This is a genomic window from Nitrospirota bacterium, assembly GCA_020851375.1.
Classification (GTDB): domain Bacteria; phylum Nitrospirota; class 9FT-COMBO-42-15; order HDB-SIOI813; family HDB-SIOI813; genus RBG-16-43-11.
Window position 1 is genome coordinate 1 of sequence record JADZCV010000008.1, and the last position, 91,441, is coordinate 91,441.

The 91,441-nt window shown below is 45.5% G+C and carries 89 protein-coding genes, 2 tRNA genes and 1 other RNA gene; 66 read left to right on the forward strand and 26 right to left on the reverse strand.

Going from position 1 to position 91,441, the window contains the following annotated elements; genetic code table 11:
- Nucleotides 1–302, forward strand: a 302-nt coding sequence (locus tag IT393_01795) for a tyrosine-type recombinase/integrase (protein ID MCC7201383.1), incomplete at its 5' end; no start/stop codon positions are given.
- A gap of 42 nt (nucleotides 303–344) precedes the next feature.
- Here the strand turns inward: IT393_01795 and IT393_01800 are convergent.
- Nucleotides 345–419: transfer RNA gene (locus IT393_01800), tRNA-Gly, on the reverse strand.
- Between the two features lie 95 nt (nucleotides 420–514).
- Here IT393_01800 and hisH point away from each other — a divergent pair.
- The 9 genes from hisH (at nucleotide 515) to IT393_01845 (ending at nucleotide 7,499) form a co-directional block, all read left to right on the forward strand.
- Nucleotides 515–1,129, forward strand: a complete 615-nt coding sequence (gene hisH, locus IT393_01805; protein ID MCC7201384.1) for an imidazole glycerol phosphate synthase subunit HisH — start codon at nucleotides 515–517, stop codon at nucleotides 1,127–1,129.
- Entirely contained in the window at nucleotides 1,126–1,758 is a 633-nt protein-coding gene (locus tag IT393_01810) for a hypothetical protein (protein ID MCC7201385.1), read from the forward strand. Before hisH ends, IT393_01810 begins: the two co-directional genes overlap by 4 nt.
- 96 nt (nucleotides 1,759–1,854) lie before the next feature.
- Entirely contained in the window at nucleotides 1,855–2,580 is a 726-nt protein-coding gene (gene hisA / locus IT393_01815) for a 1-(5-phosphoribosyl)-5-[(5-phosphoribosylamino)methylideneamino]imidazole-4-carboxamide isomerase (GenBank protein ID MCC7201386.1), read from the forward strand.
- Between the two features lie 3 nt (nucleotides 2,581–2,583).
- Nucleotides 2,584–3,381, forward strand: a complete 798-nt coding sequence (gene hisF, locus IT393_01820; GenBank protein MCC7201387.1) for an imidazole glycerol phosphate synthase subunit HisF — start codon at nucleotides 2,584–2,586, stop codon at nucleotides 3,379–3,381.
- A 9-nt stretch (nucleotides 3,382–3,390) separates the two neighbouring features.
- Nucleotides 3,391–4,083: a bifunctional phosphoribosyl-AMP cyclohydrolase/phosphoribosyl-ATP diphosphatase HisIE gene (locus IT393_01825; protein ID MCC7201388.1), complete on the forward strand. Its 693-nt coding sequence runs from the start codon at nucleotides 3,391–3,393 to the stop codon at nucleotides 4,081–4,083.
- Nucleotides 4,080–4,424, forward strand: coding sequence for a histidine triad nucleotide-binding protein (locus IT393_01830; GenBank protein ID MCC7201389.1), 345 nt, complete (start codon nucleotides 4,080–4,082; stop codon nucleotides 4,422–4,424). Before IT393_01825 ends, IT393_01830 begins: the two co-directional genes overlap by 4 nt.
- Nucleotides 4,425–4,634: 210 nt before the next feature.
- Nucleotides 4,635–5,321 carry a 7-cyano-7-deazaguanine synthase QueC gene (queC, locus tag IT393_01835; GenBank protein ID MCC7201390.1) on the forward strand — a complete coding sequence of 229 codons (687 nt, stop codon included), beginning with the start codon at nucleotides 4,635–4,637 and terminating at the stop codon, nucleotides 5,319–5,321.
- The gene (locus IT393_01840) at nucleotides 5,318–6,070 is read left to right on the forward strand and encodes a hypothetical protein (GenBank protein MCC7201391.1); all 753 of its coding nucleotides are present in this window, start codon (nucleotides 5,318–5,320) and stop codon (nucleotides 6,068–6,070) included. Before queC ends, IT393_01840 begins: the two co-directional genes overlap by 4 nt.
- Nucleotides 6,071–6,083: 13 nt before the next feature.
- Nucleotides 6,084–7,499 carry an HD domain-containing protein gene (locus IT393_01845; GenBank protein ID MCC7201392.1) on the forward strand — a complete coding sequence of 472 codons (1,416 nt, stop codon included), beginning with the start codon at nucleotides 6,084–6,086 and terminating at the stop codon, nucleotides 7,497–7,499.
- A gap of 2 nt (nucleotides 7,500–7,501) precedes the next feature.
- On the opposite strand, the gene IT393_01850 is transcribed toward IT393_01845, so the two are convergent.
- From IT393_01850 to IT393_01860, 3 genes are all read right to left on the reverse strand, one after another.
- The gene (locus IT393_01850; protein ID MCC7201393.1) at nucleotides 7,502–8,485 is read right to left on the reverse strand and encodes an ATP-binding cassette domain-containing protein; all 984 of its coding nucleotides are present in this window, start codon (nucleotides 8,483–8,485) and stop codon (nucleotides 7,502–7,504) included.
- Nucleotides 8,486–8,593: 108 nt separating this feature from the next.
- A complete protein-coding gene (locus IT393_01855; GenBank protein ID MCC7201394.1) occupies nucleotides 8,594–9,559 on the reverse strand; it encodes an ABC transporter ATP-binding protein in 966 nt (321 codons plus the stop codon).
- A 10-nt stretch (nucleotides 9,560–9,569) separates the two neighbouring features.
- Nucleotides 9,570–10,280: a tetratricopeptide repeat protein gene (locus IT393_01860; GenBank protein ID MCC7201395.1), complete on the reverse strand. Its 711-nt coding sequence runs from the start codon at nucleotides 10,278–10,280 to the stop codon at nucleotides 9,570–9,572.
- A gap of 179 nt (nucleotides 10,281–10,459) precedes the next feature.
- On the opposite strand from IT393_01860, the gene IT393_01865 reads away from it, so the two are divergent.
- The 9 genes from IT393_01865 (at nucleotide 10,460) to IT393_01905 (ending at nucleotide 20,017) form a co-directional block, all read left to right on the forward strand.
- Nucleotides 10,460–11,089, forward strand: a complete 630-nt coding sequence (locus IT393_01865) for a dephospho-CoA kinase (protein ID MCC7201396.1) — start codon at nucleotides 10,460–10,462, stop codon at nucleotides 11,087–11,089.
- A gap of 63 nt (nucleotides 11,090–11,152) precedes the next feature.
- A complete protein-coding gene (gene galU / locus IT393_01870; protein ID MCC7201397.1) occupies nucleotides 11,153–12,025 on the forward strand; it encodes a UTP--glucose-1-phosphate uridylyltransferase GalU in 873 nt (290 codons plus the stop codon).
- Nucleotides 12,026–12,134: 109 nt separating this feature from the next.
- Nucleotides 12,135–14,516: an endopeptidase La gene (gene lon, locus IT393_01875; protein ID MCC7201398.1), complete on the forward strand. Its 2,382-nt coding sequence runs from the start codon at nucleotides 12,135–12,137 to the stop codon at nucleotides 14,514–14,516.
- A 7-nt stretch (nucleotides 14,517–14,523) separates the two neighbouring features.
- Nucleotides 14,524–15,570 carry a thiamine-phosphate kinase gene (gene thiL, locus IT393_01880; GenBank protein ID MCC7201399.1) on the forward strand — a complete coding sequence of 349 codons (1,047 nt, stop codon included), beginning with the start codon at nucleotides 14,524–14,526 and terminating at the stop codon, nucleotides 15,568–15,570.
- Nucleotides 15,567–16,196 carry a DsbA family protein gene (locus tag IT393_01885; protein MCC7201400.1) on the forward strand — a complete coding sequence of 210 codons (630 nt, stop codon included), beginning with the start codon at nucleotides 15,567–15,569 and terminating at the stop codon, nucleotides 16,194–16,196. The genes thiL and IT393_01885 overlap by 4 nt, the downstream gene beginning before the upstream one ends.
- Nucleotides 16,193–16,897 (forward strand): DUF1573 domain-containing protein, encoded by a 705-nt coding sequence (locus IT393_01890; protein ID MCC7201401.1) that lies wholly within the window; start codon nucleotides 16,193–16,195, stop codon nucleotides 16,895–16,897. The genes IT393_01885 and IT393_01890 overlap by 4 nt, the downstream gene beginning before the upstream one ends.
- 84 nt (nucleotides 16,898–16,981) lie before the next feature.
- Nucleotides 16,982–18,019, forward strand: coding sequence for a C40 family peptidase (locus IT393_01895; protein ID MCC7201402.1), 1,038 nt, complete (start codon nucleotides 16,982–16,984; stop codon nucleotides 18,017–18,019).
- A 44-nt stretch (nucleotides 18,020–18,063) separates the two neighbouring features.
- Nucleotides 18,064–18,588, forward strand: a complete 525-nt coding sequence (locus IT393_01900) for a hypothetical protein (GenBank protein MCC7201403.1) — start codon at nucleotides 18,064–18,066, stop codon at nucleotides 18,586–18,588.
- Nucleotide 18,589: 1 nt separating this feature from the next.
- Nucleotides 18,590–20,017 carry a hypothetical protein gene (locus tag IT393_01905; GenBank protein ID MCC7201404.1) on the forward strand — a complete coding sequence of 476 codons (1,428 nt, stop codon included), beginning with the start codon at nucleotides 18,590–18,592 and terminating at the stop codon, nucleotides 20,015–20,017.
- A gap of 57 nt (nucleotides 20,018–20,074) precedes the next feature.
- On the opposite strand, the gene IT393_01910 is transcribed toward IT393_01905, so the two are convergent.
- Both IT393_01910 and IT393_01915 read right to left on the reverse strand, forming a co-directional pair.
- Nucleotides 20,075–20,671 carry a hypothetical protein gene (locus tag IT393_01910; protein ID MCC7201405.1) on the reverse strand — a complete coding sequence of 199 codons (597 nt, stop codon included), beginning with the start codon at nucleotides 20,669–20,671 and terminating at the stop codon, nucleotides 20,075–20,077.
- Nucleotides 20,672–20,802: 131 nt separating this feature from the next.
- Nucleotides 20,803–21,144: a PilZ domain-containing protein gene (locus IT393_01915; GenBank protein MCC7201406.1), complete on the reverse strand. Its 342-nt coding sequence runs from the start codon at nucleotides 21,142–21,144 to the stop codon at nucleotides 20,803–20,805.
- Between the two features lie 70 nt (nucleotides 21,145–21,214).
- Between IT393_01915 and IT393_01920 the strand changes: the two genes are divergently transcribed.
- A complete protein-coding gene (locus IT393_01920) occupies nucleotides 21,215–22,345 on the forward strand; it encodes an aminopeptidase P family protein (GenBank protein MCC7201407.1) in 1,131 nt (376 codons plus the stop codon).
- Nucleotides 22,346–22,362: 17 nt separating this feature from the next.
- Nucleotides 22,363–24,114, forward strand: a complete 1,752-nt coding sequence (gene ade / locus IT393_01925) for an adenine deaminase (protein MCC7201408.1) — start codon at nucleotides 22,363–22,365, stop codon at nucleotides 24,112–24,114.
- A 14-nt stretch (nucleotides 24,115–24,128) separates the two neighbouring features.
- Here ade and fbp read toward each other — a convergent pair whose 3' ends face one another.
- Entirely contained in the window at nucleotides 24,129–25,136 is a 1,008-nt protein-coding gene (gene fbp, locus IT393_01930) for a class 1 fructose-bisphosphatase (protein MCC7201409.1), read from the reverse strand.
- Nucleotides 25,137–25,287: 151 nt separating this feature from the next.
- On the opposite strand from fbp, the gene IT393_01935 reads away from it, so the two are divergent.
- The 18 genes from IT393_01935 (at nucleotide 25,288) to IT393_02020 (ending at nucleotide 44,310) form a co-directional block, all read left to right on the forward strand.
- The gene (locus IT393_01935; GenBank protein MCC7201410.1) at nucleotides 25,288–26,250 is read left to right on the forward strand and encodes an HD domain-containing protein; all 963 of its coding nucleotides are present in this window, start codon (nucleotides 25,288–25,290) and stop codon (nucleotides 26,248–26,250) included.
- Between the two features lie 10 nt (nucleotides 26,251–26,260).
- The gene (locus IT393_01940) at nucleotides 26,261–26,785 is read left to right on the forward strand and encodes a CDP-alcohol phosphatidyltransferase family protein (GenBank protein ID MCC7201411.1); all 525 of its coding nucleotides are present in this window, start codon (nucleotides 26,261–26,263) and stop codon (nucleotides 26,783–26,785) included.
- A gap of 45 nt (nucleotides 26,786–26,830) precedes the next feature.
- Nucleotides 26,831–27,709: a shikimate dehydrogenase gene (gene aroE / locus IT393_01945; protein MCC7201412.1), complete on the forward strand. Its 879-nt coding sequence runs from the start codon at nucleotides 26,831–26,833 to the stop codon at nucleotides 27,707–27,709.
- Between the two features lie 78 nt (nucleotides 27,710–27,787).
- Nucleotides 27,788–29,494 (forward strand): type IV-A pilus assembly ATPase PilB, encoded by a 1,707-nt coding sequence (gene pilB, locus IT393_01950; protein ID MCC7201413.1) that lies wholly within the window; start codon nucleotides 27,788–27,790, stop codon nucleotides 29,492–29,494.
- Between the two features lie 20 nt (nucleotides 29,495–29,514).
- Nucleotides 29,515–30,606 carry a type IV pilus twitching motility protein PilT gene (locus IT393_01955; protein MCC7201414.1) on the forward strand — a complete coding sequence of 364 codons (1,092 nt, stop codon included), beginning with the start codon at nucleotides 29,515–29,517 and terminating at the stop codon, nucleotides 30,604–30,606.
- Nucleotides 30,606–31,811, forward strand: coding sequence for a type II secretion system F family protein (locus IT393_01960; protein ID MCC7201415.1), 1,206 nt, complete (start codon nucleotides 30,606–30,608; stop codon nucleotides 31,809–31,811). Before IT393_01955 ends, IT393_01960 begins: the two co-directional genes overlap by 1 nt.
- A 10-nt stretch (nucleotides 31,812–31,821) precedes the next feature.
- Entirely contained in the window at nucleotides 31,822–33,483 is a 1,662-nt protein-coding gene (locus tag IT393_01965; protein MCC7201416.1) for a PAS domain S-box protein, read from the forward strand.
- Nucleotides 33,484–33,736: 253 nt separating this feature from the next.
- Nucleotides 33,737–35,125 carry a sigma-54-dependent Fis family transcriptional regulator gene (locus tag IT393_01970; GenBank protein ID MCC7201417.1) on the forward strand — a complete coding sequence of 463 codons (1,389 nt, stop codon included), beginning with the start codon at nucleotides 33,737–33,739 and terminating at the stop codon, nucleotides 35,123–35,125.
- Nucleotides 35,122–36,126, forward strand: coding sequence for a 4-(cytidine 5'-diphospho)-2-C-methyl-D-erythritol kinase (gene ispE / locus IT393_01975; protein MCC7201418.1), 1,005 nt, complete (start codon nucleotides 35,122–35,124; stop codon nucleotides 36,124–36,126). The genes IT393_01970 and ispE overlap by 4 nt, the downstream gene beginning before the upstream one ends.
- Nucleotides 36,127–36,149: 23 nt before the next feature.
- Nucleotides 36,150–36,419: a septation regulator SpoVG gene (gene spoVG, locus IT393_01980; protein ID MCC7201419.1), complete on the forward strand. Its 270-nt coding sequence runs from the start codon at nucleotides 36,150–36,152 to the stop codon at nucleotides 36,417–36,419.
- Between the two features lie 50 nt (nucleotides 36,420–36,469).
- A tRNA-Gln gene (locus IT393_01985) sits at nucleotides 36,470–36,541 on the forward strand.
- 162 nt (nucleotides 36,542–36,703) lie between these two features.
- Nucleotides 36,704–37,648, forward strand: coding sequence for a ribose-phosphate pyrophosphokinase (locus IT393_01990; GenBank protein MCC7201420.1), 945 nt, complete (start codon nucleotides 36,704–36,706; stop codon nucleotides 37,646–37,648).
- 53 nt (nucleotides 37,649–37,701) lie between these two features.
- Entirely contained in the window at nucleotides 37,702–38,391 is a 690-nt protein-coding gene (locus tag IT393_01995; GenBank protein ID MCC7201421.1) for a 50S ribosomal protein L25, read from the forward strand.
- Nucleotides 38,388–38,945, forward strand: coding sequence for an aminoacyl-tRNA hydrolase (locus tag IT393_02000; protein MCC7201422.1), 558 nt, complete (start codon nucleotides 38,388–38,390; stop codon nucleotides 38,943–38,945). Before IT393_01995 ends, IT393_02000 begins: the two co-directional genes overlap by 4 nt.
- Before the next feature lie 92 nt (nucleotides 38,946–39,037).
- Complete coding sequence (locus tag IT393_02005; GenBank protein MCC7201423.1) at nucleotides 39,038–41,029, forward strand: sodium-translocating pyrophosphatase; 1,992 nt, start codon at nucleotides 39,038–39,040, stop codon at nucleotides 41,027–41,029.
- 178 nt (nucleotides 41,030–41,207) lie between these two features.
- Nucleotides 41,208–42,302 (forward strand): redox-regulated ATPase YchF, encoded by a 1,095-nt coding sequence (ychF, locus tag IT393_02010; protein MCC7201424.1) that lies wholly within the window; start codon nucleotides 41,208–41,210, stop codon nucleotides 42,300–42,302.
- A gap of 78 nt (nucleotides 42,303–42,380) precedes the next feature.
- Nucleotides 42,381–43,016, forward strand: a complete 636-nt coding sequence (locus tag IT393_02015; GenBank protein MCC7201425.1) for a hypothetical protein — start codon at nucleotides 42,381–42,383, stop codon at nucleotides 43,014–43,016.
- 7 nt (nucleotides 43,017–43,023) lie between these two features.
- Nucleotides 43,024–44,310, forward strand: coding sequence for an adenylosuccinate synthase (locus IT393_02020; protein MCC7201426.1), 1,287 nt, complete (start codon nucleotides 43,024–43,026; stop codon nucleotides 44,308–44,310).
- Nucleotide 44,311: 1 nt separating this feature from the next.
- On the opposite strand, the gene IT393_02025 is transcribed toward IT393_02020, so the two are convergent.
- Entirely contained in the window at nucleotides 44,312–44,512 is a 201-nt protein-coding gene (locus IT393_02025) for a hypothetical protein (GenBank protein ID MCC7201427.1), read from the reverse strand.
- Between the two features lie 59 nt (nucleotides 44,513–44,571).
- On the opposite strand from IT393_02025, the gene thiI reads away from it, so the two are divergent.
- A complete protein-coding gene (thiI, locus tag IT393_02030) occupies nucleotides 44,572–45,708 on the forward strand; it encodes a tRNA 4-thiouridine(8) synthase ThiI (protein ID MCC7201428.1) in 1,137 nt (378 codons plus the stop codon).
- A gap of 34 nt (nucleotides 45,709–45,742) precedes the next feature.
- Here the strand turns inward: thiI and IT393_02035 are convergent, their stop codons facing one another.
- On the reverse strand, nucleotides 45,743–46,177 hold the full coding sequence (locus IT393_02035; GenBank protein ID MCC7201429.1) for an NUDIX hydrolase: 435 nt from the start codon (nucleotides 46,175–46,177) through the stop codon (nucleotides 45,743–45,745).
- 221 nt (nucleotides 46,178–46,398) lie between these two features.
- Here IT393_02035 and IT393_02040 point away from each other — a divergent pair, with 221 nt between their 5' ends.
- Entirely contained in the window at nucleotides 46,399–47,214 is an 816-nt protein-coding gene (locus tag IT393_02040) for an HAD-IIB family hydrolase (protein MCC7201430.1), read from the forward strand.
- A 39-nt stretch (nucleotides 47,215–47,253) separates the two neighbouring features.
- Entirely contained in the window at nucleotides 47,254–48,456 is a 1,203-nt protein-coding gene (locus tag IT393_02045) for a cation:proton antiporter (GenBank protein ID MCC7201431.1), read from the forward strand.
- Between the two features lie 119 nt (nucleotides 48,457–48,575).
- Here IT393_02045 and IT393_02050 read toward each other — a convergent pair whose 3' ends face one another.
- Nucleotides 48,576–48,929 carry a DUF5615 family PIN-like protein gene (locus IT393_02050; protein ID MCC7201432.1) on the reverse strand — a complete coding sequence of 118 codons (354 nt, stop codon included), beginning with the start codon at nucleotides 48,927–48,929 and terminating at the stop codon, nucleotides 48,576–48,578.
- Entirely contained in the window at nucleotides 48,926–49,162 is a 237-nt protein-coding gene (locus tag IT393_02055) for a DUF433 domain-containing protein (GenBank protein ID MCC7201433.1), read from the reverse strand. The genes IT393_02050 and IT393_02055 overlap by 4 nt, the downstream gene beginning before the upstream one ends.
- A 424-nt stretch (nucleotides 49,163–49,586) precedes the next feature.
- Between IT393_02055 and IT393_02060 the strand changes: the two genes are divergently transcribed.
- The 5 genes from IT393_02060 to IT393_02080 are packed head-to-tail and all read left to right on the forward strand — an operon-like array spanning nucleotide 49,587 to nucleotide 55,769.
- On the forward strand, nucleotides 49,587–51,212 hold the full coding sequence (locus tag IT393_02060; protein MCC7201434.1) for a TIGR00341 family protein: 1,626 nt from the start codon (nucleotides 49,587–49,589) through the stop codon (nucleotides 51,210–51,212).
- A 55-nt stretch (nucleotides 51,213–51,267) separates the two neighbouring features.
- Entirely contained in the window at nucleotides 51,268–52,620 is a 1,353-nt protein-coding gene (locus tag IT393_02065) for a glycerate kinase (GenBank protein MCC7201435.1), read from the forward strand.
- A complete protein-coding gene (locus IT393_02070) occupies nucleotides 52,610–53,824 on the forward strand; it encodes a glycosyltransferase (protein MCC7201436.1) in 1,215 nt (404 codons plus the stop codon). Before IT393_02065 ends, IT393_02070 begins: the two co-directional genes overlap by 11 nt.
- A 12-nt stretch (nucleotides 53,825–53,836) precedes the next feature.
- The gene (locus tag IT393_02075) at nucleotides 53,837–54,550 is read left to right on the forward strand and encodes a hypothetical protein (protein ID MCC7201437.1); all 714 of its coding nucleotides are present in this window, start codon (nucleotides 53,837–53,839) and stop codon (nucleotides 54,548–54,550) included.
- A 10-nt stretch (nucleotides 54,551–54,560) separates the two neighbouring features.
- Nucleotides 54,561–55,769, forward strand: a complete 1,209-nt coding sequence (locus IT393_02080; GenBank protein ID MCC7201438.1) for a glycosyl transferase — start codon at nucleotides 54,561–54,563, stop codon at nucleotides 55,767–55,769.
- Between the two features lie 48 nt (nucleotides 55,770–55,817).
- On the opposite strand, the gene IT393_02085 is transcribed toward IT393_02080, so the two are convergent.
- Nucleotides 55,818–56,171, reverse strand: coding sequence for a hypothetical protein (locus tag IT393_02085; GenBank protein ID MCC7201439.1), 354 nt, complete (start codon nucleotides 56,169–56,171; stop codon nucleotides 55,818–55,820).
- A gap of 135 nt (nucleotides 56,172–56,306) precedes the next feature.
- Here IT393_02085 and IT393_02090 point away from each other — a divergent pair, with 135 nt between their 5' ends.
- From IT393_02090 to IT393_02125, 8 genes are all read left to right on the forward strand, one after another.
- Nucleotides 56,307–57,377: a mechanosensitive ion channel gene (locus IT393_02090; GenBank protein ID MCC7201440.1), complete on the forward strand. Its 1,071-nt coding sequence runs from the start codon at nucleotides 56,307–56,309 to the stop codon at nucleotides 57,375–57,377.
- A gap of 179 nt (nucleotides 57,378–57,556) precedes the next feature.
- Entirely contained in the window at nucleotides 57,557–57,991 is a 435-nt protein-coding gene (locus IT393_02095; protein ID MCC7201441.1) for an NfeD family protein, read from the forward strand.
- A 13-nt stretch (nucleotides 57,992–58,004) separates the two neighbouring features.
- Nucleotides 58,005–58,949 carry a paraslipin gene (locus tag IT393_02100; GenBank protein MCC7201442.1) on the forward strand — a complete coding sequence of 315 codons (945 nt, stop codon included), beginning with the start codon at nucleotides 58,005–58,007 and terminating at the stop codon, nucleotides 58,947–58,949.
- A 301-nt stretch (nucleotides 58,950–59,250) separates the two neighbouring features.
- On the forward strand, nucleotides 59,251–59,616 hold the full coding sequence (locus tag IT393_02105) for a YbaN family protein (protein MCC7201443.1): 366 nt from the start codon (nucleotides 59,251–59,253) through the stop codon (nucleotides 59,614–59,616).
- Nucleotides 59,617–60,003: 387 nt separating this feature from the next.
- Complete coding sequence (locus tag IT393_02110) at nucleotides 60,004–60,477, forward strand: cation:proton antiporter (GenBank protein MCC7201444.1); 474 nt, start codon at nucleotides 60,004–60,006, stop codon at nucleotides 60,475–60,477.
- 142 nt (nucleotides 60,478–60,619) lie between these two features.
- A complete protein-coding gene (locus tag IT393_02115; GenBank protein ID MCC7201445.1) occupies nucleotides 60,620–60,820 on the forward strand; it encodes a hypothetical protein in 201 nt (66 codons plus the stop codon).
- Between the two features lie 91 nt (nucleotides 60,821–60,911).
- Nucleotides 60,912–61,091, forward strand: coding sequence for a hypothetical protein (locus tag IT393_02120; GenBank protein ID MCC7201446.1), 180 nt, complete (start codon nucleotides 60,912–60,914; stop codon nucleotides 61,089–61,091).
- Nucleotides 61,092–61,143: 52 nt separating this feature from the next.
- Nucleotides 61,144–61,353: a DUF2283 domain-containing protein gene (locus IT393_02125; GenBank protein ID MCC7201447.1), complete on the forward strand. Its 210-nt coding sequence runs from the start codon at nucleotides 61,144–61,146 to the stop codon at nucleotides 61,351–61,353.
- Nucleotides 61,354–61,435: 82 nt separating this feature from the next.
- Here IT393_02125 and IT393_02130 read toward each other — a convergent pair whose 3' ends face one another.
- Nucleotides 61,436–61,645 (reverse strand): DUF2283 domain-containing protein, encoded by a 210-nt coding sequence (locus IT393_02130; GenBank protein MCC7201448.1) that lies wholly within the window; start codon nucleotides 61,643–61,645, stop codon nucleotides 61,436–61,438.
- Nucleotides 61,646–61,909: a hypothetical protein gene (locus tag IT393_02135; GenBank protein ID MCC7201449.1), complete on the reverse strand. Its 264-nt coding sequence runs from the start codon at nucleotides 61,907–61,909 to the stop codon at nucleotides 61,646–61,648.
- Nucleotides 61,910–62,009: 100 nt separating this feature from the next.
- Here IT393_02135 and IT393_02140 point away from each other — a divergent pair, with 100 nt between their 5' ends.
- The 3 genes from IT393_02140 (at nucleotide 62,010) to IT393_02150 (ending at nucleotide 63,941) form a co-directional block, all read left to right on the forward strand.
- Nucleotides 62,010–62,225 (forward strand): hypothetical protein, encoded by a 216-nt coding sequence (locus tag IT393_02140; GenBank protein MCC7201450.1) that lies wholly within the window; start codon nucleotides 62,010–62,012, stop codon nucleotides 62,223–62,225.
- Nucleotides 62,226–62,331: 106 nt separating this feature from the next.
- Nucleotides 62,332–63,105, forward strand: a complete 774-nt coding sequence (locus tag IT393_02145; protein MCC7201451.1) for a hypothetical protein — start codon at nucleotides 62,332–62,334, stop codon at nucleotides 63,103–63,105.
- Nucleotides 63,102–63,941: a nucleotidyl transferase AbiEii/AbiGii toxin family protein gene (locus tag IT393_02150; protein ID MCC7201452.1), complete on the forward strand. Its 840-nt coding sequence runs from the start codon at nucleotides 63,102–63,104 to the stop codon at nucleotides 63,939–63,941. The genes IT393_02145 and IT393_02150 overlap by 4 nt, the downstream gene beginning before the upstream one ends.
- Nucleotides 63,942–64,088: 147 nt before the next feature.
- Here IT393_02150 and IT393_02155 read toward each other — a convergent pair whose 3' ends face one another.
- From IT393_02155 to IT393_02205, 11 genes are all read right to left on the reverse strand, one after another.
- Nucleotides 64,089–65,459, reverse strand: coding sequence for an exodeoxyribonuclease VII large subunit (locus IT393_02155; GenBank protein MCC7201453.1), 1,371 nt, complete (start codon nucleotides 65,457–65,459; stop codon nucleotides 64,089–64,091).
- Nucleotides 65,452–66,234: a TIGR00282 family metallophosphoesterase gene (locus IT393_02160; GenBank protein MCC7201454.1), complete on the reverse strand. Its 783-nt coding sequence runs from the start codon at nucleotides 66,232–66,234 to the stop codon at nucleotides 65,452–65,454. The genes IT393_02155 and IT393_02160 overlap by 8 nt, the downstream gene beginning before the upstream one ends.
- A 71-nt stretch (nucleotides 66,235–66,305) precedes the next feature.
- Complete coding sequence (rny, locus tag IT393_02165) at nucleotides 66,306–67,868, reverse strand: ribonuclease Y (protein MCC7201455.1); 1,563 nt, start codon at nucleotides 67,866–67,868, stop codon at nucleotides 66,306–66,308.
- An 11-nt stretch (nucleotides 67,869–67,879) separates the two neighbouring features.
- On the reverse strand, nucleotides 67,880–69,205 hold the full coding sequence (locus IT393_02170; GenBank protein MCC7201456.1) for a replication-associated recombination protein A: 1,326 nt from the start codon (nucleotides 69,203–69,205) through the stop codon (nucleotides 67,880–67,882).
- Nucleotides 69,206–69,408: 203 nt separating this feature from the next.
- Nucleotides 69,409–69,591: non-coding RNA, 6S RNA (ssrS, locus tag IT393_02175), on the reverse strand.
- 15 nt (nucleotides 69,592–69,606) lie between these two features.
- A complete protein-coding gene (locus tag IT393_02180) occupies nucleotides 69,607–69,909 on the reverse strand; it encodes a cell division protein ZapA (GenBank protein MCC7201457.1) in 303 nt (100 codons plus the stop codon).
- A complete protein-coding gene (zapB, locus tag IT393_02185; protein MCC7201458.1) occupies nucleotides 69,902–70,174 on the reverse strand; it encodes a cell division protein ZapB in 273 nt (90 codons plus the stop codon). The genes IT393_02180 and zapB overlap by 8 nt, the downstream gene beginning before the upstream one ends.
- A gap of 21 nt (nucleotides 70,175–70,195) precedes the next feature.
- Nucleotides 70,196–72,466, reverse strand: coding sequence for a GGDEF domain-containing protein (locus tag IT393_02190; GenBank protein MCC7201459.1), 2,271 nt, complete (start codon nucleotides 72,464–72,466; stop codon nucleotides 70,196–70,198).
- Complete coding sequence (locus IT393_02195) at nucleotides 72,456–72,941, reverse strand: DUF4388 domain-containing protein (protein MCC7201460.1); 486 nt, start codon at nucleotides 72,939–72,941, stop codon at nucleotides 72,456–72,458. The genes IT393_02190 and IT393_02195 overlap by 11 nt, the downstream gene beginning before the upstream one ends.
- A 38-nt stretch (nucleotides 72,942–72,979) precedes the next feature.
- Entirely contained in the window at nucleotides 72,980–75,184 is a 2,205-nt protein-coding gene (locus IT393_02200; protein ID MCC7201461.1) for a tetratricopeptide repeat protein, read from the reverse strand.
- Nucleotides 75,185–75,241: 57 nt separating this feature from the next.
- On the reverse strand, nucleotides 75,242–75,568 hold the full coding sequence (locus IT393_02205; protein ID MCC7201462.1) for a cytochrome c: 327 nt from the start codon (nucleotides 75,566–75,568) through the stop codon (nucleotides 75,242–75,244).
- A gap of 289 nt (nucleotides 75,569–75,857) precedes the next feature.
- Between IT393_02205 and rlmN the strand changes: the two genes are divergently transcribed.
- Nucleotides 75,858–76,931, forward strand: coding sequence for a 23S rRNA (adenine(2503)-C(2))-methyltransferase RlmN (rlmN, locus tag IT393_02210; GenBank protein MCC7201463.1), 1,074 nt, complete (start codon nucleotides 75,858–75,860; stop codon nucleotides 76,929–76,931).
- Between the two features lie 20 nt (nucleotides 76,932–76,951).
- Here the strand turns inward: rlmN and IT393_02215 are convergent, their stop codons facing one another.
- On the reverse strand, nucleotides 76,952–77,782 hold the full coding sequence (locus IT393_02215) for a ComF family protein (protein MCC7201464.1): 831 nt from the start codon (nucleotides 77,780–77,782) through the stop codon (nucleotides 76,952–76,954).
- 328 nt (nucleotides 77,783–78,110) lie between these two features.
- Here IT393_02215 and IT393_02220 point away from each other — a divergent pair, with 328 nt between their 5' ends.
- The 7 genes from IT393_02220 to IT393_02250 all read left to right on the forward strand — a co-directional run.
- Nucleotides 78,111–78,503 carry a DUF1844 domain-containing protein gene (locus IT393_02220; protein ID MCC7201465.1) on the forward strand — a complete coding sequence of 131 codons (393 nt, stop codon included), beginning with the start codon at nucleotides 78,111–78,113 and terminating at the stop codon, nucleotides 78,501–78,503.
- A 217-nt stretch (nucleotides 78,504–78,720) separates the two neighbouring features.
- Nucleotides 78,721–82,473, forward strand: coding sequence for a translocation/assembly module TamB domain-containing protein (locus tag IT393_02225; protein MCC7201466.1), 3,753 nt, complete (start codon nucleotides 78,721–78,723; stop codon nucleotides 82,471–82,473).
- A gap of 1 nt (nucleotide 82,474) precedes the next feature.
- The gene (bamA, locus tag IT393_02230) at nucleotides 82,475–85,213 is read left to right on the forward strand and encodes an outer membrane protein assembly factor BamA (protein MCC7201467.1); all 2,739 of its coding nucleotides are present in this window, start codon (nucleotides 82,475–82,477) and stop codon (nucleotides 85,211–85,213) included.
- Between the two features lie 18 nt (nucleotides 85,214–85,231).
- The gene (locus IT393_02235) at nucleotides 85,232–86,881 is read left to right on the forward strand and encodes an alpha-D-glucose phosphate-specific phosphoglucomutase (protein ID MCC7201468.1); all 1,650 of its coding nucleotides are present in this window, start codon (nucleotides 85,232–85,234) and stop codon (nucleotides 86,879–86,881) included.
- 287 nt (nucleotides 86,882–87,168) lie between these two features.
- Nucleotides 87,169–88,182: a hypothetical protein gene (locus IT393_02240; GenBank protein ID MCC7201469.1), complete on the forward strand. Its 1,014-nt coding sequence runs from the start codon at nucleotides 87,169–87,171 to the stop codon at nucleotides 88,180–88,182.
- A 24-nt stretch (nucleotides 88,183–88,206) separates the two neighbouring features.
- Nucleotides 88,207–90,816 carry a thrombospondin type 3 repeat-containing protein gene (locus tag IT393_02245; GenBank protein MCC7201470.1) on the forward strand — a complete coding sequence of 870 codons (2,610 nt, stop codon included), beginning with the start codon at nucleotides 88,207–88,209 and terminating at the stop codon, nucleotides 90,814–90,816.
- Nucleotides 90,817–90,902: 86 nt separating this feature from the next.
- A partial coding sequence (locus IT393_02250; GenBank protein MCC7201471.1) for a hypothetical protein occupies nucleotides 90,903–91,441 on the forward strand: 539 nt, incomplete at its 3' end.

Sequence of the window (91,441 nt, forward strand, 5' to 3'; positions counted from 1 at the left end):
ATGGGGCGATGGAGAAGGGAAGGATTGAAAGCTTCCGGTTCCACGATCTGAGGCATACCTTTGCCACAAGACTGGTGCAGGCAGGTATCGATTTGTACAAGGTGCAACGGCTTCTGGGGCACAAGACGCCGGCGATGACGCAGCGGTACGCGCATCATTCTCCGGAAAGTCTCAGGGATGGCGTGGAGGCGCTGGATAAAATGAACGGGAACGGCGTATCACAATTCTATCACAGCGCCAATAAACCGGAGACGGAGCCGAATGTCTCCGGGGAAAATCTATCACAAATCTATCACAATTGAGGAGTAAGCCTGGTGAGGGTATTTCGTAACTATTTGAAATATTGGAGCGGGAAACGGGATTTGAACCCGCGACCCTCGCCTTGGCAAGGCGATGCTCTACCGCTGAGCTATTCCCGCTTTATGCGGTCACACAACTCATCATTTTTAGCATTTTTACTGTTCCCCTGTCAATAGTGGTGGCAAAATATCGTGATTTGACTTATAATTTCATGATGAGTTTGATTGCCATCATAGACTATGGTATGGGGAATCTCAGGAGTGTTGAGAAGGCATTTGAGCGTGTCGGTCATAATGCATTTATTGCAAGGAGGCCTGAAGAAGTCTCAAAGGCATCACATGTAGTCCTTCCGGGTGTAGGTGGTTTTCCGGAGTGCATGAAAAACCTGACTGAAACTGGTATGATAGATGCCGTATATAAGAGTATTGAGTCCGGGAAGCAGTTCCTCGGGATATGTCTCGGTCTTCAGCTCCTGTTCAGTGAGAGTGAGGAGTTTGGCAGGCACAGGGGATTGGACATTCTGCCTGGCCGGGTTATAAAATTTGATCTGAGGAAGGAGTTTAAGGTTCCTCATATGGGCTGGAATGGTATTAGTTTGAAGAAGGAGGTTCAGTTGCTGAAAGATGTTCCTGATAACTCCTACGTCTATTTTGTCCATTCCTATTATGTGGAGCCTGATGACAAGGCGATTATTGCCACGGTGTCTGATTACGGTGTTGAGTTTACATCGGCTGTGTATAAAGATAATATCTTTGCATGCCAGTTTCATCCGGAAAAAAGCCAGGATATGGGACTGAGGATATTAAGAAATTTCGGGGATAGTAAATGAAGACACTCAAAATTGGTTTATCTCTGTTGCTCCTTGCCATCTTTTTTTATACAGGATGCAGTCCTAAATATGTATCTACTGCAACTGTGCCCAATTGGGCGGATGCAGGTATCAGGAAAGTTGTAGTGATTCCATTTATTGCAATGCCGGATGGGGATCAGAAGGGATTAAGGAGTGCCAGGGTAAGTCCGGATGGAGTTACGATGGTCTACAGTACTTTTTACAGCAGGTTTGGAGAGTTGGGGTACCTCAGCATACCATATGATGAAGTGGACAAAGATGAACTCGCTGCGCCAGGGCCGGTTTCGGTTGATCTTGTGCGGGCTGTCGGAGAGAAAACCGGGGGGGATGCTATACTCACGGGTGTGGTTACAAGATATGAGGAGAGGGTTGGAGGGCCGGTTGGCATACGGAAACCGGCATCTGTTGGATTTGAGGCAAGGTTGATCAACGCCAAAGACGGGACTCTCCTCTGGACAGGAAAATATGCAGAGACGCAGAAGTCTCTTACAGAGGACCTGAGTATGATACTCATATTTATTCAGAGAGGCGGGAAATGGCTGACAGCAGAGCAGCTTGCAAGGTATGGGGTCAACGAGATGCTGAAAACCCTGCCGAAGGTTAAATAGGGACAGCGACTATTTATTTGTTGCTACATGATCTTCATCTGCAAAAATAAATAGTCGCTGTCCCTATTTAACGTAACTATAACAGGAGGGGTTTAAATGAAAATAATTCCGGCAATAGATATTAAAGGCGGACAGTGCGTAAGATTATATCAGGGGCAGATGGATCAGGAGACTGTTTATTCAGACAATCCCCTGGAGGTTGCCAGGAGATGGGAAGATGCGGGGGCTGAGATGCTTCATGTTGTGGACCTTGATGGTGCTGTGGAAGGAGCCCCTGTAAATGATGAGATCATCTGTAAGATAATCTCATCTCTCAAAATTCCCGTGCAGGTGGGTGGAGGTATAAGAGAGATCCCTGCGGCCGGCAGGTATATTGATGCCGGAGCTGCAAGGGTGGTGCTTGGCACTGCAGCCATAAGCTATACAGGTCTTGTACTCTTATTGGCCGAGTCATTTCCAGGAAAAATCGTTATTTCGATAGATGCATCAGATGGAATGGTTGCCATAAGGGGATGGCAGGAAGTTACAAATACAAGTGTTGTTGAAGTAGCAAAGCAGTTTGAAGATGCACGTATAAGTGCGATAGTATTTACTGACATTAAAAGGGACGGGACTCTGTCGGGCCCGAACATAGAGAGCATCGAAAGGCTTTCCAAAAATGTCAGGATTCCTGTTATTGCCTCCGGGGGGGTATCAGGCATCAGGGACATTGAGGAGCTGCAGACTATCAGGGATCCGGAGCTGGAAGGGGTGATTGTCGGGAAGGCAATATACTCCGGTGCGATAGACCTGAGTGCGGCTATAGCGCTTACGAAGAAATAGATTATGCTGGCTAAACGCATTATTCCATGTCTGGATGTTAAAGAGGGCCGGGTTGTAAAGGGGATCAGCTTTGTTAATCTCAGGGATGCCGGGGATCCTGTTGAGGCGGCCCGTCTTTATAATGACGAGGGCGCTGATGAGCTTTGCTTCCTTGATATAACTGCATCGAGCGATAAGCGGTCAATATTGATTGATGTTGTGAGGAAAACTGCTGAGCAGGTATTTATGCCTCTGACAGTTGGAGGAGGTGTCCGTACTCTCGATGATATAAGGACGCTTCTTAATGCAGGGGCTGACAAGGTGTCAATAAATACTGCTGCTGTGAAGAGACCGGAGTTTGTGCGTGAGGCGTCAGAGAAATTCGGCAGCCAGTGTATTGTAGTGGCCATTGATGCAAGACGGTCGTCGTTGACATCAGAGATGGGCTTGGATCCGGTTCCCGGCAAGTTGCCGCATTGGGAGGTGTTTACTCATGGCGGCCGTACGGCCACAGGGCTTGATGCCGTCCAGTGGGCAAAGAAGATGGAGGCATACGGGGCAGGGGAGATACTCCTGACAAGTATGGACAGGGATGGGACTAAGGACGGATATGATATAGAGTTGACGCGGGCTGTTTCTGAGGCTGTTACAATACCCGTAATTGCATCAGGGGGTGCGGGGACGCTTGAGCATTTGTATGAGGGCATTGATGGCGGAAAGGCGGATGCAGTACTTGCGGCCTCTATATTTCACTTCAGGGAATATACGATAAGGGAGACGAAGGAGTATCTGAAGTCGAAAGGCATATGTGTCAGGTTATAGATTTTGCAAATGAAAGATTTTATTAATCAGATAAAATTTAACAGCCATGGCCTTGTTCCTGCGATTATTCAGGACTCAAGGACGCTTGCTGTGCTTATGATGGCCTACATGAATGATGAGGCGCTAATGACCACGATAAAGACAGGGGTTTCGCACTTCTGGAGCAGGTCCAGGCAGAAATTGTGGCAGAAGGGTGAGACCTCAGGCAATAAACAGAAGGTAAAAAAGATATTGTACGATTGTGATGCCGACACGCTCCTGTTATTGGTCGAACAGACCGGTGTTGCCTGTCACACCGGCAGCCCCTCCTGCTTCTTCAGGGAATTATACGAAAGGGTTGACAGAAGTGATGAACGCAGGGGTATGGATAAGACGAATCTGTCCGGTATCCTCAACACTGTCTATGATGTAATCATAGACCGCAGGGATGTACCATCAGAGACATCTTATGTCAGTTCGCTTTATTCTTCCGGACTTGACAAGATACTTAAAAAGATCAGTGAAGAGTCCGGTGAGCTTATTATCAGTTCCAAGAATAATAACAGGGATGAGATAATTTATGAGGCAGCAGACCTGTGGTTTCACTCACTGGTGTTGCTGGGCTATCACGGCCTCAGCCCGCAGGATGTCTACGGTGAGCTTGAGAAGAGGTTCGGGGTTTCAGGTCTTGAAAAAAAGAAACGGGAGGGTAAGACAAAATGAGTTCATGCATCTTCTGTAAGATTATATCAAAGGAGATAGCGGGTAAGGTTGTTTATGAGGATGATCAGTGGTTTGCATTTGATGACATTAATCCTCAGGCCCCTGTGCATGTGCTGATAGTCCCAAGGGAACATATCCCGACGCTCAATGACCTTAAGGAAAATCACAGGGATATTATAGGGAATCTGGGTATTGTCATAAATAAGATAACTGATATCAAGGGTGTCAAGGACCCTGGATTCAGGGTGGTCATTAATTGCAATCCTGCAGGGGGACAGCTTGTCTATCATCTGCATGTGCATCTGCTGGCCGGCAGACAGATGACCTGGCCGCCAGGGTGAATGAAGAGTTAACAGTTATATAGGAGCATTTTCAGGTGAACCGTCATGAGCATCAGGCTCACAAATGGTCATGAAAACGTCATTCCCGCATAAGGGGGAATCCAGACCAATGGCCTGGTTCTGGATTCCCACTTACGTGGGAATGACGGGGTGAAAAATCCTGCGGGGACAGGTTCCGTGGGAATGACGGGTACTTAGGAGTATTTTCGAGTGAACAGGGCGGTTGTCTTATTAAGCGGAGGGATTGATTCAACGACCACAATGGCGATTGCCAAATCAGAGGGTTACGAATTAAATGCCCTTACAATAGATTATGGTCAGCGGCATCTGCATGAGATAGAAAATGCCCGCCTTGTGTCCGGCTTCTTCAAAGCAGGCAGACATATTGTCATTAGTGTTGACCTGAGAGAGATAGGCGGTTCTGCACTTACCTCGTCAATCGAAGTTCCGGTGAACCGGACGCCTGAAGAGATTTCTCATGGCATACCGGTTACATATGTGCCTGCCCGCAATACCATATTTCTTGCCCTTGCGCTCTCCTGGGCAGAGGTCCTTGATGCGGATGTGATATTTTTCGGTGCGAATGTGGTTGACTACAGCGGATATCCTGACTGCCGGCCGGAATTTATCAGGGCATTCGAGAAAATGGCCAATATAGGAACCAGGAAGGGTGTTGAAGGGGAAAGAGGTTTTTCAATAAATACGCCATTGATAAATATGACGAAGGCTGAGATAATACGGAGGGGAATTGAGCTTGGCGTTGACTACAGCCTGACCCACAGTTGCTATACCCCTTCTGTAGATGGAATTGCATGCGGGAGGTGTGACAGTTGTCTGATCAGGAAGAAAGGTTTTTCTGAGGCAGGGATAACAGACCCTGTACGATATTCAGCATGAAGATACCCGAAGTTTTTGATACTGCAATTGACATAGAAAAAAGGCTTTCGAATCTTTACCATAAATTTGCCAATCTGTTCAGGGATAATTCAGACGTGCATAATTTCTGGATAAAGATTGCAGATCATGAGAAGCTGCATTGTGAGATGCTTTCGCTCAATAAAGGATGTCAGTCATGGAACAACCCTTCTGTCCTGCACAGGGCAAAGAAAAATATAGTAAAGGCAGACATAACTGTTATAGAGTCTCTCAGTCTCATGCTGAAGGAGTATGAGCGGTTGCTGAAAAAGGAGGCTGTTTCGCTTCAGGATGCAATAGGCATTTTATTGAAGATCGAGAACAGCGGCTATAATCATATTTATAACAAGCTCATTCATACGTCTGGCATCAGGTTTCAACAGGATGCTGACGACCCGCACCGTTCTGTATATGAGCATATGAAAATTATCAAGGCTTTTTCTGACAGATATTTCAGCGGGGAAGATCACGGCATCAGGATCGAAGATTATAAGGATACTAAAGTTCCGGTGCCATCAGTGGTGCCTGGGGATAAAAGAGGAAAGATAACTGAAATAGTTCGTGACATGTCATACGGCTTCATTGAAGGAGAAGATGGAGAGAGATACATGTTCCTGCCGGATAATCTGACTATTGGAACCTGGGATGAAGCAGGGATAAACATGCCAGTCGCGTTCTCTGTGGTTAATCTTCCATGGGGACCCCGGGCAAAAGATGTCAAATGCAGTTAATTGACGCAAATAAATGTCAGAACCAACCGTATACGAAGGTATAGCGCTCATCTCAGACCCCATTCACGGCTACATATCCTTTACTGTGCCGGCAGGTAAAGTAAGGGAGAAGACCGAGAAGGACCTGATTGACTCGCCCTGGGGACAGCGCCTCAGGCAGATTTATCAGATACAGAGTGCGCGCTGGGTCTATCCTTCTGCCGAGCACAGCAGGTTTCAGCACTCCCTTGGGGCAATGCATCTTGCAGGAAGATTTGCGAGGCACCTCTATCCCATCCTGAAAGATATAGCCCCTGAGTGTCCCTCAGAACCGTATATTGAAGAGATGCTTCGTGTAGCGGGCTTTCTCCATGACATTGGACATGGTCCGTTTGGCCATTTCTTTGATGATAATGTTCTTGATGAATATAAAGAGACACATGAGACAATAGGGCAGAGGATTATACGGGAAGAATTAGGTGATACTATAAGGGGTATACGGAGGAGTCCTTCCGGCAACTTTTCAGACGGGGAGAGGCTTGTTCCGGAATATATAGCCTTTCTGATCGGAAAGGGGCCGTACAAGGCCCCGCTGAAACCTTCAGACAATTATCCCGGATGGCTCCTGTTCATGCAGCCGCTTTTAAGCGGTATTTATACCGTTGATAACATGGATTATGTCCTTCGTGATTCGTATATGTGCGGGGTGGCCATAGGTCCGGTAGATATTAACCGTTTAATTCACTATTCCTTTTTTACTGAAAAGGGACTGACTCTGCACAGGTCAGGGCTTTCTGCGCTCACCATGTTCTTAAATGCCAGACTTTATATGTACAGCAATGTATACTATCACCGGACGACACGCGCCATTGACCTGCACCTGCGGGAGATATTCAGGGATACTTTAGACATATTGTTTCCATACAATCCATCAGAGTCTCTTGATAAGTATGTTTCCCTTACTGACTGGTCCTTGCTTGAGGCTGTACGGGGCTGGAGCAGGAGCAGGGAACCCAAAAAACGAAAGCTGTATGCTGAATGGCAGAGGATTCTTAACAGGGATGTAAAGTGGAAGATGGCTTATGACAGGATTCTCTCAATAGGCGAGGTGGAAAAGGGGCGGAGGTTTATAACTCAGGAGGAATTTCGCAGGGCTATAAAAGAGAAATTGCCGCCTGACATGAAAAACATCCAGTTTAAGATTGACATGGCGAGTCAGGACCCGAGACCAATTAATCCGCTCATGATGGGTGACAAGCAGATATATGTATACAGCCCGTCCACCAGAGAGGTGTCAAAAGAGGCTCTAAAGGAGTTCTTCGATTATATACCTGCGAAGGTGGTACTGTGCCGTATTTTTGCACTAAACCACAGGTATGATTTCGTGCTCGCTTCTGCGGCTGAGAAGGTGCTTGTCTCGGAGGCAAATAGTATCAAGACCAATGTTTAAACTTATGCCCACTCGCCGGCACGGATGCATGCCGCTGTATGACTATTCCCATAGTTATCAAGCGAGGGGATGATCTCTTTACAGCGGGGGATCATTTTGGGGCATCTTGTGTGGAACCTGCATCCTTCTGGTATGTCAATGGGGCTTGGTATATCACCTTCAAGGAGAATAACCTTTCTCTCTTTTTTCGAAGGGTCCGGGACAGGGATGGCCGAGAGCAGCGCCTGAGTATAGGGGTGCAGGGGCCGCTTAAATAATTCTTCCGTTTCAGCATGTTCCACTATCTTCCCAAGGTACATCACGGCTATCCTGTCGCTTATTATCCTCACTATATTTAAGTCATGCGCGATAAAGAGATAGGATATCTGATTTTCTTCCTGAAGTTCTTTCAAAAGGTTGATGACCTGCGACTGGATGGACACGTCGAGGGCAGACACAGGCTCGTCTGCCACGATTAATCCAGGCTTAAGGGCTATGGACCTTGCTATTCCAATTCTTTGTCTCTGACCGCCGCTGAATTCATGGGGATAACGCCTCATTACCTCAGGATTTAGTCCCACCTTGTGAAGCAGGCGTGCCACCTCGTCCCTTCTCTCCTGTTTTGTCCCTATCCTGTGTACAATAAGAGGTTCTTCGACGATTTCTCCTACGGTCATTCTGGGATTCAAAGAGGCGTAAGGGTCCTGAAAAATTATCTGCATATGCCGCCGGAGTTCTTTCATCCTCTTTTTACCGGCATTGCTGATATCTTCACCCATGAAGGTTATTTCGCCTTCAGTCGGTTCAAGGAGCCTCAGTATAAGCCTGCCGGTTGTGGACTTGCCGCTTCCGCTTTCGCCAACGAGGCTTAAGACCTCATTCCTGCCGAGGTCAAAGCTTATGCCGTCAACGGCATGGACCACCCTCTTCCTGCTCCTGAACAGGCGGCCTTCTTCTACAGGAAAGTGTTTTTTAAGGTCTTTAACTGACAGCAGTGAATTTTTCACTCAAATATCTCCGTTCAAATCCCCCCTGTCCCCCCTTTACTAAAGGGGGAAACTAACCTCCCCCTTTGAAAAAGGGGGACTAAGGGGGACTTTCATCTGCATGGCTTCTTATTGCTTCTTCACGTCTACCAAGCACCGCACCAGATGTCCGCCTCCGGCATCAAGTAGGTCAGGTTCGTCTTTCCTGCACTTGTCAATTACATACTTGCAGCGCGGATTGAACATGCATCCTTCCGGAAGGTCTGAGAGCCGTGGGACACTTCCCTCGATGGTCTGAAGCCTCTTCTTTTTCTCTTCACCCCTCGGTATTGACTGGAGCAGCCCTATGGTATAGGGATGAAGGGGGGAGGCAAAGAGCTCTGCAGTGTTTGCGTACTCCACTATCTTACCGGCGTACATGATTGCCACGTCGTCAGCCATCTCTGCAATCACTCCCAGGTCATGTGAGATCAGGATCAACGCCGTCCTGCTTGTTTCAATAAGCTCTCTTAGCAATCTCAATATCTGGGCCTGGATCGTAACGTCAAGGGCTGTGGTTGGTTCATCCGCAATGATGAGAGACGGCTCGCAGGAGATTGCCATGGCAATCATTACCCGCTGTTTCATCCCGCCGCTCATTTGATGGGGATACTCCCTTATCCTCCTTGAAGGGTCCGGAATCCCGACACGCTGAAGCAGGTATTGTGCCTTATTCATTGCCTCAGATCTCTTTAAGCCTTTGTGTACACGGAGGATCTCAGAGATCTGATTTCCTATGGTGAATACAGGGTTCAGGGAGGTCATGGGGTCCTGAAAGACCATTGCCAGCCGGTTTCCTCTCAGCTTCCGTATCTCTTCACTGTCGAGTCTTAATAGGTCGCGCCCGTCAAAGAATATTTCTCCGGCAATAATGCGGCCAGGCTGGGGTACGAGGCGCATTAAACTTAGCGCTGTAACACTCTTTCCGCACCCTGATTCACCGACAAGTCCAAGGACCCTGCCCTTGTCAATCTTAAAACTTACATCGTCCACAGCCCTGATCACGCCTTCAGGGGTGGAAAAGTGGGTCTTGAGATTGTTTACGGAAAGTAGCATTTAGGCAGCATTAAGGTCTGGCACTTGATACAATAGATATGTATACCTTTGCATCCCTGTTATCAGGATCTACAACAAGCGCATTCTTCCATTCTTTCAGCGCTAGGTCTACAAATCCCATCATGTAGTATGTTATGCCAAGGTTTATGACTGCCGGCAGGTGCCTATGGTTGATTTCAATGGCCTTCTGAAAGGTCTCGATTGCGTTCTCAAATTCACCATTGTCCCTGTATGTGGTGCCGAGCTGGGTGATTATGTCAGCAAACCAGGGCCTGAGTTTTAATGCCTTTTTAAATTCTCCGATCGCCTCTTTATATCTCCCAAGACCATAATACTGGCTGCCAAGCTGTGCGTGCTCATTTGCCAGTCTGCCTTCAACATAGGGATCTCTAATCTTTCTTGTTTTTGAGACTGTCTTTACTGCCATCTGAAATATCCTGCCTGCCTCTTCATATTTCCCCAGCTCATTATAAACAATAGAGAGGTTGAGGGCCGCTTCTGTGTATGATGGGTTAATTTTAAGGGCCTGTTCAAAGCTTGTTATTGCACTCTGAAAAATGCCCTTTTGATGATAGATGATACCCACCTTGTTATGCACATCAGCAAATCTGCCGGGATTGTCCCTGGTGAGTTCAAGGAAGCATTTCAAGGCATCATTGATTTTACCCTGATCAAAGCAGGTTTTCCCCTGCTCATATATCTCCTGCTGCTCCTGTGTCATTGATGGTAGGTTACTCTAAATGTTGAATAGTGTCAATATATTGAAGCAGTGTGATGGAGAAGATGTAACTGATTCACAGCACTATTACAAGTCGAATAGATTTTCCATTAGGCAGCAGGGGTATTTGTAAAGTATATAGAAACATTGTTTATCTCAAATTATTGTGATAAAAGACTTACATGGTCTTTGCCGGTCTTACAGGGGGAATAGCAACAGGGAAGAGTCTGGTTTCAGAGATGTTCCGGTCTCTTGGAGCCTTTATAATAGATGCGGATTTGATTGCCCGTGAGATTGTCCGGCCCGGTCTTCCTGCCTGGAAGGCTATTGTGGAGGCCTTTGGCAGTGAAGTACTGCTGAAGGATGGCAATATAAACAGGTCAGTGCTCGGCAGTATTGTCTTTCAGGATTTTTCAAAAAGAAGCATACTGAATTCCATCATGCATCCGGGGATATTGAAAGAGGCTGCCAAAATGAGAAAAGTTATCGGGGAGGATCACCCGTTTGCCGTTGTTATTTTTGATGCAGCCCTTCTGATTGAATCAGGCGCCTATGAAATGGTTGATCTTGTAATTCTTGTATATGTAAATGAAGAATTGCAGATAAACAGGCTGATCAACAGGGACGGCCTGACAAGAGAAGAGGCAATGGACAGGATAAATGCACAGATGCCGGTTGAAGAAAAGAAGGAATATGCTGATTACGTCATTGACACATCATCATCACAAAGAGATGTAATTGAAAAGCAGGTCAGGTATGTATATGAGATATTAAAAACCCTGTCTGTCAAAGACAAGGGCGCCGTTAATTGACTTTTACACCGCTTTTTTGTAACATGAAAAACCGTAAAATATAACCTGGAGTAGTGTGCATATATGGCTTTACGCCCTGTAACAAAGGCGCTTTTTCCTGCAGCGGGATTGGGTACGAGGTTTTTACCGGCTACAAAGGCATCTCCGAAGGAGATGCTGCCTCTTGTTGACAAGCCGCTGATCCAGTATGTTGTAGAGGAGGCAATAGCCTCAGGTATTGAAGATATTGTCATGATAACAGGCCGCGGGAAGCGTGCCATTGAAGACCATTTTGATATATCCTATGAGCTTGAGGATGTCCTTAAGGGAAAGGGGAATAAAAAATTACTGGCTGAGATACAGAAGATATCAAATATGGTGGACATATTCTATGTACGGCAAAAGGAGGCTTTAGGCCTTGGTCATGCCATTCTATGCGCAAAAAACCTCGTCAGGGATGAACCATTCGCAGTTCTCCTTGGTGATGACATAATAGATGCGGAAGTCCCTGCCCTGAAGCAGATGCTTGAGGTTTATAACACTTACAGCGCCAGCGTTATTGCCGTGCAGGAAGTTGATAGAAGTCAGGTGTCGAATTATGGTATAATAAAGGCCGTACCTGTTGCAGAAGGCGTCTATAAGATATATGATATGGTGGAGAAGCCTGATATTGAAGACGCCCCTTCCAATCTTGCCATAATTGGAAGATATATACTTACTCCGGATATAATAGAGCTACTCGAGAAAACAAGGCCCGGAAGAGGAAAGGAAATACAGCTTACTGATGCCCTGAGGGAGCTTGCGAAGACGAGGCCTGTTTACGGTTATAAGTTTCAGGGAAAGAGATACGATGCAGGCGACAAGCTGGGATTTCTCCAGGCAACAGTGGAGATCGCTCTTAAGAATAAAGAATTCGGGGATAAATTCAGAAGCTATTTGAAGAAGTTAAAATTGTAAAAAGGAGGCCATTAAAGTGGCAGAAACCATAGAACAGGATTTTGGGCAGATAGAAATACCAAATAAATTACCACTCCTTCCTGTAAGGGACATCGTTATATTTCCATATATGCTGCTTCCCCTTTTTGTGGGCCGTGAAATGTCTATAAAGGCGATTGAGGCAGCCCTTGCATCAAACCGCCTTATATACCTTGTGGCACAAAAGGTTCTGGAAGTGGAAAATCCTACACCTCAGGATATTTACAAGGTTGGCACTGTTGGCCTGATAACGAGGATGCTCAAGCTGCCGGATGGCAGGATCAAGATCCTTGTTCAGGGGATTGCAAAGGCAAAGACAGTCAAGTACATCCAGACAGAGCCTTACTACAATGTTGAGATAGACAAGCTGCAGGAGCCAAAGAATGTGCAGGTGACGCTCGAAGTTGAGGCGCTTATGCGAAATGTCAAGGAGCAGCTTGAAAAGATGGTTACACTCGGTAAAGTGCTCCTCCCTGACATTATGGTGATTATTGAGAATATTGAGGATCCTGGACGCCTGTCTGACATTATTACCTCCAACCTTGGTCTAAAAGTCGAAATGGCGCAGGAGGTACTGGAGATTAATCACCCTGTGCAGAGATTAAAGAAGGTCAGTGAGATCCTTACCAAAGAGCTTGATGTGCTCATGATGCAGCAGAAGATACAGGCTGAGGCAAAGGGGGAGATTGACAAGACTCAGCGTGAGTATTACTTAAGGGAGCAGCTAAAGGCCATACAGAAAGAACTCGGAGACATGGATGAAAGGCAGGAAGAGGTTAATGAGTTCAGGAAAAGGATAGATGAGGCAAAGATGCCTGAGAAGGTGCTGAAGGAGGTGGAAAAGCAGTTAAAACGGCTTGAGAAGATGCACCCTGACAGCGCTGAGGCGTCAACAGTGCGTACTTATCTCGAGTGGATGGTTGAAATTCCCTGGAGCAAGGGAACAACTGATAATCTTGATATTAAGGCAGCTTCAAAGGTGCTGAATGAAGACCACTATGACCTTGAAAAGGTTAAGGAACGCATCCTTGAGTATCTCAGTGTCAGAAAGCTTAAAGAAAAGATGAAAGGGCCGATTCTCTGTTTCTGCGGTCCTCCGGGTGTTGGAAAGACCTCTCTTGGAAAGTCTATTGCCAGGGCGCTTGGAAGGGAGTTTGTAAGGGTATCCCTTGGCGGCATAAGGGATGAGGCAGAGATCAGGGGGCACCGCAGGACATATGTAGGTGCGCTCCCGGGAAGGATAATCCAGGGTATAAAACAGGCTGGGACAAACAACCCGGTGTTTATGATGGATGAGATAGACAAGGTGGGTATGGATTTCAGAGGCGACCCGTCTGCAGCCCTGCTTGAGGTGCTTGATCCGGAACAGAATAATGCATTCAGTGACCACTACCTTGGGGTTCCTTTTGATCTGTCCAATGTAATGTTTATTACAACGGCCAATCTGATTGATCCGATACTGCCGCCTCTTAAAGACAGGATGGAGATCATTAACCTTTCAGGTTATACGGAAGAGGAAAAGCTCGGGATTGCAAGGAACTATCTTATCCCGCGTCAGCTTGAAGAGCATGGGATCAAAGAAGATGATGCACTTATCTCAGTTGAAACACTTAAGCGCATTATCGGAGAATATACAAGGGAGGCAGGGGTAAGGAACCTTGAACGTGAGATTGCCAATGTTTTTCGTAAGGTCGCAAAGCAGATTGCAGAAGGCAAGGTAAAGACATACAGGATTACCCCCAATAACCTCCATAAATATCTCGGGGCGCCCCGGCATTTGCCGGAGACAGAGCAGGAAAAGGATACAGTAGGTGTTTCTACAGGTCTTGCCTGGACTGAGACCGGAGGGGACATAATTTACATTGAAGCTACAATTATGAAGGGGAAAGGGACGCTTACGCTGACCGGTCAGCTTGGTGATGTGATGAAGGAGTCTGCACAGGCAGCCCTGAGCTATATCAGATCGCGGTCACAGCATCTTGGCATTAATGTGAATATGTTCAACAGGCATGACATACATATTCATGTGCCGGCCGGGGCTATTCCAAAAGACGGGCCTTCTGCAGGCATTACAATGGCAACGGCAATAGCCTCTATCTTTATGAATAAGGCGGTAAATCACAAGGTAGCGATGACAGGTGAGGTTACCCTGCAGGGAAGGGTGCTGCCGATAGGCGGACTAAAAGAGAAGATCCTTGCAGCAAAGAGGGCAGGTATAAGAGAAGTCATATTGCCAAAAAAGAATGAAAAGGATCTTGATGAGATCCCCAAAAATATACGCAGGGATATGCAGTTTCATTTAGCGGATAAGATGGATGATGTACTGCCTGTCGCGCTGAAGGGGTTGAAGCCCGCGGCCGGACAAAAGCAGAATGCAAAGAAAAAAAGGTCTGCACCACCTGCACAGGGTGTTTCCCGGAAGACATCAAAAAAGGCATCAAAAAAACCGTCCAAGAAAGCAACTAAGCGTTAAATGTATAATGTACATAGAGCAACTTGGTGAAGCAGGACTTATACGGCGAATCAGGCAGAAAATACCGGTTAATGACCCCTCGATAGCCGTTGGGATTGGTGATGATGCGGCAATTATCAATCCCTCAAAAAGGGCTTTGCTTTTTTCCACAGATACTATCAAAGAGGGTATCCATTTTTCAAGGAAGTATTTCTCATTTTATGATATAGGATGGAAGTCTGTTGCAGTTTCAATTAGTGATATTGCGGCAATGGGAGGTCTGCCTAAATATCTCTTGCTTTCAATAGCGGTTCCGGAAAAGACGCCTGTAAAAGATATTGATGAATTGCTGGACGGGATTGCTGATATTTCATCAGAATATAAGGTGTCCGTCGTGGGGGGTAATCTGTCCGGGTCGAAGAGTGGAATAACAATAGACACTACAATCGTGGGAGAGGTTTCCGGGGGAAGGTCTTTGCTCAGATCAGGGGCAGGTATTGGTGATATGATTTATGTTACTGGTTTTCCAGGGATGTCTGCGATAGGGTTTTCAATTTTAAAATCAGGGAAAAAGGGGACAGAATTGAATTCTGTCCCCAAGCGTGTTGGTGGCAGCAGGGCGTTTATTACCTCTCACCTGCGCCCTGTTCCAAGGGTATCAGCTGGACTTTTCTTCAGCAAAAGCAAATCAGTTACCGCAGCAATAGATATCAGTGACGGACTGCTGGCTGACCTTGGACATATCTGTCAGCAAAGCAATGCAGGTGCGCGTATTTTCAGTAATCTGATTCCAGTACCTCATGTGCCTCGCATTATTGGAAAAAGTCTTGCAAGGGAGCCTTTATTTTATGCATTATACGGGGGGGAGGACTACGAACTGATGTTTACTGTCCGGCATGATTACATTGCAAAATTTGAAACCTCATGCCGGCAAATGGAAATAGGATGTACTATGATAGGGGAAATAGTGCCGGCAGCGGAGGGGATAAGGATGGTTAACGAACATGGTGAGGAGTTGCCTGTTGAGAATTATGGTTATGACCATTTTAAATCCGGAAGGAGAAGATTATGTTGAAAAAGTTAACTCTGGTACTTATTTTTATTTTTGTAAGCACGATGGCATTTGCAACTGAAAACAAAGGCATACAGTTAGAAGGGGCTGCGGAATCCTACAATATTATTCCTGACAAAATGAGTTCACATGAAAAGGGTAAGGTCAGGATGATGATATTTTTTGATTTCTTCTGTCCGCACTGTCACCAGTTTGATTCTGTAGTGGTGCCTCTTTTGCAGCGTGAATATGGCGATAAGCTTAAAATTACTTCTATGGGGTATCCGATAATATATGAAGACTCTGTGATCCCGATAGAGGCGTACGAGCTGGCAAAGGCTGCAGGCAAGGGAGAGGAGATGAAGAGGGGCATATTTGATGCCATTTATTACCAGAGGAAAGATGGTGCAAGTCATGATGTCCTTGTTTCCATAGCAAAGTCTATAGGACTCAATGCCGAAAAATTCCAGAAGGACCTCGAGGCGGGTGTAAAGAAAAAGGCGGTGCTCGAGGGACGTGAGCTTGCAAAGAGCTATGGGGCAAGGAGTACACCGACTGTAATACTCGATGGTAATATTATTGTAAGAGACAATTCGCTTGCCAATATCAGTTCACTTATAAACAAGATATTGGAGGGTAAGATAAAGTGAAAAAACGGCTTTCCCTTATAATTATTTTGCTCTTGTTTGCAGGCGACATTTCCTTTGCAGAAAATGGGCCCCGCATTAGCTTTACCAGTGATCATTATAATTTCGGGAATGTACTCCAGGGAAAGACAGTTGAGCATACATTTTTGTTTGAGAATAAGGGAACGGAAGACCTTTGGATCAAAGAGGTTACCACATCGTGTGGATGTACAGCAGCCCTCGTAAGTTCCAATACAGTAAAGCCGGGAGAAAAGGGGGAGATCAGGGTTTCGTATGATTCACAGGGACGCGCCGGCAAGGTATCAAGGACAATAACAATCGTTTCCAATGACCCTGTCGAACCTGTTAAGGAGCTTGCGATAGAAGCAATAGTAGCGCCATCAATGCATACAACATTTAATGTTAACGAATCATTATTCTCCGATAAATGCGGTGCGTGTCATTTTATACCTGCAGATCAGAAAAAGGGTAAAGACCTGTATGATGCAGTTTGTGCGTTTTGTCATGGACGGACTGCGCAGGGGCTCGATATGTTAAGGGAAATGGATACAGATGTCATGAATGAAAGGATAAGAGATGGTATTAAGGGGACAGAGATGCCGGCATGGATTAAGGAGCAGGGCGGCCCACTCGATGAAGGGCAAATAAGGTCTTTGAGTAATTATATAAAAGGGGTGCCGGATTTTTTACTTGACAAAAGATGACTTATTATATAATTTTATCCTGATCACCTTTGGCAAATCATCAGTAGTATCAAGTCGTTGCATTAGTATCCCGATAGATAATTCATGAGGAAAATACTTTACATCATAATATTGTGTGTGTTGTCAATTCATCTACTATCCATTGACAGCAGGGCTGAACAGCAATACAGGGTAAAAAAGGGTGATACCCTTTATAAGATTGCAACGAGTTATGGTGTTTCAGTAAAACAGATTAAGCAGGCAAATGGATTTAAAGGTTCTATAATAAACCCTGGTGACCTTATAGTCGTCCCGGTAAAAACATCTGTTAAGACCACAACGAATAACAATTCAGCCAGAAAGAAAGAAGTTGTTAATAAGAGTGACAAAGCTGTTGATAAAGTTGTTACTCACAAGGTTAAGAAGGGTGATACTCTTTACAGGATATCAAAGATCTATGGTGTCACTGTAAGTGATGTCAGGAAATTAAACAATCTCTCCGGCAGCGCATTAAAAATTGGCCAGAAACTGAAGGTGCGCGAGACGATTAAGGCCAATGATGAAGTGCCTGTAATAATTGAGGAACCTGTTGACCAGGGTGAAGTTGCAGAGGTTGCTAATGAGGTTAATCAGGAAGCATCCTCCCTGGAAGAGGGTGCGAAACCTTTAACTGATGTTTCCCCGGCAGACCAGGCAACCACTTCTGTAGCATCTGAATCAAATTGGTTTTCAAGAATAGTGGATACAGCTACGGATTATCTTGGAGTACCTTACAGATTTGGGGGTACGACCCTTAAAGGAATTGACTGCTCTGCATATGTCCAGATGGTATACAGCTATTTTAGTATTGAATTGCCAAGGACTGCGAGAGAGCAGTTCAAGGCAGGTGTCAGGGTATCATCCAAGAAAGAGTTGGAGATCGGAGATTTGATTTTTTTCAGGACCTACGCAAAATTTCCATCCCATGTTGGAATTTATATTGGGGGTGGGAAGATGATTCATGCATCCTCAAGGAATAAGAAAGTTACTGTATCAAGTATAAATGAACCATATTATGTAAAAAGATATATAGGAGCAGTAAGACTGCCTGATACTCCTTATTTAAGTCCCACCCAGGATTTTACCCCGGTTTCTTCCAATTAACGTTGCTCTGCATGGTTGCCATAGCTGTCTGGAAATTATGAGGTATGAAAAATAATCGTATATGTTCAGGTAAGCGTATAGTAACTGCTTTAACGCTCGCTCTGATTATAATCTGGCTGATAGGATACAGGCATGCCTTTCTTGCTGAATGGCACAGTCTGAGGGCGGTGCCATTCCTGGCGAGATTGAGTTATGCGGAAAAAAATCATCTGATCTGGGGAACATTCTATAATCCTTACAGGGATGGTTTGTCTGTTGTTCCTGAAACAGGCAGTATCTATTTTTTGAATTACTGCCCTGAAACAAAAAGGGACTGGCAGTGGCTCCTCGCAAGATACTATTTTACCCCCCGCAAGATAATCTTCTCTAATCCAGGTGATGCCAGCAAAGAGGCAGCCGTTAAAAGTGACTTTGCTATCGCGTGCATATGCGCAGAAATGTCAGGTACAGGCCTGGAAGAACTCGGTTTCCTGGAGCAGCTCCCATTTAGAAAAGTTGGCGGCAATTCTTACCTGAACGGGACATATGCCATTTACAGAATAGACAGGACAGGGGAAGGAGCAAGGTGAGTTGATGACAGGATTATTCTGGTTTACCTTCGCAATCGGAATCATAATCCTTTCAGGTGTGGCAGTGCTTCATTATACCAGGATATGGCAGTCCTTCAATTTGTTCACAGGATTAGCAATTTCATATATGCTTGGAATGGGGGTCATATCCCTTCAGATGTTTGCTTATTCACAACTATGGGTCCCATTTAATATCTATTCCATAGCCTTTCCGTGGATTATTCTCGCAGCCTTGACGATTCTGATTAAATCAAGCCGTGAGGGACTTCCTGCAACTATAAAATTCAATGTGCAGGCAGCATTGAAAGATGTAAGATGGCCCGATATAATTTTGATTTTAATTATCCTGTCGCAGGTGTCATATGCCTTCTTCTTTGCCCCCATGTTGCCAATAAGCGGGTGGGATGCATTGCAGACATGGGTCTTTAAAGGGAAGGTGTTTTTTTATGATATGGGCATATCTTCCGGTTTTCTGCAGGATCCATCCAGCCATCCCGACTACCCTCTTTTAATTCCATTAACATTTTCATGGATCTACACCGCTATGGGGCATGTGAATGACGAAATGGGGAGATTTATTTATCCGGTGCAGTTTGTATGTCTGCTTATGATATTTTATTATTCAGTCAGAAAAGCTTCCACGAAACGGATCTCATTATTGTTTACCACTCTTTTATCAATGACCCCTGTTATCATGGTGCATACCAGCGGATTTATTGTTCGGATAGGGGGATTGTACAGCGGTGATTTTGCAGGTTATGCAGACCTTGCTCTCTCCATCTTCTTTCTTGGCGCAGGGGCCTTTTTTTATCATTATGTATTGGAAGGAAACAGGGCATACCTGCTTGCGGCAGTACTGTTTCTTGCCATGGGTGCATGGACGAAGAATGAGGGGTTGGTGTTTTTGCTGTCTGGCGGTGTATTAATTTCAGTCAGCCTTGTTTATGGCCAAAGGAAAAAGTATCTGTTTATATTAATGACGTGGGTGATTCTTGGAGCGGTTACTTTACCCTGGCTTATTTATAAAACCTATTTCAATATCACGAGCGAGTATACGCCGAATATGAATGCCGAAGTAATTCAAAACAATCTATGGCGCCTTCCCTACATCATCAGGATGTTTGTTTATGTTCTGTTCCGCGATACGGATCTGTATAACTATGCGTGGTACGGATATATTATTTCTTCTTTGATAAATCTCAGGGAATCTCTCAGAAATCCTATAGTCTCCTTACATGTCATGTTACTGCTGCAGTTTGCTGCCTATATTTTCATTTACCTGATTTCCCCGCTTGAAATAAAACAGCATATTGGAACTTCTGTAGACCGGGTTATTATTCATTTAACACCACTGGCCATGATGGTTATGGCAGTGAATTTCAACAGGCTGATATTGAACAGAGGCGGCGTTGACAGTCAATCAAGGTGAAATAAAAAAGGCCACACCTTTACAGATGTGGCCTGAGTTATTTGCATGATTTATTATCTACCTTGATGCAAGCCTGCTGTTGCGATATGAAGCGTAGCGGTTCATTGCAGTCGTAAGGTCTTTTAAGGACGTCTGCACTGTCCTCACCTCAGCCCTGAGGTCCTTTATATACACTGCATGTCTTAGACGGTCTACCTGGGTAAAGAAGGTCGTCTCTTTATTTTCATAGTCTTCTTTTATTGAGAAGTGTCTTCTTACCATATCCATTGATACATCAGTGTTATTTAATGACATTTCCTGAGCTGAGAGCTCATCTTTTATCTTGTTATCTACCTTTATCAACTCAAATATCCTGTACATAAGATAATCATATACCAGTGATACATCTTTATTGACGGTAAAGTCTGTATCATTTTTAATGGTATTATTTTTTAACTCCCTGTCTATTACCGAATTGAGCTCTGCAAGGGTAACTTCAAGCCCCTTCATAACCTGCTGCTGTTGTAACGAAATGTTACTTTCTTCAGGAATTATAGAGCTCCAGGTGATTTTGTCTAAATCCCCTGCAAACACGGTTGACGTGGAAAGGGTTAAAACCATGAAACTTAATATTGAGGTAGATATCAGTCTTTTCATAGGGTGAGAATTAAACATTTTGATTCCTCCTGATAATTTATATTTTTGAGCTAATCACCTCCCTTCATCATTTGATATTCCTGTTTCCAGCAGATATTTTTCGGATACGGGGATTGTAAACTTTAAGATATGGTCTGATTCAGTGGCTGCTACTTTTTAACGAACTCAAGGAATCCTGATAAAACCGGATGGTCGTTTATGTTTATGTCTTTGAACTCAATGCCAATCAGAAAGCGGTTGCCAAACAGTTTAACCCATTTTACACTGCCTGCTACAACTTCATCTTTTCCGGTCTTTGGGTCTGACTCAAAGGATATATACAAATCTACTTTTTGTCCCTGTTCTAACTTGCTGTCAGAATAGACTTCAACTCCTCCTCCGCTAATGTTGGTAATAAATGCCCCAAAGGATTGATTGCTTTCCGGTAAGACGATCTTTAGATGAGGTGAAATCAGCTCTCGTCTGTGTTTTCTTCTGTCGTCTGAGCTCATTAGGATTCCAGGGTGTCTTTATGCAACATAAGTTTTGATTTTAAAACAGTTATGTATTAACATAAAAAAAATGAAAATACAAGAGGCAACTTTATTTATCTCGTCCAGCGAGACCGATTCAAACCTTTATTATGCCACGCGATTTCTTGCGCCTGACCCCTTTATTTATCTTGAGGCAGGCGATGAAAAGGTAGTTCTTATGAGTGACCTTGAATTGGACAGGGCAAGGTCGCAGGCCCGGGTAACAACGGTACTGTCATATTCAGCATATGAAGAAGCGGTAAAGAAAAGTTCAGGGACAGAAAATCCGACGGTGGTGGATGTTGTAAGTGAATTTTTGCGGGAGAGGCAAATAAAGCGGGTTGTCGTTCCCTCATATTTTGGGATTAGTAATGCCCTTCTTCTTCAGGAAAAGGGATATGACATTGATGTAAGGCAGGACCCCTTTTTTGAGCAAAGGGTTATTAAACGTGAGGATGAGGTAAAGCATATAGAGGAGTCCCTTCGCCTTACAGAGAGTGCAGTAAAAAAGGCGATAGAATATCTGAGACAGGCAGAGATCAGGGATGGTTTTCTCTATTCCGGAAACAGGAAAGTTACCTCTGAAGATGTCAGGAAATTGATTGACCTTTACCTGATGGAAAACTCTATGATTGCACAACATACGATTGTGGCATGCGGCGAGGATTCCTCATTTCCGCACAATGAAGGGAGCGGGGCGCTCAGGGCTAATGTTCCGGTAATTATAGATGTCTTCCCCCGGTCTGTAAAAAGCCGCTATTATGCCGATATAACACGTACGGTTGTAAGAGGGGTTGCATCTGAGGAAATAAAGAAGATGTTTGATGCTGTTTCGGCTGCGCAGGAAATAGCGTTTGCAATGATTAGGAATGAGGTAAATGGCAGGGACGTCCATGAAGCAATCCTCGGGCATTTCAAAAATTGCGGGTTTGAGAGCGGTCTGATTGATGGCAGGATGCAGGGTTTTTTTCACGGAACCGGTCATGGCGTAGGGCTGGATATTCACGAAGCGCCAAGGATTAGCAGGAAAACAGATATACTGCGTACCGGTCACGTGGTTACTGTAGAGCCAGGACTATATTACAGGGGGCTTGGCGGAGTCAGACTGGAAGATATGGTTGTTGTACAGGCCGATGGTGTAGTTAATCTTACAAGATCCCCCAGGATCCTGGAAATCTGAAATAACAGCAATATAAAATGGTACACACATCCTTTGACAGCAGCATGTCCGGACTTCAGCGAAGGATTGAAGTTGCGAGAGGTATAAGACCGGCGGACCTCCTCATTCGGGGAGGCAGGGTAGTGAATGTCCTGACAGGTGAAATATACAGGGCAAACATAGCAATATCTGATAATGTAATTGCCGGAGTAGGTGATTATTACTCTGATGGCACAGATATCCTTGAAGCAGGGGATCAGTATCTCCTGCCTGGTTTTATCGATGCCCACGTACACGTTGAGAGTTCAATGCTCTCAGTCCCTGAGTATGCAAGGGCTGTACTTCCCCGCGGTACGACCTCTGTAATTTGTGATCCGCATGAAATAGCCAATGTGTCCGGTCTTGAGGGTATCAAGTACTTAATCAGGTCAGGCGTCACAGTTCCCCTGAATCTCTTTGTGATGGCATCATCCTGTGTCCCTGCCACACAGTTTGAGACATCGGGTGCTGTTCTCTCTCCCAATGACATAGAGGAGATGCTTCAGTGGGAAGGAGTGATTGGACTTGCAGAGGTAATGAACGTCCCTGATGTACTCAGTGGCAGCGACATGTCTCTTCGGAAATTATTATGCGCACAGAGAAGGGGTTATCCTGTTGACGGGCATTCCCCTTTCCTGACAGGAAAGGACCTGAATGCTTATATCGGGGCTGGTGTGCGGAGTGATCATGAGGTGACATCGAGGGAGGAGGCAATAGAGAAACTCAGACTTGGCATGTATCTTATGATCCGTGAGGGGTCTGTTGCAAGGAACATGGAGGACCTGCTTCCTGTTGTCAACACATCTACTTACAGGAGGTGCATGTTTGTCACTGATGATGCCCATCCGGGGGATCTCCTTAAAAGGGGCCATATGGATCACATACTCAGAAAGGCGGTCAGCCTGGGTATGGACCCTGTAATGGCGATCAGCATGGTAACGATAAATCCTGCGAGGGTATTTTTAAGAAATGACCTGGGCGCCATCATGCCTGGATACCGTGCAGATATTGTTGCTGTGAACAGCATAAGAGACTTCAGTGTCAGGGATGTTGTTAAAGAAGGTAAGATTGTTGTCAGGGACTGTAAGGTGGTATGCAGTATTGAAAATATTGAAGATGATTCAATGAAAGACATTATTAAGATCAAAGACCTTTCACCTGAAAGGTTTAAGGTAAAAATAACAGGAAGAAAGATAAGAGTTATTGAGCTCATTCGGAGGCAGATATATACGCGTCATATTATTGAAGAGGTAGAAGCTGGAGAGGACAGGGAAATTAAGGCGGACCCGTCGCGGGATATGCTGAAGATAGCAGTTGTTGAGAGGCACCACGCCACAGGAAATATCGGGATAGGGTTTGTCCGTGGATTCGGACTCAGGGAAGGGGCGATAGCCTCATCTGTTTCACATGATTCTCACAATGTGATTGTTGTAGGTACCAATGACCTGGATATGTATGAAGCGGTGAAGGAAATTATCAGGCTGGGAGGAGGTCACGTGATAACATCCGGAGGTGAGGTAATGGGGAGTCTGCCGCTTCCAATAGCCGGCCTGTTATCGGATAAGCCCCTTGAAGATGTCGTGCAGGAAGAAGAGAGGCTGCTTGCCATTGCGCGGAGTCTTGGAGTAAAACCTCTTTCACCATTTATCAAGCTTTCTTTCCTTGCCCTTTCTGTTATACCGGAACTGAAGATTACAGACAAGGGTCTGGTTGATGTTAAAAAGTTCGGAATTGTTGGAATTGAACCCTGAAGGTGTGATTTAGATTAACCTTTCTTTACGAATTCTTCATACCTTAGCACCTCATTCTTGTTTCCTGCGATCAGCGGAACCCGATGATGCAAATGCTCCGGTTTAATATCCAGTATCCTTTGCGTCCCGGTAGTCGCATAACCTCCTGCCTGTTCGGCAATAAGCGCTATCGGCGAGGCCTCGAACAGCAGCCTGAGTTTTCCTTCCGGTTTTTTGGGGTCTTTTTTGTAATCAGCAGGGTAGAGGAAGATCCCGCCATATATCAGGTTCCTGTGGAAGTCTGAGACAAGTGAACCAATATACCGTGAGGTATATGGGCGATTCGTGGATTTATCCACCTCCTTCAGAGACTCAATATATTTTTTTGTACCACTGTCCCAGAAGTTATAGTTTCCTTCATTTACACTATAAATCTTACATGGCTCCGGCATCTGAATATTCTCATGAGAAAGAATAAATTCTCCCACTGTCGGATCAAGTGTAAACCCATGAACACCTGTTCCTGTTGTATAGACCATCATTGTTGAAGAGCCATAGATCACGTAACCGGCGCATGCCTGTTTTGTGCCTTTCTGGAGGCAGTCCTCTTCCGAACCCTTGTGCCCCTTGCTGATCTTGCGATGTATTGAGAAAATAGTGCCTATGCTGACATTGGCCCCGATATTTGAGGAACCATCCAGAGGGTCCATATTGATTGCATATTTGCCAACCAGAAACTCATCATGTATTTCAATAATATTCTCATTCTCCTCTGAAGCTATTGCACAGACCTTACCGCTGTTAGTCAATATATTGATCAGGAGTTCATTGGCATACGTATCCATCTTTTGAACCACTTCACCCTGAATATTGACGTCTCCGGTAGATCCGATGACATTGACAAGTCCGGCCATATTTACCTGTTTGGATATCATTTTTGCGGCTAATGCGATATCATAAAGCAGCCCTGAGAATCCGCCTGATGCCTCCGGATACTTACGCTGCTGTTCAAGAATATGCCGCTCAATAGTCTTAAGTTTCATGGCAGGACCTCCCTGTGAATAGATTTTACTGGATGTTAACAAAGCAGGAGGTGCTTGTCAAACTAACGGCACAAGACTCCGGAAGCCGTTTTGGTTTGTTGACAGCCATGTTGCTATTCCATATAATTTTCACAGGAGAATCGGTATTGCTATGAAAACAAGATTTGTCAGTGAAATTATAAATCTAAAAGATGGCGACATGATTGAAGACATCTTTCTTGTGAAAACTAAACAACGACTTATGAGGAAAGACGGGAAGCCATACCTGATGCTCAGGTTTTGCGACAGGACAGGCGTTATTGACGGAAAGGTCTGGGACAGTGTGGATGAGATCTCGGGCAGGATTGCAGGAGATGATTTTGTAAAGATAAAAGGTGTTCTGAACAGCTATCAGGGAACGAAGGAGGTCAACGTAAAGGCAATAGAGAAGATTGCAGATGACATGGTTGATCTGAAGGATTTCGTTGCCGTTTCAGAATATGGATTTGATGTACTTGAGAAAAGGCTTCATACTGTAATAGCAAACATCAAAAATCCTTACTTAAAGAAATTATTGACACTCTTCATTGAAGATAAGGAATTTATGGAGTTGTTCAGGGCAGCGCCTGCTGCCAAGGACATCCATCATGCCTTCCTTGGTGGATTGCTGGAACACTCGCTTGAAATAGTTGATCTTTGTAATGATATAAAGAATCATTACAGGGAGATTGACCTGGAACTGCTCATAACAGGAGCGATCCTGCATGACGTTGGCAAAGTGCGTGAGTTAAAATACAGGAGAAGTCTTGATTATACTGATGAAGGCAGGCTTATCGGCCATATAATGTTAGGTGTAGAAATGGTGGATGAAAAGATAAGACTTATAGCTGATTTTCCCGGCAGGCTTGCTATGCTCATAAGACATCTCATAGTAAGCCATCAGGGAACCTATGAATGGGGATCGCCCAAGATGCCGCAGACCTTAGAGGCACTGGTACTCCATAATCTGGATGATCTCAGCGCCAAGGTTAATGTATTCCGAAAGGCTGTACAGACGGATTCGGGTGAGGGTGACTTTACAAGTTTTAATAAACCTCTTGGAAGATATCTTTATAAAAACAGACAGACAGAGTAAATTGGTTTTATTGAAGCATTTACCTAATCTTATTACCATCTTAAGGATACTGTTAATCCCTGTATTTGTTTCATTACTGATACGCGGCAATCACATATATGCCTTTGGCGTCCTTGTGGCAGCAGGCGTATCAGATGCACTTGATGGATTCATTGCGCGTACATGGGGTTTTAAAACCAAAACCGGGGCTTATCTTGATCCAATTGCGGATAAGCTCCTCTTCGTCTCATCATTTGCCACACTTGCAACCTTAGAAATGATACCCCTGTGGGTTGCAATTGTTGTTATTGGAAGGGATGTCGTGATTGGTGTTATTGCCCTGGTCCTGATTGGTCACATAGATATACATAGTTATCATGTAAGACCCTCAATTCCGGGAAAGGCGGCAACGGTACTGCAGGTATTGACAATCCTGGCAGTCCTGGCAGGACTCAGGCAAGAGGTACTGTATGCCTTTTTTACGGTAACGGTTGTGGTGACCGCTGTATCCGGGTTACATTATATATACAGGGAGATAAGGGGCGTTTATCGTTAGATACTGCCGCCCTTGTCATCCGGATATGCCATGATATAATAACAAATGAAAATTACGGGAAAATCAAAGGTCTTTGGAATTATCGGCTGGCCATTAAGCCATAGCCTTTCACCTGTTTTTCAGAATGCTGCATTTGAGCATCTTGGATTTGACTGCTGTTATGTCCCTTTCCCAGTTGATCCTGGACAACTCGATGCTGCCATACGTGCCATTCCGGCCCTCAACATAGCAGGACTTAATGTAACGGTGCCACATAAGGAAAGTGTAATACATTGTCTGTCATCATTGTCGGATGAGGCGATGATGATAGGGGCTGTTAACACAATTACAGTGTCAGCAAATGGCCTCGTTGGTCATAATACTGATGGTCAGGGATTTGTTGCCGCCCTCAATGAGGCAGGAGAACCAGTCAAAGGACGTTCCATACTGGTTATCGGTGCAGGCGGGGCGGCAAGGGCAGTCGTTGTTTCTCTTGCAATGGAAGGGGCCAGTGCCATTTTTATTGCAAACAGGACGGTCAGCAAGGCTGAATCCCTGAAAGAAGTGCTGAACAGACACTTTTCTAAAGTAAAAGCAGAGGCAATAGGGATAGAACCTGTTGATTTAAAAAGAGTATTTAAAAATATTGATATAATAATAAATACAACCTCCATAGGTCTGAAGAAGGGAGATCCCTCTCCTGTCAAAAAAGAATTTCTTCATAAAGACCTTTTTGTCTGTGACCTAATTTATAACCCTCCTGATACCGAACTAATAAGATGTGCAAAGGAGTTGTGCAGGGGGCATATGAACGGTTCGGGTATGTTGATCCATCAGGGAGCCGCATCGTTTAAGTTATGGATAGGTATTGAACCTCCAGTCCATATCATGAAACAGGCGCTGCAAGACGCACTTCAGAACTTGTCAACTTCAGGCAGACAGTAAAGAAATACAGGATCGGTAAACTTGCGTCATGAATGGTTACTGACTGTTTCTGCGTGCTGTCTTGAATCAGGAGCGTAGGTGATAATCAGCAAAATTGGAAGAATGCTTGTAGCCGCAAGCCTCATTACTGAGGAACAACTGGAAAAGGCACTCGCTTATCAGCAGAAAGAAGGCGGGCGTCTTGGCAGTATATTAGTAAAGCTCGGCTACATCCAGGAGCAGACTCTGCTGCAGTTTTTAAGCAAGCAATATGGTGTTCAGTCGGTTGACCTGTCAAAGATTGAGATAGATCCTTCAGTAACCAAGCTGATACCCACAGATGTTGTTCAGAAGTACAATGTTGTTCCTGTTCGCCGTGTAGGGGCGGTCCTTACGATTGCTATGGTGGACCCATCCAATGTATTTGCCATTGATGACATCAAGTTCATGACCGGTTACGACATTGAGGTCGTTGTATCCTCTGAAAGCGCCATAATGGCCGCAATGTCCAAATCATATGATACGAGCTCTATGAACCTTCAGCAGGTATTGAAGAGCATGGATGGAGGTGAAGAGAGCCTGGATGTGCTGGAGTCTGATGATGAGGAACAGGTTGACTTAAGGGAGCTGAAAGAGGCAATTGATGATGCCCCTGTTGTAAAGCTGGTCAATCTGATTCTGACAGACGCAATCAAAAAAGGCGCAAGCGACATTCATATAGAGGCTTATGAAAAGAAATTCCGGGTGCGCTACCGTATTGACGGCGTTCTTTATGAGGTGATGAATCCTCCCATGAAGCTCAGGGCTGCCCTTACATCGAGATTGAAGATAATGGCAGAACTTGACATAGCAGAAAGAAGACTGCCGCAGGACGGCAGGATAAAATTAAAGATGAAAGACAAGGAGATAGACCTTCGTGTAAGCACACTACCATGCCTGTTTGGAGAGAAGGTAGTTATGAGGATACTGGACAAGGGGGCACTCAGCCTTGATCTGAAGAAAATGGGCTGGGAGCAGAAGGCCCTTGACGACCTGATGAAGGCGATCCATTCTCCTTTCGGTATGGTGCTTGTTACAGGCCCAACCGGAAGCGGAAAGAGTACGACACTTTATGCAGCACTCCAGCAGATAAATGAAATCGGAATCAACATTATGACTGCAGAAGATCCGGTAGAATACAATCTGTTTGGAGTTAATCAGGTTCAGATGAAGGATGAAATAGGGCTTAATTTTGCAGCAGCCCTGAGATCATTCTTAAGACAGGATCCTGATGTTGTGCTTGTAGGAGAAATCAGGGATTACGAGACTGCAGAAATTGGTGTTAAGGCAGCCCTTACAGGACATCTTGTCCTTAGCACTCTTCATACAAACGATGCCCCGAGTACGGTTACAAGACTTATAAATATGGGCATCGAACCTTTTCTTGTAGCCTCATCAGTAATATTGATTATAGCACAGAGGCTTGTGCGTCGAATATGTAAAGATTGTAAAGAAGAAGAAAAGATAGCTCCCGCCATCCTTCTTGATATGGGAATCAGCCCGCAGGAGGTTGAATCTGTTGTGACTTACAAGGGGAAGGGTTGCGTCAATTGCAGTGATACAGGTTACAAAGGGCGTGTAGCGTTATATGAGGTTATGACAGTTGATGATGAGCTCAAGGAGTTGATCCTGGCAGGCGCATCAGGAGCAGAGATAAAGAAAAAGGCCGTGGCATCCGGCATGAAGACGCTAAGAATGAGCGGGATAACGAAGCTTAAAGAAGGCATGACTACTGTTGAAGAGATCTTAAGGACGACGTTCGGGTAGAAAAATAAAGGAGGTTGATGATGAGTACTAATTTGTATGAGCTTCTTCAGCTTTCCATTCAGCGTGGGGCTTCCGACCTGCATATTACAACAGGGTCACCGCCGCAGATGAGGATTAATGGAAAACTGTCCCCTGTAGGCAGCAATGAGCTTTCAGCGTCTGATACCAAGCAGATGTGCTATAGCATACTTACCGAAACCCAGAAACACCGTTTTGAGGAAGAAAACGAACTTGACCTGTCTTTTGGCATTAAAGGATTAAGCAGGTTTAGGGCAAACATCTTTGTTCAGAGGGGTGCAGTGAGTGCAGCCATACGTTCGATTCCGTTTCAGATAAGATCATTTGATGAACTTGGTCTCCCACAGGTTGTTAAAGAGCTTGTAAAAAAACCGCGCGGCCTGATACTCGTTACCGGTCCTACGGGTAGTGGAAAGTCAACCACGCTGGCCACTATGATTGATATGATTAACTCCGAAAGAGAGGAGCATATAGTAACCATAGAAGATCCGATTGAATTTATCCATACTAACAAGAAATGTGTGGTAAATCAGAGAGAGGTTCATGCCGATACTAAATCATTTAAGAATGCACTGAAGTATATATTAAGACAGGACCCTGACGTAGTCCTTATAGGTGAAATGAGGGACCTCGAGACTATCGAGGCGGCGCTGACAATATCAGAGACGGGACATCTGACATTTGCTACTCTTCACACCAACTCCTGCGCCCAGACCATGAACCGTATTGTTGATGTATTCCCCCCTCATCAGCAGACACAGATCAGGGCGCAACTGTCATTTGTTCTTGAGGGTGTCATTTCTCAGCAGTTATTGCCGAAAAAGGGTGGTGCAGGCAGAGCTCTTTGTCTGGAGGTTATGGTGCCTAATCCGGCTATCAGAAATCTTATAAGAGAAGACAAGGTTCATCAGATTTATTCAATAATGCAGACTGGTCAGAACAAATTTGGAATGCAAACAATGAACCAATCCCTGTATGACCTCTTTATACGCGGGATTATCACTAAAGATGACGCTATTGGACGCTCAAATCTGCCGGACGAGTTATTGTCTATGATTAACAGGGGAGGAATTGGTGCAGGAGGTGTAAAATAATGGAAACTTATGTATGGAATGGAAGGACAAGAGACGGACAGAGGCAAAAAGGGGAGCTGGCAGCCAAAAGTAAAGAGGAAGTAATATCCATAATGCGCAAGCAGAATATTATGGTTACTTCCGTGGCAGCCCGCGCAAAGAAACTCACCATTAACCTGCCGTTTGGTTCAAAGGCATCTGATAAGGATATCGCCATATTCACGCGTCAGTTTGCTACAATGATTGATGCAGGCCTGCCTCTCGTGCAGTGTCTGGATATATTATCCAAACAGGCCGACAAAAAGACCTTTGCCGCAGTTATTAATGAGATACGGCAGGATGTTGAGGCAGGTTCCACCTATGCGGACTCACTGAAAAAACATCCGGCTGTTTTTGGCGACCTGTATGCAAACATGGTTGCAGCAGGCGAGCTTGGTGGCATACTTGATACGATATTAAACAGGCTTTCCAAATATATTGAGAAGAATATAAAGTTGAAGCGCCAGGTAAAGGCAGCCCTTTTTTATCCTGCAACAATCGTGGCAGTGGCATTTATCGTAATTATAGTATTGCTCGTATATGTCATCCCGATATTTGCAAAGATGTTTACAGATTTTGGAGGTACCCTCCCGGCGCCTACGCGTCTTGTGATAGGGGCAAGTAATTTCATGCGTGCGAATATACTCATTATAATGGGTATAATTGCTGCAGCAATAATTGGGGCTCGAAAGTATTATAAGACGCAGAACGGCAGGCTGGTTATAGACTCCACGGTACTGAAGATGCCTGTATTCGGTATGCTTGCAAGGAAGATTTCGGTTGCAAAATTCACCCGTACCCTTGGCACACTGCTAAGCAGTGGTGTGCCGATACTTGACGGCCTTGACATAGTTGCCAAAACGTCAGGAAACAAGGTGGTTGAAAAGGCCATATATGCTACAAGGCAGAGTATAAGCGAGGGAAAAACCCTCTCTGAGCCGCTTGAACAAAGTAAGGTTTTTCCACCCATGGTAGTGCAGATGATTGCAGTTGGAGAGACGACCGGAGCGCTGGATGCCATGTTGTCCAAGATAGCTGATTTCTATGATGAAGAAGTTGATTCGACAGTGGGCATTCTGACATCTCTTCTTGAACCTATACTTATGATCTTCCTTGGAGTTGTCATTGGATTCATCGTTGTTGCAATGTATCTGCCTATCTTTAAGCTGGCAGGGACAATAGGATAATGGCGGGGAGTTGTCAGCCGGAATAGATTTGGAAGAACTTGGGAAAAAGCTCATAAGGTATATGGTTATCAGGGTGGCTGGTGTCACCCTTTTCCTGGGCTCTTTCCTGTTCCTTGGCATCAGATTCAAGGAGGGCCCTTTCTTAGTTCCTGCTTTTTACGCCCTCATCGCAGCAACATATTTTGCTACACTTGTTTATGCAATCCTTTATAGATTAGTAAGTCACAGGGTATCTGCTTATATACAGATATCCTGTGACCTAATCCTTGTTACCGCCCTTGTTTCAGCCACAGACGGGGTTGAAAGTCCTTTTGTATTTTTGTATCTCTTATCAATAATACCTGCCTCAACAATGCTTTATCGCAGAGGCGCACTGGCGGCTGCTGCGGCCTCAAGCATATTATACGGCTTGGTGGTGGATGTTCAGTACTATAACCTGCTTCCATTTATTTCAGCCACCACACTTCCTGTAAAGACTTTATTTTATGTGCTGTTTCTGCATATTGCGGCCTTTTTCGCCGTAGCGTATCTCGGGAGCAGCGCAGTAGAGACACTGAGGAGGATGAAGGAAGAGCTGAGGGCTAAAGACAGCAACATTGAGGAGCTGCAGGCATTTAATGCAAATGTTGCCCAATGCATGAGTACAGGCCTGCTTACGACAGATGAAGCAGGAAGGATTACGGCATTTAACAGGGCTGCTGAAGATATAACAGGCTTTAGGTGGGATGATGTGCGCGGCAAAAGATTCCTCGACATCCTTCCGGTAAAGGAAATAGAAGAAATTCTGAATAGTGCGAAACAGATACTGCCAATATACCGATTTGAGAGTGGTGTCTGTAAGAGGGATGAATCACGGATCATACTTGGATTGAACGTATCTCACCTTTTGGATGAAAATGGAAAGAGTCACGGTCTTATCGTTATCTTTCAGGACCTGACCAAGGTCAAAGAGATGGAAAGGGAGGTCAAGAAGAGGGAGAAGATGTCAATGATAGGAGAGATTGCCGCCGGAATGGCACATGAGATAAGAAATCCTCTTGCATCCCTCAGCGGTTCCATGCAGATACTGAAAGAGGAGTTGTCCCTGCAGGGGGAAAATGCCTACCTGATGGATATTGCCCTCAGGGAAATGGACAGGCTTAATACGACTATTACTGAGTTCCTGACATATGCAAAGCCTAATCCGCCGCAGAAAAAGATAATGGATGTAAACGACCTGTTGCTCGATACGATTAATTTATTACAGAACAGTGACGTTTACAGGAAATCAGGTATCCATACACAGCATGAGTTTAAAGAAGGGAATCTGATGCTTTCTGTTGATCCGCATCAGATTTCGCAGGTATTCTGGAATCTATCCATGAATGCGCTCCAGGCGATGCCTGACGGCGGGGTTTTGACTATCAGCACAAGAATGAGCGGTGTTAAGGGGGCTGATCTGATGTTGAAAGAAAGAAAATGGGCAGAGATAATCTTCAGGGACACAGGTCAGGGTATTCAGGATGGTATTCTGGAAAAGATTTTCGTCCCATTTTTTACAACAAAGGAAAATGGTTCAGGTCTCGGTTTATCCATAGTCCACCGGATAATAGAGGAGCATGAAGGCAGGATTTATGTCAGGAGCAGGCCAGGCAGGGGGACACAGTTTACAATATACCTGCCTGTAGAGTAGAATCATGTGAACCGTCATGAGCCCTTCGACTGTTCGACAAGCTCACAGCTCAGGGCTCACAAGGTCATGAAAACGTCATTCCCGCGTAAGCGGGAATCCAGGCCGTGGGCATGATTCTGGCTTCCCACTCCCCGCTTAAATCCTGCGGGGGCAGGTTCCGTGGGAATGACGGGTGAATAGGAGTATTTTCAGGTGAACCAGCCTGGGGTGGTTTGACAATAATGTCATTTTCCGGATACTTCGGAGGTCTTGCTTGGGTAAGATTCTTGTAGTTGATGATGAACGGGGTATGAGAGAGTTTCTCACGATCATGCTGCAGAAAGAGGGCCATGATGTTACATCTGCCTCGAATGGCAGGGAGGCTGTTGATTATCTTGGACACAAAACCTTTGACATTGTCATCTCTGACCTCAGGATGCCGCAGATTGATGGCATTGATGTATTGAAAACCGTTAAAGACAGCGCCCCTGAGACAGTTGTAATTATGATCACTGCCTACGCCTCGGCAGAAACTGCTGTTGAGGCAATGAAGCAGGGGGCATATGATTATGTAACGAAACCTTTCAAGATCGAAGAGATCAAGCTGATTGTAAGAAACGCCCTCGAGAAGAGGATGCTGAGGGAGGAAAACCTTATCCTCAGGAAGAAGATTCAGGAATGGACTACCTCTGGTGTTATAGGCGGTATAGTTGGCAAAAGCCCCTCTATCGTCAACCTGATTCAATTGATTATCAAGGTTGCTGATAGTCCAAGCAATGTCCTGATTACAGGTGAATCAGGGACAGGCAAGGAATTGGTCGCAAGGGCGATTCATAACTACGGTAACAGAAAGGACCGTCCTTTTGTCGCGATCAACTGCAGTGCAATCCCGGAGGGCCTCTTTGAGAGTGAGATATTTGGTCATATAAAGGGTTCATTTACAGGGGCGATTGCAAACAAGGAGGGTATTTTTGAAACAGCCAATGGTGGCACCGTCTTCCTTGATGAGATAGGAGATATACCCCCTAATTTTCAGGTAAAGCTGCTTCGGGTCCTTGAGGACAAGTCTGTTAAACGGCTTGGCGGGACACAGGAAACAAAACTTGATGTAAGGATTGTTGCGGCGACCAACAAAGATCTTAAGAAGGCTGTTGCAGAGGGATGCTTCAGGGAAGATCTCTTCTACAGGCTTGATGTAATACCGGTTGAGACGCCTCCTTTGAGAGAGAGGAAGGATGACATCCCCATGCTGACCGGGCATTTTCTTTCAAAATATGGCCGTCTGATTGGACGGGAAGTCAATGGCTTATCGCCTGAAGCAATGGAGAAAATGATAAACTTTCCCTGGAAGGGAAACGTCCGTGAGCTTGAAAATGTAATTGAGCGTGCAGTGACGCTCGGTATAGGTTCGATAATTGATGAACAAACAATTGATGAGTGCCTGCAGAGAGGAATACCATTCAAAGTTCCCATATCAACAGATATACCTGCAGGTGGTGTTGACATGGAAGGATTACTCATGGATATTGAAAAGAATTTCCTTATAAAGGCGCTCAATATGTCAAAGGGTGTAAAAAAGGACGCCGCTGAACTACTGCATCTTGATCTGAGGTCCTTCCGCTACCGTCTTGCAAAGTATAACTTATCCGGGGACGACGAGTGACCCCGCCTCCCGAATTTATCAGTATAAAAACCCCTGCAAAGATAAATCTACTGCTTCATGTAAAAGGAAAAAGGGCGGACGGCTATCATGACATTGTCACAGTGATGCAGGCTATAGACTTATTTGACGAGCTATTGCTTGAAAAGGGAGACAAGATTACATTCATATCCGATTCACCTGATGTCCCTTCAGATGAAAATAATCTTGTGTATAAAGCGGCCGTAAAACTCCGGGAATTTTCACGGATAAAAGAGGGGGCGAAGATAACTCTTAAAAAAAATATCCCTGTTGCTGCAGGGCTTGGGGGCGGCAGCAGCGATGCCGCCGCAGTATTATCGGGTTTGAATTATCTGTGGAAACTCGGGTTGCCATTCGAAACGCTCTGCGGGCTTGGGAGAGATATAGGAAGCGATGTCCCCTTTTTCATCGGCGGTCCCACTGCAGCCGGATTTGGAAGGGGTGATGAGCTCATTCAGCTGTCCAACGAGACGGATTACTGGTACCTGCTTGTCAACCCTGGCATATTGATTTCCACTGCATGGGTGTACGGCCAGATTGATATTTCTGCCAATGATGAAAATAATCCCCCCATCCCCCCTTTAGAAAAGGGGGGCAAGGGGGGATTTGAAAGGATATCTCCAGGTGAAAAATGGATAGGCCCCCTGGTCAGGCCAAATTTAGAGTTGACAAAAGCGGATGACCATATTAAAATTTTTCTGCCTGACGGCTTAAGGCCTGAAGGTAATAAAATCTGGTTGTTTCCTTATAACGACCTTGAGGGGGTGGTGATACGCAGGTATCCTGTTATTAAGAAAATAAAAGACGAGATGGTTGCCAGTGGGGCAATCAGTGCATTGATGTCAGGGAGTGGATCGTCAGTTTTCGGGATATTCAGGGATAGAGACAGCGTAGAGAGGGCCGGACGTAATCTGCAGCATAAGGAATGGAGAACATGGATTGTTAAAGCCCTCCACAGTTCCCCGTATCAGTTTGTTTCATAAAAACTTTAGAGGAGGCGACCAACATGGAAGTTACAGAGGTTAAAATTTTCCCGGTTAATGAAGAAAGATTAAAGGCTTATGTAACCGTTACATTTGATGATGCATTTATTGTAAGGGACGTGAAGGTTATCAATGGGAATAGCGGGTTATTCGTAGCTATGCCAAGCCGCAAACGGAAAGATGGCACTTTCCGGGATATCGCCCATCCTCTGAATAATGAAGCAAGAGAAAAGATTGAAGGGGTAATTTTAAAGGAGTATGAAAGAGAGTTGTGCAAGAAGGTAATACAGTAAGGATGAAGAAGGTAAGAAGGTAGTAAGGCTGAAGACCGAAGGTTACGTATTGGGGCGTCGACAAGCGGTAAGTCACGAGATTTTGGATCTCGCATCCGGAGGTTCGAATCCTCCCGCCCCAGCTAAGGTGAAAGGGAGTAAAGGGAAAGAGGCTGAAGACTACAGAAGGTAGATAGGCTGAAGACTGAAGGATGAAGGTATTTTATGCTGCATTAAAGACCTTCGGTCTTCAGTCTTCAGTCTTCGGCCTGTTTCTCTTATCCTTTCCCCGGTTGTTATCAAATATGCTTGACCATGAAATGAAGATATTTACAGGAAATTCCAACCGAGACCTTGCTGAGGAGATATGCAGGTATTTGCAGATAACCCTGGGAAAGGCTTCTGTTGGTACGTTTAGTGATGGCGAGATACTGGTGAAGTTGAACGAGAATGTGCGCGGCAGGGATATTTTCCTTATTCAGACATTCTCCACTCCGGTTAACAGGCACCTCATGGAGCTGCTGATAATGATGGATGCCTTTAAAAGGGCTTCAGCCTACCGGATAACTGCTGTCCTTCCATATTTCGGATATGCAAGACAGGACAGAAAGGCAGAACCGAGGGTGCCAATTACGGCCAAACTCGTTGCAGACCTGATTACCGTTTCCGGCGCTGACAGGGTACTTACTTTGGACCTGCATGTCGGCCAGATACAGGGATTTTTTAACATACCGGTTGACAATATCTTTGCCACACCGGTAATACTTGAATATTTGAAGAAGAAGGATCTTCAGGATCTTGTGGTGGTATCTCCGGATGCCGGAGGTGTGGAAAGGGCGAGGGCGATTGCCAAGAAACTGGATGCGTCGCTTGCCATTATAGATAAGAGGAGAGAGAAGGTTAATGTATCTGAGGTAATGAACATCATAGGTGACGTAAGAGACAGGGATGCCCTTCTGCTGGATGACATGATTGATACGGCAGGAACGATTACCCAGGGAGCCGGAGCGCTGAAAAAAGCCGGGGCACGGAAGATCCTTGCCGCATGCACTCATCCCGTACTGTCGGGTTCAGCAATCGAGCGTTTGAATGGATCTGTGATTGATGAAGTTATTGTGACCAATACGATTCCCCTCAACGGGAAAGAACAGTCCTGTAAAAAGATCACTACCTTATCAGTTGCACCTCTTCTGGGTGAAGCGATAAGAAATACCCACAATGAGACATCGGTAAGCTCTCTCTTTCTGTAAACAGATAATAATTCAAAACACGACAAACAATTAATTAAGGAGGAGTTGGTATCATGGAAAGAATATCATTAAACGCAAATGTCAGGAAAGAAAGTGGTAAGGGAGTTGCAAGGGGCCTCAGGAGGAGCGGCCGCATCCCTGCAGTTCTGTACAGTAAGGGTAAGTCAACAAGCATCAGCCTTGATCCTGCAAAGGTAAAGAAATTAATCATGCTTGGGCACGCTGAGAGCACCCTTATTGATCTGAAGCTGGAAGGAACAGTTGAAAAGACTGGCAAGGTTGCTATCCTGCGTGATTATCAGAAGGACCCCCTTACAGGAGAACTTCTGCACGCAGATTTCTTTGAGGTGTCAATGGATGAAAAGATCAGGGTTACTGTTCCGATCGAGCTTACAGGGAAGACTCCGGCAGGTGTTGCAGAAGGTGGTCTCCTCCAGCTCATAAGCAGGGAAGTTGAGATAGAGTGCCTTCCGTCATTGATACCGGACAATATCCAGGCAGACGCATCAGCGCTTGGGATAGGGGACAGCCTCCATGTCAGGGATATAAGTATCCCTGAGGGGATCAGGTTTGTTTCTGACCAGGAGCAGGTCGTTCTTACGATCGTTGCGCCTGTGTCTCAGGAAAAACTGCAGGAGCTGCTGACTACGCCAGCCCCTGGCGAGGGGACGAAGGAGCCTGAACTTATAAAGAAGCCTGTCAAGGAAGGTGAAAAGGTTGCTGAGAAGGAGGGCAAGGCCTGAAGTTGATTGTCGGACTTGGCAATCCCGGAGACAAATATAAGGATACGAGACACAATACCGGTTTTCTGGTTATAGAAAAACTTGCAGCATATCATTCTATTAAGATCAGAGAAGAGAGCAGGCTGTACCTGTCAGGGAAGGGGAAAATAGCCGGCAATGATGTAATGCTCGCAATGCCCATGACCTATATGAACAGGAGCGGCGACGGTGTTAGAGAGTTGATGAGATATTACAGGTTATCGCCGTCAGACCTGATCCTTATTTATGATGACCTCGATCTGGATTCCGGTCAGATGAGGATAAAGACAAAAGGCGGCAGCGGAGGCCATAATGGTTGCGCATCGGTAATCGCTGCTATCGGCACTGAGGAGTTCATAAGAATCAGGATAGGGATAGGCAGGCCGGCCGCTGGTGCTGATATAACAGGATATGTGCTGTCAAAGTTTTCAGGGACTGAGACACATGTTATTGAATTGGCACTGGAAAATGCGGCTGATGCGGTAAGGATGATCGTTGCCGGTGATTTAGTTGGGGTGATGAATAAGTATAATTAAGAGTTCAAGGGGGCAAGGGGGCAAGTGAATAGAAGTTAAATTTTACACTGGGCTACTCGAGTCCTCTATTTTTAATCAAGAAAGGAGATGAGATGGAAAGATTGGTTGAGTTTGCGTGGTTGTTCGGAATAGGAGGACTGATTATAGCAGGGTTTATTTTCCTGTATATAACCAGGCAGCCTGACGGGAATGACAAGATGCGGGGTATTGCAAAAAAGATCCATGAAGGGGCCATGGCATATCTGAGACGTCAATATACCATACTGGCTGTCTTTATAGTGATAATATTCTTTGCCCTCCTCTACGGACTTGGAATTCAGACCGCAATTGCGTATGTTGGTGGCGCCATTTCTTCAATGCTTGCAGGCCTTTTCGGAATGAATGCTGCAACACGCGCAAATGTCAGGACAGCTAATGCAGCTAATTTATATAAGCCAAATTCATCAAAAGCCCTTTTTATCGCCTTTGCAGGCGGCTCTGTCATGGGATTGTGCGTAGCCAGTATAGGGGTAGTTGGTGTCGGCGTATTCTTCTATTTCTATGGTCATGACCTTTCAACAGTATCTGCAGTCAGTGGTTATGCAATGGGTGCAAGCTCTATAGCCCTTTTTGCCCGTGTAGGCGGCGGTATTTACACAAAGACGGCTGATGTCGGCGCTGACCTTGTCGGTAAGGTTGAGGCAGGTATTCCGGAAGATGATCCAAGAAACCCTGCTGTTATTGCAGATAACGTAGGTGACAATGTTGGCGATGTAGCAGGAATGGGAGCTGACCTCTTTGAGTCCTATGTTGGATCTGTCATAGCAACAATTGCCATTGCAACAACTTCCATGGTTGGGAGCAGCATGTTAATGACATACATGGCATTTCCAATCGCCGTTATTGTTGTAGGACTTATTTCATCACTTATTGGTATAGGCTCCATGCTGATACTGGAGAAGTTGAGTCCGGCAGCAGCACTGAGATATGCAACGTTTATTGCTGCAGGTATATTCCTGGTATTGTCATATTTCCTGACAAAGTCCAGCGGTGTTGACCTGGGGGTCTTCTGGGCTATTGCTGTAGGGTGTATAGTAGGCATTTCTATAGGCCTTATAACGGAATGGTACACATCTGCATCGCCTGTTGCAAAGACCGCAAATGCCTCGACCACAGGCGCTGCAACCAATATTATCACAGGACTTGCAATAGGGATGGAAAGTGTCGCCCTTCCGATGATTGCAATTATAATAGGTATTTATGTTTCAAATTATTTTGCCGGTTTGTACGGTATAAGCATAGCAGCAGTAGGTATGCTTGCCACAATTGGTATAACAATGTCGGTTGACGCCTATGGCCCGATAGCAGATAATGCAGGCGGTATATCTGAGATGAGCGGCCTGGGTAAAGACACGAGGGCTATTACAGACAGCCTGGATGCACTCGGCAATACAACAGCAGCCATAGGCAAGGGGTTTGCTATTGGATCTGCGGCGCTTACTGCCCTTGCCCTCTTTGCAGCCTATGCTCAGGCAGCAAAAATAGCAGTGATATCGTTGATTGATGCCAATGTGGTTATGGGGGTGCTCCTTGGCGGGATTATCCCGTTCTTCATAGCTGCTCTTACAATGTCATCAGTTGGGAGGGCCGCAAGCAAGATGGTAGATGAGGTTAGACGCCAGTTCCGTGAGATCAAAGGCCTTATGGAAGGGAAGGCAGAGCCTGATGTGGTAAGGTGCGTTGAGATAAGCACAACTGCAGCGCTGAAGGAGATGATCATCCCAGGCGTGCTGGCAGTCATTGCACCTATCTTTGTCGGTTTTGTCATGGGGGCCCAGGCCCTTGGAGGATTCCTGGCAGGCGCAACAGTGGTTGGTGTTCCCATGGCGCTTTTTCTGGCAAATGCAGGCGGTGTATGGGATAATGCAAAGAAATACATAGAACATGGAAACCTTGGCGGAAAGGGTTCTAATGCTCACAAGGCAGCGGTAGTAGGTGATACGGTAGGTGATCCATGTAAAGACACTTCAGGTCCTGCTATGAACATTTTGATCAAACTGATGTCAATCGTGGCGCTGGTTATTGCACCGCTATTGATACGGTAGGCAGGCCTGGTTTACAAGGAACAATGAAATTCCCCCTTACTCCCCCTTTTTCAAAGGGGGAAATCACATAATCCCTTGTGAAATGGAGAAATTAGTTTCCCCCCTTTAGTAAAGGGGGGGAGGGGGGATTTGAAAAGGGGACGCAGGATGACGTCCCCTTTATTTTTGAAGGAGTTTTATGGGTTTTAATTGCGGCATAGTCGGACTTCCGAATGTCGGGAAGTCCACCATATTCAATGCGCTGACATCTGCCGGCGCCCAGGTGGCGAACTATCCCTTCTGCACCATAGACCAGAATGTGGGGGTGGTATCTGTTCCTGATCTCCGGTTGAAAAGGCTTACTGTGATGTTTAAACCCGAGGCAGTCACCCCAACAACAATGGAGTTTGTTGATATTGCGGGTCTTGTCAAGGGCGCTTCAGCAGGTGAAGGGCTTGGCAATAAATTTCTCGGACATATACGGGGAGTGGATGCTATAGTCCATGTGGTACGCTGTTTTGAAGACCCTGATGTTGTTCACGTTCACGGAAATGTTGACCCCAGGCGGGATATAGAAATCATTGAGACAGAGCTTGCCCTTGCTGATATGGAGTCAGTAAGCAAGAGAATTCAGAGGACTGAAAAACAGGTGAAGACAGGTGATAAGAACGCCAGGGCTGAAATGGAATTTCTTCTGATGCTCAATGACCAGCTTTCAAAGGGGAAGCCTCTAAGACATTTAACCTATTCAGAAGCAGAAAACAGGATCCTTGACGAGCTTCACCTGCTTACGACTAAACCTGTCCTCTATGCAGCGAATCTGAGCGAAGAGGAGATGCTGGAGGGGAATGAATACGTCCGGGTTATAGAGGATATAGCCGCAAAAGAGGGTGCAACTGTTGTCACGATCTGTGGTAAGATAGAGGATGAACTATCCACCATGCCTATTGAGGAGCATGAAGCCTTTCTGAAAGAGATGGGGCTTTCTGAGCCAGGTCTATACAAACTTATCCGTGCAGGGTATGATCTGTTAAACCTCCTCACCTTTTTTACGGCAGGTGAGAAGGAGGTAAGGGCCTGGACAGTGCTTAAGGGCACAAAGGCCCCGCAGGCAGCAGGAAAGATACACTCAGATATAGAACGCGGTTTCATAAGGGCTGAGGTGATGTCATTTGCTGACCTTGATTCTCTTGGCTCAGCACAGGCTGTAAAGGAAAAAGGTCTGCTCCGCCTTGAAGGGAAGGATTATGTTATGAAGGAAGGGGATGTGGTGTACTTCCGTTTCCATGTATAGAGCGTTAAATAGGGACAGCGACTATTTATTTTGTGCAAAATAAATAGTCGCTGTCCCTATTTAACTTGGAGGCATACAATGAATAAATTAATATTATGGGCCATTGTATTGACGATATTCCTGGCTGACACGGCCTTTGCAGGCCTTTCCTTTGTCAAGAAGACCAGGCTGATAACGAAGGACTCGGACAATGTCGTGCTTGAGCAGAAGTTTTATTCAGAGGGGGATATGCTCAGGGTCGAAGAGGAGTCATCGGGTATTGAAGGCAATCCAGGCATAAGAATATACGATTTCGGGAAGAAGAAGCTATATACTATTATGTTGAATGTAAAGTTATATCTGGAACAGGATATTACAGCAGATAAGGATTTCATCATGTTTGAGCCGCCTCCTGAGAAAAAATATAGTCCTGGAAAAGAGCTAAAGGTTGAAAAGAAGAAGAAGGGTGAAGATGTGATAGAAGGTCATCCGGCAACCGTATATGAAGTGAAGTTGATAAAAAAGGCAGACAAAAAGACCGGAAAAGAGGAACAGCTTTTGGAGAAATATCTTCTTTGGGAGGCTGACGACCTCAACAATATACCTGTCAAGTATGAATTTGAACTCTCCGGGGAAAGCAGGAAAGTTATTGAGTATGTAAATGTCAGGACAGATGCCATAGAGCCGGCACTTTTTGCAATTCCCGAGGGTTATAAGGCTATAAGTCCTTTTTGAGGGTGATATGTCAACAGTAGTAATCACAGGCGCCCAGTGGGGCGATGAGGGAAAAGGGAAGATCGTAGATATCCTCACTGAAGATGCTGACTATATTGTCCGCTATCAGGGCGGACACAATGCAGGTCACACAGTGGTCATAGGGGAGAGCAAGTTCATCCTCCATCTGATACCGTCTGGCATACTCCGCCCGGGGAAAAAGTGTGTCATCGGCAACGGCGTAGTGATAGACCCTCAGGCCCTTCTCGCTGAGATTGACGGTCTGCTGGAAAAGGGTATAAAGGTAAGAGAGAATCTCCTGATCAGCGGAAGGGCGCATATAATTATGCCTTATCACCGCGCCATTGAGAAGGAGAGTGAGAAGCAGAAGGGCTCGCTGAAAATAGGAACCACAGGCAGGGGAATAGGCCCGACCTATGCCGATAAGATGGCGAGGGTCGGTATCAGGGTGGCAGACATTCTGGACAAGGAGGTCTTCAGGGAGAAGCTCAAGACAAATATCCAGGAGATGAACTATTTTCTTGAGAGACTATATGGTGCAAAAGGCTTTATCCTTGAAGATATCTATGATGAATATACAGGGTATGCAGACAGGCTTCGTGATTATGTAACAGACACGGCGGTGCTTCTGAACAGGGTGTTAAGGGAAGGGAAGAATGTCCTGTTTGAAGGGGCGCAGGGAACCCATCTTGATGTAGACCACGGGACATACCCATACGTTACATCATCCAATGCAACATCAGGCGGGGCATGCACAGGCACAGGAGTAGGGCCTACAAAGATAGACAAGGTTATTGGTGTGGTCAAGGCTTATACCACAAGGGTCGGCAGCGGACCGTTTCCAACGGAACTTGATGATGCTACAGGTGAGCTCCTGAGGGACAAGGGGAAGGAGTTCGGCGCAACAACCGGAAGACCGAGGAGGTGCGGCTGGTTTGATGCTGTGGCAACACGTTATGCAGCGGATGTCAACGGTTTTACCGGCATGGTGCTGACGAAGATGGATGTGCTTGATGAGCTTGATGAGATAAAGATATGCACATGTTACACGTATCAGGGGAAAACATATACGGACATGCCGTCCCAGTTGAATGTCCTTGAGGCATGTGAGCCTGTGTATGAAACAATGAAAGGATGGAAGTCCTCCACTGCAGGCCTTTCAAATTATGATTCCATGCCTGAAGATGCGAAAAAGTATGTAGAACGGATACAGCAGTTGGTAGGAGTTGACGTGGATATAATCTCGACCGGTTTCCGGCGTGATGAGACAATTATATTGCGGAAAGTTTTCTAAGTCAGACTTTATCTTTACTCAGATTGAGCAGGGATTCCACCCTGTTTGAGATCACAGTCAACGACTCCCTCGTCTGGTTAAAATAAATAGGAAGCCTTGAGAGTATACAATTTTTACCCTGTCCGCCAATATACAGGGCGCAATTTTCTTTACAAATAACCTCTTCAACTGCATTGCTCATGAAAGGACAGATTGTATTCATTATTTACCTCCTTGTATAATAAAGTATAAGCGATAAGGGCGATTTGGGTCAAGGTCAGTATGCACATAATAGTCCACTATCAGGAAATAGTCCTAAAAGGCAAAAACCGGCACGTATTTGTCAAAAAGTTAATAGACAATATCAGGTATGCAACAACAGGCCTTGGTGCAGGAAATATCAGACATAAAGACGGCAGGATTATCCTTGACCTGCCTTCAAATGCAGATGAGGCCAAAATATGCAACAGGCTCTCAAAGACCTTTGGAATTGCCAATTTCGTCCTGACCCGAAGACTTTCAAATGATGTCAATCTGTTTAAGGATGAGGTCCTCCATTACATAAAGGGGAGAGAGTTTAAGAGCTTCAGGGTGTCCACAAGAAGGGGATACAAGGGATACCCACTCACGTCAATGGATGTTGACAGGATTGTCGGCGCCCATATTAAGGAGTCTATAGGGGCCAGGGTCAATCTCACCAATCCTGAGCTTGTTGTTCATATCCAGATATTGTCCGGCGAGACATACTTCTATATTGACCGTATTCAAGGCCCAGGCGGCCTCCCTGTTGGCACCGGCGGCACTGTGGTATGCCTCCTTTCCGGCGGCATTGATTCGCCTGTTGCAGCCTGGCGTATGATGAAGCGTGGTTGTTCCGTAATCTTCGTTCACTTCCACAGCTACCCCTATCTGAGCAAGGCATCACAGGAGAAGGTGCAGGACATCACAGAGATACTGAATGAATATCAGCGGCATTCCAGGGCATATCTTCTCCCGTTCGGTGATATACAGAAGGATATAGTCTTAAGCGTGCCTGCGAAATACAGGGTGGTAATATACAGGCGCATGATGTTGAGGGTCGCTGAAAGGATTGCAGCACAGACAGGCGCCCTTGCACTCGTAACAGGCGACAGTCTCGGACAGGTGGCCTCCCAGACCCTTGAGAATATATCTACAACCGGCGATGCAGTAACGCTTCCCATACTAAGGCCGCTAATCGGCATGGATAAGGAGGAGATTATCGCCCAGGCAAAACGCATCGGCACTTACGACATCTCCATAATCCCGGACCAGGACTGCTGCCAGTTGTTCATCCCCAAAAACCCTTCTTTAAGGACTACAATCCGGGAAATCGAGAGGGTTGAAAAGAGGCTTGACATTGAAGGGCTGATTAAGATGGCCCTGGCTCACATAAAGTAGTTATTATCAGCATCTAAGGTGTAGTCATAACTCCTCAATATCTGCTGTTGAAATAATCATCCAGTATTTTCCTGTGGTCAAAGGCTATTTCCACGGGGAGTGTTTCCCTCGTAAAGATTTCTGCCTCTTTGGCATCATCTGCAGCAACTGGTGTTCCTGCTGCACGGGCGATAAACACTGTAGCAATGGTATGGAATCTCGGGTCACGGTCAGGGGATGAGTAGACGTGGAATTGCCGTACAAGTTCTACGTTGAGCGATGTCTCTTCCAGTGCCTCACGCACTGCCGCTTCTTCTAATGATTCTCCGTAATCAACAAACCCGCCGGGTATTGCCCAGCCATAAGGCGGATTTTTCCTTTTGATCAACACGATCCACTTATCTTCAATCTCAATAATAATATCCACAGTAGGAAAAGGATTCCTGGGCTGGATGGTAACACCGCACTCCGGGCAAGTTGTTAATTTCATGACTATTTTATAGCAGAGACAGGATCGAAATGCAATTTAGGCACGCTGATAGTGGTTACTAACATTCTATTGTGGTTTTACTCAGTGTGATTTAAAGATTTCAAATTCAGACAGTAAAAATCTGATTTGATATTTTATGCGTATATAGAGTAAAATCTTATCTACTAAGCAGTCATCACAAGACGCTACGATGTTCTGATAACCGATTTAACTCTTATGCAGTGACAAGTATAATAATAATTACAGACCTGGATGGCACCCTGCTGCATCCGGCAAGCTATTCGTTTAAGGATGCTATTCCTGAGCTTGAGGAAGCTCATACGGCGAATATTCCGGTAATTCTTTGCTCCAGTAAGACCAGGGCTGAAATTGAAGTATACCGCAGGCAGTTGAATAATCACGACCCGTTCATTTCTGAGAACGGAGGCGGAATCTTCATTCCTGCCGGATATTTTGCAGGTTCTGAGAAAAGTCGCAGGGATGACGAATACATCGTAACGATTCTTGGCAGGCCATACAATGTTATCAGGAGAATATTTAATGATATCCGGGACAGAACAGGGATAAGAGTAAGGGGATTTGGCGATATGAGTCCGGAAGAAGTGGCACAGCTTACAGGTATGGAGTTATCAGATGCCAGGTTATCAAAACAGCGGGACTTCGATGAGCCTTTTGTTTTTGAAGAGGGGGAAAAACGTGTTGAAGAGTTTCTGAATGCAATTGAGAAAACCGGACTGCACTGGACGCAGGGGAGATTTTATCACATCCTCGGTGACAATGATAAAGGGAAGGCCGTCAGGATGCTCATGGATTATTATAAAGAAACCCGGAAAATTATTGTTACAATCGGTCTTGGTGACAGTTTCAACGATCTTCCACTTTTGGAGAATGTGGACTATCCTGTTCTTGTTCAGAAGGAGGACGGGAGTTATGAGAAGAGAATAAAACGTGAAAACCTTATTTATGCGAGTGGTATAGGTCCTGCCGGATGGAGCAGAGAGGTTAGCAAACTTATAAGAAGGATAAGAGAGAATTAATAAATAGAGTAAGAAGTATAAACGGACAGAGGAGGACCGATGGAGGCATCCGAATTTTTTCTGAAGTTACTTGTAATCATCCTGTCCGCAAAGTTCCTTGCCGAAGTCTTTGCATATATAAAGATCCCCTCTGTCCTCGGTGAGGTTGTTGCCGGCATCATCATTGGACCCAGCCTTCTCGGATTCATTGAGCCTGTTCCAACCTTCTATCTCCTTGCAGAGATCGGGATACTGCTTCTCCTCTTCGAGGTTGGTCTTGAGACAGATGTAGGACAGATTATCAGGGTTGGGGGACAATCCTTTCTTGTAGCGGCAACAGGGGTAATCGCCCCGGCTGTATTCGGGTTCTGGGTATCCCATTACGGATTCGGTCTCTCACTTATCCCCTCCCTGTTTATTGGCGGAACGATTGTGGCCACGAGCATTGGCATTACTGTCCGGGTTCTGGTAGATCTGAAGAAAGAAAAGACCAGAGTATCCAGGATCGTACTCGGGGCTGCTGTTTTAGATGACGTTATTGGTGTGGTCATCCTTGCTGTTCTTTATGACTTTGCAGTAAAAGGAACAGTTAATGTCTTCAACACGATAAAGATACTGGCCTTCATCACTATCTTTCTTCTTATTGCACCAGTCATCGCAAAATTGTTCGTTCCGATGTTGGCAAGGTTAACATTGATAAGCAAAACAAAGGGGATGGCGCCCACATTAATAATATCGGTGATCCTTATCCTCGCTGTTATTTCTCATAAGGTCGGTGCCCCTGAAATATTGGGATCTTTTGCTGCAGGAATTGCGCTGGCAAGACGTTTCTTTTTCCCATTGGGCTCAACCATTGATCACTACAGCCACCAAATGGCGGAAAAGATCGAGGATAGCATGAAGCCGATTATCGAACTCTTCGTCCCGCTCTTTTTTGTCATGGTTGGGGTGTCGATCAACTTCAGGGTTATTGACCTTGCCTCAGGGGCCTTCTGGGGATTTGCCGGCATATTGACAATTACCGCCGTTATCACAAAGATGGTCAGTGGTATATGGGTCAAGGGTGGCTGGAACAGGAAGCTTTCTACAGGGATTGCAATGGTGCCGAGGGGGGAAGTGGGGCTCATATTTGCTGAAGTTGCAAAAAGGGGCGGTATATTCAATGATGAGACCTATGCAGTAGTTGTATTTGTAGTAGCCCTGACAACGCTCCTCGCCCCTCTTGCCCTGAGATATTTCATGGAGGATGACTCGGAGACTTAGATGCTCCGTGATTATGGATCAGCTTGCCTCCTACCAGACCCATAGCAAGCTAAGGGGATTGCGCTCGTTATGCATTTTTATGTTTCAACCATAGAATAGCTAAAATTTCCTGTTTCAGTTCAGCTCCTGATCCTGTAACCATTCCTTTCAAGAATTATCAACTTCCCGCTGAAAGAAGGGGATTTGTATTGATTTAAAAGGAGATCTAATGAAGGCAGTATATATTCCAGAAGTGGCGGATGTATTCTTATATGAATTATTCCGGATGTCTTCCCAGGGGGGTATTTCAGAATATTGCCAAAGTGTTTATCAAACGTTATAACAGTCCGATCTTCTTCTTTGGCCATACGCATAACTTCGTCATCTATACTTTTGAAGATACCTTCTTCCTGGAGAGATTTTACATCATGCCCCTTATCACGGAGATGGGCAGTAATTTTAGGGAAAATATTTTCGTCAGCAAGAAATTTCAACGTACCGGCTCTTCAAATGGAACATATTCCTGTTCCTTGATGAGCGTTGCAGCGTAATGAAGACATGCGGTAATATCTTCGGTTTTCAGGTTAGGATAATAGTCTCTTACAATGTCACGAGGAGTAAGTCCTGCTTCCAAAAGTTCAAGAATAAGGTAAACCATAATTCTCGTACCTTTTATACATGGCTGGCCATGGCAGACATTATCATTTATTTCAATTCTCTCATTCATTTTAACGTCCTCTCATCCAAGAGAATATAATAGAGAATATGAAAAGTCAATTTTTAAAGCCTTAATTTTGTCTGGAAATCAGGGGATGATTGAAGTATACTGATGGATGTCAGGCTGGTCAAGCATATAACATCGCAGTTGGTCCGTAAACCTTACTTATATTGTGACACAGGTCATCTTTTTACAGATCTTGACGGGACGTTGCTTTATCCCGGAAGGGTATTCCCCATTTCCGGCAGACGGGGAGCTCACGATTGGTTACAGAGTGATCACCTTCGGCAGACCATACAGCAAGGTCTGGAAGGTACTCCTGAAGATTCAAGAGAGGATCGATCTGCCGCGCCAGATCAGGGCAGAAGGAATCTGATCTGAGGGTGCCTCGATTTAGAGTGGGCAAAGAGTGGATGAAGAATGGAGGAAGAGATTGGATTTTGAGAGTTTGACATATAAATTAATCTCCTATCTGAAAAATATCCCAGGCAAGATGGCAGCCGAGGTCAACCATCGCACGGTGATCAAGGACATCTACCTCGAAGTGGATATATCTCCTGGCTACTTTCTCTTTCTGACACTTGCCAATTTGATTGCCCTGTCCGGCCTGATTACAAACAGCGCAGCGGTCATCATCGGCGCCATGTTGATCTCCCCATTGATGGGGCCGATCCTGAGCTGCGGTTTTGCATTTATCACAGGGGATTGGACAATTGGAAAGAAAGCCCTAAGGAAGGTGACCCTCAGCGTTGCCGTCACTATTGTGATAGCGGCCTTTGCAACCTATCTGTCTCCCCTGCATGAAGTGACAGATGAGATACTATCGAGGACAAGACCGAATCTCTATGACCTGATCATCGCCTTTTTTGCTGGCATCGCCGGTGCGATCGCGATATGTACGAGGAAGAATTACATCACGATAGTCACCGGTGTGGCGATTGCCACAGCAGTCATCCCTCCCCTGAGTGTTGCAGGATTCGGTATGGGGACGTGGAATTTCTATGTTGCAGGTGGCGGATTTTTTCTCTTCTTTACAAACTTCGTTGCCATCATCTTTGCCACCTCCATCATCTTTTTCCTCTACGGATTCAAACCTGGAATCATTACAGAGATCGGGATTGCACAGCTCAGGAAGAGGATTATCATCCTTACACTCAGTTTTATCATAATTGCAATTCCCCTGATCTATACCCTCCATGTCTCTGTATCAGAGGTAAGGCTAAGGGGTAATATCAATTTTGCTTTGAAGCAGGAATTCGACGTGGAAAGACGTTCCCATCTGGCCACTTTCGGATATGTTGAGGGAGAAGAGGATACACTTGAGATCAGCGCCATTGTCAACACCGTGGACTATCTGAAGGAGGCTGAGGTAAAAAGGATTGAGGAAAAGGTTGCCCGCTATCTCAATCGGGATGTTATACTGAATGTGGAGCAGGTGCGAGTGCAGACAGGAGGATTGAAGGAAGAAGCGGCGAGATCACCTTTACTGCCGACCCTTGTCCCTTCAAGACCTCCATCTGAAATTATCAGGAGCTCCCGTGAGGATTCTCTGGGGACTATCAGAAAGACCGTAGAAAAAATTGACAGGATAATTGCTCCTTCTATTGTGGATGATTTCTATATAGGCTTTCACTATAAGGCAACCCCTGTTGTTGTCAGCCTTAAGATAAAAAAAGATACCCCCATGACAGAGTCGGAGATTCAGTGGCTCAGTAAAATACTTTCTGAAGACCTGGGTCACCCGGTTGATCTGAAGGTGGAGACCATCCCGTTTATCACTCCTCTGGTCTTCAACAGGGGGGAGACAACTCTGTCAGATGAGATGAAGACTGTGCTGCTGGAAATAAAAAAGGTCTATCAAAGGGATCCATCATCTGAATTTGTTGTCGAATCCTATCCTGAAACAGCGAGCCGGAAGGAGAAGATGCTTGCAGAGGAAAGAGCAGGTATTGTTGTTAATATCCTTGTGGATGAATTTAAGATACCCCGTGAATCTGTAAAAAAAATAGTTCATAGAAGTACAATGAAATCACCTGTTGTAAGGATTTCTGTTTTATAGGGATTATTTCGCATTTGTAACCGGGTGTCACAAACCTGAAAAGAACGAGTCTGTTATGACAATAAATAAAGAATATCTTATTGATATCTTCAACTTTGCAATCAAGGCGGCAGACCCTTATCGAGCAGTCATGGGGAAGCTAAGAGTCGCCGGTGATAAGATAATCCTCCCTGAAGAGGAGTATAACCTCAACGGTTTCAGGCGGATAGTTGTGATAGGGGCGGGGAAGGCTGTGTCTCCAATGGCACGTGCCATCGAAGAGATATTTGAAGGTAAAATTGAGGAGGGGATTATCATTGTCAAGTATGGACACACGGGATTACTCAGAAAGGTCAGGCAGATCGAGGCATCCCATCCGCTTCCTGATTTCAATGGTGTCAGAGGAACGAATGAAATAATGGATGTGCTGAAAAGGGCGGATGAAAAGACTTTGGTTATCTGCCTGGTATCCGGTGGCGTCTCATCCCTTCTTGTTTCACCTATAGATGACGTGGGTCTGGAAAATAAACGGGCTGTTACAGATCTTCTTCTGAAGGCAGGGGCTAACATCGATGAGCTAAATGCAGTCAGGAAACATATCTCCAATGTCAAAGGTGGCAGGATGGCGGAACTGGCCTACCCTGCTACTATATATACAATGATCCTTTCTGATGTAATCGGCGACAGGCTTGATGTTATTGCCTCAGGGCCGACCGTACCTGACCCCACTACATATAAAGATGCTGTAGAGGTTATAAGGAAATATGGACTTGAAGACAGGATTCCTGTCAGGGTAGTGAAGATTTTAGAAGGTGGTGAGAAAGGGAAGCATAAAGAGACACCAAAGGGCGGTGAAGAGTTTTTTAGAAAGGCAAGGACAGTCATCTTAGGGGGAATAAAAGAGGCGATTGATGCTGCCAGGGAAAAGGCTGAAGCCATGGGGTTTACAGTTGACATAGTGACGTCGGAACTTCAGGGGGAGGCGAAAGAAGTGGCAAAGGACCTTGCTGTCAGGGCAATAGAAGCAAGAAATGACATGAAGGCCGGTGATAAACCCCTCTGTCTCATCTCCGGCGGAGAAACAACTGTCACAGTAAAAGGAAACGGTCTCGGCGGAAGAAACCAGGAGCTTGCCCTCGCCTTTGCTATAGAGATTGCAGGAAAAAGGGGGATAACGCTCCTATCCGCCGGCACTGACGGCACTGACGGCCCTACGGAGGCTGCAGGAGCCATCGTGGACAGCAGGACGATGTCTCTTGCAAGGGAATACGGGCTTGATGCAGAGTTTTATCTTGAGAATAATGATTCATATCATTTCTTTGAAAAACTCGATTCCTTGTCGCGTGAGCGGCATCATTTAAAGACCGGCCCTACTGGTACCAATGTAATGGATCTTCAAATCATCATGGTAGACAAACATGAAAACTGAGAAGGCGGACATCCTCGTCGGGATCGCAAGTTTTAATAACGCAGGTACAATAGGTCATGTGGTGAAGGCCGTGGATGCAGGGCTTGTGAAATATTTCCCGGATAAAAAGGCGATTATCGTCAATTCCGATGGAGGATCCAGGGACGGGACGCCGGATATTGTGAAGACTGCCACCCATGACCAAGCCGCGATCTTTCTATCCCACCCTGTATACCCGGCCCACAGGATCAGCATTCCCTACAACGGGATCCCAGGGAAAGGGAGCGCCTTCAGGGCCATTTTCCGCAAGGCTGTCGAGATGAAGGCTGAGGCATGTTGCGTGGTGGATGCTGATTTACGCAGCATAACGCCTGAATGGGTGGAGCTTCTTTTGTCCCCTGTAATTCAAAATGGATTTGACTTTGTAGCCCCACTCTACAACAGGCATAAATATGATGGAACGATTACTAACTCAATCGTCTATCCTCTAACAAGGGCCCTCTATGGCAGGAGGATCAGGCAGCCAATAGGAGGTGAGTTTGGATTTTCAGGAAGAATGGCTGATTTTTACATGTCTCAGGAGGTATGGGAAAGTCATGTGGCCCGCTTTGGTGTTGATATATGGATGACAACAGAGGCGATTGCCGGTGATTATAAAGTCTGTCAGACCTTTCTGGGGGCAAAGATCCACGACCCTAAGGATCCGGGTTCAGACCTTGCGGATATGCTGCTGCAGGTGGTTGCTACCCTGTTTGCCCTGACAGAGAAACACTATGACAAGTGGAAGGATGAAAAGGGATCGTCAGAGGTTCCGACTTTAGGCTTCAGATATCAGGTCGGACTTGAATCCGTAAAGGTGAATGCAGAGAAGATGCTTAACATATTCAGGGCAGGGCAGGAAAATCTTCGGGATATATGGTTGAAGATAATAGGACAGGGGGATTTTGGTGAGATAGAACGTCTCAGTCGTCTTCCTGACGCGTCATTTAAATTTCCTGATGGATTATGGGCAAAGGTTGTATATGACTTTATCATTGCGTATCATAGAAAGGTGATGGCGCCGGAACACCTTATCAGGTCGCTTGTACCATTATATCTTGGAAAAACTGCATCATTTGTGCTTGAAGTGGAAAACATGGAACAGGAAGGTGCGGAGGCCTGCATAGAGAAATTGTGTCAGGAGTTTGAAAATAACAAAGATTATCTTATAAGTAACTGGAAATGAGGAGGTGATATTATGGAGAACTTTATGGAGTTGTTATTTCAGCCGCTGATTAATTTTGGAATAAAAGTCTTTGAGTTTGTACCAAATGTGCTGGCAATGCTGATTATCTTTATCGCCGGTTTCTTATTCTCCCGCCTCATTAAAATGTTTTTGTTGCGGCTCTTCAGGGTTACAAACTTTGACAGCTGGTGTGACAGGGCAGGTTTGACCGCTATTATAAGAAAAGGGGATATATGGTCAAAACCATCAGAGGTATTCGGGGGTATAATCTACTGGTTTCTTATTATACTATTTCTGATGATCGGATTCAGCGCCCTTCAGTTGCAGACTATTGACAATCTGACAGCACAATTCTTTCTCTATATCCCGCGGGCATTTTCCGCTCTTATCATCCTTATCGGGGGTTACATGTTTGCCGGTTTTATCAGCAGGGCAGTGTTGATCACCGCAGTTAACAGCGGATATCACTATGCAAAGATACTTGCCGAGGCAGTGAGGCTTCTGCTGATTGTGCTAATTCTTGCGATGGCGCTTGAACAGCTTCAGATAGCGCGGGGTATAGTGATAGCAGCCTTTTCCATAGTCTTTGGCGGCATTATACTTGCCCTTGCAATAGCATTTGGCATAGGCGGAATAGATGCAGCGAAAAGGATAATCAGCGCCGGCGGGGCGGAGCATAAAGGGGACAGGAGGAATGAAAAAGAAAGAGATGCTGAACATTTATAGGAGGTGAAAGATGGCGGATTTCTATCAGACTGATTTAATAATTACATTGCACAGGCTTGGAAGTCCGGGGCTGGAAAGGATTGAGTCTGAACTCAGGGAATTTTCCAGACAGCGTCCCATTGCGCTGGTGCTCCCTGCGCTCGTTACTGAGTTTCAGAGAGATGCTATCAAAGGTATAATTGCAGAGTTAAAAAAGGTCAGATACCTCAGTGAGATTATCCTGGTTCTTGGCAGGGCAAGTGACAAGGAATTCAGTTATGTCCGGGAGTTCATGTCCCAGCTTCCATGTGAAGTCAGGATTATTCATAATGAGGGTAAAAGGGTTAAGGAGATTTATGCCACACTCGAGAGAAATAATGTCTCGGCGGGCGAGGATGGGAAAGGACGCTCTGCATGGTTTGCCTATGGATACATATTAGCCAATGCACAATCTGAAGTCATTGCGCTGCACGATTGTGACATAGTTACATACAACCGGGAGATGCTCGCCAGATTATGCTATCCGGTTGCCAATCCTAATATAGACGTAGTGTTTTGCAAAGGCTTCTACAGCAGAATTACCGACAAGATGCACGGAAGGGTGACGCGCCTCTTAATGACTCCGCTCATCAGGGCCATGCAAAAACTTGTGGGGCCGAATCCATTCCTTCTTTTTCTGGACAGCTTCAGATATCCGCTTGCCGGGGAATTTGCAATGATAACTGATATGGCAAGGACTAACAGGATACCGTGGGATTGGGGGCTCGAGGTTGGCGTGCTGTCAGAGGTCTTCCGGAATTATTCACCGCACCGTGTCTGCCAGGTTGATATAGCGGATAACTATGAGCATAAGCATCAAATACTTTCCGCTGATGATGCCCAAAAAGGATTGATGAGGATGTCTGTGGACATTTGCAAGTCCATGTTCAGATTCCTTGCTGCAGAGGGGATTGTCATGTCAGACAGTTTTTTTAAATCGCTTCAGGTGGCATACATCAGACTTGCAGAGGATACCATGGTAAAATACGAGGCGGATGCAGCGATAAATGGACTCATATTTGACAGGCATGCGGAGGCAGGCGCTGCAGAGGCATTTGCAAACGCTATAAGGATAGCTTCTGAGGCATATTCAGAAAACCCTATGGCCGCCCCGCTGATCCCAAACTGGAACAGGGTTACATCAGCCATACCTGGAATTCTTGATATGCTGAAGAAGGCTGTAGACGAGGACAACAGATAATTATCCGGTATATAAACGCCAGTGTCTATGCCCCTGCAGAGCTGAAATCTATTTGATCCTTTTCTTCGTTCTGGCTATGACCTTCTTTACAGACTTCTGTGCCTCTTTTTCCAGTTTGACGATCTGTGATTCAATCTTCCTGATCTTTGAAATTGCGGTTTTGACCTTATTATCCAGCATAGGATTTTTCACTTTTGAACTTAAGTCATATATTTTGCCGCCCAACTCAGAAATCTCTTTTTGAACTTTTGTCTTAAGGAGAAATATCCGGTACCGTCTCTTGCCTTCTTCCGTCATTACTTCGGCCTTCTCTTTTGCTGATGCGACACCCTCTTTCATTACTGCCACCCCGTCCTTTAACCCTTTTTGCACATCTTTCTTGATCTTCTGCCAGAAATCCATCTTTTCCCCCTTTCATTTTCCAGTCTCCGGTTAATACTGCATCTGTTCCATCCAGGTCAGTTACATTTTTTCTTGATCAACTGGATATTTATTACTATACTTTAATTGTTTCGTGATTTCCAGACTATTCACATTATGGATTCAAATTTAAAAGGCATATTAATACCGTCAGCGACAACTATCCTGTCAATCGCTGTTCTGCTTGTCCTCAGGAATATAGCATTCGGAATCCTCAACAAATGGGCACGAATGACAGAAACAGACATTGACGACATCATCATCAGGTCTTTTAAGACCCCCTCCATCTACTGGATCATAGCAATAGGGCTGTATATCGGAGTCGCCATATCAGGGCTTCCTGAGAAATATATCTTTTATCTGAGCAAGACCATCCATGTCATTGTGATCCTTTCAGTTACGGTTGCTACAGCCAATCTGTCGGGTAAAATATTTACCACTTACATACAGAAGTCGAAACTGCCGATCCCCACAACAGGTCTTGCCAACGTTATATTAAAGGGGGTCATCCTGATTCTGGGTCTCCTGATTGCTTTAAGCGTCATCGGAATTTCTATCACCCCCTTTCTTACAGCCCTCGGAGTAGGCGGCCTTGCCGTTGCCCTTGCCCTTCAGGATACGCTGTCCAACCTCTTTGCAGGGGTACATATCCTTGTGGAAAAATCGGTCAGTGTCGGAGACTTCATCAAACTTGAGACCGGACAGGAAGGGTGCGTTGATGATATCACATGGAGGACTACCCGAATCAGGATGCCCAACAATAACATGGTTATCATACCTAACAGTAAACTCTCTCAAAGTATTGTGACAAATTACAATCTTCCTGAAAAGAGTATGTCACTCGCAATCCCCATCGGGGTCAGCTATTCTTCGGAACCTGAAAAGGTCGAGCAGATTCTGATCGAAGAGGCAACAAAGGCCGTTGGTCATATCCCCGGGCTGCTCGGAAATCCTGGGCCTGCTGTACGGTTTATCCCTGGTTTTGGAGAGAGCTCCCTTAATTTCACCCTCGTATGTCAGGTGAAGGAGTTTACGGACCAGTTTCCTGTTCAGCACGAACTGAGAAAGATTATACTTAAGAGGTTCAGGGAAGAAGGGATAGAGATACCTTTTCCGCACAGGACAGTCTATCTCCGGGAGGAAGATGAGTGGAAAAAACAGGAATCTTCGGGTTCCGGTAATTCGTAAATAACAAGAACGTCCTCATTCTTGCCCACCCTCATTTTTGGGGGTGGGCAAGGCAATTCGCCCCCCTGACGCCTGAGATTTTGGAGAAATGAAAGTTTCCTGTTGACAGCAAAATCTCATCCTGCTACCGTAACCTCATAAAAGCAAGTTCCTGGTGTGCAACGAGGTAAAAATAAATAATGGAATGGTGGATCTGGATTCTGCTCGGTCTTGCACTATTATTGGGGGAGCTGCTTACACCAGGCGGTTTCTATATTATTTTTTTCGGCATCGGTGCCATAGTGGTGGGTACACTTGCCGGTTTTGGTGTAGCGGGTCCTGCCTGGTTTCAGGTTATTCTATTCTGTGTAGCCTCGGTTGTCACCCTCGGGTTGTTTCGCGGACGGCTTCTCCAACTGACTTACGTAGAAAGCCGGGACGACATCGACAGCCTGGTTGGCGAAACAGCGGTCATGATGGAGGAAGTCCCGGTTAACAACGTTGGCAAAGCCGAGATGCGCGGGACATCCTGGAGTGCGCGTAACATTGGAGAGCGAACCTTGTCGCTCGGAGAGCGCTGTAAAGTGGAACGCGTTGAAGGCCTCACAATCTTCGTCCGCGCCGAACAAAAGTGAAACGGAGGAAACCATGGGCGTATTAAGTGTCGTCATCATATTGGCAGTTGTAATTATGGTTATCGTCGCCAAGACGGCCGTAGTAGTTCCGCAACAGAGTGCATACGTAGTTGAACGACTGGGAAAATACAGCGGCACGCTCAGCGCCGGGTTTCATATTCTCATCCCCTTCCTCGACGTGGTTCGCTACAGACATTCTTTGAAAGAGCAGGCCATAGATATACCGCCCCAGGTTTGTATAACAAGGGATAATGTGCAGGTTTCCGTTGATGGTGTGCTTTACCTGAAGACTCTTAACCCCGAGCGTGCTTCCTATGGTATCGGCGACTATATCTTCGGTATCACCCAGCTCGCCCAAACGACACTGCGCAGCGAGCTCGGTAAGATTGAGTTGGACCGCACCTTTGAAGAACGGACCAACATCAACACCCAGGTTGTCAGTGAACTGGACAAAGCCTCCGAGCCGTGGGGCATCAAAGTCATGCGCTATGAGATAAAGAATATTACGCCGCCTCAGGATATCCTTGCGGCAATGGAGAAACAGATGCGCGCAGAGCGGGAAAAACGGGCGCTCATTTTGACCTCCGAGGGACAAAGAGATGCCGCCATCAACAGTGCTGAGGGCGAGAAACAACAGGCGATCAAGGCCTCCGAGGGGAAGAAACAGCAGCAAATCAACGAAGCCGAAGGTCAGGCGGCAGCCATTCTCGCCATCGCTGATGCCACAGCTAACGGGATACGCAAGGTCGCCGAAGCGATTCAGCATCCAGGTGGGTTTGAGGCGGTGCAACTACGTGTCGCCGATAATTATCTGACTCAGTTCGGTAAACTTGCACAGGAAGGAAATACCATGATCTTGCCGGCTACCCTGAGTGATGTGGGCTCAATGGTCTCACTCGCAATGAACGTTATTCGACGCCAGGGCACGGGCAGCGCTGACGGGACAGGCAAATCGTAAGGTCCGGGATCGCTCCTCTATGTGGATGAACCCACTTATTACTTTTTGCAGCTTACTGTGAAGAAGCAGTCAAATCCTCGGAAGAAATCAGACCCATAGAACTGGACATCCTGTCTTTACAATCAGAGATCGGGGCCCGTGAGCTTGAACTGTCACCGGCCATTTATCGGCGGGACGATCGTATCCACTGTCTTCACGCTGTTCGTGGTTCCATGCGTTTATATCCTGCTGAGCCGTTTTGAAATGAATAAAAGGGCATGAACTGGCGAAGTGCCGGTAAATTGGATATAGTTGTATATATATGTATAAACTATTGCTCATTACATTGGGGCTTTTATGCGTTGGTCTGGCTGTTCTCGGCATATTCCTTCCGGTGTTGCCTACAACCCCTTTCCTGCTGCTGGCCCTTGCCTGTTTTGCAAAATCTTCAATAAAACTTCATCACTGGCTTTTGACAAATAAGACATTCGGCCCGCTTATCAAACAGTGGCATGAGACAAGGAGTATGCCCAGGAAGGCAAAGGTCTATGCGATCTTCTCTATTTTTATAGTAGGAGGTACATCGCTTATTTCTGTGGATACGTTTATCCTGAAACTGCTCTTAATTGCGGCACTCGTATTACCTGTTGTTATTATACTGAAAATCAAGACCACGGAGTCCTTGTAAGCCTTCTATCGAAGTTAAACTCTGAAATCAGTGCGTTGAGATTATCCGCTCCACATCAGCCCGTTCAAGCATCTCTTCCTTCATCAGAGCCTCTGCAAGGAGTTGAGTGACACCCATCGCCATACCGCGCAGGATGATACTGACCTTGTATATGCGAGCTCGTCCTTGTTTGACAGCGAAAATTAATCATGTTATCTTATCACTGCAAAAAACCGCCGGCTCGAGCTGTAACATCGCCATCCTCCTCTTCACACATCCGGCGAGAGAGCGGTTTACGATTGTTTTTTAGAGACGTCTCCTTCCCTGGTATGGCCCTATCACATGCCGTCTTATTGGATACCAGGAGGATACGCCTTTTTTGTTTTTCACAGCAATCAGGACTCTACCATGATAGCCGGCATTTCAATTGAAAACGCACTCTTAATAGCTTCAGTACTGATATTTATTTCTCTCGTTGCAGGGAAAACCTCATACAAATTAGGTTTACCTATATTAATCTTCTTCCTGGCAATAGGGATGCTGGCAGGTTCAGAAGGTATAGGCGGCATATACTTTGACAATCCTAAAGTGGCACAGGCTATCGGAGTCATCGCATTGAATGTTATCCTTTTCTCAGGAGGGTTTGACACGGACTGGAAGGCGATCAAACCCATTCTCTGGCAGGGATTAAGTCTGTCGACTATAGGTGTACTCCTGACAGGTATTTCTGTCGGACTCCTTGTCTGGGCAATATCAGACTTTACTATTTATGAGGGCTTATTACTGGGTTCGATTGTTTCTTCAACAGATTCAGCGGCAGTATTAGAGAGATCTGCACTATATCTTGAAGAAGCAAAAATGATGCAAAAGTTAGGCAGATGATGCAAAAATGATGCAATAAATAGTCCAAGACCGTTTCAAAGAGTTGCGGGATGGAGAGGTTACTATAGTATGCAGGCTATGGGGTAAAGAAAACGAACTTACCTGTTTTTGCCTTGAGAGCATGATATAGGAAGTAAGGAAAATGAAAGCTGTAATGAGCACAGAGTACAAAACGTCTTTTAAAGGGGTTAAAGAGCGCATATATATATATAAAGCCCAGTATGATGCTCTTAAGGCTGTAAATAAGGAACTTATAAATCTCTACCGGGGGGAGGCCCCAACGCTGACACCTCCGCCCTTGAGCGGCAGATTGATGAAATGGTCTATAAACTCTACGGCCTGACGCCGGAGGAGATTGCGATTGTGGAGGGACGGGATAACTATGCAAATTAAATATTCAAAGCACATTGAGGCAAGGATTTTAATGAGAAAAATTGAACATAATCTGCCTCAGAAAAAATTACGAACAGGCAGAGGAACGATTCATGGATAAAGAGACAGGGCATACAGTTGCAGTGATGAAGGGAGTATTATATGGAGAAGAAAGGGATATAATGGTAGCATACAGGCTTGACGATGCAGATGTTAAGCTGTTAACTATATACAACCTCTAAAGGAAGGGCAGAAGGAAAACAGGATTTAGTCAGGAAGATGGAGGAAAATCTAATGAATGATTTTAATGTTTTTTACGACGAAGAAGAGGACATTCTCTACCTTGCAAAAGAGGGAGAAGAAGCTGAGGTTGTGGAAGTATCTCCTGGAGTAAACATGGAACTTGACGGTCACGGCAAGCTTATAGGCGTTGAATTGTTTAAAGCATCACGCATGTTTAAGGGTGTTCTTAAATCAATGGAGAAGAAGCTTCATCTTGTATAGTTGCCTCTGCCTAAACAACAAATCATGTTGCGAAAGGCATTGCAGTTGACTATGCTGACGGCAAAAAAGCAAATTCCATAAACTACGCTTTCAAAACCTCATACTTAACAGGTAGAAGCCTGTCCAGGGTTACATGCCTGGAAGCATCAAGAATCTCTATTCCTACAATTCTATCATCCGCACCTATATCGAGTACAATATCTTCAGAGACTCGCCTGTTAATAACGTCCTGTTTTTTTTCATCCAGCCTGATATAAAGAAGATCAGTTTTATCATCATAACTAACTTTCATTTAACCCTCCCACTTTCCGTAAAATACATATACTGTAACAGTTATTATTGTATTTCCTTCAATAGTATAAAATACTTCAACCCTTTTCTGTTCATAATATGTGTCAAGACGATTTTTTTGAAAGCCATATACCTTAGCCTTTCCTATTCGTCCATATTTAGCAGGAATAGTTATTCCTGTATTAATTACTTCGATGATTTCATTTTCATTGGTTCCACGTTCTTCAGCGCGATGTAACGTGTGAGGGTCTATTTGTATTTCCATGACATTGTATTTTATTTTCGACCTGGAGATTAAATAAAAACTCCTTACAATATATAACACACATGATATAATTCTTCAAATACGACTTGGTGACATAGTTGTGCTTGCGTGCCAGACATGCAATGCATCGAGAGGCGATAAGGGCGTCTTTGAATGGCTCGGGTTGAAGGAAAAAGATAAGTTGCATCGCCTTGTGGCCGGCAAATACCTGAAACAATTATTTATTCTCCATGAGATGGCAGGGACTCTTAATGTGGACAAATCACAGCTTCCTGATTTGTGCAATAGATGTAAACTGACTGAAGTATGCAAGTGATAGAGTTAAGATAACAGTTGACCATTTACCTAAAGTGTTATATTATGTAAGCCATAGGTAGGCTGAGGAAATGACAAATGGCATGCAAAATGTAACAAGAAGCCCTTTGGGAAGAAAGGAAGCTCATTTTATTGCCAAAATAGGGATTCTCCCTGCTTTCAGCATTGCGGACGCTCGCCGCGTCCTTGGCCACAAGAAAAGTGATCCTACCAGACAATTTCTGGAACGCCTTCAAACTAAAGGGTGGATAAAGCGCATCAAACGAGGAAGATTCGCCGTCATTCCGCTTTCGTCAGGAGAAGACAGAACCCCTCAACTGCATGAATTCATTATTGCCATGGAGCTTGTATCGCCGGCTGCGATTGCATACTGGTCTGCTCTGAATTATCACGGCATGACAGAGCAGCTTCCCCGAACTGTGTTTGTGGCAACCAACCATCCTGTACGGCGGCCTCCGGGCGAGGTATTAGGTGTTATCTACAAAATTATTTCGCTGCGGCCCGAGAGGTTTTTTGGTACTCAAAAAGATTGGATAGGCGAGATGCCATTTTTTGTAACAGACAGAGAGAAGACGATCATTGACGGACTTGATCTTCCACAGTATGTCGGGGGAGTAGGGGAAATAGCCAAAGCACTGTTGACTTCCTGGAAACAGCTCGATGAATCCAGACTTAGGAAATATGCAGCCAGGATTGGAAACAGCGCAGTTGCCAAGCGTCTCGGGTTTTTAATGGAAACACTGGGGTTGGGCGATGTTGAAATGCTCCGGAAACTCGTTACGCTTTCGCCAGGATTTTCGCTACTCGATCCTGCACTGCCGCGGCGCGGAAAATACAACCGCCGGTGGGGGCTTCTGATTAATGCGGTGATTAAGGCATGATTACAACTGCAGAACTACATAGGGTAGCTGAAAAAGAGGGACTCAGATTCGACCAGACTGAAAAGGATTACATTATCCTTTGGGTTCTATGGGGACTGACACATTCAGGGCTGGTTAGGCATGGATGGGTATTCAAGGGGGGGACATGTCTTAGACACTGCTATTACAGGGGGTACAGGTTTTCCGAGGACATTGATTTTAGCTGCAGTCCTGGTGGCGATAATCTTGATGCATCCCTGCAATTACTTAAAAAGGCGGATGACAAGGTACAGAGTGATTCAGGGATCAGGATGACCGTGAAAGAGCCAATATCTGTTCCCGGTGATTTTCAAATGGAGATTCCCATTGAGTACAGCAGGGGTAGCTTGCGCAGGCAAGGGTTGCCACAGGTCAGGATACACCTGACATTCGATGAGCCAATCCTTGAAACACCAATTGTCTGCACAATCAAAGCCAAGTCCAGGTATTCCGACCTTACCGCGTTCAAAATACAATCATACACAAAAACAGAAATCGTTTCGGAGAAGCTGCGTTCCCTTCTCCAGCAGCAGAATAAATGGCCTCGGCCCAGGGATTTATATGACCTCTGGTATATGTTGTGTTACTCTGGCGAACACTTCTCATGGGCTGAGTTATTTCCGATGTTTCAGGAAAAATGCCGGACCAGGGATATCACACCTGATCTTTCCGGGGTGACATCTGACAGTCTCAGGGAATTGAACATAAATGTTTGGCGAGACCGCCTGGGGCCGATGCTTAAGGAGTTACCGGATTTTGAACTTATATGGAAGGAATGGACAGAAACATTTCGTAGAATTACAGGAGAAAATATATGAGCATCCCATATGTCATGGATAACCATGCTCATAAGCTCTCGGAGTTAATATATGCAGGAGTATGCAAAACTGATCTCGAGATCAACTTATGGCACGCTTCAGCAAGGTTTTATTGAAGTATGCAGGTGATGGAGGAAAGAGAACGAACTAACCTGTTTTTGCCTTGAAAGCATATTTAATCTCCTCAACAATGCAGGTAATGGCGCCCTCATGGAGCCTGACATCTACCTTATCCCCACGCTGCACCTCAGAAGACAGCTTTACTATAGTCCGGTCAGGCAGCTTGTATGTAATGCTGTAACCCCTCGACAGGATGGCAAGGGGGCTGAGGTTGTCGAGCATTGCAATCAGGCTGTGGAATTCCTTCTTTTTTAATTCAACAAGATGAAAGAAATTTCTGCACAGGGAATTTATCATGGCATCCATTCTCTGTTTGTTCAGAACTATTTTATTCCGGGGATTGAAGGAGTTTACATCCTTGATCAGTTTCTCGATGTGATGTTGTCTGTCTTTAATGATCCGCTGAATCCCGTTGATCAGCCTCGTATCTATTTCATCCAGCCTCTGAAAACGCCTTCCGATCTCACGTGCCGGGCTGAATATCCTTCGGCTCAGTGAGTATATTTGCTCCCTCTTCTTTTCAAAGAAGGTGTTCTTTGCATACAACAGCCTCTGATGGAGTGTCCCGATATACCGCTGGATATCTTCCTTGTTTTTAACGACCATTTCTGCTGCTGCAGATGGCGTAGGCGCCCGCAGGTCTGCAACAAAGTCAGAGATAGTGTAGTCTATCTCATGTCCTACAGCGGAAATGACAGGTATGCCTGAGTTGTATATTGCCCGTGCCACTGCCTCTTCATTAAAGGGCCAGAGGTCTTCTATTCCTCCTCCTCCTCTTGTGACTATAATAACCTCAATCCCTTCCAGGCTATTCAGCGCAGCAATTGCATCAACGATCTCAGGCGCTGCCCTCTCCCCCTGTACCGCTGCAGGGGCGATCACTATTTCCACATTGGCGAAACGCCTGTCTATCACTTTAAGGATATCCCTTATTGCAGCGCCTGTGGGTGATGTAACTATGCCTATCTTTCTGGGGAAGGCCGGTATCGGCCTCTTCCTTGTTTCATTAAACAAACCTTCTTTGGAAAGCCTCTCCTTTAATTGTTCAAAGGCCATGAGGAGCGCCCCAACGCCCTTTGGCTCTATGTATTCTATAACGATCTGATATTCTCCCCTGAACTCATACACAGTTATCCTGCCGCGGCAGAGGACATGAAGGCCGTCCTTCGGCACAAATTTGAGCATACGGCCTGAGGAGCGGAACAACACCGCCTTTATCTGGGATGTGTTGTCTTTCAGGGTAAAATAGATGTGTCCTGAGGAGGGTACACGGAAATTGTAGATTTCACCTTCTACCCAGACGTCGGTAAAATTTCCTTCAAGAGTGGATTTGATAACAGAGGTAAGTTCAGAGACTGTGAGGATCTGCCGGAACGGCATCTCTGTCTGCTCATCCATCGCTTAAATGCAGCCTTTCTATTGACGTTGCCTTTCCGTCCGTCTCATTGATGTCAATGACAGCGCCTGAGAGGACAGGACGGCCTTTGGCCACTTCAAAGCGTTTTGGCATCAGGGTCAGGTATTTCTCAATCACCATATCCTTCTCTATGCCTATCACGGAGTTTAAGGGGCCGGTCATCCCAACATCAGTAATATAGGCTGTCCCCTTTGGCAGGATCTGTTCATCAGCTGTCTGGACATGCGTATGAGTGCCGATGATTGCGGAAACCTTTCCATCCGCATACCAGCCGAAGGCAATCTTTTCAGACGTTGCCTCAGCATGAAAGTCAACAATGATGATGTCTGATTCAGCCTTGAGCCTCTTGTATTCACGGTCAAAACAACGAAATGGGCAGTCGAAATTTCCCATAAAGACCCGGCCGGTGAGATTAAGGACCACCACCTTATCACGCGTATTCGTATAGGCTGTGAAACTTCCGTGTCCTGGGACGCCATCAGGGTAGTTTGCAGGCCTCAGGAGCCTTCCCTCCTTTTCAAGATAGGGGACGATCTCCTTCTTGTCCCATATGTGATTGCCTGAGGTAATTACATTGATCCCGGCATCTAACAGTTCATCCGCAATCTTGGGCGTTATGCCAAAACCGCCTGCTGCATTTTCACCATTTGCAATGACAAGGTTGATGCGGTATTCATCAACAACCGCCTCAAGTCTTTTTGAAATGGTCTTCCGTCCGGCCTCGCCTATGATGTCACCTATAAAAAGTATGCGCATAATTCAATCCCATGAAGTTAATCGCACGAACGCAAGAAATGACTTTAGACAAGGCATTTATTACGTTCGTGCTATTTTGCCAGCTCCACATACCGGCTTTCCCTTATTACAGTAACCTTAATCTGTCCGGGATATGTCAATTCATCATGTATCTTCTTTGCCATATCACGTGCGATCTGTGCGGCCTCTGCATCGGATATGTTTTCATGTTTTACTATGACTCGTATCTCCCTTCCGGCAGATATGGCATAGGCCTTGTCTATCCCTTTAAAGGATGTTGCAACCTTCTCCAGGTTCTCAAGCCTCTTGATATATGCCTCAAAGGTCTCTCTCCTCGCCCCTGGTCTGGCTCCGGACAGTGCATCTGAAGCAGCAACGAGTACACTCTCAACACAGTTGGGTTCAACATCCCCGTGGTGTGAGACTATTGCATTCTGGACCTTTGCATTCTCGCCATATTTTTTTGCGATATCCAGTCCGAGGGCTGTATGCGCCCCTTCATGCTCATGGGTCACGGCCTTGCCTATATCATGAAGAAGCGCCATCCTCTTGCATAATGTAACGTCAAGTTTGAGTTCGGATGCCATCATGCCGCAGATAAAGGCCACCTCTCTTGCATGCCAGAGGTTGTTCTGGCCATAGCTTGTCCTGTATTTGAGACGGCCCAATAGTTTAACAATCTCCGGATGGACGTTCTGGATACCGAGTTCAAACAATACCTTCTCTGCATCCTCCTTCATTCCCTTTTCTACATCCTTCCTCACCTTGTCAACAAGGTCCTCGATGCGTCCCGGATGGATCCTGCCGTCGGCAATAAGTTTCTCAAGGGTTTGCCTTGCAACCTCACGGCGTACAGGATCAAATCCGGATATAATTACAGCCTCTGGTGTATCATCTACAATAAAGTCTACGCCGGTGGCGCTCTCGAGGGCGCGTATATTCCGTCCTTCCCTTCCGATGATCCTTCCCTTCATCTCATCATTAGGCAGGTTTACAACTGATACAGCCACCTCTGTCACATGTTCATTGGCATACCTCTGGATAGCGGTTGTTATAATTTCCTTGGCCTTTTTCTCTGCCTCGTTTTTTGCCTCATCCTCGATATGCTTCATTATTTTGGCTGCTTCGAACTTAGCCTCATCCTCCATCACCTGCATCAGGTGTTTCTTTGCCTCTTCTGCAGACATGCCTGATATGCGTTCCAGTTGTTCTCTTGCTGAGCGTAATGCCTGCTCATACTGCTCCATCTTTTCTGTGGCAAGCTTTTCCCTGGTTGATAGTTCCCGGTCTTTTCTGTGAAGGTCATTATCCTTCCTGTCCAGCTGATCCCCCTTCTTGTCCAGGTGGGTCTCCTTCTGGCCGAGTTTCTTCTCAAGGCTCAAAAGCTCAGTCTGTTTGTCCTTGGTTTCACGTTCGATATCCATCCTCGCCTGATAGAGTTTATCCTTGGCCTCAATCTCAATTTCTTTTCTCTTTGTTTCAGCCTCTCTCTCAGCATCCCTGATTATCCTCTCAGCCTGCTCGCGCCCCTCCTTAACCTTGTCCTCCATCATCCTGTTTCTTATAATAAATCCGGCGATTACCCCGATTATCAGCCCGGCAATTCCTAAAATTGTCACCTCTATAATTTCCATAAATTCCATTTTTAATTTCCCCTTCCGTCCTTAATCCCTGCCTGTTTTGACGAATTTAATTCTGCAGCCCTCTTCCTGACATTTGCCTCGTAACCGTTTGAAGTCGGGTGATAATAAACGGCCGGCTTCAGCAAATATTTCTGCTCCACAAAACCTCCGTAATCATGTGGATATTTGTAACCCTTTCCCCTCTCAAGCCTTGAAGAACCTTTGTAGCTGCTGTCTTTCAGGTAATCCGGAACAGCCTGAACCACCCCATTTTCGATTTCTCTCAATGCCGCATCAATTCCAACGTAGGAGGCATTGCTCTTTGGTGCAGTAGCCACATAGACTGCTGCCTCTGCAAGGGGTATCCTCCCCTCAGGCATCCCAATGGCCTCGAGCGCATGAAGCGCTGAAACTGCAACAGTCAGCGCCCGTGGGTCCGCCATGCCGACATCCTCAGATGCGCAGATTACGATTCGCCTTGCTATAAAGAGAGGATCTTCCCCTGAGTAGATCATTTTTGCAAGCCAGTAGAGGGAGGCATCAGGATCAGACCCCCGCATACTCTTTATAAAGGCCGATATCGTGTCATAGTGGCTGTCTCCGTCATCATACTGAACATACTTCTTCTGAACAGATTCTGCTGCAACATTCAGATCATATAATATCTCTCCTTTTTCATCCGGTTTTGTAGTTAAGACGCCTGTTTCAAGGGCGTTTAAGAGCCTTCTTGCATCTCCTTCTGAAGAGCGTATGAGATGCTCCCTGGCATCCCTTGTCACGCAGACATGATAATTATCCAATCTTTCTTCACTGCAGGCTATCGCCCTGTCGAGGATAATATTCAATTCTTCTTCAGACAGTGGCTTGAACTCTATGATCAGTGTCCGTGAGGACAATGGAGGTATGATAGAAAAAAAGGGGTTTTGTGTCGAGACGCCGATTAATATTATGATTCCCTGTTCAACATGCGGGAGCAGGGCATCCTGCTGTGCCTTATTGAACCGGTGAATCTCGTCAATAAACAGTATGGTCTTATCGTTTCCGGAGTCCCTCCATTCCCTGGCCCGTTCTATGGAATTACGTATATCGGCTATCCCTGCAGTGACTGCATTGATCTCGATAAATTGTGCCTTTGTAAGGTTTGCTATCAGATGGGCAATAGCAGTCTTGCCGCTTCCCGGAGGGCCAAAGATTATCAGAGACCTTACTCTGTCTGCGGTGATAATGCGTCTGAGCAATTTGCCGGGAGCCATTACGTGCCCCTGTCCGACAAAGTCCTCAAGCCTCTTAGGCCTCATCCGCCATGCAAGGGGCGCATTTTTATCATCTGTGAAATTGAATAAGTCCATTCTTCTCATCTTCATGCAAAAACACCTTCAACTATTACGCAGAAGAGAAGCGGGCTTTAAGACAGGTATTTTGAGGATGGTCTTATCAATACATAACGGGAATTACATCATCCCTCTGTTGTCATGTCTATATATTAATTGATTTTCCATCTTTGATATCAGATATATTATATCTCTACCCACCATATTAAACCCAGATCTCTCATTGCCCCACTATTGCCGTGTACAAAGGAAATTTTTACCTGGTCAGACCAAGTGGGCACCCTGACTGATACTTAAGGCGTCCCTTACTTAAAAGGGCATGCACACCGCATCTTTGAACAGGGTCCCCTTTTAAAAGCTGTTCGGTCAAAATTTCCTTAGTATCACGCACAGAGCAGGGCAATACTATAATAGCAAAATCACGACTTAAATTCAACTGAAAGGAGTTCCAGAAGTCTGTCAGCCTTTTCTTCAATTGCCGAGTCCCGTTCCTCCATCTCCTTTTTTAAGACAAACAACTCATGGGCAATATTTATTGCAGACAATACAGCCGTCTTTGCCGGGGTGGACAGTTTATGCCTGCCATGCATCTCGCGCATTTTAGAGTCAACATATTCAGCCAATTGCAAAACGTATCCCGCATCATTATTGCCCTTGATGACATATCTCTGGCCGAAGATCTCTACTTCAATCCCCTTGCCGGTCTCTTTTCCATTATTCAATGAGTTGGCTGCCACCTCCCACTCCTTTTAATGAGTCCAATAATTTCTCGATCCTTGTACGGACCTCGCCCCTTTCATCTTTCATCCTGTTGAACTCCTCTTCCGTCTTCTTATATGAATCAACCTTCTGCTGGAGGTCTTTATTAATGGAATCCTTCTCCTGAAGCCTCTTCTCGAGTTCGATTTTCTCGGTCTGGAGTCTTTTGATATACTCCATAACCTGGGTTACACGGTCTTCCAACACTTTAATCTTGTCTATACTCATAGGTTCTGTTCCTTTCTTTCATTAATATTGTTTGAGCTTTGAAGCCTTTTTTATCAATTCGTGCATGTCTTCACTGTCGTAAGGGTACGTACTATATCCCGCATATACTGCAAGTTCAGGTCTTTTTTCCTTTAGCACACTGAGGGCTGAGGCAATCCTGGTTGTTGCGTCCCTGACAGTCTGACCTGTATCAGGCAGAAGTATGGCAAACTTTGCATCCTTTAGTCTGACAAGGACGTCAATGTATCTGAAGGTCTCCTTCACTAACCTTGAAACGTCATTTATTATGATGTCATCTGCAGGTTTGACGTCAAGAAATATCAGTGACACAGAACGGTTATACCGTTTTGCCCGGTTAATCTCTTCAGGAAAACGCATCTGAAGGTAACGCTCATTTCTGAGGCCGGTCAGGTCGTCAATGGTTATCAGCGACTGTTTCTCACTGTAACGTTTTGCGTTTATTATACCCCGTGCAATATACTGGATGAAACGCTCTGCTATCTCTCTGTCATCATCACTGAATATGAGACTGCTGAATATTTCAGAGGCTGTTTTGTTATAAAAAGACAGTGTCCCGATCACCTTCCTTTCAAAAATTACGGGAAGCACCATTGCCGTCTTATAGTGAAAGTCGCCGGATAAGGAGTGTTTTGTCCGGGCCTCAGCATATTCAGACAGGTCATGAATCATGGCCGGAATCTTTGTCTGCATGACAGTATTTGTGAGTTCGTTGTCTATGTCGAGCAGTATCTGATCGGTCTTGTCCAGCTGAAGGCCGCAGGTTGATTTAATAACTGGTTTTTCATTCTCGATCAAACGGACAATAGCTATCTCAGAATCAAGGAGCATAGCTGATGACGAGGATGACAATGCGGTGATCTTTTCAATGTCAACTGTCGAGAGTATTTCAATTCCCTCTTCATTTACCGTGTATAGTTTCAGAATCTTCCGTGACATGCGGTGTCTTTCCACGTCATTGCTTAAAGAGACTGCCAGTTCCTGTCCTATATCATCCAGAGATGTGACTGCCCCTCTTGTCAGATTGTGGAGACAGGTAAATTCCATGGCAATTATACCCACACCTTCACCTCTTGCCACAAGCGGAAGGTACATAATAGAAAGGGCATCTTCCCTTTTTGCAAATTGAGCTGTACTGTTGTCCTCGGAGAGTGTTATCAGATTCTTTCTTTCCATTACCTCTCCCAGGATTCCAGCCCCGCTTCTAATCCTTATATCACCTGTCAGGAATGGGAGTTTTAGGGTTGTAGCCTGCAGCACGAGGTCGCCGGTAGCAGGGTCTTTCATATATATATGTGAGTCTTCAGCACCTGTGAGTCTGCGCAAAGTCCTGTTTACGTCATTCAGTTTTTGTCCCATAGGTTTTTCAGATCTGATTATCTTGGATGGTTCAGTCAAAATCCTGTTTTCTATATCCTGCACCCGTGCCTTTTCAGAATCAAGGGCATTCTCTATGGATTTTCCAAACAGGGCTGTATGAGACTGGATGAATGAGATATCGTCGCTGGCAAAATTTACACTATCAGCAGGATAATAAAGCCAGATCATGGCAGTTATGCCATCGTCTTTAAGAACCGGTATCACCCTCCCTGATTCCCACTGGTATAATTCCCTCTTTTCCACGACTGTTCTTATGATGTTGTCAGTTTCATAATCTTCCCCTATAGGAGAGACGAGCCTTCCCTTTTTTATGAAAAGGTCAGGACCAGTGCAAATGTCCTTGATAATCCTGTAACCACTGTCTTTGCTTAATATGGTAAGGCGGGATGAGACAGCATGCGTTCCAAGAAGTGCGGCTCTCAATAATAGCGCGCTGACCTCATTTAATGCATGTGCATGGGGGATTGCCGAGAGGCTGTTATGCACCACTTCAAGGGTCTTGTTCAGCCGGTCTGATATGAGGTGTCTTCTCTCTACCATGTCTGTCTTTGACTTGAGATCCCATACAAGTCCGGCAGAAGAGCCGTTCATAATTTCCGCAGGGTGGAGGTAGACCGAATAAATATCCTTATGGTATTTCTCAGGCTCCGTGTCTATTATCAGGTTTAGATTATGTATGGAGGAAAGAGATTGAAGCCTGTGAGAGAGGCCAAGATCAAGGTCGCTGGTAAATCTGTAACCGTATTCTGCAAGCCTGAAACCAATGGCCGATTTGTCAGGATCAACAAGCATCATCAATGAGACGTCAGGGTCTTTTCTCAAAAGTGAAAGGATCTTTAATCCCTCCTTTCCTGCGCCTATCACGGCAACCTTTGTCTTGCCGTCATGCTGCATTATTTATTGCCTTTATTAAGCCTTCTGCCTCTAATCTTTTCAGAAATTCGAAGGTCTCATCAACAACCGTATTGACTTCTTCTTTTACTGTTTCTACAGACACATTTTGTGCAGTAATCTCTTCCCTGTCCCTATGGGTTTCGCGGTACTCTATCCAGTCCAGAATGAGTGAATGGATGTCCTTCTCTATCCGTACACTTACATTCTCCTCAACAGAGGTTCCTATATAGAAATCAGCTCCTTCCCAGTCAAGCAGATGGAATAGGGCAGATTCCCCGCTAATGGAACCGGTCTTTGCATCAACGATCCTGCCGTCTTTAAGATAGATCTCCCCCTTTTCATTCCCCTTTTTGAGAAACAGGGTGCATGTTTTCTTATTTACAGAGAGTACCTGCAGGACGTCGGTCAGGTTAATGTCGAGGAGTGAGCCGGTATGTTCTTCTTCAGGGCGGTTCTCATCAGAGTGGTTTGTCAAGTCTGGCTCCCTTTTTTCGTCAGACTATACACCTTTTACTACAGGGTGTCAATCTTTGTGTCATTTTTATACAGGCGGTGATATTCCATATAACTTTTAAATACTTTCTTGACGTATTCCCTGGTCTCTTTATACGGAATGCCTTCTATGAACTCATCGAGTTCAACGCCGTCATGTTCATTTATCCACTTCTTAACTGCTTCCGGACCTGCATTATAACTTGCTATTGCGAGGAATATGTTTCCATCAAACTGTTTCAGCCTGTCTGCAAAGAATTTGGTTCCCAACTGAATATTTGTCTCAGGTTCAAATAATGATTCTCTCCCTGCATACGAATCCAGGGCAAGGCGTTTTGCAGTTCCAGGCATAAGCTGCATAAGGCCTAATGCTCCGGCAGGAGATACAGCCTCTTTGTTAAACCAGCTCTCTTCCCTTATTATGGCATGCACAAGGTATGGATCGAGATTATTCTGCGCTGCATATTTTGTAATTAGGTCGGTGTATCCGGCAGGGTATACCAGCGGCATCAGGCGTTCGTCCTGAACGTAGCCATTATCAGAGTGGATAGATGGTATATAAGGTCGTATCGTGTACATGGCCCTGTTATATTCTCCAAGAGAAGAGAAGATAGAAGCGAGCATAATGGATGTCTCTTTATTGGCATTAATCCGGTTGCGAAGCCTCAGAGTTTCGGCAATCGCCTCATCCCTTAAGCCAAGGTAGAGAAAGAGCCGGATGCGCGTCAGGCCTTGATCCTCACTCATGTCATTATTCCTGACACTTTGAATTGGTTTCAGAACCTCTAACTGTTCAGAGTTTGAAACGAGTTCAGGGTGACATGCATTATTTTCGTCATTCTTGTTATCCTGATAATAATATTTTGAAAACAGGCAATAAAAAGATTTATCATATTTACTGCACAATTTGCACAGGTCCTCATCCATAGCATCATAGTCCCCGGTTTTTCCCATTAGCTTAGCCCGCCAGTATATGGCCTGTGCCTTGTATGTATGTTCCGGGGAATTGATGATTTTATTAAATGTATTCAGTGCGCCGTCAAAATCGCCTGCCTTGTACAGGATCCATCCCTTTTTCCAGAGGCTGTCAGCCGCATAACTGCCTGAGGGATATTCCCTGAGCACCCTGTCAAGGTAAAAAAAGGCATTTTCTATATCATTCCTCTCAGCATAGATATTGCCAAGCCTGTATAATACCTCCGGATATCTGTCATCGCTTCTATACTTTTTCAGAAACCCGATACTGGAGGCAATAAACGCATCATCCTTTCCCTGCCGGAGGTAGTTTCTACCGAGCCAGTATAAGGCCTCAGACGCCTTTTCATCGTACGGATACTTCATTAGAAATAGCTCAAGGTTTTCCTCTGCCTCCTTCGACATCCGTAATTTTGAATAAGACATGCCAATCCTGAAAACAGCGTCCTTCTTTTTTGCCGTAGTGACTTCCTTTTTGAGTGACAATAATATCTTATATTCGGCTATCGCCTCTTCATAATAACCGGCATCATAATAGCTTGTTCCCCTCCTGAACGTATCCTCACTTGAAAGGGGAAGAGTGATCATGGTCTTTATAAGACGTGCCTCCCGGCTTAAAGGGTGATATATCCAGATTCTATTGAAGTACTCCCGGGCTTTTGACTCCCTCCCGTCCTTATGATAAATCGTTCCGATACTGTACAGCGCCTCAGGTACAGCAGAGTCCCTGGGATAAAGTTCCAGGAATTTATTAAAGCCGGCCACTGCCTCTTTTGTAAGGCCTGCAGCCATAAAATTTTTTGATGCCCCTGACAGGGCCTTTCTTTTGAATCCTGTTTCAGGGAATGAATCATAAACTCTTTTAAATAGTCTTGCCGCTTCTGAATAGTTGTCCTGCCTTTCATATGATTCCGCAGATCTGAATAGTGCATAATCAGCTATAAGAGGATAAAAAGATATGACCTGATCAAAGTATGTTTCAGCCCCGTCCAATCCGAGTTCTTCCATTATATGTCCGGTCATAAAAAGTGATGTGCCGGAAATCTCATGGTTGCTGATGTAAGGGAGGTTGTCTGCCAGAAATCTGAATTTTTCCATGGCATCGATGAGGTTTCCCTCTTTGTATTGATTTACGGCATCTTCGAAATAGGGTTCAGGAGAGAATGACCCATTTCCTGTCTCATTGGCATGCAAGTCAGGTGCTGTAAAGCCGATTATGAGCAGAAAAATAAGGACAAGCTTAAGGCGCATTTTAAAATTATAGCAGGAAATAACTCTTACTGTCAGCAAGGAAGATTTCTCTATTTCCTATTTAACTCTCCATGAGCGTAAATATAACATCAGGGAGTCTGTCTCTTCAGGCTTGAGGGAATTCCGGTACCCGGGCATGCCGTTTCCACCGTCTGCAATAACCTTCCTAATCACATCGTCTGTCTTCCCAAGGACTTTAGGGTCATTTATTTTAAGCGCGGGTCCACCCTGACCCTGCTCCCCGTGACACATAACACACATTTTTTTGTATACGATTTCACCAGCCTTCAAATCAGCGGCGTGAGAGGATGATACAGATGACAGCATCCATGTAAATAATACTGCATTAACGATTGAGGCAATAATAAATTTGGGTGTTTTCATATAATCTCCTGTTTGTTATTTCTTTTTGGACATCCTTTCCGTAAATAGTGTTATGAATATTCTTTGATGAGAATTTCCAGGGAATTTTTTAAAATAGCAGTTGGATATAATTATGTCAAACTTTGAATGACTATTGATGCTGTATTGGTGTAAAATGCCTGAAAGGATGCCTTTCCGGATGAACCGTCATGAGCCTCAGGCTCCCCAGGGTTAATGAAAACGTCATTCCCGCGTAAGCGGGAATCCAGAACGGTGGCCTGATCCTGGATTCCCACTCCCCGCTTAAATCATGCGGGGACAGGTTCAGTGGGAAGGACGGGTATACAGGGATTTTCGAGTGAAAAAGATTGATCTTCGGGATTTAAGTCTAAAAGAACTGGAAGATTTGGCGCTGGAACTCGGCCTCCAGAAGTACAGGGGGCGGCAACTCTTCCACTGGGTCTATGGCAAGGGTGTGGATTCATTTGACAAGATGTCAGACATTGCCAGAGAAACGCGTGATCTCTTATCAGAAAAGGCATACATAAGCAGACTGCACGAAATAAGGCAGCAGCGCTCTACTGACGGCACTGAAAAATTCCTGTTCGAACTTGAAGACAGCCACAGGATTGAAAGTGTTCTGATACCGGAAGAAGAGCGGTTAACGCTTTGCATCTCAACTCAGGTTGGATGCGGGATGGGTTGCACCTTCTGCCTTACAGGTAAAGGCGGGCTTGTCAGAAACCTGAAAAGCTCGGAGATAGTAAATCAGGTGCTAACTGTACAGAAAGGCCTGCCGGAGGAAAAAGGAATTACAAATATTGTGATCATGGGTATGGGTGAACCGCTGTCGAATTATAATAATGTGGCAAAGGCCATTGAAATCCTCAGGCACCCCCTTGGTCCTGCCATAGGCGGCCGCAGGATTACGCTTTCAACAGCAGGGCTTGTGCCAGGTATCAGAAGGCTGGCACAAGGCAATCTAAACATCAATCTTGCCGTGTCTCTGAATGCATCAATGGATGAGCAGCGAAACCTGATAATGCCTGTTAATAAGAAATATCCCCTTAAAGAACTGCTAAAGGCATGCAGGGAATTTCCCCTCCGGAAGGGGAGGATGCTCAGTTTAGAGTATGTACTCCTTGAAGGCGTTAATAACAGTGCGGAAGATGCCACAAGGGTAGCGAAACTCCTGAAAGGCATACGCTGCAAGATAAACCTGATACCATTTAATGAATTCCCCGGAGCCCCGTACAAGAGGCCATCAGAGGAATCAGTGCTCAGATTTCAGGAGATACTGACCAATAATAAATACTCCGTATTTATCAGAAAACCCCGCGGCAGGGACATCCTTGCAGCGTGCGGCCAACTGCGGGAGGAGTAAATCTGTCACCTTCATTAAAGTTACCCTGTCATACGGGCAATTGTGATTACATATACCTTATCAGCCCCGTTCCTTTTCAGCACCCTTGTGCACTCGTTCAATGTTGACCCTGACGTGTACACGTCATCAACAAGGATGATTTTTCTGCCTTCAATCAATGTCCTGTCTTCGACACAGAATGCGCCTGTTACGTTTTCTTTCCTTTCCTTAGCGTCGAGTTCAACCTGAGGTCTTGTATTGCGATGTCGCATAAGTGTGTTTGCTGCAACCGGTATCCCATATCTTTTTCCAATTACCGAGCCTATTATTGCTGACTGGTTAAACTCACGTTCCCTGAGACGCTTAAGATGCAGTGGTACCGGGACTATCATGGTTTGTGCAGACAAAGAATCTAAACGGATAGCAGGACAGCCCCACACAGTGTGCGGAGGGTAGGCGGCCTGAAAAGACCGCAGGATGCCATCAATTGAAGAAGATTTTAGCGCCTCCTCAGTCAATCTTTTTCCCAGGTGTATCTTCTTTTTATACTTAAAGAGCTTGACGGCCTCAGCCAGTGCGCCGGAATAACGGCCGGCTGAGACGGCCATATCAAAAGGCGGAGGCTTTTCACGGCAGTTTCCGCAGGGGTAATTGGCAGTAGATTGTCCGCAATATAATTTGTTGTCAGTGTCAGGATAGGGAGAAGTATATGGTAGTCCGCACTTAGGACAGCATGGACCGTTAAACCACCCGATATCCTGCCAGCAGGCCTTACAGAAATATGCTGTAGCTGCATCTGCGGACACTATGTTTTTGCAGTTTTTACATGTTGCCGGATATATTGTGTTTAGTAAGTTAGATAGCATCTTCATCCTAAAATCTCCATTCAAATCCCCCCTACCCCCCTTTACTAAAGGGGGGACTCTTTATACAGAGAGGAATCACTTTTCCCCTTTGTAAAGGGGGACTAAGGGGGATTTTTTTATCTGCCTTTGTGAGCCGAAGACTCATGACGCTTCAGTTATTATGCCAATTGTTAACTATTCATAAACAAAGCAATATCCTTTTTTGATAAATATCAAACTGCACAGAACGATGTTCATCATAAATCGGGTATGCCCATAATCATGTGCATGCCCATGCCGTCTTGCTTTTACAAGGGTTTTTATGATAAAAATTAATAGATCAGGAGGTGAGAAGATGCAGGACGAAGAGCAATTTACCATAAGGGATAAAAGGCGGTTCAGGGAGGGTGGAGAAGAGACCGGTGCCCCAAAAGAGGAAGAGGCTCAGAAAGAGGTTCATGCAGATGCCGGAACTCACGAGCAGGCATATTCAATTCCCGCAGAGATAAATTTTGCAGCATTCATCTTTTCCCTTGGAAGGTCAGCCTTCATACATCTTGGAGAAGAGCCGGATCCTGTCAGCGGGGAAAAGAGGGTATCCCTTCAACTGGCAAAAGAGACGATTGATATAATCTCGATGCTCGAAGAAAAGACAAAAGGAAACCTGACCCAGGAAGAGGGGCAATTGATTAAGAACCTGTTGTATGCCCTGAGGATGAGGTATGTCGAAATAGCCTCCAGGGGTTGACGCTGAAAAACGGGGGTACCCATTGCTACGAAGTAAATGCAATGGGTCGTGCGGCGTCAGGACTTATGATTTGAGCTTCAACGTACAACACAGTACGCCTCAGCTCAAATCATAAGTCCTTCCTTGCAACTGGACATTTTTGAGCGTCAACCCGGCATTGGTTTTTTAATGCCAAACAGGGTTTCATACAAACACGGTGCAGGATAGAGGAGAGTGGTTGAACAGAAAGATCATAATAATTGTCTCCCTTATCTTTGTTTCTCTCCTTATAATATCCTCATCCATATATCTTAAGCATGAATATCTGACCCGTATAGTTGAGCAGAGGGTCGTTCATAAGGTCGAAGATGCGATCGGCCGGCGGATACAGTTTTCCGACAGTCATATCAATTTATTTCCCTTTTACTGGCATCTTAAAAATACCTATGTCCTCCAGGATGATGAAAGTAAAACACTGCTGACGGCAAAAGAGGCCAGGGTTTACCTCAGCCTGTTTAATCTGCTGAGTAAGAGGGTATATATTGACAACATGAGGTTTGTTGATCCTTCCCTCACCATAATCAGGCACCCTGACGGCAGGATGAATATTGAAGGTCTCTTCCCTGACAGGCCAAAGACCGGGTGGCATGTGCAGATAGACAAGATACAGGTGGTAAATGGGCGCATCAGGATCAGTGACCAGCTTAAAGAGCGGGATGTTTTGCTGACCAATGCCTCAGGCTATATATATCCTGACCTTGATAAGAAAGAGGTCACTGTGGACATTTCAGCTGCCGGTGACTACGTTGACCATTATGTTTCGAAGAAAAACCTGAAGGTCAGGGGCGTTCTTGTATTTGTGGCAAAAGAGAAGAAGTTAGAAAGGGTAAAGATCAGAGAGATAAATGTAACTTCTGCCAATGGTTCAAATATGTCAGGCTCAGGCTATGTCAGACGGGATGATTATGTGGAGCTTAAGGGTAATATTACTGCATCGTTAAAAGATGCGGCCCCTGACTTGCATATCAAGAGAGATATCAATGGCAAACTCAAGTTTAGCGGGGACATAAAGGGCAAGCTTCCGTTTCCTGCTGTAGAAGGAAGCGTTGAAGCAGAGGATGTTTCATATGACGGCGTCAGGTATGGGAAGGCAAAAGGAAAACTGTTATGGGAAGATGGCCTTATAAATCTTACCGGCCTGAAGGGGCAGGTACTCGGCGGAGACATTGACGGGGACATCAGCATTAATCACAAGGGTGCGGTCCCTTCCTATCAGCTTCGGATTAAAGGCAATTCAGTTAAACCATATCTTGTAGTATCCCGCTACCTGCCTGGTGTTTCCGCATCCATTGAAAAGAATGGCGCTGTAGATGCCGAGATAACGGCAAATGGGATCGGGAATGACAGGGATGAAGTTGAGGCAAAGGGGTGGCTTACATACAAAGAGGCCAATCAGAAACTTTCACTTTCCGGTCAGTTAAAGAGACAGCAGGAGATAAGTATCGGTGTGACAGGGGAATTGACGGATATAGCCCATTATCTACATATACCCTACTTTCCCCTCCATGGAAAGGCATCTTTGAACGGTGACATCTCAGGGACATTAGTAAACCCTGTATTAAGTGGTCTTGTCTCAATGCCAGAAGGGACTGTAAACGGCGTAACATTTGATGCAATAACAGCAGGCCTTTCCTGGTCTGAGGGAAGTCTTGCCCTGAGACCTGTGACATTCAGAAGGCGTGATGCTGTATACAGCGTTTCCGGCAGCATAAGGTTCCGTTCGCCCGTTTTTAAAGATCCCTACTTTGACCTGCAGGGAGACATTACCAGCGGAAATCCCAAAGACATAGTGAGTATCTTCTATAAAGAACTTCCATTCGATATGAAGGCAAGCGGCAGGATGAGATTTACCGGGGATACCAAAGAATTTTCCGGGAGAGCTGATATGCATGTCTCAGCTATTTCAGTATGGGGACAGACCTTCAACAGCGGCGATGTGACGGCGACCCTGACAACGGAGAAGGTGGTTGTTGAAAGTGTCAGGCTGGAGCGGCGGGATGAGACTGCAGAAGGGAACGGGTGGATTGGATTCAGCGGTGAATCCAGGGGAACATTTCAGGGAGAACTGTATGCAGGTCAATTCATCCTTCAGAACATGGACATAATAAAGGACATGCTTCCTTCTGTAAGCGGCACAGGCGTACTCAGTATAAAGGGAAGCGGCCGGCTTGACAATCCTGTTGCAGAAGCCGTGATACAGGTGCCGCACCTGATGATTAATGGAACAGACACCGGTCTGTCTCAACTGACAGTTTCAAAATCAGGTGATGAACTAATAGTTAACGGAAACCTGCTGGATATAGATTACAGGGGAACAGTCGGATGGAACAGGAATGCACCGGTGGATATTACTGCCCATTTGAAAAATGGCAGCCTGAGTACATTCCTCCTCCTGCTTAAACCATCCCTTGTTCGGGACATTACAGTGACTGCTACAGGAGATTTGAGGTTAAAAGGCCTGCTCTCGGATTTTGACACGTTAGAGGCTGACGTTCTTTTGTCAGAGGTTGCAGCCCATTATGGTGAATATAGATTAGTAAACGACGGCGACATACATATAAGTTATGAGAAAGGGAAGATTTCACTTGATATAGTCAGGTTTAAGGGAGAGGGGACATCGCTTGGCATGATAGGCGCGATTGCTGTGCACGGCGAGTCCAATGTCTTTATTAATGGCGAGGCAGATCTGAGACTCCTTGCCCTTTTTACCCCTGATATCAAATACAGCAAGGGAAAGGTGTTTATCGCCTTCCTGATGAGCGGAGAGTTAAAAAATCCCGCGATCCAGGGAGGACTTGCCATTAAGGATGGCACGATCAGGAGCAACACATTAAAGCAGACTCTTGAGGGTGCTGAGCTGTCGCTCTTTTTTAATGGCCGTGAAATAGTGCTTGAATCAATGAGCGGGCGCCTTGGCGGAGGAACGGTTAATGTTACAGGAAAAGTGACTACAGAAGACTTCGTTGTAAAGGAGTTCGGTTTTGTCCTCGAGATTGCTGATGCAGTCTTCAGGTATCCGGAGGGTTTGACTTCAAAGATTGACGGAACGCTTATTTTCCAGGGCACGCCGAAGTCCAGCGGATTGAAGGGTGAGATACATTTGGAAAAGGCCTCTTATGAAAAAAACCTGAATTTGAGGTCTTTTATTTTTGAGCTGCAGAAAAAGAAGGCGAGGAATGACCAGCCCCTGCCCTTCATAGGAAACACAGAACTTAATGTGCATATTACCGGCAAGAAGGATCTGTGGATAAATAATAATATCGCAAAACTTCCCTTTGAGATTGATTTTATACTGAAGGGGACAGTAGACCACCCGCTCCTTTTCGGGAGGATGGAGGCGACTGAAGGGACATTTGTTTTCAGCAGGAATGATTTTAAGGTGCTTTCCGCAACTATTGACTTTGTCAGCCCTGATACTATAAAGCCGGTAATGGACATGCACGCGGCAACAGAGGTAAGGGGTTACAGGATAGATATGAGGCTTTCAGGGACTTCGGACAGGGTCAACCTCGCCCTCAGTTCCGACCCAGTCCTTAGTGAGACAGATATTCTTTCACTCCTGACAACAGGCCAGACTGCCACAGAGACATCTGAGACGCTGGCTGAGGTTGGCGCATTTGAGGCAACCGCATTTCTTACAGCCCCAATTCAGGAAAAGCTGGAAGAGACTTTGAGCGACATAATAAAAATTGACAGGTTTCAGGTAGACCCGTATTATTCAAATTCAACATCGTCAGGAGGGGCACGTCTTACCGTAGGCAAGAGATTAATGGATGACAGGCTCTACGTTACCTATACCACGGGTCTTACCACAGTAGAGGAGCTCATAAAGCTCGAGTATCTTCTCAGCAGGAATGTATTCCTGGTCGGTGAGAGGGATGAACTTGGGAGGATGAGCGGGGATATCAAGTTCAGGTTTGAGTTCAAATGATATGCATTTCTTATACTCATTATTATTTATCCTTCTATTATTGACCTCACAAAATACCTATGCACAGGACAGTCTGAGTAAATTTGCGGGAAGGCCTGTCACTTCTGTAACAACTGTTACTGATGCCGGAATAACAGGAAAAGATGTTGAAAACGAATGCAACATAAAGACAGGTGATCTGTTATCACTCCCGGAGGTGAGAAAGTGCATTATCCATTATTACAGGAAAGGACTTTTTAAAGATGTAACTGCAGAGGCGGTTCAGGAAGAAGGCGGTGTTGGCCTCCGTTTTTTCTTTATTGAAAAGGTGAAGGTTAATGACATAAGGATCAAGGGAAATGATTATTTTTCATCTAAAAAGATCAAGGCTGCTATTGTCCTTAAAAAAGGCGGGGAGTTGTCAGACGACAGGATCTCTGCATCAAATGAAGATATTCGCAGGCTTTACAAGGAGGCAGGATTCTTTAATGCCACTGCAGAGATTTTTGTATATCCGAAGAGGGGAGGAAAGAGGTCTGATCTTGCTATAAGAATAGAGGAAAAGGGAAGGGCAAGGATTTCCAATATAGATTTTTCCGGGGATAAGGTCTTTGATGACGATAAGCTTAAGCCACTTCTTAAGACAGACAGCGGTGATTATTACACCGAGGCTGATATCAATGCCGGCATAAAGGCTATTACGGATTTTTACGTTGACAAAGGCTATATCAGGGTGCTTGTCAGTCCGCCGGAATTGACTTATGACAGGGTCAGGGAAGAGGTCTCAGTCAAATTGTCAATTGATGCCGGTCCCCGTGTGGAAGTTGTTTTTGTCGGAGCAACTGTTATTACAAAGACTGCACTTGAGAAGGAGTTGCTGATTCGGAGAGAAAGGGCATATGACACTTCTGTTATTGATGAGACAGCGGACCGCATCACAGGATTATATCAGCAGATGGGCTATTACTTTGTTTCAGTTTCATACAATGTTGAGCGGCCGGATGACAGGACTGTACGTATAGTTTTTAAGATTAAGGAGGGGGAGTCAGTAACAATAAAGGATATCAGTTTCTCAGGCAATTCATATTTCAGGGATGAAACATTGATTGAATACGTTGAAGTAAAAGAGGGAGGGGTTCTGCTTGATGATGTTTTAAAGGACGGGATAAAAGGCATAGCAGCCCTGTACAAGAGTAATGGTTTTCTTGACGTCAGGGTAACCCATGAAGTCTTATACTATGAAGAGGATAAGACACTTGGCATTTCAATCATCATCGGGGAAGGCCCTCAGACCAGGTTGTCATCAATCCGCCCCGAAGGCAATGAATCCTTTAACAGTGAGGAAATTCAGTCCCATATTAAATCAAGGATTGGAAGGCCTTTTAACGAATCCCAGATAACGGATGACATCTACAACATACAGTCATTCTATCTTCAGAAGGGTTATATCTATGCGTCTGTGGATTTAAAAACAACACTTAGTGATGACAAGACAGGGGCCGTTGCTGAGTATATCATCAGTGAAAATCATCCTGTTTACACCGGCGCTATTATTATAACAGGAAATTCATTTACAAAAGAAAGGGTAATCAGGAGGGAACTCCTCTTTAAAGAGGGTGAGTTATTCAGCTATGAAAAGATGTTACGCAGTCAGAGGCAATTGCTGAAGCTGGGGATATTTAAGACTGTACGAATAGAGCCTGTGAATCCTGATATTAAGGAAGAGCGTAAAGATGTATCTGTTATTACAGAGGAGGGTTATCCGGGACGTGTAGAGTTTGGTATAGGTTACGGTGATGAGGAGAAGTTAAGGGGAATGATAGAGGCTGGATATAAGAACCTGTTTGGGACCGGACGCCAGGTAACCTTACGTGCAGAGGGGAGTTCGATTGAGCAAAAATACAGCATCAACTATAAAGAGCCGTGGGTACTGGGTTATCAAACGGACGGCAGGCTGAACATCGTTGACCTTATTGAAAAGAAGAGTAGTTTTAACCGCCGGACATACGGGATTTCAACAGGGTTGGACAAGGATTTCAGCGAGTTTGTTACAGGCTCACTTACATACCAGTATGAGGATGTAAAACTCTCAGATGTTCAGCCAGGCGCCATTCTTACGCCGGAAGACACAGGGAAGGTTGCGATTGCTACAATTAACCCTTCATTAATTATTGACGGTAGAAATGACCCCTTCAATCCATCACGGGGCTCCCTGTTCAGTGTAACATTTCGTGAGGCGGCAAGGGTCCTCGGATCAAAGTCGCAGTTTGCCAAACTGACTGTTCAGGACAGTCTTTTTTTCTCACCGGTCAGCAGGCTTGTCTTTGCATTCTCGATTCGGGGAGGAGTGGCGTGGAATTTTGGTGAGTCTCATGAAGTCCCAATCTTTGAGAGATACTTTGCCGGGGGGAGGAGCAGTGTTCGGGGATATGATCAGGAGAAACTTGGCATACCCGGAAAGACCATTACGTATGACGGTAATACATGGACGGCTACGGGTGGCAATATGCTTTTGGTGCTCAATGGAGAGCTTCGCTTCCCGCTTTTTAAAGGGCTTGGGATGGTAGCCTTTGTTGATGCCGGCAATGTATGGAGAAAGGTTGATGAATTTGATGCATCTGAAATAAGGGCAACAGCCGGCGCCGGAATACGATATAATACCCCTGTCGGCCCCTTCAGGCTTGACCTGGGTTGTAAACTTGACAGGGAGGTGGGAGAGGACAGGTGCATGCCTCACTTTACCCTTGGACACGCATTTTAATTAAACGGGAGGACAACCGTGGCATTACATCCTTTGGCAGGGAAGCCTGCCCCGCAGTCTCTTTTAATCAATGTCCCTGAGTTGATCACAGCCTATTATGCCCTGCATCCGGATGTCTCTGACCCGGCCCAGGCTGTTACATTCGGTACATCCGGACACAGAGGGGTATCCCTGCAAAAAGGCTTTAACGAAGACCACATCCTTGCCATAACACAGGCGATTGTCCTTTACCGTAAAGAGAACAGGATTGACGGCCCGCTGTTTCTTGGCATGGACACACATGCCCTCTCAGAGCCTGCCCGTGTAACAGCCCTGGAGGTTTTGTCTGCCAACGGGGTCAACGCCCTGATCCAGAAGGGCGGGGGTTATACGCCGACGCCAGTTGTCTCACATGCCATCCTGACATACAACCGCGGCAGGAGGTCCGGCCTTGCTGATGGCATTGTTATTACGCCATCACACAACCCGCCTGAAAGCGGCGGCATCAAATACAACCCCACAAACGGTGGACCTGCGGATACAGGTATTACACGATGGATTGAAAACGCTGCAAATAATTTCCTGAGAAACAGCAATAGTGGAGTCAGGAGGATCCCATATGAAATGGCTGTCAGAGCAGATACAACTCACGAGCATGATTATGTGAGGCCTTACATTGAAGACCTGGAACAGGTCATAGACATGGGGGCCATACGTTCCGCAAATCTCAGGATAGGCGCCGATGCAATGGGAGGGTCAGGGCTTGCATTCTGGGAGCCTGTTGCAGAGAGATACGGCCTGAATATCGAGATAAAAAACAGGTATGCTGATCCAACATTCCGTTTTATGACAGTTGATAAGGACGGCAGGATCAGGATGGACTGCTCCTCTCCTTACGCGATGGCGAGCCTTATTGATATGAAGGACCGTTATGACATTTCCTTCGGAAATGATCCCGACTTTGACCGGCACGGGATTGTCACCCCGGGCGGCGGCCTCATGAATCCCAATCATTATCTTTCCGTTGCCATCTGGTATCTCCTGCAATACAGAAAAGGGTGGAGGAGCGATGTTGCAGTGGGAAAGACACTGGTCAGCAGCAGCATGATAGACAGGGTAACAAAGCACCTGGGGAAAAGGCTTTCAGAAGTTCCAGTGGGATTCAAGTGGTTTGTGGATGGGCTCATTGATGGTTCCTTCTGCTTTGGGGGAGAAGAGAGTGCAGGCGCATCTTTTCTCAGAAAGGATGGAACAGTCTGGACTACGGATAAGGATGGGTTCATCATGGCCCTCCTTGCGGCAGAGATAACAGCAAAGACAGGACGCGATCCCGGAAAGCATTATAACGATCTGACGCAGATGTTCGGTAATCCTGTTTATGAGAGGACGGATGTTTCTGCAACGAGGGAACAGAAAAAGATTCTTGAAAAGCTATCACCGGAGCAGATTACTACAACTTCGCTGGCTGGAGAAAAAATCATCGCAACATTCACCACAGCCCCAGGAAACGGTGCGCCCATAGGTGGTCTCAAGGTGGTCACTGAAAACGGCTGGTTTGCCGCAAGACCATCGGGGACAGAGGATGTGTACAAGGTCTATGCCGAGAGTTTCAGGGGGATAGATCACCTCAGGAAGATTCAGGAAGAGGCTGAGAACCTGATCCTCAATGTATTCACGAATGTCTCATAACATCCGTCAATCAAAATTCACAACCCTGGTTCATTAATCCACACTTTTTCCATATTGAGAAGTATAGTGACAGAATATTTTACAGTGCAGTAACTGCTATAACTATTTGAAATATCAATATATTTGTTCGAGGACATGCGTTTAAGGTCTATTTGTTAAGCTTAAAATATGATGAAAAGTGACAGGAAAATTAACACCTCCACAAAAAGTCCTATTTGCAGTCTATTCATATAAGTATAAATTATTTTATAAATCAAATAGTTACAAGAGCACTAAGATGTACTGGTTTGGTGGTCTGGAATTTGCAACGAATGTGTAGCGGTGAAAAACATTTAAAAAGCGTGGAGGCAATGATGGTTAATCGCAATAGAGTGCTATTGTTTATTTCTTTCTTATGTGTCTTTCTTGTCCCACTCAATTTAACCTCAGCGGCCGTTCCAACAGTTAGTGAAATTCGTGTAGCAGATGTAACAACACGTTCCTTTTCCGTAATATGGATAACAAGTGAGCCAAGCACCGCAACCCTGCAGGTATACTATGCCCCTGATTGTAATGCCTCAGTGAATGGGATTGATGTTTTCAGTGAGGGTAATGATAATACAGGGGTCATCAAGTCAACTGTAACGGGGCTTGCGCCGGCAACCACATACTGCTTTCAGGCAGTGACGACATCAAAAAGCACAAACGATGTTGCTATTGCCCCCACTGTTCCTCAGTCAGTAAACACAGAAACTCAAACGACCCGAACCTATTTACAGAATACATCTATCCTGCCCTTTGGGAATGACCTGATTTATCATCCTGTTTATGGTTATGATCAGAAACTTGACACAGGTTCAATACTAATGGTTTCAATTGACGGGGCTAGTTATCCTGTTTCAACATGGTCACACTACCAAACGCTGGGTGATGTGACTGTGCCTGGTGCAATTGCGGATTTAAATAATATATTTGATGTAAATACAAAAGAAAATATTAATCTTCAGGGTAATGAACGAATAACATTTCGTGAAGTTAGAGGAACGAAGGGGTGTACGCTTGAGCGTTGGAGAAAGGTGCCTTTAGAGGTTCCTCATGATATGGAATTGGTTGAAGTAAAAATACCGGACTCTTGTTTTAATAGTGCAGATATTAATTGTGATGACAAAGTAGAGCTTGAAGACATCATTCTTGATATAAATGGATATGGGACTTATAACGGACACGAATGTTTTAACCCGGACCTTGATCAAGATGGTGATGGATTCGTAGAACTTGGAGATATTATTTTAGTCATCGGACAATACGGGATGACCCCTTAATAAGAAGATAAAGATATGATGAATATGAAGCAACGGATTTTGAGCGTACTATGGATCTTCTTGATGTTGATTGTTGGGTTTGTCCATATTCCATATGCAGCGGGAGCAAGTGTTGCGGTAGACCCACCTACTGTTGCCATTAACGATATAGGAGATACGAGTACAATAAATATTATTGCCAGAGAAGTTACTAATCTTCAGGGTTTTCAGTTCGTTGTTAAATTCGACCCCGCTGTTACAAAGGTAAACTCGACACAGATTAATCCTTCTTTCCCTTTTATAGTAAGAAATGTTATCGATAATGTAAATGGAACAGTTGATTTAGTGGCAAGTGCCTTTTCAGGAATGAACGACGATGCCTTGTTGGTGACTTTAAATGTGGAGGGCGTTTCTTTTAGGACTACTTCTGTAACCATTAATAACAGGGTCGTTAATAATGTTAACCTTCCTATCTTAAGAAATTCCCTGGCAGCAGAAATTCCAATAACATTGTCTCCTGGTGAAATTACTGTAGGAACAAAAGTAGTAGATAGTGACGGTGATGGGTATTCCGTAGAACAGGGAGACTGTAATGATAATGATGCCTCAATTCACCCGGCTGCTGTGGAAGTGTGCAATGGAGTAGATGATAATTGTGATACCTTTATAGATGAAAATGTTGCAATTGATGACGGCAATGCCTGTACCGTGGACAGTTGTGATCCTCAGGGAGGAGTAAGCCATGTACTTGATCCTGGTCTTGGGGTTCCGGAGGTCTGCGACGGGATAGACAACGACTGTGATGGTGTGAAGGACAATGGTGTGCTTAATGCCTGCGGGACATGCGGGCCTGTACCGTCTGATGACAATTGTGACGGTATAGATGATGACTGCGACGGCACTCCTGATGATGAGTATGTCCCGGTGCCCACGTCCTGCGGTGCAGGTGCATGCATTGCCTTTGGGCAGATGATTTGCGTTGATACCTCACTTGAAAATACATGTCAGCCGGTCCCGGGTTCACCCGAGGTTTGTGACGGGGCTGATAATGATTGTGATGGCATTATAGACAATGGATTTGATGATACTGACAAAGATGGTTTTGCAGACTGCATAGACCCTGATGACGACAACGACGGGCGTCCAGATGATTATGATAACTGTAAAACTGTGACCAATGCGGATCAGAGTGACATTGATAAGGATGGTATTGGTGATGTCTGTGATGGTGATATTGACGGCGATAATGTGACGAATGGCGAGGATAATTGTCAGGTGATCCCCAACCCGAATCAGGCAAATCACGATGATGATCCTGCCGGTGACGCCTGTGATAATGATGACGACAATGACGGTATATCGGATGATGGTGATAATAGCGGAGTTGAGGGTGATCATCTATGCGCGGCCGGCGCCACTGCGAATTGTGATGATAACTGTCCGTATACATTCAATCCTGATCAGGCAGACAAGGATGGCGATGGCATCGGTGATGCCTGCGAGACAGACCGTGACGGCGATGGTGTGCCGGATGGTCAGGACAACTGCCCTGATATTGCCAATGGGCCAGCCCAGGCCAATATTACAGGCGTAGGCAATCAAACGGATACGGATAGCGATGGCCAGGGTGATGCCTGCGACAGTGACGATGACAACGACGGCAAATCAGACGAAAAAGATAATTGTCCATGGGTTGCCAATGCAGATCAGGCTAATAATGATAATGATGCCTATGGTGATGTCTGTGACAGTGATGATGACAATGATGGGGTGTTGGATAATGACGATAACTGTCCGATTATATTGAATCCGGACCAGATAGACCAGGACGGCGATGGTCAGGGGGATCTCTGTGATGAAGACCATGACGGTGATGGTATGAAAGATGTGTCCGATAACTGTCCGGATGTAGCAAATCCTGATCAGAAGGATACTGACCATGACAATGTAGGCGATGTCTGTGATCCGGATGATGACAATGATGGGGTTGCTGATGGCCCGGATAATTGTCCGCTCGGACACAACCCGGGTCAGGGTGATGCTGATGATGACGGGATTGGAGATGTCTGTGATGACACCTGCGACACCCACCAGTTTTGTTCACCGTATTATGACACGGTTTGCGGTACAGATGGAAATACGTACATAAATGCATGTGAGGCCGAACGTTTCTGCGCCTCGATTGCCTATGAAGGAGCCTGTGATGCGGATGGTGATGGAATCCCTAATTCGGAAGACAACTGTCCTAAGGTATATAATCCGGATCAGAAGGACAAGGATAATGACGGCATCGGAGATGCCTGTGAAAAACGAGGCAGGATAGATCTGGCGCTGGTGAAGCTTGAGGCCCCAAGGGAAATCAGGGAGTGCAAGAAAAAATCTGTGCCGATTCACATATATGCAAAGAATAATGGTACTTTAGCTGCTACAGGTACTGTAATACTATACAAGGATGGTGAGGTAGTAGAAGTATGGCACAACGTACAGTTTGATCTTAAGAAGAGACGCAGTGTTAAACTGGTGTATCTCTACGATCCAAGTGGTGATGGAGGCAGGAAGGTTGTCTGGAAAGCCTCAATATCAGCTGATGGCGATTCAAAATCCAAAAACAACACAGCGGGTACTGTAAATACGAGGGTCAAACGCTGTCGCTAATGTGAATTCCTTATTTTATATGGTTACATTACTTGTCGAAGAATGGGGTAGCCAGGTCTGAAAATTGCAATGCTATTAACTGCTCTATGAAAAATTGGAATAATACTGCCTTTAGAAGTCTTGTTTGTTTCCTTGTGCTATTTGTGTGCCTGCATCTGCATATGTTCCGGCCGGGTAACGCAGAGGCTGATGTTGTTACACATTCCGGTACCATCGGCGCTCATACGACATGGACGAGTGTTGATATACATAGGATAACAGGCACAGTAACCGTCTCTTCTGGCATCATCCTGACTATAGAGCCCGGGACTATTGTAAAGTTTAATGCCGGCACCAGCCTTAATATCAATGGAGTCCTCGACGCAGCAGGAAACGAATCAGAGAAGATAGTTTTTACCTCCTACCGTGACGACAGCATCGGCGGTGACACGAATGGGGATGGGTTCAGCACTGGCCAGCCCGGGGACTGGGGACGGATATCGTTTGGTGACTCAGTGGTTGATTTTCTGACACGTCTGGAATACGCGGTGGTACGCTATGGCGGTTCCGGCAACAGCGGTAATGTCTATATTGCCCAGGCTGATTTTCCTGTCAGATTCAGCGACATATCATATGGTTCGTCACA

Excerpts from the sequence above, each read along its gene's own strand:
- hisH (MCC7201384.1), top strand. The coding sequence starts at position 515 with ATGAGTTTGATTGCCATCATAGACTATGGTATGGGGAATCTCAGGAGT.
- IT393_01810 (MCC7201385.1), top strand. The coding sequence starts at position 1,126 with ATGAAGACACTCAAAATTGGTTTATCTCTGTTGCTCCTTGCCATCTTT.
- hisA (MCC7201386.1), top strand. The coding sequence starts at position 1,855 with ATGAAAATAATTCCGGCAATAGATATTAAAGGCGGACAGTGCGTAAGA.
- hisF (MCC7201387.1), top strand. The coding sequence starts at position 2,584 with ATGCTGGCTAAACGCATTATTCCATGTCTGGATGTTAAAGAGGGCCGG.
- IT393_01825 (MCC7201388.1), top strand. The coding sequence starts at position 3,391 with ATGAAAGATTTTATTAATCAGATAAAATTTAACAGCCATGGCCTTGTT.
- IT393_01830 (MCC7201389.1), top strand. The coding sequence starts at position 4,080 with ATGAGTTCATGCATCTTCTGTAAGATTATATCAAAGGAGATAGCGGGT.
- IT393_01840 (MCC7201391.1), top strand. The coding sequence starts at position 5,318 with ATGAAGATACCCGAAGTTTTTGATACTGCAATTGACATAGAAAAAAGG.
- IT393_01845 (MCC7201392.1), top strand. The coding sequence starts at position 6,084 with ATGTCAGAACCAACCGTATACGAAGGTATAGCGCTCATCTCAGACCCC.
- IT393_01855 (MCC7201394.1), bottom strand. The coding sequence starts at position 9,559 with ATGCTACTTTCCGTAAACAATCTCAAGACCCACTTTTCCACCCCTGAA.
- IT393_01860 (MCC7201395.1), bottom strand. The coding sequence starts at position 10,280 with ATGACACAGGAGCAGCAGGAGATATATGAGCAGGGGAAAACCTGCTTT.
- IT393_01865 (MCC7201396.1), top strand. The coding sequence starts at position 10,460 with ATGGTCTTTGCCGGTCTTACAGGGGGAATAGCAACAGGGAAGAGTCTG.
- galU (MCC7201397.1), top strand. The coding sequence starts at position 11,153 with ATGGCTTTACGCCCTGTAACAAAGGCGCTTTTTCCTGCAGCGGGATTG.
- lon (MCC7201398.1), top strand. The coding sequence starts at position 12,135 with ATGCTGCTTCCCCTTTTTGTGGGCCGTGAAATGTCTATAAAGGCGATT.
- thiL (MCC7201399.1), top strand. The coding sequence starts at position 14,524 with ATGTACATAGAGCAACTTGGTGAAGCAGGACTTATACGGCGAATCAGG.
- IT393_01895 (MCC7201402.1), top strand. The coding sequence starts at position 16,982 with ATGAGGAAAATACTTTACATCATAATATTGTGTGTGTTGTCAATTCAT.
- IT393_01900 (MCC7201403.1), top strand. The coding sequence starts at position 18,064 with ATGAAAAATAATCGTATATGTTCAGGTAAGCGTATAGTAACTGCTTTA.
- IT393_01910 (MCC7201405.1), bottom strand. The coding sequence starts at position 20,671 with ATGTTTAATTCTCACCCTATGAAAAGACTGATATCTACCTCAATATTA.
- IT393_01915 (MCC7201406.1), bottom strand. The coding sequence starts at position 21,144 with ATGAGCTCAGACGACAGAAGAAAACACAGACGAGAGCTGATTTCACCT.
- IT393_01920 (MCC7201407.1), top strand. The coding sequence starts at position 21,215 with ATGAAAATACAAGAGGCAACTTTATTTATCTCGTCCAGCGAGACCGAT.
- ade (MCC7201408.1), top strand. The coding sequence starts at position 22,363 with ATGGTACACACATCCTTTGACAGCAGCATGTCCGGACTTCAGCGAAGG.
- fbp (MCC7201409.1), bottom strand. The coding sequence starts at position 25,136 with ATGAAACTTAAGACTATTGAGCGGCATATTCTTGAACAGCAGCGTAAG.
- IT393_01935 (MCC7201410.1), top strand. The coding sequence starts at position 25,288 with ATGAAAACAAGATTTGTCAGTGAAATTATAAATCTAAAAGATGGCGAC.
- aroE (MCC7201412.1), top strand. The coding sequence starts at position 26,831 with ATGAAAATTACGGGAAAATCAAAGGTCTTTGGAATTATCGGCTGGCCA.
- IT393_01955 (MCC7201414.1), top strand. The coding sequence starts at position 29,515 with ATGAGTACTAATTTGTATGAGCTTCTTCAGCTTTCCATTCAGCGTGGG.
- IT393_01960 (MCC7201415.1), top strand. The coding sequence starts at position 30,606 with ATGGAAACTTATGTATGGAATGGAAGGACAAGAGACGGACAGAGGCAA.
- spoVG (MCC7201419.1), top strand. The coding sequence starts at position 36,150 with ATGGAAGTTACAGAGGTTAAAATTTTCCCGGTTAATGAAGAAAGATTA.
- IT393_01990 (MCC7201420.1), top strand. The coding sequence starts at position 36,704 with ATGCTTGACCATGAAATGAAGATATTTACAGGAAATTCCAACCGAGAC.
- IT393_01995 (MCC7201421.1), top strand. The coding sequence starts at position 37,702 with ATGGAAAGAATATCATTAAACGCAAATGTCAGGAAAGAAAGTGGTAAG.
- IT393_02005 (MCC7201423.1), top strand. The coding sequence starts at position 39,038 with ATGGAAAGATTGGTTGAGTTTGCGTGGTTGTTCGGAATAGGAGGACTG.
- ychF (MCC7201424.1), top strand. The coding sequence starts at position 41,208 with ATGGGTTTTAATTGCGGCATAGTCGGACTTCCGAATGTCGGGAAGTCC.
- IT393_02015 (MCC7201425.1), top strand. The coding sequence starts at position 42,381 with ATGAATAAATTAATATTATGGGCCATTGTATTGACGATATTCCTGGCT.
- IT393_02020 (MCC7201426.1), top strand. The coding sequence starts at position 43,024 with ATGTCAACAGTAGTAATCACAGGCGCCCAGTGGGGCGATGAGGGAAAA.
- IT393_02025 (MCC7201427.1), bottom strand. The coding sequence starts at position 44,512 with ATGAATACAATCTGTCCTTTCATGAGCAATGCAGTTGAAGAGGTTATT.
- thiI (MCC7201428.1), top strand. The coding sequence starts at position 44,572 with ATGCACATAATAGTCCACTATCAGGAAATAGTCCTAAAAGGCAAAAAC.
- IT393_02035 (MCC7201429.1), bottom strand. The coding sequence starts at position 46,177 with ATGAAATTAACAACTTGCCCGGAGTGCGGTGTTACCATCCAGCCCAGG.
- IT393_02045 (MCC7201431.1), top strand. The coding sequence starts at position 47,254 with ATGGAGGCATCCGAATTTTTTCTGAAGTTACTTGTAATCATCCTGTCC.
- IT393_02055 (MCC7201433.1), bottom strand. The coding sequence starts at position 49,162 with ATGAATGAGAGAATTGAAATAAATGATAATGTCTGCCATGGCCAGCCA.
- IT393_02065 (MCC7201435.1), top strand. The coding sequence starts at position 51,268 with ATGACAATAAATAAAGAATATCTTATTGATATCTTCAACTTTGCAATC.
- IT393_02070 (MCC7201436.1), top strand. The coding sequence starts at position 52,610 with ATGAAAACTGAGAAGGCGGACATCCTCGTCGGGATCGCAAGTTTTAAT.
- IT393_02075 (MCC7201437.1), top strand. The coding sequence starts at position 53,837 with ATGGAGAACTTTATGGAGTTGTTATTTCAGCCGCTGATTAATTTTGGA.
- IT393_02080 (MCC7201438.1), top strand. The coding sequence starts at position 54,561 with ATGGCGGATTTCTATCAGACTGATTTAATAATTACATTGCACAGGCTT.
- IT393_02085 (MCC7201439.1), bottom strand. The coding sequence starts at position 56,171 with ATGGATTTCTGGCAGAAGATCAAGAAAGATGTGCAAAAAGGGTTAAAG.
- IT393_02090 (MCC7201440.1), top strand. The coding sequence starts at position 56,307 with ATGGATTCAAATTTAAAAGGCATATTAATACCGTCAGCGACAACTATC.
- IT393_02095 (MCC7201441.1), top strand. The coding sequence starts at position 57,557 with ATGGAATGGTGGATCTGGATTCTGCTCGGTCTTGCACTATTATTGGGG.
- IT393_02100 (MCC7201442.1), top strand. The coding sequence starts at position 58,005 with ATGGGCGTATTAAGTGTCGTCATCATATTGGCAGTTGTAATTATGGTT.
- IT393_02105 (MCC7201443.1), top strand. The coding sequence starts at position 59,251 with ATGTATAAACTATTGCTCATTACATTGGGGCTTTTATGCGTTGGTCTG.
- IT393_02110 (MCC7201444.1), top strand. The coding sequence starts at position 60,004 with ATGATAGCCGGCATTTCAATTGAAAACGCACTCTTAATAGCTTCAGTA.
- IT393_02115 (MCC7201445.1), top strand. The coding sequence starts at position 60,620 with ATGAAAGCTGTAATGAGCACAGAGTACAAAACGTCTTTTAAAGGGGTT.
- IT393_02125 (MCC7201447.1), top strand. The coding sequence starts at position 61,144 with ATGAATGATTTTAATGTTTTTTACGACGAAGAAGAGGACATTCTCTAC.
- IT393_02130 (MCC7201448.1), bottom strand. The coding sequence starts at position 61,645 with ATGAAAGTTAGTTATGATGATAAAACTGATCTTCTTTATATCAGGCTG.
- IT393_02135 (MCC7201449.1), bottom strand. The coding sequence starts at position 61,909 with ATGGAAATACAAATAGACCCTCACACGTTACATCGCGCTGAAGAACGT.
- IT393_02150 (MCC7201452.1), top strand. The coding sequence starts at position 63,102 with ATGATTACAACTGCAGAACTACATAGGGTAGCTGAAAAAGAGGGACTC.
- IT393_02155 (MCC7201453.1), bottom strand. The coding sequence starts at position 65,459 with ATGGATGAGCAGACAGAGATGCCGTTCCGGCAGATCCTCACAGTCTCT.
- IT393_02160 (MCC7201454.1), bottom strand. The coding sequence starts at position 66,234 with ATGCGCATACTTTTTATAGGTGACATCATAGGCGAGGCCGGACGGAAG.
- rny (MCC7201455.1), bottom strand. The coding sequence starts at position 67,868 with ATGGAAATTATAGAGGTGACAATTTTAGGAATTGCCGGGCTGATAATC.
- IT393_02170 (MCC7201456.1), bottom strand. The coding sequence starts at position 69,205 with ATGGACTTATTCAATTTCACAGATGATAAAAATGCGCCCCTTGCATGG.
- zapB (MCC7201458.1), bottom strand. The coding sequence starts at position 70,174 with ATGAGTATAGACAAGATTAAAGTGTTGGAAGACCGTGTAACCCAGGTT.
- IT393_02190 (MCC7201459.1), bottom strand. The coding sequence starts at position 72,466 with ATGCAGCATGACGGCAAGACAAAGGTTGCCGTGATAGGCGCAGGAAAG.
- IT393_02200 (MCC7201461.1), bottom strand. The coding sequence starts at position 75,184 with ATGCGCCTTAAGCTTGTCCTTATTTTTCTGCTCATAATCGGCTTTACA.
- IT393_02205 (MCC7201462.1), bottom strand. The coding sequence starts at position 75,568 with ATGAAAACACCCAAATTTATTATTGCCTCAATCGTTAATGCAGTATTA.
- rlmN (MCC7201463.1), top strand. The coding sequence starts at position 75,858 with ATGCGGGGACAGGTTCAGTGGGAAGGACGGGTATACAGGGATTTTCGA.
- IT393_02215 (MCC7201464.1), bottom strand. The coding sequence starts at position 77,782 with ATGAAGATGCTATCTAACTTACTAAACACAATATATCCGGCAACATGT.
- IT393_02220 (MCC7201465.1), top strand. The coding sequence starts at position 78,111 with ATGCAGGACGAAGAGCAATTTACCATAAGGGATAAAAGGCGGTTCAGG.
- bamA (MCC7201467.1), top strand. The coding sequence starts at position 82,475 with ATGCATTTCTTATACTCATTATTATTTATCCTTCTATTATTGACCTCA.
- IT393_02245 (MCC7201470.1), top strand. The coding sequence starts at position 88,207 with ATGAAGCAACGGATTTTGAGCGTACTATGGATCTTCTTGATGTTGATT.